A 115343-nucleotide genomic window follows, 5' to 3' on the forward strand; every position below is an offset into this window, starting at 1 on the left:
TCCCGAAGGAGGTTCATCGTTCGACTTGCATGTGTTAAGCACGCCGCCAGCGTTCGTCCTGAGCCAGGATCAAACTCTCCGTGAATGCTTCCCCGTAATCGGGGTGAACACCACGAGAGCGGAACGACCGGACGGAATAGGTCCAGTCGTTCACAGCGTCCTCGCTGTGCGCCTTCCAAGCGGAAGGACTTTTCAAAGGAACCTCGTCCCAGCTGATGCTGGAGACGGGGTATCAACATATCTGGCGTTGACTTTTGGCACGCTGTTGAGTTCTCAAGGAACGGACGCTTCCTTTGTACTCACCCTCGCGGGCTTTCCTCCGGGCGCTTCCCTTCGGTCTTGCGTTTCCGACTCTATCAGATCCTTGCGGCTCCGATTTTCGCCGGTGCGTTTCGGCCTTTCGGCTTCTTCGCGGTTCCAACCTTACCAGATCCGATTTCGTTCCCGCTTTCGAAGAAGCTGTCGGTCCGAATTTGTTTCCGGTGGCCTTTGGAGTGGCCTTGCCTTTCGGCTGATCCGACTTTATCAGATTTCTCTGGGCCGGATTTCCGTCCCCCTTTCGGAGGAGGGCGCCCGATGGTCTCGGGACGCGTAGGCGTTCCCGGTTCCCCTCAGGCGGAGCCGTAAACGTACTGGAGCGGGGCTCCTGGATGCAAATCCGGGCGCCCCGCTCCACATGTGCATCCGACGGACCGTCAGGCGGCGCGCCGGACAGGCCGTCGGACCGGCCGTCAGACCTCTACGACGACCGGCAGGATCATCGGGCGGCGGCGGTAGTTGTCCGACACCCACTTGCCCACGCAGCGGCGTACGAGCTGCTGCACCTGGTGCGGCTCCATGACGCCGTCCTGGGCCGACTTGGCCAGGGCTTCGTCGATCTTCGGCAGGACGCCGTTGAAGTCGGCGTCGTCGATGCCGGAGCCGCGGGCCTGGATGTGCGGCCCGCCGGTGATCTTGCCCGTGGTGCTGTCGACCACGACGAAGACGGAGATGATGCCCTCGTCGCCGAGGATGCGGCGGTCCTTCAGGGCGCTCTCGGTGACGTCGCCGACCGAGAGGCCGTCGACGTACACGTATCCCGCCTGGACCTTGCCGGTGATCCGCGCGACGCCGTCGACCAGGTCGACGACCACGCCGTCCTCGGCGATGACGATGTGGTCCTTCGGCACGCCCGTGAGCGCGCCCAGTTCGGCGTTGGCCCGCAGATGGCGCCATTCGCCGTGCACCGGCATCAGGTTCTTCGGCTTGCAGATGTTGTAGAAGTACAGCAGCTCGCCGGCCGAGGCGTGGCCCGAGACATGCACCTTGGCGTTGCCCTTGTGGACAACGTTGGCACCCCATCGGGTGAGCCCGTTGATCACGCGGTAGACCGCGTTCTCGTTGCCCGGGATGAGGGAGGACGCCAGGATCACCGTGTCGCCCGGGACGATGCGGATCTGGTGATCGCGGTTGGCCATCCGGGAGAGCGCCGCCATCGGCTCGCCCTGGGAGCCCGTGCAGACCAGCACGATCTCGTCGTCCGGGAGGTCGTCGAGGGTCTTGACGTCGACGACGAGGCCGGCGGGCACGTTCAGGTAGCCCAGCTCACGGGCGATGCCCATGTTCCGGACCATCGAGCGGCCCACGAAGGCGACGCGGCGCCCGTACTCGTGCGCCGCGTCGCAGATCTGCTGGATGCGGTGCACATGGCTGGCGAAGCTCGCCACGATGATGCGCTTCTGGGCGGTCGCGAAGACCTGGCGCAGCACGTTGGAGATGTCGCGCTCGGGCGGGACGAACCCCGGTACCTCGGCGTTCGTGGAGTCCGAGAGGAGGAGGTCGATACCCTCCTCGCCGAGCCGGGCGAACGCGGGGAGGTCGGTGAGCCGACGGTCCAGCGGGAGCTGGTCCATCTTGAAGTCACCGGTGTGGACGACCATGCCCGCGGGGGTGCGGATGGCGACCGCGAGGGCGTCCGGGATGGAGTGGTTGACGGCGACGAACTCGCAGTCGAAGGGGCCGAGGCGCTCGCGGTCGCCCTCGATGACCTCCAGCGTGTACGGCCGGATGCGGTGCTCCTGGAGCTTGGCCTCGATCAGGGCGAGGGTCAGCTTGGAGCCGATCAGGGGGATGTCCGGCTTCTCGCGGAGCAGGAACGGGACCGCGCCGATGTGGTCCTCGTGGCCGTGCGTGAGCACGATGCCCTCGATGTCGTCGAGGCGGTCCCTGATCGATGAGAAGTCCGGCAGGATCAGGTCGATTCCGGGCTGCTCCTCCTCGGGGAAGAGCACTCCGCAGTCGACGATCAGCAGCCGGCCGTCGAATTCGAAGACGGTCATGTTGCGGCCGATCTCGCCCAGGCCGCCGAGGGGGGTGACGCGCAGGCCGCCCTCGGGGAGCTGCGGCGGCGCGCCGAGTTCGGGATGCGGATGACTCAAAAGACTCTCCTCACCACACGCGCCACGGGCCCTTGAGGCACGTGGCGCGCATGACATTCGTGCACTTGCTGTTGTGGCTGTGGTGTTTGTCTTCAGCTGTGACGACCGTCCGGTCGCGCGAGCCGTATTCAGTTGTGAAGTCTGGTGTTACAGGCTTACCCCGCCGGCGGCGAGATCGACCTTGAGCTGGTCCGTCTCCTCGGGCGAGAGGTCGACCAGGGGCAGCCGCAGCGGCCCGCCGGGCAGGCCCTGGAGGCTGAGCGCGGCCTTGGTCGTGATGACGCCCTGGGTGCGGAACATGCCGGTGAAGACCGGCAGCAGCTTCTGGTGGATCTCCTTCGCCTTCGTGACGTCGCCGGTCACGTGGGCTTCCAGGAGGGCGCGCAGCTCGGGGGTCACGACATGGCCGACGACGGAGACGAAGCCGACGGCGCCGACCGAGAGCAGCGGGAGGTTCAGCATGTCGTCGCCGCTGTACCAGGCGAGGCCGGAGCGGGCGATGGCCCAGCTGGCGCGGCCGAGGTCGCCCTTGGCGTCCTTGTTGGCGACGATGCGCGGGTGCTCGGCCAGCCGGACCATGGTCTCGGTGTTGATCGGCACGCCGCTGCGGCCGGGGATGTCGTAGAGCATGACCGGCAGGTCGGTGGCGTCGGCAATCGCGGAGAAGTGCCGGAAGAGACCTTCCTGCGGCGGCTTGCTGTAGTACGGCGTGACGGCGAGGAGGCCGTGCGCGCCGGCGGCCTGGGCGGCGCGGGCCAGCTCCAGGCTGTGGTGGGTGTCGTTCGTGCCGGCTCCGGCGACGACAAAGGCGCGGTCCCCCACCGCTTCGACCACGGCCCTTACCAGCTGGGCTTTCTCCGCATCGCTGGTGGTCGGGGACTCTCCGGTGGTGCCGTTGACGACGAGGCCGTCGTTGCCGGCGTCCACCAGGTGGGCGGCGAGCCGCTGCGCGCCGTCGAGGTCGAGAGCGCCATCCGCCGTGAAAGGCGTGACCATGGCGGTCAGTACCCGCCCGAAGGGGGTCTGCGGTGTGGAAGTCGGAGCCATGGGTCCCACGCTACTCGTAGCTCACCGCTGGTTGCTCCCCTGGGGAGGCCGGGATGTGGACCCGGCACTGCCTGCTCGGGGGTTCAGGCAGTGCCGGATCCGTGTTTTCAGCGTAGAGGAATTTCTCAAAACGCCGCAATACGGACACCTTCCGGCGTGACCCTCCGTCGGGCCGCGGAGATCTCCCTCGCGCGCCTTACGGAGCGACCCGTCCGTTCGCGTTGAAGGCGGCGTACGTGAGCGGCATGAGCTTGGCCCAGTGGGCCTCCATCTGCTCGCCGACCATCTCGATCTCGCGCTGCGGGAAGGACGGCACCTTCGCCTGCTCGTGCTGCGTACGCAGGCCCAGGAAGTGCATCAGGGAGCGTGCGTTGCAGGTGGCGTACATGGAGGAGAAGAGGCCCACGGGCAGGACCGAACGGGCGACCTCGCGGGCGACACCGGCCGCCAGCATCTCCTGATACGCCGCGTACGCCTGGCGGTAGGAGTCCTCCATCGTCCGAGTCGCCAGCTCGTGCTGCGCCTCGGTGCCCTGGACGAACTCGTACTTGCCCGGGCGGCCCTGCTGGACGAGCTTGCGGTCGGTCGCGGGGACGTAGAAGACCGGCTCCAGCTGCCTGTACCGGCCGGACTCCTCGTTGTACGACCAGCCCACGCGGTGCCGCATGAACTCGCGGAACACGAAGATCGGGGCGCTGATGAAGAAGGTCATGCTGTTGTGCTCGAACGGGCTGCCGTGCCGGTCGCGCATCAGGAAGTTGATCAGGCCCTTGGAGCGCTCGGGGTCCTTCTGGAGCTCCTCCAGGGACTGCTCACCTGCGGTGGAGACCCGCGCCGCCCACAGGACGTCGCCGTCGCCGGCGGCGTGCTTGACCAGCTCGACCGTCACCTCGCTGCGGAATGCGGGGGGTGCGCTCTCGGCGCTCTCGGCGGGGGTGTGGGACACCGGCGGTCCTTTCGTTCGTACATCGTGCTGCGGCGTGCGCAAGCCTACGGCCCGCCACTGACAAGCCCGGAAATGCGGCGTCATGCGGCGCGATGCGGCAAAAGGGACCCCCCGGTGCACACTGCATCCGCAGCAGTTGATATTTTTCACAGAAGTCACGGAAAACGGGCACCTCTCGGATGCCTGTGACGTTGAACCATGTGACACTGCCCACTTCGAGGTTCCTAGGAGAGCCCGCTCATGTTCCGCCGGCGAGAGCCCGTCCCGTTCGCCTTTGTCGCCGAGGCAGACCGGTTCCGCAGCAATGTCACGCCCCCGCCGCGCCAGCGGGCGAGCCGTTCGCAGATCTTCGGCCGCACGCTGCTGGGTCTCACCGTAGTCGCCGGTCTGACCGGCTCCCTGCTGTTCGGCGTGCCCGCCCTGCAGCAGGACACGGTCGGCGGGCCGAATTCCACCCATCAGTCCGAGGCCGCGCACGGCCGCTGAGCCGGCTGCGCGTTGCGCCGTTCGGGCGGGCGGCCCGGCGGTCCGGCACAGGATTGGTTCCGGCCGTCCTGCTGCCGCTAGCCTCACCGGTCACAGCTTTCGACCGTGTGCCCGTGCGTAACACGGGCCGTGAGTGAGGATCTGCCGTGCCCCTGCCCTTCCTGACGGCCGACCGCGACCTCGACGGGGACGCCGGAGACCCGGCGCCCCTTCCGTACGACGAGCGTGACCACTGGCGCCGTCCCTACCGCCCAGGACCGTGGCGGGTGGGGACGGCGGCGGTGTTTCTGCTGCTCGCTTCCTTCGTCCTGCTCTCCGCGCTGATCATCGGGCTGGCCGGGGCACCGGTCGGTGCGGCGGTGTGCGTGGCCGTGGCCGCCCTGATCATCGCGTGCGCGCTGCGGCTGCTACGGATCGGCGTCTGGGTGAGCGCGGCCGGGCTGCGCCAGGTACACCTCGTACGGACGACGACGCTCCCGTGGAGCGCCGTCACCTCGGTCCGTACGGTGCAGCAGCCGGTCCGCTGGCTGGGCCTGCCGCGCACGGTCCAGGGCCAGGCGCTGCTGATGGGCGGCCCGGGCGACGGCGAGCCGCGCATCCTCTTCACCGACCACAACGGCGACTTCCTGTCCCGTGACGGGGCATTCAACCGCGCCGCCGACACCGTGGAGGCGTGGGCGGCGGACTACCGCGGCTGACTACGGGCCGCCTCAGTACGGGCCCCTCAGGCGGCCCGTACCGGCTTACCGTCATGCAGCGAAATGGCTCGCTGCATCGCCTTCCGCGCGCGCGGAGTGTCCCTCGCGTCGTGGTAGGCGATCGCCAGTCGGAACCACGCCCGCCAGTCCTCCGGGGCCGCCTCGGCCTCGGCCCGCCGCCGTTCGAAGACCTCGTCGGCGGCGTCCCGGTCGACGCGGCCGCTCGGCGTCCGCTTCAGCTCGTCGACGGGCAGCCCGCCCTCGGCCTCCAGCTCCTTCGCCAGCAGCCCGGCCTTGCGGGCGAACTGGGTGGTGTGCCAGAGGAACCACGCCCCGATCACCGGCAGCACCAGGACAGCGATCCCGAAGACGACCGTGACCGGGGTGCCCTGCTGGATGAGCAGGACACCGCGCTCGCCGACCAGGACGAAGTAGACGACCAGGACCGCCGCGAGGACGAAGTAAGTGATCTTTGCGCGCACTGTACGTACTGCCCTATCGCTGCTGACCGTCAGGCCAGATCGAGGAAGTTCTCCAGGCCCATGGTCAGGCCCGGAGTGTCCACCACGCGCCGCGCGCCGAGCAGGATGCCCGGCATGAAGCTGGAGTGGTGCAGGGAGTCGTGCCGGATGGTGAGGGTCTCGCCCTCGCCGCCGAGCAGTACCTCCTGGTGGGCGAGCAGGCCGCGCAGCCGTACGGAGTGCACGGGCACGCCCGCCACGTCCGCGCCGCGGGCGCCGTCCAGCGCGGTCGCCGTGGCGTCCGGCGCCGGCGCGCAGCCGGCCTTCTCCCGCGCGTCCGCGATCAGCTGAGCCGTACGGGCCGCCGTACCCGAAGGCGCGTCGGCCTTGTTCGGGTGGTGCAGCTCGACGACCTCGACGGACTCGAAGAAGCGGGCCGCCTGCTGGGCGAACTGCATGGTCAGTACCGCACCGATGGAGAAGTTCGGCGCGATGAGCACGCCGACCTGCGGCGACGCGTTCAGCCAGGTCCGCAGCTGCGCGAGGCGCTCGTCGGTCCAGCCGGTCGTGCCGACCACCCCGTGGATGCCGTTGCGTACGCAGAAGTCGAGGTTGCCCATGACGGCGCCGGGGTGGGTCAGCTCGACCGCGACCTGGGCGCCTGCCTCGACCAGCGTGTCCAGCTTGTCGCCGCGGCCCAGCGCCGCCACCAGCTCCATGTCCTCGGCGGCCTCGACCGCCTTGACGGCCTCGGAGCCGATCCGGCCCTTGGCGCCGATCACAGCCACGCGCAGCTTGCTCATCGTCCTTGTTCCTTCACGGTTGTGGCGCGGTCCGGGGACCGCCGGATGCGATCAGGCGACCGCTTCGTGCAGCCGGGCGGTCTGCCGGTCCTTCATCGGTCCGATGACGGACAGCGAAGGACGCCGCCCCAGTACATCGCGCGCGACCTCGCGGACGTCGTCCGGGGTCACGGCCGCCATCTTGGCGAGCATGTCGTCCACCGACATCTGGTCGCCCCAGCACAGCTCGCTCTTGCCGATGCGGTTCATCAGCGCGCCGGTGTCCTCCAGGCCGAGGACCGTGGAGCCGCGCAGCTGCCCGATGGCCCGCTCGACCTCGTCGTCGGCCAGGCCGTGCTCGGCGACGTCTTCGAGCTGGTCGCGGCAGATCTTCAGCACGTCGTGCACCTGGCTCGGGCGGCAGCCCGCGTACACCCCGAAGAGGCCGCAGTCCGCGAAGCCCTGCGTGTACGAGTACACGCTGTAGGCCAGGCCGCGCTTCTCCCGTACCTCCTGGAAGAGGCGGGAGCTCATGCCGCCGCCGAGCGCGGTGTTCAGTACGCCCATGGCCCAGCGGCGGTCGTCGGTGCGCGGCATTCCGGGCATGCCGAGGATGACGTGCGCCTGCTCGGTCCGGCGGCCCAGCACCTCCACCTGGCCCGCCGTGCGGATCGCCTTCGTACCGCCGCGCGGGTCCGTCGGCACCGCGTCCGTACGGTCCAGCGCGCCGGCCTGCTCGAAGGCGCGGCGGACCTGGCGGACGACCTTGGCGTGGTCGACGTTGCCGGCCGCGGTGACGACCAGGCGGGTCGGGTCGTAGTGCTTCTTGTAGAAGCGGCGTATCCGGCCCGAATCCAGCGCGTTGACGGTGTCGACGGTGCCCAGGACCGGACGGCCCAGCGGGCTGTCCCCGAGCATGGTGTGCGCGAAGAGGTCGTGCACGAGGTCACCGGGGTCGTCGTCCGTCATGGCGATCTCTTCGAGAATCGCGCCGCGCTCCACGTCCACGTCGTCCTGGCGGATCAGTGAGCCGGTGAGCATGTCGCAGACGACATCGATGGCCAGCGGCAGGTCGGCGTCGAGCACCCGCGCGTAGTAGCAGGTGTACTCCTTCGCCGTGAAGGCGTTCATCTCGCCGCCGACCGCGTCGATCGCGGCGGAGATGTCCAGCGCGCTGCGCCGCTCCGTGCCCTTGAAGAGCAGGTGCTCCAGGTAGTGCGTGGCGCCGTTCAGGGCCGGTGTCTCGTCACGGGAGCCGACGTTCGCCCAGATCCCGAAGGTCACGGAGCGTACGGACGGCAGGGTCTCGGTGACGACGCGCAGGCCGCCGGGGAGGACGGTGCGGCGGACGGTGCCCGCGCCGCCCTCGCCCTTGAGAAGCGTTTGGGTACGGGCGACGGCCCGCCCCTCCGAAGAGGTGCGGGCCGTCGTCCGGGAAGTACGGGACGTCACTTGGCGGCGTCGTCCTTCTTCTCCTCGTTCTCCTCGCCCTCGATCACGGGGATCAGGGAGAGCTTGCCGCGCTGGTCGATCTCGGCGATCTCGACCTGCACCTTGGAGCCGACCGCGAGGACGTCCTCGACGTTCTCCACGCGCTTGCCGCCGGCGAGCTTGCGGATCTGCGAGATGTGCAGCAGGCCGTCCTTGCCCGGGAGCAGGGAGACGAACGCACCGAAGGTGGTCGTCTTCACGACGGTACCGAGGTACCGCTCGCCGACCTCCGGCATGGTCGGGTTGGCGATGCCGTTGATCGTCGTACGGGCGGCCTCGGCGGCCGGGCCGTCGGCGGCACCGATGTAGATGGTGCCGTCGTCCTCGATCGTGATGTCGGCGCCGGTGTCCTCCTGGATCTGGTTGATCATCTTGCCCTTGGGGCCGATTACCTCACCGATCTTGTCCACCGGGATCTTGACGGTGATGATCCGCGGCGCGTTCGGGGACATCTCGTCCGGAACGTCGATCGCCTCGTTCATCACGTCCAGGATGTGCAGACGCGCGTCACGGGCCTGCTTCAGCGCGGCGGCCAGGACCGAGGCGGGGATGCCGTCGAGCTTGGTGTCGAGCTGCAGGGCGGTGACGAACTGCTTCGTACCGGCGACCTTGAAGTCCATGTCACCGAACGCGTCCTCCGCACCGAGGATGTCGGTGAGGGTGACGTAGTGCGTCTCGCCGTCGATCTCCTGCGAGATCAGACCCATGGCGATACCGGCGACCGGGGCCTTCAGCGGCACACCGGCGTTCAGCAGCGACATCGTCGAGGCGCAGACGGAGCCCATCGAGGTCGAACCGTTGGAGCCGAGGGCCTCGGACACCTGACGGATCGCGTAGGGGAACTCCTCGCGGGTCGGCAGCACGGGCACGAGCGCACGCTCGGCCAGCGCGCCGTGGCCGATCTCGCGGCGCTTCGGCGAACCCACGCGGCCGGTCTCACCGGTCGAGTAGGGCGGGAAGTTGTAGTTGTGCATGTAGCGCTTGCGCGTCACCGGCGACAGCGTGTCCAGCTGCTGCTCCATGCGGAGCATGTTCAGCGTGGTGACACCCAGGATCTGGGTCTCGCCGCGCTCGAACAGCGCGGAGCCGTGCACGCGCGGGATGGCCTCGACCTCGGCGGCGAGCGTACGGATGTCGGTCACACCGCGACCGTCGATCCGCTTCTTCTCCTTGATGACGCGCTCGCGGACCAGGGTCTTGGTCAGCGAACGGTACGCCGCGGAGATCTCCTTCTCACGGCCCTCGAACTGCGGGAGCAGCTTCTCGGCGGCCAGCGCCTTGACGCGGTCCAGCTCGGCCTCGCGCTCCTGCTTGCCACCAATGGTCAGCGCCTGGGCCAGCTCGCTCTTGACGGCGGCGGTCAGGGCCTCCAGCACGTCGTCCTGGTAGTCCAGGAAGATCGGGAACTCGCCGGTGGGCTTGGCGGCCTTGGCGGCGAGGTCCGACTGGGCCTTGCACAGCACCTTGATGAAGGGCTTCGCGGCGTCCAGACCGGCGGCGACGACCTCCTCGGTCGGGGCCTCGGCGCCGCCCTTGACCAGCTGGATGGTCTTCTCGGTGGCCTCGGCCTCGACCATCATGATCGCGACGTCACCGTCGGGCAGGACGCGACCGGCGACGACCATGTCGAAGACGGCGTCCTCGAGCTCGCTGTGGGTCGGGAAGGCGACCCACTGGCCGTTGATCAGGGCGACACGGGTGCCACCGATCGGGCCCGAGAAGGGCAGGCCCGCCAGCTGCGTCGAGCAGGACGCGGCGTTGATCGCGACCACGTCGTACAGGTGGTCGGGGTTGAGCGCCATGATCGTCTCAACGATCTGGATCTCGTTGCGCAGGCCCTTCTTGAAGGAGGGGCGCAGCGGCCGGTCGATCAGCCGGCAGGTCAGGATCGCGTCCTCGGACGGACGACCCTCACGACGGAAAAACGAACCGGGAATCTTCCCGGCCGCGTACATCCGCTCCTCGACGTCCACGGTCAGCGGGAAGAAGTCCAGCTGGTCCTTGGGGTTCTTCGAAGCGGTGGTGGCCGACAGCACCATGGTGTCGTCGTCCAGGTACGCCACGGCGGAGCCGGCGGCCTGCTTGGCCAGGCGGCCCGTCTCGAAGCGGATGGTACGGGTGCCGAAGGTGCCGTTGTCGATGACGGCCTCGGCGTAGTGGGTCTCGTTCTCCACCAGGAATATCTCCTCGTCTGCGTCCGCTGCCCGTATGGCAGGGGACCGTCTTCGGTGGGAGCGCCTGGGTGCGGACCGGTCTTCGATCGAAGCTCCCGGTGCGGTGGCCGTACGGGCCTGTGCGACAGGCGTACGGGCTGCTCGCGTCACCGGGGGCCACTACCGAGGACCGGCGGCGAATGGGCGCCCCACCTCGTTCGCTATTGCGTTGTGCCACCAGACTACAAAGCTTCGCCCGCCTTGGGGCGGGTGAAGCGTCCGGTGTGTACACGCCGCGGCCGGCGGCCGTCCGCGCGTACGGCAAAGGGAGCGGCTCCCGGGCCCCGGGAACCGCTCCCCTCACGATGTCTTACTTGGCGCCCGCAGCACCGCGGCGGATGCCGAGGCGCTCCACCAGCTGGCGGAAGCGGGTGATGTCCTTCTTCGCCAGGTACTGCAGCAGGCGGCGGCGCTGGCCGACCAGCAGCAGCAGACCACGGCGGGAGTGGTGGTCGTGCTTGTGGGTCTTGAGGTGCTCGGTCAGGTCCGAGATGCGACGCGAGAGCAGCGCGACCTGAACCTCGGGGGAACCGGTGTCACCCTCCTTGGTGGCGAACTCGGCCATGATCGACTTCTTCGTAGCGGCGTCGAGCGACACGCGGTACTCCTTGAGTTTCCTCTGAGCCCCACCGAGCGCCTCTGGTCTGCTTCACAGAGGATCTTCGATTACTCGGACGGGCTCAGCCAGGGTAGCAGGGGGTGGGGGTGGGGGTTGACCGGGTGTAGCGGACGGTGCGGTCCAGCGGTGCTTACCGTAGGTCACGACGCAGGCACGCTGCTCGCGGCGGCGAGGCCCGGCCAAGGTAATGCCCCGGACTCTCAGCCCGTCATGCTGCGCACTGTGCCGTAGACGTCCAGCACCGCGAGGCAGAGCGGGATGAGCGAGAGCAGTACGAGGTTCTCGAAGAGCTCGGTCATGCGGCCCCAGAACGGCGTGAGGCCCTTGCGGGGGACGACGAGGCCGACCGCGGTGAGCGCGGCCCCCAGGGCAGCAATGGCGACCGTCAGCCAGATGATGCGGATGTCGAAGGCATTCCGGGCGTCCGGCAGCGCGACCGGCGCATGCAGGGCCAGGCCCACGGCGAGCAGGACCAGGACGGCCAGGCCCGCTACCAGAGCGCAGCCGACCTGACTGGTATAGCGGAACAGCCGGGCACGCAGCAGCATGCCCAGGCCGGCGGCGAGGGCGAGGCCCTGGCCCCACGCGGAGTCCGAGAAGCCCAGGACCCCGGCCGCCACGGTCAGCACCGCGGCGCAGCCCCCGACGAGACCGACCAACATATTGTGGCCGCGGCGGGCCTGGGCGGCGATGCGCTCGGCGTCGACCGGGCCCGGACCGTCGGCGGAAACATCCGGGTCGTCGTAGCCGCCGGTGCGTGGCGGCTCGTAACCGATCGGCAGCCGCGCGAACCGTGCGGAAAGCCCCGGCAGGAAGGCGATGACGCCGATGACGAACGGCACGCAGATCGCCGCGACGTCGACCGGGCGGAGATCGGTGAGAATGGCGACGAAGGTCGCGAGGGTACCGACGGCGGCGGCGAAGACCGCGGCGACGAACGACGCGCCACCGCCCGGTGACGCGGCGATCAGTACCGCCGAGGCGATCAGGACGGCGACGCAGCCCAGCAGGAACTGCAGCCGTCCCACGCCCTGTCCGTCGGCCGTCGGCAGCAGTCCGGAGCCGGCGATCAGCACGTGCGGCAGAGCGCCGAGCCCCAGGGCGACCGAGGAGGTCCGGTCGTTGTAGACCCGCGCACGGACGGCGGACAGTGCGACGAGCAGCACGCCGGCGACCGCGGCCAGGATGCCCGCGAGGCCGTGCATATCGTGGCGTACCGGGTCAGCGAACCACAGAACGAGCGCCATCACCGACAGCAGCACCCCGCCGCCGGTGAGCCCGGCGACCCGCAGCAGGTCGTCGCTCCACAGCGTGCGGTCCCGGGTGACTGCGGTCGCGACCGCGTCGGACACCTCGTCGAAGACGGCGGGCGGCAGCGATTCGCCGAACGGGCGGAGGATGAGCACCTCGCCGTCGAGGATGCGCTGCGCGGAGAAGGACCGGGCGCCGTCCAGGACGCTGCCGTCCCGGCGCACCAAGTGGTAGCCGACGGGCGCGCCTTCGGCGGGCGTCTGCCCGCTCAGCCGCAGGATCTCGGGATAGATGTCCGCGGCCGGAATGTCATCGGGGAGTGCTACATCGATACGACTGTCCGGCGCGACGATCGTGACCCGGCTGAAGCCCGTGGACACCCCCGCGGCCGTCGTCGTGGCCGTCGTACTCACCTGCTGGTCCCCCTCGTTCCCGGCATGCACGCCTCAGTTCCGTTGGTGTACGCGTCAGTTCATCTTGGTCTACGCGTCGCGACCCACGGTCGCGCGGAGCTACCGCGCGTCACCCTAGCGCTCATTCGCCACTTGACTTCCCACTAGGATCTCCTGACCGGACGGAGGCCGTCGCCACGGGGGTGCCGGCAGCGAAGCGTCCCGTTCGTCAAGAGGGATTGGTACGTCGGTGAGCCAGATCGTCATGAAGCGTCCGCCGCGAACCCTCCCGGCGGAGGTGCCCACCGATCCGGTGGAGCTCGAATCCCCGCCGGAGCTGCCCAGGGGACAGCAAGAGGGCATGCTGATGCAGATCCTGCCGATGCTCGGCATGGGTGGCTCGGTGGTCTTCTACTTCACCAGCGGTCAGCCGTTCATGCGCATCATGGGCATGGTGATGATGGCGTCGACACTCGCGATGGCCATCGCCGCGATCGTCCGCTACCGCCGCGGTTCGCAGGGGCAGATGGCGGACATCCGCCGCGACTACCTCAAGTACCTTGCCCAGACCCGGCGCAAGGTCCGCACCACGGCGGGCAAGCAGCGCGACGCGCAGTTCTACCTCCACCCCTCCCCCGACCAGCTGTGGTCGCTGGTGGCCGAGGGCAGCCGGGTATGGGAACGGCGCATCGGCGACCCGGACTTCGGCCAGGCCCGCCTGGGACTCGGCGCGCAGCAGCTCGCGACTCCGCTGATCGCCCCCGAGACGGCGCCCGTGGACGAGCTGGAGCCGCTGACGGCGGGCGCCATGCAGCAGTTCCTGTCGGTGCACAGCACGCTGGACGGCCTGCCGATGGCCGTCTCGCTTCGGGCCTTCTACCACGTGACCGTCTCCGGTGAGCGCGACTCCATGTACGGAGCCGCCCGCGCGATGGTCGCCTCGCTGGCCGCCCTGCACTCCCCCGACGACCTGGTCATCGCGGTGGCCACCGGCGCGGACGCGGCCGACCGCTGGGAATGGGTCAAGTGGCTGCCGCACGCGCAGGCGGCGGGCACGGCCGACGGCGCCGGCTCCCCGCGCATGATCTCCCAGAGCGTGTACGACCTGGAGACGATGCTGGCGACCCACCTCGAGGGCCGCCCGCGCTTCAGTCCCGAAGGCCGGCCACTGCTGGACAGCCCGCACGTAGTGGTGGTGCTCGACGGCGCGCACGTGCCGCCGACCTCGCTCCTGGCCTCCCCCGAAGGTCTGCAGGGCGTCACCGTCGTCGAGGTCGTGGAGGGCGAGCTGAGCGCCCCGCGCGGTGGCCTGTCGGTCGTCGCACGCCCCGGCGCGCTGCGCCTGGAGTCCGGCCGCGGCATCGTCTACGAGGGCACCCCGGACAGTCTCTCCCTGGAAGCCGCCGAGGCACTGGCACGGCAGCTCGCCCCGTTGCGAATGGGCGCGGGCGGGGACGAGGACGCCCCGCTCCTGGCCAACCTCGAGTTCACCGATCTCCTCAATCTGGGTGACGCCGCGTCCGTGGACACCCAGCGGACCTGGCGCCCCCGGTCGCAGGCCGAGCGGCTGCGCGTACCGATCGGCGTCGGCGAGGACGGCCAGCCGGTCATGCTCGACCTCAAGGAGGCGGCGCAGGACGGCATGGGCCCGCACGGCCTGTGCGTCGGCGCCACCGGCTCCGGCAAGTCCGAGCTGCTGCGCACGCTCGTCCTCGGCCTCGCGGTCACGCACACCTCCGAGACCCTCAACTTCGTCCTCGCGGACTTCAAGGGCGGCGCGACCTTCGCCGGTATGTCCGACATGCCGCACGTCGCCGCGGTCATCACCAACCTCGCGGACGACCTCACCCTCGTCGACCGCATGGGGGACTCGATCCGTGGCGAGCTGAACCGCCGTCAGGAGATGCTCCGCGACGCGGGCAACTACGCCAACATCCACGACTACGAGAAGGCCCGCGCGGCCGGTGCTCCCCTGGAGCCCATCGCCTCCCTCGTCCTGGTCATCGACGAGTTCAGCGAACTGCTTACCGCCAAGCCGGATTTCATCGACATGTTCATCCAGATCGGTCGCATCGGCCGCTCTCTGGGCGTCCATCTCCTCCTCGCCTCGCAGCGCCTGGAGGAGGGCCGACTCCGCGGCCTGGAGACCTACCTCTCGTACCGCATCGGTCTGCGCACCTTCTCCGCTGCCGAGTCCCGTGCGGCCCTGGGCGTCCCGGACGCATACCACCTGCCGTCCGTTCCCGGCTCCGGCTACCTGAAGTTCGGTACGGACGAGATGACGCGCTTCAAGGCGGCGTACGTGTCGGGCATCTACCGCACCGCCGGCTCGGGTGCCTCCACTCCTTCGGGCCCGGTTCCGGCCGCCCGCCGCCCGGTCCTGTTCACCGCGGCGCCGGTTCCCGTCCAGTACGCCGAGCCCGACCCGGCCGCCGTACCCGAACCGCGTACCCCCGCCGACGACGACGCGCTGGCCGACACCGTCCTGGACGTCATCGTCCGCCGCCTGGAAGGCCGCGGCACGCCCGCCCACCAGGTGTGGCTGCCGCCCCTGGACAAGGCCTCGCCGCTCGACGAACTGCTGCCCGGCCTGACCACCACCCAGGACCGAGGGCTGACCGTCCCCGACTCCGCGCAGCAGGGCCGCCTGATCGTCCCCCTCGGACTCGTCGACCGCCCCTTCGAGCAGCGCCGCGACCCGCTGTACCGCGACTTCTCCGGCGCCGCCGGACACATGCTGATCGTCGGCGGTCCGCAGTCCGGCAAGTCCACGCTGCTCCGTACCCTCATCTCGTCCTTCGCCCTCACCCACACCCCGTACGAGGTGCAGTTCTACGGCCTGGACTTCGGTGGCGGCGGCATGTCGGCCGTCGCTGGCCTCCCCCACGTCGGCGGCATCGCCTCCCGCCTGGACCCCGAGCGCGTCCGCCGCACGGTCGCCGAGGTCGCCGGCATCCTCAACCGCCGCGAGGAGTACTTCCGCGCCCACGACATCGACTCCATCACCACGTACCGCCGAAAGCGGGCCCGCGGGGAGATCAGGGACCAGCCGTGGGGCGATGTCTTCCTGGTCATCGACGGCTGGGCGAACTTCCGTGCCGAATACGAGTTCGCCGAGGGCATCGTCTCCGACATCGCCGCGCGCGGACTCGGTTACGGCATTCACGTCGTCATCGCCGCCTCGCGTCACATGGAGGTCCGCGCCGCCCTCAAGGACCAGCTGATGAACCGGCTGGAGCTGCGGCTGGGCGACACCATGGACTCCGAGTTCGACCGCAAGATCGCCGCCAACGTCCCGCCGGGCGTGCCCGGACGCGGGCAGACGCCGGAAAAGCTGCACTTCATGGCGGCGCTCCCGCGCATCGACGGCAGCAGCGCCGCGGAGGACCTCTCCGACGGCACTGCCGCGATGGTCCGTACGGCGGCCGAGCACTGGCAGTACCAGCCGGCCCCCGCCGTTCGCCTCCTCCCCCGGGAACTGCCCGCGCACCACCTCCCGAAGGGCCACGAGTTCCCCGAGCGCGGCATCGCGTTCGGTATCGACGAGACCGACCTGCAGCCGGTCTTCGTCGACTTCGAGAGCGACCCGTTCTTCCTCGTCTTCGGCGAGAGCGAGTCCGGCAAGACGGCCCTGCTCCGGCTGCTGACCAAGCAGATCTCCGAGAGGTACCACCCCGACGAGGCGAAGATCGTGGTCGGCGACTACCGCCGCTCCCTGCTCGGCGCCGTACCGGACTCCCACCTCTTGGAGTACGCGCCCATGGCGAACTCCATGGAGGCCCACATGCAGGCGCTCCAGGGCCTGATGAACCGGCGCGCGCCGGCCCCCGACGTCACGCCCCAGCAACTGCGCGACCGCAGCTGGTGGTCGGGGCCCAAGGTCTTCATCGTCGTCGACGACTACGAACTCGTCGCGACCTCCAGCGGCAACCCGCTGGCCCTGCTCACCGAAAACCTGCCGTTCGCGCGGGACATCGGCATCCGCTTCATCATCGCCCGCAGCTCGGCCGGTGCCTCCCGCTCGATGTTCGAGCCCTTCATGCAGCGCATCAAGGAACTGGGCGCGCAGGGGGTCGTCCTTTCGGGCGACCGTAACGAAGGCGATGTCCTCGGCGGAGTCCGTCCCCACCCGCTGCCCGCGGGCCGTGGCTACTTCGTCTCCCGCAAGCGGGGCACGCCACTGGTGCAGCTGGGCTGGCTGCCCGAGCACTGAGCCGGAAGGGGCCGGACGCCCGGATCCGCGCCCGGCCCCTTGATACGTTGATCGGACAGAACCGAAAACGGGGGAGCGGTCATCCATGTCTTTCCACGACGAGTGGGCTTCGCTCAAGGCCGAGGCCGCGGCGTCCCGCCAAGAGAACGCCCGGATGAGTCTGGCGAGTGCCAACGGGGGCGGCGGGGCCGATGACGGCAAGAAGCTGCACGTCACACCGTCGGTGCTGACGAAGCGGGCGGAGAACGCCATGACCGTACGGCATGACTTCGCCACGGCCGACGACGCGGCGATGAAGGAGATCAAGTCGGCCCGCAGGGGGCTCGACGGCTTCGAGTCGGCCACCGGCATCGACGCCTTCACCGAACGCTGGCAGGGCCAGATGGACTACCTCAAGGGCGTCCTGGCACACGGCGTGGCAGGCCAGCTGCGCAGCGCCGCCCAATCCTTCAAGTCCCAGGACCTCGCGCAGGCCGCCAAGCAGAAGCCTGACGAGGGCGGGGGCAAGGGCGACAGCAAGAAGGAGTGACCGGGGCCGGCCGCAGCCCGGCACCCGCAGCTCCCCACGACGTCGCCCTGAATCCCGGATCGGACCATTCAGACCATGTTGAGCTACGCCACCGTCATCGGCGCCCATCTCTCCGCCCTCTCCACCGCCGTCGAGAAGTGGAAGAAACTCCCCGGCGAATTTGACAAAGCCGCCACCGCCTTTCGTACGACCGTGACGAAGGGTCTGCAGGACTCCAACTGGAAGGGCGAGACCGCAAAGGCCGCCTTCCAAAAATTCGATCTCGTCGAGAAACAGCTCAAAGCGGCTTCGGACGAGGCGAAGGACATCCACGGCCTCCTCGACGACGCCCTGGAGCGCTTCAAGTCCGCCAAGAGCCGCCTGGAAGCCGTACGCACCGAGGTCGGTGACTCCGCCGACCTGCGCATCACCGAAGGCGGTCGCGTCGTCCCGAAGGGCAACCCTGGCGACAAGGACTACGAAAAGGCGCAGAGGAAGCACGCCGAGGACATCACCCACTTCCAGGAACGCATCACCCGCGCCTGCAAGGACGCCACCGAGGCCGACGACGCCCTCAACTGGGCCCTGCAACAGGACCGCAACGGCGCCAAGCACGGCTTCAACGCCGACGGCGCCGACAGCATGAAGGACGCACTGGCCGGCGAGAAGGCGGCCGCGAAGGATGCCGACGCCGCGGTGAAGCTCGCAAGCCTGGACAAGTTGAGCGACAAGCAGCTGGCGCACCTCAACGCCTACCTGGCCAAGCACAAGAACGACCCGGTCTTCGGCGAACGCTTCGCCACCGAACTCGGCCCGAAGAAAACCCTGGAATTCTGGCGGAACATCGCCGACCCGGGCGGCGGAATGGGCCCGCAGGCCAGCTCCGACCGGCTGAAGGCCGTCGCCAAGCTCCAGGACAACCTCAGCTTCACCCTCGCCGCGGCCACCCGCACCGACAGCCCGGCCATGCACCACTGGGAAAACTCGGTCATCAAACTGGGCGACAACCAGTTCCAGATCAACACCAGCACGAATGTGCCCTACGGCTACCAGATCATGAGCAATCTGATGCGCAAGGGCGACTTCGACGACCAGTTCCTCAACAGGTACGGCAAGTCACTCCTGCACTTCGAGAACCAACAGCAGGAGAAGAACGGCATCAGCCCGGAAGAACTCTGGTCCCGCAACCGCGGCCAGCTGAACTTCGGCGCCAAGAACGATTTCGGCAGCGACCCCATGACCGGCCTCATGGAGTCCTTGGGCCACAGCCCCGAAGCCTCCACCGACTTCTTCAACAGCAAATTCGAAGGCGCCGACGGAAAGCACCACTCCATCTTCAACTACCTGGTCAAGGGCGGCGACAACAACCGCGAATGGTTCCCCGACGGCGAACTCCAGGGCGAGGGCAAGGTCGTCGACGGGTACAAGTCTTTGGGGCATGCGCTGGAGTCGGCGACGACCGGTTACGCATACGGCGAGACTCCGCATTTGGACGAGTTGTCCGAGCGCCGCGACAAGCAGACCGCCGCGGTCATGCAGCAGGTCGTCTCTGCCTACACCGGCGACAGTGACCTGATGAACAAGCAGCAGGGCATCTCCGACAGTCTCGGCCGCATGGGCGCCGCGTACATCGACGACATCCAGTACAGCGTGTACTCCCATGGGCAGAATTCGGTGGAACGGGCCGACACGCCCTTCGAGGCCGCATACCCCGGAGCGCTCAACCTTGGCAAGAATGACGGCATCAACTTCCTGAGCGTGATCGCCCGGGACAAGGACGCCCACGCCGCCGTCACCGTTGCCTCGCAGACGTACACGCTCAGCGCCATGCTCAACAATCCCCCGGCCTACAGCGCACGCGGCGAGCTGCTCTACCCCGACGCGGCCATCGCTTCCCGGACCGGCGCGGAAACGCAGGGAATCATCGACCAGGCCATGGTCAACCAGGTCTTCAGCGATGCGGACGCGGACGCCGCTGCGGCGAACGAGAAGTTGGCCAAGCGTGGCGAGTGGATCGGAGCCGGCGTCGGCATCGGCGTTGGCGCCGCTGTGGGCGCGTACGTTCCGCCCGCGGGTGCCGTGGTCGCTCCCATCGTGCAGGACGTGACCAGCGAGGGCCTCAACACCTTGTTCGGCCAGGAATGGGGAGAGTACGAGAAGGACAACGAGATCAAGCCGGACGACACCAAGGACGAGGCGTCCAACAAGTACTTCAACCAGGGCACCCTGATTGCCAACCGCCCCGCCGAAATCTATGCGGAAAACTCCGGTCTGCCCGAACTGGAGCGTAAGCAGATGGAAACCGAATTGACGACCAACTACGGCAGCGACGGATACAACCACGGGAAGAAACTCGCCGAGGAAACCGGAAGCGGTCCGTACGAACCAGAGGGAGACGACAAGTGGTTCGGCATCTTCTGATCCCAGCGCTCGTCATCACCGTGGCAGCCGGTCTGGCCGGGTGCTCGTCCGAGAACGACACCGAGGCGGGCGGGCAGTCGACGAAGCCCGACAGCCTATGCGGGGTGGCCAAGGACAGCGCAGCCCACAAGGCTCTGATCGATCTGGCCGGCACGAAGGACATGAAGTCCATGGACTTCGCCGGCGTTGCGAAGGTCGCCAAGGACATGAAGTCGAACCTGACCGCTCCTTTGGAAGACCGTAAGCGGAGCGCTTGTGGCGTCTATCCGGCAACAGACGCCAACAACGGCATTACATTCGACTTCAGTTGGGACGAGCGCTTCTCCTTCAAGGAATCAAGCAGTCCGCAGAGTGATGCCGTCTTCTACAACCTCGGCGACGCTGTCGGACAAACACTGAGCGACAAGGCCTCATACATCTACCTGCCCTGCGACGTGCCGGGCGCCAAGGAATCGGGAAATCGACTCGTTGCCGCCCACGCCTACAACAGCATGCCGCAGAACGGACAGGTCGAAGAGAACTCGGGCGACAACCAGCTGCTGGTCCTCAACGCCGTGTCCCGCGAGCTGGTGAGCGAACTCGGGTGCGCCAATGACCCGCTCAAGGGCGCTCCGGACCTGAAGCACTATCCCACGATGTCCGACGCCGCGGGCGCACCCTCATGAGCACGGAGAGTTCTGACGCCGGCCGTTACGGTCGGCGCTCTGGCTCTGAGAAATCGGCTGCACGAACAACCCCCTGCAGGTAACAGCTAGCGGGGCGCTCTCACGGGCCCGGATGAAGGAAAGCGGGGTGGGCACCTCCCGCGTATGCCCACCCCGCTCAAGCCGGCCTCTGTGCCGGGCCGTCACTCAGATGTCGAAGTACGACCGGCCCTTCAGGTCCGTGTGCCGGTAGTCGTCGCTGGCCTGGTTGACCTGGGCGGCGATCTTCAGCATGACGTTGAAGAGCTCGTCAGCCTGCTTGTCCCAGTTCGTCTGGACCCGGGCGTACGCCTGCTGCGCCTCACCCTCCCAGGATTCGACGACCGACTTCAGCTCGGACTGCAGCATCTCCATGTCGCCACGGAGACGCTCGGCGTTCTTCTTGATGCCTTCAGAGGCGTTGTGCAGCGAACCGTAGGACACTGCAATATCGTCGAGATTGTCCAAGGACACGTCCGACCTCCTTCATATGTGCTGTCCACAGGGACGTTGAGCATCGGCACGCGACGAGCGCGCCGGGGGAATCAGAGCGCGTTGAGCTTGGAACCCTGGGCGTACTGACCGTTGTGTGAGTTCTCCTGGTAAGAACCCGCACCGACCATTCCGTCGCCGGCCCTGGAACCGTTGAGGTCGATGCCGCCCAGCGAGGCACGGATCGCCTCGTCGTTGGCGCCCGAGCCCTTACGGGTGGCAGCGACAGCGTCCTGGACGTGGCCCATCAGGTTCTTCAGGTTGCGGTGACGCTGATTGATCTCCGTCTGAAGGTTCTGGAACTGAGCGGCACCGAGACCACGCCACTGGGTCTTCAGCATCTCCAGCATTCGCTCCAGGTCACCGACCTGGTTGTTCATGGAGTCGAGCACGTGCTGGATATTGCTCTCGAGCTTCTGCAGCCGTGCTGCACTTACCCGCTGCTTGTCGGACATGACCTACCTCTCTCTGTTGTCCCGCTGAGGTCCTCGGGCTGGCTCGTCGTGCCGGCCCGGGGTTCGACGTTGTCAGGCGCGTCGGCGCCGCAGGAAGGCGAATGCACCGGCCGCCACGACCACCACGCCGACACCGACCGCGCCCCAGAGCATGCCGCTGCCGGAACCGTCCTTGTTGGCAGCAACACTCGCCTTGTCGCCGGGCTTGGCGTCTTTCGGCTTGCCCTCGTCGGCAGGCTCCGCGGCACTGGAGGAAGACGACTTCGGCGGCTTGGTGTAAAGCGGGCTCTGATTCGGGTCGCCCGGGTCACCCTTGCCCTCCAGGAGATTCATACGAGGCCGCACCGCGCCGTAACCGATGTACTTACTCGCCTTGTCGCTCTTCGCCTCCCGCCCTGCGGTCTCGATCAGCACGCGCAGGACCTGGTTGGCCGTCCACTCGGGGTGCTTGGACCAAATGAGAGCGGCGGAGGCGGAGGCGATGGCGCTCGCGTTACTCGTACCGTCGCCCTCGCAGTAGCTCTTGAACGACTCGTCGCACCACTTTGGAACGTTCGATCCGGGCGCGGACAGCGTGGTGTAGTCGCCGCTGGTGGAATAGTCGCTGACTCTACCTGTCTGGTCGATTGCAGCGATTCCCGCAACGTCAGGGTACGCAGCCGGATACAGCTTAGGGTTCTTGCGCTGCCCGTCATTGCCGTTGCCGGCGATGAGTAGCTTCCCCTTGCTTGCGGCGTATTTGACCGCATCGTAGACATCTCTTGAGGTCTCTTTGTCCCCGAAGGACATATTGATGATCTTGGCGTCGCTATTCGCCGCTGCCCGGATCGCGTCGCCAATCGGATCCGTCTTATACCACGACTTCGCTTTCATGGCCCTGAAAGGCACACGATAAGGAATGATCTTGGCATCTGGAGCAAGGCCTTGCAGACTGCCATTTTTCCCGTGGCCGGCAATCAGCTCGGCCATGGTCGTGCCATGACCGTCATAGTCGTCTGTCGCGTCGCCGGCAACTCCAGTGAAGTCCTTGCCCGGGAGAACCTGGCCACGCAGTGCAGGAGTAGACGAATTGACACCGGAATCGATGACCGCCACCTTGATGCCCCGGCCGGTGCTGACCTTCCACATGTCATCGGCCTGCATATCGTCCAGGTACCACTGGTGGGAACGTACGTCCTCCGCCGCGGCAGCCGGGGCTACACCAGCCAGCCCCAAGGAGCATGCGCAGGAGGCAACCAGCAAGGTCGTCCAGCGTCCGGGGAGCGAGCGCGACGGTCCCCCAGTTCGGGATCGCCCTGTCAACATCGTCATACCTGTTTCTCATCCGGGCTAGTCGATTACTGGCGGAACGATGTCGCGCCGCCGTGCCGTCCAGGTCTCTCGGTCCTCGGCGAGATAGTCCGGCCGTGCCGAACCCTCGCGTTCCGTCTCCTGCCTCGCGGACGGAGTTCGCGAGGCAGGGGGCGAACCGGCAGCATTACGCGTACTGTTGCCGCCCCTGACGAGCCCCGTCCCTCCCGGCGTGAAGTCCTTCGAAGGGCGGGTACCGCCATTGACTCCCCGCGTGGCGCCCACAGCCCCGCCGGGATTCGACGCGAGGCGACGGTTGGCCACTCCGCCCGTACCACCGGCAGCGCCTTGTCCCGATGCACTATGCTCGCCGCCGACGACGGTTCCCCGCGGGATACTTGCTGAACCTGCGCGCCCCCCGGAACGCGTCGGCGTGCCTCCGACGATCCCGTCAGAGCGGCCCACGCGCGACGGCCCGGTAGTTCCCGTTCGTGGAATCCCCGTTTCTCCGGGCAGTCGGCCGGCTGGGCCAGGACGGACGGGAGCCGAGGGATTGGTACGGCCCATCGGGCCATTTGGCCCAGTGGGATCGACGCGCCCACCCGTGAAACGAGGCGTCTGCTGCTTGCCGACCGGTGAACGGAATCCACCCGGTCCCAGCGGCCCTGTAGGCAGGGGCCCCGTAGGACCATGAGGCGTTGATGGCCCGTTGGGGGAAGGCGTTGTGGGACGCACCGACGACTCCGCCTCGGGCGCCTTCGACGGAGCAACACTGTCAAGGCCGGTCCCCACTTGGCGGTCGGGAGCCGGTGCAACATGCGAGTGCCGCGGCGATGAACTGCCACCGATGCCACCACTCACCGATCCAGGCGCACCGGCAATGCTCTCGCCGCCCCCGACACCCACCTCGCCGGCTCCCGGCGGCGGCTTCGGAACCCCCAAGCCGTTCTTGGGCGGCCTGAACGTCGGCGCGTCCTGGCTCGCCAGTTCGAGCTCCTCCTCCGACACCGAGTAGTACGACCCCAGCTTGTTCATCTGCACGATCGCCTCGTGGCGGGCGGCTTCGTGCTTTGCCTGGTCGGCGGCCTTCGCCTTGACGTACGCGTCGTTGGTGGTCACCTGGGCCGGCGTCGGGATCTTCTTGGTCTCGGTGCCCTTGCCGTCGGCGCGGCTGGGCATGGATTTCTGGACCGTGGCCAGCCCGGTGCCCACGTTGCCCATTTCCTTGCCGACGGCTGCCGCGTAGTCCCCCAGCTTCAGCGTGTTCTTCGCGAGGTCCCTGGCCCAGTCGCGGAACGCCTTGGCCGACTCGCCCTCCCACTCCACACCGTCGAGGTGGTCGATCAGCTCCTGGCCGGCCCGCGCGATCTGCTGGGAGACGGGGCCGAGCGCATCGGCCACACCGATCATGTCGCCGGGCCGCGCCGACTCGACCAGGTCGATCATGTCGTCCAGCTCGTGATTCTCGAAGTTGGTGCGGCCTCGGCCGCCGCTCTTTCCGTGCTTCCCCATTGCCTTCACCTCCCGACCGCTAGAGGGTCGCCTGCTTGTCGTCACCGGTGGCCTGCTTGGACTTGCCCTGCTTGTGCTCCGTCCGGGCCTCGTCCTGCTCCTCGTACCGCGCCTCGGCCCGGTTCTGGATCTCCCAGAAGCGTGCCTTCAGATCGTCCTCGAGGTTGTCGAATCCGACGTTCGCGCCGATGACGGCGATGCCCATGGCTTCGATCTGCTCGTTGAGGGTGCGGGAGAGCGTCGTGAGGTGCGTGTGCACCTTGGTGAACTGCTGGTGCAGCCCGTCGGCCTCGGCGAATGTGCCCGGGCCGGAGAAGGCGGACCGGGAGAGTTCCAGGAGGGACACTTCGTTCTGCGGTCCGTGTTCCAGCGACATCAGGATGTCGTCGATGCGCTGCCGGAACCTGACCAGTGTGGCGCGCGCCCGCTTGATGTCCGACGCGCTGGCACCGCTCCCCAACGGTCCCGCGTAGTCGTGCGGCTGCGGCGTAGCGTCAGTTTGTGACTGCTGTCCCACGAGTATCCCCCTTTACTCGCTCATCGTTTCATAGCTACGGCAACAGGTCATTCCTGTCCAGCAGGTATTGCCGTTACTTGGTGCAAAGCTTACGACGCGTGACGCCTGCGCCGTGCGGGAATTCTGATGCTTTGTCAGCTGTCGCCGGAGCGCGGCTGCCTGCAGGAACTTGCCCTGCAGGTACGACTGGCGCGCCACCCCGCCGCATGTGTTGCTCGCAAATCGGCAGGCAAAGCGGCGCCCCTTCTTTCAGTCCTGTCGGGGACGCCGCCCGTTGAGGCGGCGGCGCCAGTCTCTGTGGACCAGGGCAGTGCCGGCGATCACGGCCACCACTATCGACGCGCCGACGACCGCATACGTGGCCAGTCGTGCGTTGCGCTCTTCCGCGGTCTCGCCCACGGAGGCCGGTGGGACGTCCGGGAGTGCGGCCTTCTGTACGCCGCCGCTCGGGGTTGGCTTTTCGGCGGGTGGACTGTCGTCCGTGAGGGCGCGGACCGGGTCGATCACGCCCCAGCCCACGTGCGTGTCGTGGCCGGGGATGGTGCGCTCCGCGGTCTGTTCGATGCGGGTGACGATGTTGCGGGCCGTCCACTTCGGGTACTTGGCCTTGAGCAGGGCTGCCACGCCGGCGACGTACGGAGCGGAGAAGCTCGTGCCGTTGTCGATGCAGTGGCCGCCCTTCGGCACAGTGGAGACCACGCTGACGCCGGGGGCCGCCACGCCGACGAACTCGCCGGACTGGGAGAACGGCGCACGTTCGCCGTTGCGGTCGGAGGAGGCGACGGCCAGGACACCGTCGTACGCGGCCGGGTAGGTCTTCTTGACGTTGCCGCCCAGGCCGTCGTTGCCGGCGGAGGCCACGACGACGATGCCGGCGTTCACGGCTCGATTCACAGCGCTCTCCAGCGCCCCGCCGGGCGCCAACGCCTTGTCGGTGTCCTGCGAGATGTTGATGACGCCGACGTGCTTCGAAACGGCGTAGTTGATGGCCCGGGCCATCGTCCCGGTGTTTCCGCTGCCGTTCTCATCGTTCTGCTTGATCGGCAGGATCGTCGCTTCCGGGGCGATGCCGACGAACCCGGTGTACGCCTTGTCGGGGCGGGCGGCGATGATGCCGGCGACCTTCGTGCCGTGGCCGATGGTGTCGGTTGTGCCGTTCGGCTTGCCCACCGGTGGCGTCCGGCCGTACTTGTCCTTCTTCGGCTTCAGTAGATTGGTGCCATTACGGGTATCGACGGCACCCTTGAGCTGCTTGTTGCCGGTGTCCACGCCGGTGTCGATGACCGCCACAGTCGTGCCCTTCCCCCTGCTCTCCTCCCACAACCGGTCCAGCTGTACGCGTTGCAGGGGCCAGGGAGTGCCCTTGAAGGGCTTCGCGGGGAAGGTGCACTGGGTGCTGTCGTCGGCGTACGCGAACGACGCGGAGCCGAGTACGGCGGCCGGGCCGGTTGCCGGGGCCGCCACGAAGGCCGCGGCCAGGACCGCCACCGTCGCGCGGCGCCGCAGCGGTGCGCTGCGGCGAGTGGAATCGGACTTCAGCACGTTCCCCGCCTCACGAGCCCTGTGGCTGCCGGGCACTGTTGGTGTCCAGGCGCGGTCCGGTGGGCAGCAGTTCCGACCAGCTGACCGGTACCGGCACCGGGGCGGTGTCCCCGTACCCCAGCAGTTTCTGCGCCAGCCGCTCGGATTCCTGAGTCTCTTCGGTCTTCTTCTTGTCGTCCTTGCCGATGGCGGACTCGGACGTGTCGCTGTCGTTGTTGCCCTGTACGGCGTACCGCAACCCCGTGTCGGTGACGAGGAAGACCGGTCCGGTGGTCGGCTCCTTGCCCTGGAACTGGCGGAACAGCAGGCCCGTACCGGGGGTGACGTACGCGCTCGTGGTGCCGGCGGCGATCCGCTGCGGGTAGTCGGCGCCCGCCCAGACACTGAGGGTGGTGCCGCCGGTCTTGGTGTTCACATGGCGCAGGACGTTGCACACGGTGTCCCTGTCGCCCTTGCCCGGCATCACGGCGTTCACCGGGGCGACTTCCTGCTTGGGCCATGTGAAGCTCTTGTCGGCCGCGAAGGAGCGGCCGGCGTGGAACTGGGCACGGTTGATGCTCAACGCCTCGTCGCCCTGCCCGAGTACGGACAGTTCGTCGCTGCTCAGCAGCACCCGCGCCGTGAAGTTCGTGATCGGTGCGACGCGGTCCTTGAGGACGATGTAGTAACGCTCTTGCTGGCTCTCGGTGGTCTTGAGCACCGTGCCGACCCGGCCGAGTCGTTCGCCGCCGGTGAAGCCGGGCGCCCGGGTCTGTGTGTTCACTCCTCCGCCGATCCGCGGGTACCGGATGAGGCTGCCCTCCTTGAGGCTGTCCAGCCAGTCCTTGCTGACCCGCTGCGGCTTGGCGCCCTGGCCCATGAGAGTGCTGAGCAGTGCCTCGTCCTGGGTCAGCTCGTACTTGCGGCCGGTGCTGTCGACCATGTACGACGGTCCGCCCGAAGCCTGCACGTACAGCACGTCGCCGCCGCGCAGGCGATGCTTGTCGTCGACCTTCTTCGCGTCGGCACCGGCCAGCACGAAGCTCTGCTTCTGTACGGCGCGGCCGCCCTGGCTCTGCTGCTCGCAGACCGCCCAGCGCTTCTGCTTCGCCGCTTCGCCCGGATCGGGCAGGCGGTCGGGGGCGTACGGAATGCCGAGAGTCGGGCCGTGCGGGATCTTGCCGCTGTCGAGCAGCTTTTCGTCGACGTTGACGATGTCGCTGTTGCCCTCGGCCTTGGTGGCGAGGAGTTTGGCGGACGCGTAGTTCATCACCGGGTAGAGCTGCTTGTTCTTCTTCGTCCCCAGTACGACGTACCGTGTCGTCGACTTATTGGCGACGATGACGTGCGCGGCCGTGTCGTCCCAGCCCTTCGGGGCCGTGGGCTTGAACATCCCCCATGCGCCGAAGGCCGCCACGATGACGACACCCGCGATCGCGCCCGGCACTATCGCGCGCAGTGGGCGCGGGGCTCCTTCTTCTGTGCCGCTGGGGCTCGGTTGGAGGAATGACGCGACCAAGCGCCGCTTCGCGAAGGTGTAGGCGTTGAGTTCATCCCGCCGTGATGCCATGTCCGACCGTTATCTCCTGAATGTGCCCCGTAGTTCGGCATGAAGACACACGCCGAGCGTCCCACTATGCCGAATCATGGGGTGCGCGTGTCGCCCGGGTCCGGTGGGAGTGACGTCGGCAGGGAGCTGGTTGACGCGCACTCGCGAGTATCCCGGCAAGGCCGTGCGTGGGTGGCGAACTCACCGCCCCGGCAGGGTTATCCACAGGCAGGAGCTGACGAGCTCGTCGATCCCCCGCGAGTAGTAGTGTGATGCCCCTGATCAAGGCCCTTGCCGAGAGGGACGAAGCGCGGATCACGAGGGGGCTGCGGGGGATGGCGACAGCGACGCGGATGCGTTCCTCCGGACCGCACCGGAACAGGCCCGGCACGCCCCGGGGAGACCGACCACGCGACACGGCGGCTGCCGCCTCCGTGCGGCCGGGAGCCGCCCCTGCCTCCACGACCCTAGCTACAAAGTCCCGCAGCAACCGCATGGGGCCGGTCCAGCTGCAGCAACTCGTCCTGATCGAGCTGGCGTTGGCGGTTGTGCTGGTGGCTGCCGCGGTGGACATGCTGCTGCTGGTGCCGGCCGTTGTGGTCGCTGTGGCGCTCGTGCTGCTTGCGGTGTTGCGGCGGCGGAAGTTGTCGATACGGGACTGGCTGTCCACCGTGTTGGCGTTGCGGGCTCGGAAGAGTGCTGCGCGGGCGTTGGATCAGCGGGTGGATCCGAGTCTGGCGCCGGCTGCCGAGGCGGTGCCCGGGTTGCGGACGTACGGGTATCTGGACCGGGACCGGCGGACGGTCGGGATGGTCGGGGACGGGACGTTTCTGACGGCTGTGGTGCGGGTCGAGGCCAAGGGGAGCGCGTTGCGGCCGCCGGGTGGTGCGCGGGCGTTGCCGATGACCTTGCTGCACGATGCGCTGGACGTGGACGGGATCCGGTTGGAGTCCGTCCAGGTGGTGCAGCATGTGCAGCCCGCGCCCGCGCCGCATCTGCCCGAGCATGCGGTTGCCCGGCAGAGTTACCTGCCTCTGCAGCAGCAGACGGGAGCGCCCGCGCTGCGGCTGATGTGGGTGGCGCTGAAGTTCGATCCCGAGCTGTGCCGGGAGGCGGTCGAGGCACGCGGGGGCGGTCTGACGGGCGCGCAGCGCTGTCTGACCCGCGCGACCGACCACTTGGCCAGTCGCCTCACGGGCGCCGGCTTTCTGGCCACGGTCCTCGACGAGCAGGAGCTGATCGCGACCCTGGCGACCTCGGCCTGCGCCAATCCGGTCGCGACCGCGCGGGCCGGGCTGCCCGACGCCGCTCCGGCCCGCCGCACGCAGGAGACCTCCCGCGTCTGGAAGTGCGACGACCGGCTGCACACGACGTACGGGATCGGGCGCTGGCCGGAGCTGGGCCGGTCGGCGACGCCGTTGCCGCGCCTGGTGTCGGTACTGACGTCCGTACCGGCGCTGGCCTCGACGTTCAGCCTGACGGTGACGGCCGGTGACCGGCACGGCGCGGCCGGGGTGAGCGGACACGTACGGCTGACCGGGCGTTCGGACGCCGAGCTGTCGCGGGCGCGGCAGCGGTTGGAGGCGGCGGCGCGCGTGGCGAAGCTGGGCCTGGTCCGGCTGGACCGGGAGCAGCTGCCCGGTGCGGTGGCGACGCTGCCGCTGGGAGGTGCCCGCTGATGGCTTCGGCGACTTCGGCCCTGCGGGGCCTGTACGGACCTCGCCGGGCACGGCATGTGGTGCCGGTCGACGACCTCGGTGCGCTGACGCTGCCGCTCGGCGACGACGGCCTGACGGTGGGCCACGACGCGGAGAACCGCCCGGCGGTGCTGGGGCTCTATCACCCCGCGCCGTTCGACATCCTGCTGATCGGCGGGTTGTGGACGGCCCAGGCGCTGGCGCTGCGGGCGGCCGGTACGGGTGCGCGGGTGGCCGTCGAGACGGGCCGGCCCCAGCTGTGGACGAACCTGGCGCATGCGGCGGGTGCGGGTCAGGAGTGCTTGACGCTGCACGAGGTCGGGCGGGTGCCGCCGATGGGTGCGACCGTCGGCAGCCCCGTACTGGTCGTACGCGACTGCGGGATGCGGCCGCCGCGCGGGCGGGTCTCCTCGGCGCCCTGGCAGTCGGTGCTGACACTGCTGCCGTACATGAGCCCGGTGGCCCCTCGGCTGATGAATGCCGCCGGACTCGTCGGCCTGCAGCGGATCTCTCCCGATGAGGCCGCGCACGCCGCACGCATATTGGGGCTCTCGCAGACCGATGTCGACGCGCTGCCGTCGATCGGCGACGGAGTCACGCTCTGGTGCGGTGACAATCAGGCGCGGCAGTACGTCATGACTCAGCCGACGGAGGCGGAGACAGGACTGCTGGGGAACCCCCGCCGGGTGGACTGAGCCGGGGCCGTCGGCCTTGGCCCGACGCCCTTGGCGGTCGGTCGGATCAGTCGCGTCGGTCCGGGGCGGGGCGGTCAGGGGCAGTTCGGGCAGATGTGTCTCATTGTTCGGCTTCGCGGCTCCGTCGCGTGGGAGACGTGCGTAGCCTGAGGCAACAGACAGGTATCGGGCGAAGGCGGGCCTGCCGGGCTGTCGGCGCTGGCGTTTAGGCTTGGGTCCAAGCGACAGGGGAACCCACGGGAACGCCCGGCGTGTCAGGGGGATCCGGCGATTAGGCGTACGTGTGTCGGCGATGCGCGTGAACGGTGTCGCGTCGCGGGATTCAGAGGTACCAGACCACAGCAGGAGGCGTAGTGAGCAGCGATCGGGACGAGATCCGCACGGGCGGCATCACCCCCGGCGAGGATCAGTCCGACGCGGATCCCGAAATGACGGGAGAGTTCACCATCGACTACACCCCGCCTGCTTGGTATACGCAGAACGCCGATTCGGGGGCGGGTGCCGGGTCCGGGGCGAGTGCGGGTACTGGCGCCGGGGTGAGCGGTACTTTGCCGCCGCCTCCCCCGCCGTTGGGTGAGCCGCTCTTCCCGCCGGCGGCGAAGCCGTCGGTGCCTGACGCGGCGGAGAAGACCGGTGAGGCTGCCGGTGCGGCGGCTTCGGAGGGTTCCGGGGCCGCGGAGAAGGAGTCCGGGTCCGCGGCCGGAAGCGCGGCCGCGGGTGGCCCGGAGCCGGTGACCGGGCGGCCCGAGCCGTTGAGCGCGGACGCCGCGCCGATGACGCCTCCGCAGGGTCAGCCGGCCGCCGGCACGTGGTCGCCCGCCGCGCCGCAGGAGTCCGCGCCTTCGCTGCCGCCGCTGCCGCCGGAGTTCCGGCCGGCCGAGCCGCAGGGGCAGAGCGCTCCCGCGGGTTCCGGCGCACCGCAGTCCGGTGCGTGGTCCGCGCCCGCGCAGGGGCCGGCCGAGACGCCGGCCGCGCCCAAGGGTGAGGACGGGCTGTCGTCGGCAGCCAGTGCTGCGCCGGGGCAGCAGGGCGGGGCACAGCCCGCGCCGGGCGGCGAAGCGCCGTCCGTACCGAATCAGGGCGCGCAGCCGGGCGGTTACGGCTACCCGGCTCCGGCACAGGTGCCTCCGCAGCAGACGCCCCCGCAGCAGGCGACTCCCCAGCAGCCTGTGCCGGAGCAGGCTGCCCCCGGACCGGCCGCGCAGGCCCCCGGGCAGCCTCCCGTACAGGCCGCCCCCGGGCAGCCCCCCGCGCAGGCCGCCCCCGGACAGACGCCCGGACAGCCTCCCGCGCAGGCCGCACCCGGTGCTCAGCCGGGAGCGCAGCCCGAGGGGCAGCCCACGCCCGCCACCGGACAGCCCGTGCCGCCGAGCGCGCCGGTCTCCTCGGCGCAGCCCGGTCAGGGCTGGTCGCCGGCCGCGGGCGCGCAGGGTGCGCCCGGTCAGGCCGCGCAGCCGGGGCAGCCGGGGCAGCCCGGCCCGCAGCCGACACAGGGACAGCCCGGCCAGCCGCAGCCCGCGCAGGGCCAGCCCGGTCAGCAGCAGCCCGCGCCGCAGGGACAGCAGGGCGCGCAGGCCGGCGCCCAGCCCGCAGCTCAGCCCGGCGCCGCGCCCGTACCCGACCCCGCACCCTTGCCCGGCCAGCCCCAGCCCCAGCCCCAGCCCGGTTACGGATATCCGCAGCAGTCCGGGTACGGCTACCCGCAGCAGTCCGGCTACGGCTACCCCCAGCAGCAGCCGGCAGGACCCGGCCAGCCCGGCCAGCAGGCCCAGCCCGGAGCCCACCCCACCCCGTACGGCCAGCCCGGCGGTCACCCCGGTGCGCCCGGTCAGCCGCCGCACGGTCAGCAGCCCCAGCAGCCCGGCCCGCAGGGCCACCCCGGCGCGCAGAGCCCCGACCCCGGGGCCGGTGCCTGGAACGGGCAGGCCGCCGGGCAGCCCGGGCAGCCCGGCCCGCAGCAGGGTGCGCACGGCCCGGCCGGTGCGCCCCTCGGGTACACCGCTGCCGTCGAGCTGTCCTCCGAGCGGCTCATCAAGGGCAAGCAGAAGGCGCGGAAGCCGGGGGCCAACCAGCCCGGCAACTCCCTGTTCAAGTTCGGCGGCAAGAAGGAGGAGGCCGAGCGCCAGCGCAAGCTGGACCTCATCCGTACGCCGGTGCTCTCCTGCTACCGCATCGCCGTGATCAGCCTCAAGGGCGGCGTGGGCAAGACCACGACCACGACCGCGCTCGGCGCGACGCTGGCGACGGAGCGCCAGGACAAGGTCATCGCGATCGACGCCAACCCGGACGCCGGTACGCTCGGCCGCCGGGTGCGCCGCGAGACGGGTGCCACGATCCGCGACCTGGTGACCGCGATCCCGTACATCAACAACTACATGGACATCCGGCGGTTCACCTCGCAGGCGCCGTCCGGTCTGGAGATCCTCGCCAACGACGTCGACCCGGCCGTCTCGACGACCTTCAATGACGACGACTACCGCCGCGTCATCGACGTCCTGGGAAAGCAGTACCCGATCATCCTGACCGACTCCGGTACGGGTCTGCTGTACAGCGCCATGCGCGGCGTGCTGGACCTCGCGGACCAGCTCATCATCATCTCCACGCCGTCGGTGGACGGTGCGAGCAGCGCCAGTACGACGCTGGACTGGCTCTCGGCGCACGGCTACGCCGATCTCGTCTCGCGCAGCATCACGGTCATCTCCGGGGTGCGCGAGACCGGCAAGATGATCAAGGTCGAGGACATCGTGTCGCACTTCGAGACGCGCTGCCGCGGCGTGGTCGTCGTGCCGTTCGACGAGCACCTGTCGGCGGGCGCCGAGGTCGACCTCGACATGATGCGGCCGCGCGTCCGGGAGGCGTACTTCAACCTCTCGGCGATGGTCGCGGAGGACTTCGCGCGGGCGCAGTCGGCGCAGGGGCTGGGCGGTTACCAGCAGGTCCCGGGCCAGCCCGGCCAGCCCGGCCAGTACCCCGGCCATCCGGGCCAGCCCGGCCAGTACCCCGGTCAGCCGGGACAGCCGGGTCAGTACCCCGGCCAGCCCGGTCCCCAGCAGGGTCAGCCGGGACAGCCCGGTCCGCAGCCGGGCTGGCAGCAGCAGCCTCCGCAGGGGTACCCGCAGCAGCAACAGCCGCAGCCCGGCGGCCAGTACGGCTACGGCTACGGCTACCCCCAGCAGCCCGGTCAGCCGGGGCAGCCCGGCCCGCAGCCCGGATGGCAGCAGCCCCCGCAGCAGCCGCAGTAGCAGCGGCGCGGTAGCGCACACATGAGTGAACCCCCTTGCTGAGCAAGGGGGTTCACTCGTTCGGTTCAGGACGTCTCAGGACCTCAGGAGTCGCTCGCCGGGCCCTGACTGACCAGCGCCCGCGCCTGCTTCACGTCCATGGCCATCCGCTCCAGCAGCGCGTCCAGGGTGTCGAACTTCTCCTGGCCGCGGATGTACGCGACGAAGTCGACGGCGACGTGCAGGCCGTACAGGTCGAGCCCGACCCGGTCGATGGCGTACGCCTCGACGGTGCGGATCTTGCCGTCGAACTGCGGGTTCGTGCCGACCGAGATCGCGGCGGGCATCGCCTCGCCCTCGACGTGCAGATAACCCGCGTAGACGCCGTCGGCGGGGATGGCGGTGTGCGGCAGCGTCTCCACATTGGCGGTGGGGAAGCCCAGTTCGCGGCCGCGCTGGGCGCCGCGTACGACGATGCCCTCGACGCGGTGCGGACGGCCGAGCACCTCGGCGGCGCCGGCCATGTCACCGGCCGCGACCAGCCGGCGGGTGAGCGTGGAGGAGAACGGCTCGCCGTCGCCCGCCTCGCCGCGCTCGAAGAGGTCGACGACCTCGACGTCGTAGTCGTACGTCCGGCCGAGCTCGGCCAGCGTCTCGACGTTGCCCGCCGCCTTGTGTCCGAAGCGGAAGTTGGGGCCTTCCACGACGAGCCGGGCGTGCAACTTGTCCACCAGTACCTTCACCACGAAGTCGGCGGGTGCCAGCTTCGAGAACTCCTTGGTGAAGGGGAGGATCAGCACGGCGTCCACGCCCAGTTCGGCCATCAGCTCGGCCCGCCGGTGGTGCGGCGCGAGCAGCGGCGGGTGCGTGCCGGGCCGGACGACCTCGCTGGGGTGCGGGTCGAAGGTGACCGCCACCGCCGGTACGCCCAGCTCACGGGCGCGCGCCACGGCCTTGCCGAGGATCAGCTGATGTCCGCGGTGTACGCCGTCGTAGGAGCCGATGGTGACGACGCTGCGCCCCCAGCCCTCGGGGATGTCCTCCAAGCCACGCCAGCGCTGCACTGTGCCCGCTCCTTGCCCGAACTCTTGTCTGTTCACTACACCGATACGGCATTGCGCAGGTCTAAGACTGCCATGCCGGGCGGTGTGGTTCGCGCGAAGGGTGGGCTCACCCCGGTCGCCCGCGCGGGGAGCGGCCGGTGAGCGCAGACGGGGCCGGGGGGTGCGGACGGATGCCGACACGGGTCAGGCCGGATGCGGGGCGCCCTGGGAGGGCGTGCGGACCGCGCCGTGCGCCAGGGGGCGAGTGGGGGCGGGGAGGTTGGCGGGGGTCGGGGCCGGTGAGCGGGGGCCGAGCATGGCGCGGGCGCTGGGGCCGACGATCGCGGCCCATTCCGCGGGGGCCGCGGCCAGCCATGTCCGTACCATCGTGGCGAAGTCCGGCAGCAGCCGGCCGAGCTCGACCAGCCGGCGGTCGAAGCGGGCCGCGCCTTCGAGGGTCCGGACGTGCAGCAGGCCGGTGCGGTGCACGAGGTCCCGGGTCTGCGCCTCCGGGCGGCGCGCTGCGCCCTGCGCGGCCGCGCACAGCAGCGCGTCCAGCACCGTGGCGTCGGGCGCGGCCGGCACCGGGTCCGGTGCGCCGCTCGGGCGGCGGCCGGTGCGCTCCCGCTCCAGCAGGACGTCCAGCAGTTCCTGGCGGAGCGGGCAGGACGCGGTGCTGCCGGGCCGGGCCAGTACGGGCACGAGCGCACACCGCACCGGCGCGGCGTGCGCGGTCAGCAGCCGTACGGCGAGGGGCTGGAGGACCGAGCGGGCGCCGGGCCCGGCCTCCAGGCGGTGGGCGACGAAGTCCGCGACGGGGCGCGCCGCGGTCCAGGGGAAGCGGATGGCGTACTCGTCCACGAGCGCTGCGGCGCGCCGGGCGAGTGCGGGGGTCGAGACGCCGGCGAGCGTACGGAGCACGGCTTCGGCGGCGTCGGGCTCGGGGCGGCCGGCCTGGGCGTCGCTGGGCTCGCCACCGGTGGCGCCCTGCGGCATCCCGGCCCCGCCGCCCATGGCCGATTGTCCGGTGCGCGTCGGTGACCTGCGCAGCCGGGTCTGGAAGGCGGTGAGTACCGGCTCCGGGTGGCTGGTGAGCGCGGCGGTGAACGCGGCGGGCGGCAGCGCGGGGTCGCCCGCCGTGAAACCGGCCAGCGCCCGGTCCAGGTACCGGGAACGGGTGGCCCGGTCGCCGACGAGCAGGGCCAGCGCGGCCCCGTGGACGCCGGGGTCTGCCGGGCGCTCCAGGAGGGTACGGGCGGCCTGCCGCAGCAGTTCGCGGTCCGCGTCGGTGGCGGCGTGTGCGGCGACGACCAGCGCGTACGCGGCGGCGGCCGCCCGGCGTGCGGGCCGGTCGTCGCGCGCCCAGCGGTCCACGGCGCGGCAGAGCGCGGCGGGCTCGTCCTCGGCGAGCGCGGTGAGGAGCTCGTCGGCGCGGGGGTGCGCGGTGGCGGCGAGCGCCTCGGTGAGGCCGTCGGTGGCGCGTCGGCGGTGGGTGTGCAGCAGGGCCTGGGCGGCCGCGGCGACGGTGGGTTCCTGGGGCGGCCCGGCGTCGGCACCGGGCCGTACCGGGCTCCGGCCGCGCTGCAGCGGACGCTCGTCGTCGAACCAGCGGCACAGCAGCGGCTGTACCCGCCGGGGATCGGCACACAGCAGCGCCGCCGCGAGCCCGAGGAAGCGGGGGCCCGGGGCGGCGGCGCCTTCGACTGCGGCCGTCCCGTCCTCCTCCCCCGTCGCCGCGTTCTCCGGCGGTGGGCCGTCGGCCGGCAGCAGGCGGCGGACGAGGTCGAGGCGGGTCGCCGGGTCCAGCGGCAGCCGCCGCCAGAACCAGGGCCCGAACGCGTCGAGGCCCGTCCGGCCGAAGCCGCCCGCCAGCGCCGAACGGTCCGTCACGCGGGCCGCGAGGAGATGCAGTACGCGGGCGTACGGTGCGGCGTCGGGCAGCCGCAGCAGGACCTCGCCGAGCAGGTGCTCGGCCCACCACCGGGCGTCCCGCACCGAGGCGTCGGCCGCTCCCCCACCCGTCCCCGTCCGCTCGCCGCTCCTCCCGCCCGGCGCCGTGACCACCTCCACCAGCCCCTCCAGCCGGTGGCCCAGCGCTTCGGGGCCGGCCCGGCGGCCGAGGAGCAGCAGGGCCTGGACCACCGGCCCGATGCGGTGCCGCGGTACGGCGGGCGGAGCAGCGGCGGGTGGCTGTCCGGCGCGTCCCCCGGTCGGCCCGTGCACCAGCGCGTCCAGCGTCTCGGCCACGTCGAGGTGCGTGCCCTGCAGCCAGTCGGCGAACTCTTCGTGCGGAAAGCGGTAGCCCGCACCGGCCGGCACGAGCAGCCCTTCGGCGAGTACCGCGGACGCCCAGCCCGTACGCCACGGGAACAGCTCGTCGAACGACGCACGGTCCAGTTCGCCGCGGCCGGGGGCGAGGCAGCGGCGGGCCGCCTCGTGGGCGCGCCCGGCCACCCGCGCGGCCGACCGGCGCACGTCCGCGCCGCGCTCCCCCGGCCGCGCCAGCCGTTGCGCGACGCGCAGGCACAGCAGGTCCAGGTAGCCGCCGAAGATCTCGTGCCGGTGCGGCGTGCCCATGCCGCGCGCGTCCTCGCCCGCGGCCACCAGGGACGTCCGTACCTCGGTCAGCAGCCGCAGGGCCAGCGGGTGGCCGGCGTCCGCGGTGGTCAGCGCGCCGGCCGGCAGACCGTACCGGGCACGCGCCCGGGCCGCCTCGCGCGGTGCCAGGTCGCCGAGGCGTACGCAGGGCGGCAGCGCGCCGGCCGGTGCGCCGGGCGGGGTCACCGCCGGGTGGCGCGGCCGGTGCAGGAAGGCGACGGGGAAGTGGGCCCCGGCGGTCTCCCAGTACTCGGGGCGGCAGGCGACGATCAGCCGGGCCCCGGTGCCGTGCAGCCATTCCGCGGTGTCGCGGGTCCAGTCGGCGAGTCGCTCCGCGAGGTCCGGCGGCAGCTCCTCGGGGCCGTCGAGCAGGACCAGGAGGGGGCGCCCGGCGGCCCGCGCGAGCCCGGCCACTTCCTCGGGTGTGGCGGCCGCGGGGTCCCCCGGCACCGGCCCCGAGGCGCTGAGCACCCGGCCCGCCGCACGCAGCGCCCGCCCCACCGCGTCCCGCAGTCCCCGGTCGGCGGCGCGCAGGTCGGCGCCGCGGAGCCGGAGGGTCGGCGCGGGCGCGACGGCCCGCGCGCGGCGGGCGGCGAGCGCGGCCAGTTCCGTACTGCGCCCGGTGCCGGTGTCGCCGACGAGGGCGAGGACCCGCGCCGCCGGGGCACCCACCGGAGTACCGCCCACCGGCTCTGTCGCCGCAGTGCACGCACCGAAGGCGGCGAATTCCTCGGCCACCTCGGGCCGTTCGACCGGCTCCCGCCACGGGCCGGGGCCGCCCGCCGTTCCCATGGCGGTCGTGGTGAGGGCCAGCACGCCGGCCAGGTTGAGGTCCGGGCCGTACGCCGGAACGGTCGCGGCGTTACGGGCCAGCAGTGCGGCGAGCGGCCCGCGTGGATCGGCCGCCGCCGCGGCGTGCAGCGGAATCGCGAACCCGCGCGGCACGGCAGCGCCCGGCGCGTGCGGCACCAGTACGCCGGTACTCCCCGCCGGCCGCCCGCAGTGCAGTGCGGTGCCCACCACGGCCAGTACCGCCCCGGTTCCGGCGTCGGTCACCAGCCCGCCGACGGCCGGGCCGCCCAGCCGCAGCGCCTCGCCGGCCGGTCCGGGCACGGCCAGCTCGACGGCGTCGGGCAGATGGTGGCGGCGATCGGTCGCGGTGTAGACGACGGCGGCCCGCCCCACGACGCGCGCCACCGGCACGCTCGCCCGCTCCGCCGACACCCCGGCCTGCTTCCCCGGGTCACCGTCCCCGTCCCCGTCGACGTACAGCCGTACCTGCGTACCCGGTTCCGGGCGCCCCGCCGCGACCGGGAGCGGCGGCAGGCCGAGGCCGGTGGTCCGGACGAGGGCGAGACCCGACTCCGGGAGCGGGGTGACGGCGTCCGCGCCGACCGCGCAGGTCCGCCCGGCGGCGCCCTGCAGGACCAGGCGGGCCAGCCCGTCGACCGCTTCGTGGCTGGTCAGCAGGGTGCCGTCGGGGTCGGCGAGGAAGCCCGTGCCGCGCGGCCGCCCGGCCAGGTCGCGGATGCGCACCAGCGCCTCCGCCGCGTCGGCCGCCTGCACCACCATCGCCGTACCTCCCGCCGTCGCCGAAGACCCGGGTACGCGCGCCGCTCACCTCGGGCGACGCGCGTACCGGGTCATTTCGACCGTAGGCAGCCGGTGATCGTCCTGGACAGGGCGCATCGCGAACGCGCCCCCGTCCACGCCCGCGGTTCGCTCCGAGCGCCCGCCCGATGGGGTGAATACGCCGGCGCCCCGAACGCGCCGACACCCGAAGACGCCTGCGTCCCGTGAGCTTCGGGCTCACGGGACGCAGGTCAGACATACCACGGGGACGTCAGACGAAGACCGCCAGGCTCTTCGCCTTCCCGCCCTTGTTCTCCAGCAGCGCGAGGAACGTGCCGTCCGGCGCGAACGCGGCGACCGCCCCGTCCGTGTCGAAGAGCGGCATCGGGATGCGCGCGCCGTTGCCGAGCAGCTTGGCCTGCTGCACGGTGACGTCCCAGCGCGGGAACGCCGCGGCCGCCGCCTCGCCGATCGGCATGATCGGCAGGCCGCCGCCCTCGGGCTCGTCCACGGCCGCCTGCAGCTGCTCCAGCGTGCGGGCCTTGTCGAGCTTGTACGGGCCGACGCGGGTGCGGCGCAGCGCCGTGAGGTGCCCGCCGACGCCCAGGCCCGCACCGAGGTCGCGGGCGAGCGCGCGGATGTACGTACCGGAGGAGCACTCCACGGAGACCAGCAGGTCCGTGACGGGCGTGCCGTCCTCGGCCTCGGTCTCGTGGACGGAGTGCAGCACGAAGGAGGAGACGGTGACCGGGCGGGCCGGTATCTCCACTTCTTCGCCGCCGCGCACCCGCGCGTAGGACCGCTTGCCGTCGATCTTGATGGCGCTGACCTTGGACGGCACCTGCATGATGGCGCCGCTCAGCTCCGCGATCCCGGCCTCGATGGCGTCCCGGTCGAGGTCCTTCGCGCCCTTGGACTCGGTGATCTCGCCCTCGGCGTCGTCGGTGACGGTGGTCTGGCCGAGCCGGACCGTACCGACGTACTCCTTCTCCGTCAGCGCGAGGTGACCGAGCAGCTTCGTGGCCCGCTCGACGCCGAGGACGAGCACGCCGGTCGCCATCGGGTCCAGCGTGCCGGCGTGCCCGATGCGGCGGGTGCGGGCCATGCCGCGCATCTTCGCCACGACGTCGTGCGAGGTGAAGCCGGCCGGCTTGTCGACGATGACAAGACCGTCCGGCGGGGTGATCTTCTTCGTCATTCGGTGGCGGTGTCCTCGTCGTCCTCGCCCGGCTTGCGGTACGGGTCGGCCTCACCGGCGTAGTCGGCGTTCGAGGAGGCCTCGCGGACCTTGGCGTCGGAGGCCCGCGCCTTGTCCAGCAGGTCCTCGATGGTCCGGGCGTTCTCCGGGAGGGCGTCCGCCACGAACGTCAGGGTCGGCGTGAACTTGGTGCCCGCGGCACGTCCGACCTCGGAGCGCAGGATGCCCTTGGCGCTCTCCAGTCCGGCCGCGGCGCTGGCCCGGTCCTCGTCGTCGCCGTAGACCGTGTAGAAGACCGTCGCCTCCCGCAGGTCGCCGGTGACCCGGGTGTCCGTGATGGTCACGTGCGTGCCGAGCCGCGGGTCCTTGACACCGCGCTGCAGCTTCTGGGCGACCACCTCCCGGATGAGGTCCGCCAGCCTCTTCGCCCGCGCATTGTCGGCCACTGGTCTGTCTCCTTCTGGTTTCTTTCCACCATGGTGCTTGCGGCGCCGACGGCCCGCACGGCCTGCCGGGTGACCGGCGGGCCGTCGCGTCAGTCGTCGTGTTCGCCGTGGAACCGCCGCCGTACCGACAGCAGCTCCACTTCGGGACGTGCGGCGACCAGTCGCTCGCAGCGGTCCAGTACGTCTGTGAGGTGCCCCGCGTCGCCGGATACCGCCGCCAGGCCGATCGTGACCCGGCGGTAGAGGTCCTGTTCGCCGACCTCCGCCACGCTGACCGCGTACTTGCGGTGCAGTTCGGCGACGATCGGGCGGACGACGGAGCGCTTCTCCTTCAGCGACCGTACGTCGCCGAGGAGGAGGTCGAAGGACAGCGTCCCTACGTACATGCAGTCCGGGTGAGCCACCCGTGGGGCCTGAGGTGTAGCGGTCACTGGCACCGTACACGCAACGGCCGGGGCCGATCGACGGAATTCCTCCCGCCGACCGGCCCCAGCTCGCTGTGCGTGATCAGCCGCGCGGCTTCTCGCGCATCTCGTACGTCGCGATGACGTCGTCGACCTTGATGTCGTTGAAGTTGCCGAGGTTGATACCGCCCTCGAACCCTTCGCGGATCTCGGTGACGTCGTCCTTGAAGCGGCGCAGACCCTCGATGTTGAGGTTCTCCGCGATGACCTTGTTGTCGCGGAGCAGGCGCGCCTTGGTGTTGCGCTTGACCTCGCCGGACCGGATGAGGACACCGGCGATGTTGCCCAGCTTGGACGACTTGAAGACCTCGCGGATCTCCGCCGTGCCGAGCTCGACCTCCTCGTACTCCGGCTTCAGCATGCCCTTCAGGGCCGCCTCGATCTCCTCGATCGCCTGGTAGATGACCGAGTAGTACCGGACGTCGACGCCCTCGCGCTCGGCCATCTGCGTCGCGCGGCCTTCGGCGCGGACGTTGAAGCCGATGACGATCGCGTCGGAGCCGGACGCCAGGTTGATGTCGGACTCGGTGACCGCACCCACGCCGCGGTGCAGCACGCGGATGTCGACCTCCTCGCCCACGTCGAGCTGGAGCAGCGAGGACTCCAGGGCCTCGACCGAACCGGACGCGTCTCCCTTGATGATGAGGTTGAGCTGCTGGACCTCGCCGGCCTTGAGCACCTTGTCCAGGTCCTCCAGGGACACGCGACGGGTGCGCTTGGCGAAGGCCGCGTTGCGCTCGCGCGCCGCGCGCTTCTCGGCGATCTGACGCGCGGTGCGGTCCTCGTCGACAACCAGGAAGTTGTCGCCGGCGCCCGGCACGTTGGTCAGACCCAGCACCAGGACGGGGGTCGAGGGACCCGCTTCCTGGACGTTGTTGCCCTTGTCGTCCAGCATCGCGCGGACTCGGCCGTAGGCGTCGCCGACGACCATCGTCTCGCCGACCCGCAGGGTGCCGCGCTGGACCAGGACGGTCGCCACGGCGCCGCGGCCGCGGTCGAGGTGGGCCTCGATCGCAATACCCTGCGCGTCCTGCTCGGCGTTGGCCCGCAGGTCGAGCGAGGCGTCCGCGGTGAGGACCACGGCCTCCAGCAGGCTGTCGATGTTCTCGCCCTGCTTGGCGGAGATGTCGACGAACATCGTGTCGCCGCCGTACTCCTCGGCCACCAGACCGAACTCGGTGAGCTGACCGCGCACCTTGGTCGGGTCGGCGCCCTCGACGTCGATCTTGTTGACCGCGACCACGATCGGCACGTCGGCCGCCTTGGCGTGGTTCAGCGCCTCGATCGTCTGCGGCATCACACCGTCGTTGGCCGCCACCACGAGGATCGCGATGTCGGTCGACTTCGCACCACGGGCACGCATGGCAGTGAACGCCTCGTGACCCGGGGTGTCGATGAAGGTGAGGCGACGCTCTTCGTCGTTGACCTCGGTCGCGACCTGGTACGCACCGATGTGCTGCGTGATGCCGCCGGCCTCGCCCGCGATGACGTTCGTCTTGCGGATCGCGTCCAGCAGTCGGGTCTTACCGTGGTCGACGTGACCCATGACGGTCACGACCGGCGGACGGGAGACGAGCATTTCCTCGCCGCCCTCGTTCTCGCCGAACTCGATGTCGAAGGACTCGAGAAGCTCGCGGTCCTCCTCCTCCGGGCTGACGATCTCGACGACGTAGTTCATCTCGTCGCCGAGGAGCTGCAGCGTCTCGTCGGAGACGGACTGCGTCGCGGTGACCATCTCACCCAGGTTCAGCATGACCTGGACGAGCGACGCCGGGTTGGCGTTGATCTTCTCCGCGAAGTCGGTCAGCGAGGCACCGCGCGACAGACGAACCGTCGCACCGTTGCCGCGGGGCAGCATGACGCCGCCCACCGACGGGGCCTGCATGGCCTCGTACTCCTGACGCCTCTGCCGCTTCGACTTGCGACCGCGACGCGCGGGACCGCCGGGACGGCCGAAGGCGCCCTGCGTGCCACCGCGGCCACCGGGACCGCCGGGACGGCCACCGAAGCCGGGACGGCCGCCGAAGCCGCCGCCACCGGGACGACCCGGAGCGCCGCCGCCACCGCCGGGACGGCCGGCGAAGCCGCCGCCACCGCCACCGGGACGACCGGCGAAGCCGCCGCCACCACCGGGACGACCGCCGCCGCCCGGACGACCGCCGCCGCCGGGACCACGGCCACCGCCGGGGCCGCCGCCGGGACGCGGGCCGGCAGCCGGACGCTGCGGCATCATGCCCGGGTTCGGACGGGCGCCGCCGCCGGGACGGGGACCGCCCTGGCCTGCGCCGGCACCGCCGCCGGGACGGGGCATACCGCCCGGAGTCGGACGGTTACCACCGGGAGCCTGGGGACGGGGACCGCCCTGGCCGGCACCCTGCGGGCGCGGGCCGCCGGGGCCACCCTGACCGCCGGGGCGCGGCGCGCCACCGGGACGGGGAGCCTGCGGACGGGCCATGCCCGTGGAGCCGCCGGAGGTGAAGGGGTTGTTGCCCGGACGCGGGCCCTGGGGACGGTTGCCGCCGGGGCGCGGAGCACCCTGACGGTCGCCGCCGGGACGCGGGCCACGGTCGCCGCGGCCCTGGCCGCGGTCCTGACGCTCCTGGCCGGGGCCGGGACGGCCCGGACGCGGACCGGGGGTGGCGCCGCCGGGCTTGGGGGCCTGCGGCGCGGCCGGCGGAGCCTGGAACTCGGGCTGCGCGGGCGCGGCCGGAGCGGGCTTGGGAGCCGGCTTCGGGCCGGGCGTGGGGCGCGGGCCCGGAGCGGGCGCCGCGGGAGAGGGGGTGCTGCTCTTCGGCGCCTCGGGGGCCTTCGGGGCCTCGGGGGCGGCCGGAGCCGCGGGGCCCGGCTTGGGGGCACCCGGCTTCGGGGCAGCAGGACGGGCCGCCTGCGCCGGGGAGGGCGCGGACGGCTTGGCGGGCGCAGACTTGCGCGGCGCCGAGGGCTTGCCGGCGGCACGGCCGTTGCCGTTGCCTGCCTGGAAAGCGTCGGTCAGCTTGCGAACAACCGGCGCCTCGATCGTCGAGGACGCCGAACGGACGAATTCACCAAGTTCTTGGAGCTTGGCCATGACGACCTTGCTCTCAACGCCGAACTCCTTGGCGAGTTCGTATACCCGGACCTTAGCCACTTCGCTCCTTCTAGGTCCGGGTTGTCCACCGGACCGTCGCTACTTCATGGGCGTACTCATCGCGTACTCATCGAGTGCTCATCGCAATCTCGACCTACTTCCGACTCGCGAGGTACCTGACCGCACGGTTTTCCGTGCGACGTGCTGTCTTACGGTGTTGCCTGCTCGACGTACTGGCGCAAGGCCGTGGTGTCGAGCGGTCCCGGCCCTCTGAAGGCCCTGGGGAACGCCCGGCGGCGGACCGCCAGCTCGAAACAGACCGGTGTGGGGTGCACGTAAGCACCCCGGCCGGGCAGCGTACCGCGTGGATCGGGGGTGCACTCACCATCGATCACCACGATGCGCAGCAAATCGCCCTTGGCCGCTCGCTCCCGGCATCCCACACAGGTTCGCTCAGGGCATGCGCGGGCATGCGTCCGGCCAGACACTGCTTAAGTCTACCTCCCCGTAGCGGTCTCACCCCTATGGGGTAAGGACCGAACGGCTGCTCGTATTCCCTCTGTGGCTGACAATCGACGCCGGCGGCACCGGGCCGCCGGCGTCCAGTACGTCAGTCCCGCGGGTCCGGTGCCTCGGTGTCCGGGCGGATGTCGATGCGCCAGCCGGTGAGCCGGGCGGCGAGCCGGGCGTTCTGCCCTTCCTTGCCGATGGCCAGTGACAGCTGGTAATCGGGGACGGTGACCCGCGCGGAGCGCGCGGCCAGGTCCACGATCTCGACCTTGGAGACACGGGCCGGCGACAGCGCGTGCGCGACCAGGTCGGCCGGGTCGTCCGACCAGTCCACGATGTCGATCTTCTCGCCGTTCAGCTCGGCCATGACGTTGCGGACGCGGCCGCCCATCGGACCGATGCAGGCACCCTTGGCGTTCAGCCCCGAGCGGGTCGAACGCACCGCGATCTTCGTGCGGTGACCGGCCTCACGGGCGATGGCGGAGATCTCCACCGAACCGTCCGCGATCTCCGGGACCTCCAGCGCGAAGAGCTTCTTCACCAGGTTCGGGTGGGTGCGCGAGAGGGTGACCGACGGGCCGCGGACGCCCTTGACGACGCGGACGACGTACGAGCGCAGCCGCGTGCCGTGCTTGTAGTCCTCGCCGGGGACCTGCTCCTGCACCGGCAGGATGGCCTCCAGCTTGCCGATGTCGACCAGGACGTTCTTGGGGTCCTTGCCCTGCTGGACCACGCCGGTGACGACGTCGCCCTCGCGCCCGGCGTACTCGCCGAAGGTCACATCCTCCTCGGCGTCCCGCAGCCGCTGCAGGATGACCTGCTTGGCGGTGGTCGCCGCGATCCGGCCGAAACCCGACGGTGTGTCGTCGAACTCGCGGGCCTCCTGGCCCTCCTCGAGGTCGGCCGGGTCCTCCTTCGCCCACACGGTCACATGGCCCGTGTTGCGGTCCAGCTGCACGCGCGCGTGGCGGCGGCTGCCCTCGGTGCGGTGGTACGCGATGAGGAGGGCCGACTCGATGGCCTCCACCAGCAGGTCGAAGGAGATTTCCTTCTCCCGCACCAAACCCCGCAGGGCGCTCATGTCGATGTCCACGGCTACGCCTCCTCCTGGCTCTCGTCGTTGGTGTCGCCCACGGCGGGAGCCGGAGCGGTCTTGCGGTTGAACTCGATCTCCACGCGCGCCTTGGCGATCTCGCTGAAGGCGACCCGGCGGGCGGTGGGCTTGCGCCCCTTCACGCCCGGCACTTCGAGGTCCAGGCCCTCGTCGTCGACGGCGATGATCCGGGCGACCAGCTCCCCGCCCTCATGCAGCTGGGCCTTGATCAGGCGGCCGGTGGCGCGGCGGTAGTGCCGCGGCTCGGTGAGCGGGCGGTCCGCGCCGGGAGAGGTGACTTCCAGGGTGTACGCGACGTCCCCCATGGCGTCCGCGTCGTCCAGGGCCTGCGAGATCTCGCGGCTGAGTGCGGCGCACTCGTCCAACTGGACGCCGTCGTCGGAGTCCACCACGATCCTCAGCACACGCCGCTTGCCCGCGGGGGTCACCTCGATCTCTTCCAGATCCAGGTCTCGCGCGGCGACCAGCGGTTCAAGCAGTCCGCGCAGCCTCTCGCTCTGGGTGGTGCTCATCCGGGTGACTCCTCGGCCGCGTGTGCTGTTGTGGGATGGTCGCGTGTCTGGCCAAAGCCTATCTGTTCCGGCGGGGTACTGACGATTCCGTGCGCGGCCGCGGTTACGCTCGCCTGCGGTGATCACCAGATCACCACCCGCAGACCCCCGGGAAGAGGACCGTGCCGCAGCCGAGTACGCAGCCGAGTACGCACCTGAGTACGCCCCTGAGGAGAAGGACGCTGCTGGCAGGCGCCGCGCTCGGCAGCGCGGCACTGCTCACGGGCTGCTCCGAGCAGTCCGCCGCGTCCGACGACATGGACAGCGCGGCCGGCCGGTCCCTGCTCGAAAAGGGCTCACAGGACAGCGGCGCACTGCTGGCCCGGTACGACGCGACGCTGACCGCCCACCCGGCGCTGGAGAAGCAGGTGCGCCCGCTGCGGGACCAAGTCGCCGCGCACATCGCGGCGTTCGACACGCCGGAGGCCACCGGCACCCCGTCCGGCACCCCCTCCGCGACCGCCTCGCCGTCCCGCACACCGGGAAAGCGACCGCGCGCCCCGAAGGTACCCGGCAGCGCGCGGCGAGCCCTCGCCGCGCTGGCCGACGCCGAACGGGAGACCGCCGACCGGCGCACCGCGGCCCTTGTCAGCGCGCCGCCGGAGGTCGCCCGGCTGCTCGCCTCGGTCGCCGCGGCCGGCGCCGCGCACGCCCACGTACTCGACTCGCACGGCAAGGACGGCGGGACGGACGAGAAGGACGGGAAGAACGCCTGATGCCGGCGGAGAAGCAGGAGAACACCGAGCGGGCGGCCGAACTGAAGGCCCTGCAGAACGCGCTGGCCGCCGAGCACGCCGCGCTCTACGGCTACGGCGTGGTGGGAGCGCGCGTCGACGACGGGCGGCGCGGGGAGGCGCAGGACGGCTACGACGCCCATCGTGCGCGCCGGGACGAGCTGAGCCGCCGGGTGACCGCGCTCGGCGGCACACCGAAGGCCGCGGCAGCGGCGTACGCGCTGCCCTTCCCCGTGCCCGACGCGGCCGCCGCCGTGCGCCTCGCGGCCGAACTGGAGGACCGGGTGGCCGGGGCGTACGCCGACCTCGTACGCGCCTCTTCGGGGGCCCGGCGGCGCGCGGCGGCCGGATCGCTCCGGGAGGCAGCGGTGCGTGCGGTGCGCTGGCGCGGCAGCGGCGTAGCCTTCCCTGGGCTCGCCGAACGGACCACGGCCGGCAGCCCGTCGCCCACCGCGACCGGATCCGCCGACGCGCTCTGAGCGCGCGGCGGCCACCGGCCCGGACGGCCGCAGGCCCGCCGGCCACCCCGGCACCGCCGACGAAAGGGACAGTTCCAGCATGGCAACGGCACCCATCGAACCGCCGAGACGGTTGGTGCGCGCGATCGGCGACGACCCCGCGAGCCCCGCGCGCGCCTGGCTGGACACGCTGCCGGAGCGCGTGGCGGAGCGGCTGGCGGCCTGGGAACTCACCCCGGAGCGGGTGCACGAGCCCGGCGGCCGCGCCAGCCTCCTCGTCCTGGTCACCCAGCGGGACGGCACGCCGGCCGCGCTGAAGTTCCCGCTCCCCGGACAGCCGGGCGCGGAGGCCGAGGCGGCGGCACTGACGCGCTGGGACGGCTGGGGCGCGGTACGACTGCTCGACGCCGACCTGGACAGCGGCGCGCTCCTGCTGGAGCGGCTGCGCGGCGCGGTGTCGCTGCGCTCGCTCCCCGAGACGAAGGCGCTCCTGGAGGCGGCGGGGACGGTCCGCCGGCTCTGGGTCTCTCCCCCGGAGCAGCACCCCTTCGAGACGCTGGCCGCCCGCACGGAGGCCGACGTGGCGGCGCTGCGGGCCGGCGGCGCGGCGGCCCCCTCGGCCGCCCCGCTGATCGACGAGGCCACGGAACTGCGCCGCGCGCTGCCCGCCGACGCCCCCGAAGAAGTACTCCTGCACGGCGCGTTCCGGCAGGGCAAGGTACTGGCCGGCCACCGCACGCCGTGGCTCGCGGTCGGGCCGCGACCGGTCATCGGCGAACGCGCGTACGACCTGGCCGGGCTGGTCCTGGACCGCATGGAGGACCTGGCGGCCGGCACGGGTGCCGCGGCCGCGGCGCGCCGCCGGGTCGCCAAGCTGGCCGACTCCCTGGACGTCGACCGCGATCGCCTGCGCGGCTGGACCCTGGTGCGGGCCGTCGAGACGGGCCTCCAGGCCCTGGCGGCGGGCGATCGCGGCCGCGGGGAGCTGCTGCTGGAGTTCGGGACCTGGCTGTAGGACCCGCAGGAGCCGCTTCCGGCGTGGACGTGTACGCACGCCCGTCCGGCGCGGGCTCGTTGTGGTGCGCGTCGTATCGCGGCCTGGCGGCCGCTCGTCCTCAAACGCCGGACGGGCTGGATTCGCCAACCCCCGCACCACACGGTGCGGGGGCCGCCACCTCCGTCGGAAACTACGCGCTCAGGCGCGCCACGGCCTCCTCGACCGTGACCTCTTCACGCTCACCCGTCCGCCGGTCCTTCAGCTCCACGACGCCCTCGCCCGCGCGGCGCCCCGCGACGACGATCGTGGGCACGCCGAGCAGCTCCGCGTCGGTGAACTTCACGCCCGGGGAGACCCCGGCCCGGTCGTCGACGAGCACGCGCAGCCCCGCCGCGCCCAGCTTCTCGCCGACCTCCAGCGCCAGCTCCGTCTGCTTGGCCTTGCCCGCCGCGACGACGTGCACATCCGCCGGGGCGACCTCGCGCGGCCAGCACAGGCCGGACTCGTCGTGGGTCTGCTCGGCGAGCGCCGCCACCGCGCGGGAGACGCCGATGCCGTACGAGCCCATCGTGACCCGCACCGGCTTGCCGTTCTGGCCGAGTACATCCAGCTCGAACGCGTCGGCGTACTTGCGGCCCAGCTGGAAGATGTGGCCGATCTCGATGGCCCGGTCGATGACCAGCCCGGCACCGCACTTCGGGCAGGGGTCGCCCGGCTCGACGACGACCACGTCGAGGTAGTCGTCCACCTCGAAGTCGCGGCCCGCGACGACGTTGCGGGCGTGCTTGCCGTCCTTGTTGGCGCCGGTGATCCAGGACGTACCGGGCGCGACGCGCGGGTCGGCGAGGTACTTGAAGGCCTTGCCGGCCAGGCCCTGCGGACCGATGTAACCGCGCACCAGGTCCTCGCGGCCGACGAAGTCCTCGGCGGTGACGACCTCGACGACGGCCGGCGCCAGGTGCTCGCCGAGCTTGCCCAGGTCGACCTCGCGGTCACCGGGCACGCCGACGGCGACGATCTCGCCGTCGACCTTCACCAGGAGGTTCTTCAGCGTGGCGGAGGCCGGGACACCCAGATGCGCGGCCAGCGTCTCGATGGTCGGGGTGTCCGGGGTGTCCAGCTCCTCGATCTCGCCGACGCCCGACGCGTCCACCGGCGCGACCTTCACGGTCACGGCTTCGGTGTTCGCCGCGTAGTCGCACTGCGGGCAGTCGACGAAGGTGTCCTCACCGGCCGCGGCGGGGGCGAGGAACTCCTCGGACGCGGAGCCGCCCATCGCGCCGGAGACGGCCGAGACGATGCGGTAGTCCAGGCCCAGGCGCGCGAAGATCTTCTGGTACGCCTCGCGGTGCAGCGCGTAGGACTGCGCCAGCCCCTCATCGGTGGTGTCGAAGCTGTACGAGTCCTTCATCTGGAACTCGCGGCCGCGCAGCACGCCGGAGCGGGGGCGCGCCTCGTCCCGGTACTTGGTCTGGATCTGGTACAGCATGACCGGCAGGTCCTTGTAGGACGTGCACTGGTCCTTCACCGTGAGGGTGAAGATCTCCTCGTGGGTGGGGCCGAGGAGGTAGTCGGCGCCCTTGCGGTCCTGCAGACGGAAGAGCAGGTCGCCGTACTCCTCCCAGCGGTTGCTCGCCTCGTACGGCTCCTTGGGGAGCAGCGCGGGCAGCAGGACCTCCTGGGCGCCGATGGCGTCCATCTCCTCGCGCACCACGCGCGAGACGTTCTCCAGCACCTTCTTGCCCAGCGGCAGCCAGGTCCAGATGCCGGCGGAGGTGCGGCGGACGTACCCGGCGCGGACGAGCAGCTTGTGGCTGGCGGTCTCGGCGTCGGCCGGGTCGTCGCGCAGCGTCTTGATCATCAATCGGGACATGCGCTGGACCTGGGCCATGGTGATTCTCCTGCGTAAGAAAGGGTTCTGGAGCGAGGTTATCGGGCCGGGCATCGCGCACGGAAATGGATACCGGTCCCCCGGCGCCCCCAGGGCCCTCAGCGTGCCAATGGAAGCGGCGCGCCCATGACCGCGTACGGGGCCGGCGCACTGGGGAAGATCACGCGGCGGGCGAGGTCCTGGTAGCCCAGCGAGCGGTACAGCGCGCGGGCCGGGCTCTCGGTGTCAATGGCCGAGAGGATGCTGCGCGGGTACGGCGCCTCGTCGGTGATGCGGGTGATCAGCGCCCGTCCGATGCCGCGCTTCTGGTAGGCGGGGTGGACGTGCAGCTCGGTGATGACGAAGGAGTCGTCCAGCCAGAAATCCTGCCCCGTGCTGCGCAGATACGGCTCGACGACGCTGGACCACCAGTGGGAGCGGTCGTTGGGCAGGCCGTACACGAAGCCGGCCAGCCGCCCTTCGGGTGTGGTGGCGCCGAGGGCGCGGGCCCCGGGGGTGGTGAGGTGGCGCAGCACGATGTGGCGCCGTACGCCGATCTCGTCGTCGGTCAGGCCGAAGGCGAGCGCCTGTACGGCCAGCGCTTCGTCCACGCGGGCAGCGAGGTCGAGCGGGGCGACCACGACGTCATCCATGGTCGGGAGCGTACACAGCGCGGGCGGTGAACACGATCGGTCCGGGACAGCCCGGCCGGAGAGGTCCGGCCGGAACGTTACGGCGCCTTCGACGGGCGGCGGCCGTCAGAACAGTACGCTCATGAACGCGCCGACCTCTTCGAAGCCGACCCGGCGGTAGGCGGCCCGCGCCGCGGTGTTGAAGTCGTTCACGTACAGGCTCACGATGGGCGCGACGTCGGCGAGGGCGTAGCGCAGTACGGCCGCCATGCCGGTCTCGGACAGGCCCTTGCCGCGGTACTCGGGCGCGACCCAGACGCCCTGGATCTGGCAGGCGCGCAGCGTGGCGGCGCCGATCTCGGCCTTGAAGACGACCCGGCCGTTCTCCACCCGGGCGAACGAGCGGCCCGCGCCGACCAGTTCCGCGACCCGGGCCTGGTAGAGCAGCCCGCCGTCGCCGGCCAGCGGCGAGATGCCGACCTCCTCGGTGAACATGGCCACGCACGCGGGCATGATCAGGTCCATCTCGTCCTTGCGGATGCGCCGGACGTACGGGTCGGGGTCGATCTCGGCCGCGGGCTTGGTGGTGACCATCAGCGGCTGGTGCGCGCGGACCTCGCGGGCGGGCCCCCAGGCGGGCTCCAGCAGCGACCACAGCTCGGCGGTGGGGGCCGCGGGGCCGACGATGGAGGAGCAGCGGCGGCCCTGGCGGCGGGCGCGCTCGGCGAAGGCGCGTACGGCGTCGGGGGTGGCGCAGACGGGGACGAGGTTGGCGCCCGCGTAGCAGAGGGATTCCAGCCGGCCGTTCTCGTACCAGCCCCACATCTCGCCGCCGAGCCGCCAGGGGTCGAGCCCGGCGACCTGTACTCGGGCGGCGACGAAGGCGTTGGCGACCGGGTCGCGGTCGAGGACCGCGAGGGCGTCGTCGAGCTCCCCCGGCTCGAGGACCTTGGTGGTGGTCGTCAGCACGTGTCGGATTGCCTCACCGTGACGGGGCCGGGGCCGTAAGAGAGCAGGTCCAGGCACGATACCTCGCGTACACGCGATGCGCCCCCTGCCCGGCTCGGAGAGGGGGGCGGGGGGCGCATCGTCGCTTGTGACGCAGTTATCCACAGGGGGGCGCGTCGCAGCGGCCGCGGTTTTCCACAGGGGGCGCGAGGGGGTGGGGGTGGGGGCTAGGTTCGGGGGTAGTGCGGTGGAGGCGGGGGAGGGACCTCGCACCGGGTGGTGGGGAGAGGGAGGGGCCCTGCCACGTACACGTAACGGACGGGCAGCCGGAGCCTCAGCCCGCCACAGCCACCGAAGGCTCCCCCGACTCCACCCCGTCCTTCTCCATCTGCTCAGCGATCTTCATCGCTTCCTCGATGAGCGTCTCCACGATCTTCGACTCGGGCACGGTCTTGATGACCTCGCCCTTCACGAAGATCTGCCCCTTGCCGTTACCGGACGCCACACCCAGGTCCGCCTCGCGCGCCTCGCCCGGCCCGTTGACGACGCAGCCCATGACCGCGACGCGCAGCGGCACCTCCATGCCGTCCAGCCCCGCGGTGACCTCCTCGGCCAGCTTGTACACGTCCACCTGGGCGCGGCCGCAGGACGGGCAGGAGACGATCTCCAGGCGGCGCTGCCGCAGGTTCAGCGACTCCAGGATGGAGATACCGACCTTGATCTCCTCGGCCGGCGGCGCGGACAGCGAGACGCGGATCGTGTCGCCGATGCCCTCCGACAGCAGCGCGCCGAAGGCCACAGCCGACTTGATCGTGCCCTGGAAGGCCGGACCGGCCTCGGTCACGCCCAGGTGCAGCGGGTAGTCGCACTGCGCGGCCAGCTGCCGGTAGGCATTGACCATCACGACCGGGTCGTTGTGCTTCACCGAGATCTTGATGTCGCGGAAGCCGTGCTCCTCGAAGAGGGACGCCTCCCACAAGGCCGACTCCACCAGCGCCTCGGGCGTGGCCTTGCCGTACTTCTGCAGCAGGCGGCGGTCCAGCGACCCGGCGTTCACGCCGATACGGATCGGGGTCCCGGCGTCGGAGGCCGCCTTGGCGATCTCCTTGACCTTGTCGTCGAACTGCTTGATGTTGCCCGGGTTCACCCGCACCGCCGCACAGCCCGCGTCGATCGCCGCGAACACGTACTTCGGCTGGAAGTGGATATCCGCGATCACCGGGATCCCCGACTTCTTCGCGATCACCGGCAGCGCGTCCGCGTCGTCCTGCGTGGGGCAGGCCACGCGGACGATCTGGCAGCCGGAGGCCGTCAGCTCCGCGATCTGCTGCAGCGTCGCCCCGATGTCGGCCGTACGCGTCGTCGTCATCGACTGCACCGACACGGGTGCGTCGCCGCCCACGGCCACCGGTCCGACGTGAATCTTGCGGCTCACGCGGCGGTCGGCGAGCTTGGTCGGAACGTCCGGCATTCCCAGCGCAATGGCAGTCATCTGACGAGCTTCCCCAAGGTGTGATCAAGGACCCGAGATCGGCGGGCTCCGTGGCCGAGGTTACGTCACCGGTATTGCCGGAGGCACATCGCGCCGGTCCACACCGCCCGAAAGGACGGTTGCCGGACACCCGTACGCCTCCGTACGGATGTCCGGCAGTCGGGAAGCGGCGCGCTACCCGGTCAGCCGTACCGGGTTGACCACGTCCGCGACCAGCACCAGCAGCGTGAAGCAGATGAAGATGCCGGCGACGACGTAGGCGACGGGCATGAGCTTCGCCACGTCGAAGGGGCCGGGGTCGGGACGCCGGAAGACCTTGGCGAAGGCCCGGCGCAGCGACTCCCACAGGGCGCCCGCGATGTGCCCGCCGTCCAGCGGCAGCAGCGGCAGCATGTTGAACAGGAAGAGCGAGAGGTTGAACCCCGCGACCAGGAAGAGCATGGTCGCCACCCGCTGCGAGGGCGGGATGTCCAGGGCGAAGACCTCGCCGCCGACGCGGGCCGCGCCGACCACGCCCATCGGGGAGTCCTGCTTGCGCTCGCCGCCGTTGAACGCGGCGTTCCACAGGTCGGGGACCTTGCCGGGCAGCGCGATCAGCGAGTCGACGCCCTGCTTGACCATGTTGCCCATGCGGTCGACGGACTGGCCGAAGTCCTGCTTCACGATGCCGCTGGCGGGGGTGAAGCCGAGGAAGCCGGCGGTGACGTACTGGTCGGCGACGTAGCCGCCGTGTCCGTCGGTCTTGGCGACCTTGTTCTCGATCAGGTCGGCGTGCAGTACCTTCCGGGCGCCGTCCCGCTCGACGGTGATCGTCGCGGGGCCCGTGGTGTCACGGATGGCCCGCTGGAGGGTGTCCCAGTCCCCCATCGGCCGCCCGCCGAAGGCGACGATCTTGTCGCCGGCCCGCAGCCCCGCGGCCTTGGCCGGGGAGTCCTTGGCGTCGGACGGGCACTTGTCGGTCTTGGCGGAGGCGGCGATGACGCAGTCCGAGACCGAGCCGACCTGGGTGGTCTGGGTGTTGATGCCGAAGCCCATCAGGACGCTCATGAAGATCACGACCGCGAGGATCAGGTTCATGAACGGCCCGGCGAACATCACGATGACGCGCTTCCAGGGCTTACGGGTGTAGAACAGCCGCTTCTCGTCGCCCTCCTGCAGCTCCTCGAAGGCGGCCGAGCGGGCGTCCTCGATCATGCCGCGCCAGGGCGAGGTGGAGCGGGCCGAGAGCTTCCCGTCGTCGCCGGGCGGGAACATCCCGATCATGCGGATGTAGCCGCCGGCGGGGATGGCCTTGATGCCGTACTCGGTGTCGCCCTTCTTGCGGGAGAAGAGCGTGGGTCCGAAGCCGACCATGTACTGCGGCACGCGGATGCCGAACATCTTCGCCGTCGACAGGTGCCCCAGCTCGTGCCAGGCGATCGAGAAGAGCAGGCCGACGACGAAGACGACGATGCCGAGAATGGTCATCCAGGTCGTCATGCGCGGGCCTCCGATGGTGTACGTGCCGCACGGGCGGCCAGTTCGCGGGCGCGGGCGCGCGCCCAGGTCTCCGCTTCCAGTACGTCCGAGAGGGTCAGAGACGTTCCCGGCGCGGGCGTGCCGTGCTCGGCGACGACTTCGGCGACCGTATCGACAATTCCTGTGAACGGCAGCCCGCCCTGCAGAAACGCGTCCACGCACTCCTCGTTGGCGGCGTTGAAGACGGCCGGGGCGGTGCCGCCGAGCGTGCCGACGTGGCAGGCGAGCGGTACGGCGGGGAAGGCGTCCTGGTCCAGCGGGAAGAACTCCCAGGTGTGGGCCTTGGTCCAGTCGATGCCGGGCGCCGCGTCCGGTACCCGGTCGGGCCAGCCGATCCCCAGCGCGATGGGCATGCGCATGTCGGGCGGGCTGGCCTGGGCGAGGGTGGAGCCGTCGGTGAATTCCACCATGGAGTGGATGTAGGACTGCGGGTGGACGACGACCTCGATGCGCTCGAAGGGCACGTCGTACAGCAGGTGTGCCTCGATGACCTCCAGGCCCTTGTTGACCAGGGTCGCGGAGTTGATCGTGATGACCGGGCCCATCGCCCAGGTGGGGTGGGCGAGTGCCTGCTCGGGGGTGACGGCGGCCAGCTCGGCCTTGCTGCGGCCGCGGAAGGGGCCGCCGGAGGCGGTGACGACGAGCTTGCGTACTTCTTCGCGGCGGCCGCCCATCAGGCCCTGGAAGAGCGCGGAGTGCTCGGAGTCGACGGGGACGATCTGGCCGGGCTTCGCGAGCGCCTTGACCAGCGGGCCGCCCACGATCAGCGATTCCTTGTTGGCGAGCGCGAGGGAGGCGCCGCTCTTCAGGGCCGCGAGGGTGGGCGCGAGGCCGATGGAGCCGGTGATGCCGTTCAGTACGGTGTGGCACTTCGTGGCGGCGAGCTGGGTGGCGGCGTCGGGTCCGGCCAGGATTTCCGGCAGCGGCTCGCCCGGTCCGTACTGCGCCGACAGCGCCTCGCGCAGCGCGGGCACGACGTCCTCGCGGGCCACCGCGACCGTACCGACGCGCAGCTGCCGCGCCTGCTCGGCGAGGAGCGCGACCCGGCCGCCGGCGGCGGACAGGCCGGTGACGCGGAAGCGGTCCGGGTTGCGCTGGACGAGATCGATCGCCTGGGTGCCGATGGAGCCGGTCGAGCCGAGGATCACGATGTCGCGTGGCTCGCCGGGTGCGGTGGCCGGCGGGTCGAAACGCAGGTGCGGATGGGCGAGGGATTCCGTCATGGGCACCATTGTGGCCGGTCACGTCCGGAGTACGGACACCAGCTCGCGGGATATCGGGTGCGCCGGGCGGCGCACCGGCCGCGGGTGCGCCCAGTACGGGCCGGTCCCCGCGATCGCGAGGACCGGCCCGTCCCCCGTCCCGTCACCGGCGGCTCCGCCCGTCACCGGAGCCGCCGGTGCACGTTCCTCAGCTCCTGATCGGCCGGTGGACGTTCTCCCTCCGTGCGGGCCCCGGCGTCGCGTCCGCGATCCACGGACCGTCGCCGCTGGGGTCGATGACGCCTTCCTCCAGCCAGGTGTACGTACCGGTCAGCACCCCGGCGACGACCTTGCGGTCCAGCTCGTCGGTGTTGGTCCACAGCCGCGCGAAGAGCTCCTCGACCCGGATCCTTGCCTGTCGGCAGAAGACGTCGGCGAGCTGGTGCGCCTCGCGGCCGTGTGCGCCGGTGGCGAGCAGGTGCTCGGCCCGTACGCACGCGGCGCTCATCGCGAAGAGCTCCGCGCCGATGTCGACGATCCGCCCGAGGAAGCCCTGCTTGGTCTCCATCCGGCCCTGCCAGCGCGACATCGCGTAGAACGTGGAGCGCGCGAGCTTGCGGGAGGTCCGCTCGACGAACCGCAGGTGCGTGGCCAGCTCGCCGAACTCCGCGTACGTACCGGGTACCTGGCCGGGTCCGGCGACCAGTTTGGGCAGCCAGCGGGCGTAGAAGCCGCCGGCCCGCGCCGCCGCCTTCCCCTTGTCCCCGAGGGACTTCTCGGGGTCGATCAGGTCACCGGCGACGGACAGGTGCGCGTCCACCGCTTCGCGGGCGATGAGCAGGTGCATGATCTCCGTCGAGCCCTCGAAGATCCGGTTGATGCGCATGTCGCGCAGTACCTGCTCGGCGGGGACGGCCCGTTCGCCGCGCGCGGCGAGCGACTCGGCGGTCTCGAAGCCGCGGCCGCCGCGGATCTGGACCAGTTCGTCCGCCATCAGCCAGCCCATTTCCGAGCCGTACAGCTTGGCGAGCGCCGCTTCGATGCGGATGTCGTTGCGGTCCTCGTCGGCCATCTGCGAGGAGAGGTCGACGACGGCTTCCAGCGCGAAGGTGGTGGCGGCGATGAAGGAGACCTTGCCGCCGACCGCCTCGTGCTTGGCGACGGGCTTGCCCCATTGCTCGCGCGCGGCGGACCACTCGCGGGCGATCTTCAGGCACCACTTGCCGACGCCGACGCACATGGCGGGCAGCGACAGCCGCCCGGTGTTCAGCGTGGTCAGCGCGATCTTCAGGCCCGCACCCTCGGGCCCGATGCGGTTCGCGGCCGGCACCCGCACCTGGTGGAAGCGGGTGACGCCGTTCTCTATGCCGCGCAGCCCCATGAAGGCGTTGCGGTTCTCCACGGTGATGCCCTCGGAGCCCGCCTCGACGACGAAGGCGGTGATGCCGCCCTTGTGGCCCTCGGATTTCGGTACACGGGCCATCACGACGAGCAGGTCGGCGACAACTCCGTTGGTCGTCCACAGCTTGACGCCGTCCAGTACGTATTCGTCCCCGTCCGGTACGGCCATGGTGGCCAGCCGGGCCGGGTCGGAACCTACGTCCGGTTCGGTGAGCAGGAACGCGGAGATGTCCGTACGGGCGAGGCGCGGCAGGAACTGGTCCTTCTGCTCCTGTGTGCCGAACAGTTTCAGCGGCTGCGGTACGCCGATCGACTGATGCGCGGAGAGCAGCGCCCCGACCGCCGGGTTGACGGAACCGACCAGCGACAGCGCCTTGTTGTAGTACACCTGGGTGAGGCCCAGGCCGCCGTACTTGGTGTCGATCTTCATGCCGAGCGCGCCGATCTCCTTGAGACCGGCGATGGTCTCGTCGGGGATCTGCGCCTCGCGCTCGATGCGCGCACCGTCGATCTTCGTCTCGCAGAAGTCGCGGAGCTTGGCGAGGAATTCCTCACCGCGCTCGACCGCTTCCGCGGCAGGGGTGGGATGCGGGTGTATGAGGTCGAGCCGGAAGCGCCCCAGGAACAGCTCCTTGGCGAAGCTGGGCTTGCGCCAGTCCTGTTCACGGGCCGCCTCGGCGACCTGCCGGGCTTCGCGCTCGGAGACGTTGCGGGTGGATGGAGCGGTCATGAGGAGGGTCACCTCACCGCGGAGTCGGGTCATCCGTACCGGTCCGCCGGTCGGCTACCGGTCAGTGGCCTGCCCGGGTTGGCTACCGGTCAGTGCTACTTGTGAGTCTCTACCCGATCCGCGCGACTTGCACCAGCCTTCGCGCACACGGACGCAGGGCTGTGACTTCAGACCCGGCGTCCGGCCCCCGCCGTCAGTCGCGCGGCGGGTCGATCAGCCCGCGCTGGTACGCCTTCACGAGACGGCGCGGCACGGTGTACTGGCTGCCGTCGATGGTGATCGGCACCAGGTCGGGCTGCGCGGCCTTCCAGTTGGAGCGGCGGTGGCGGGTGTTGGAGCGGGACATCTTCCGCTTGGGGACGGCCATGGTGATCCTCCTGTCGGCAGGGCTCGGTACGGCCGCCAGCTTACCTGAAAATGATTCCCATGTTTACGGCGGGTGTGCCGGTGATCCCCGGCCCCGGAAAACCGGAGGGCCGGGGCGCACCCGAATATGCGCCCCGGCCCCTGCTGTCCAGTTGTCCGGCCCCTGGCCGGAAGCGTCAGAGTTCCAGCCCGGTCATCACCATCACTCGCTCGTAGGTGTAGTCCTCCATCGCGTAGCGGACGCCCTCGCGGCCCACACCGGACTGCTTGGCGCCGCCGTACGGCATCTGGTCGGCGCGGTACGACGGCACGTCGCCGATGATCACGCCGCCGACCTCCAGCACCTTGTGGGCGCGGAAGGCGGTCTGCAGGTCGTGGGTGAACACGCCTGCCTGGAGGCCGTACTTGGAGCTGTTGACGGCGGCGAAGGCCGCGGCCTCGCCGTCCACCTTCTGTACCGAAAGGACCGGCCCGAAGACCTCCTCGCACGCGAGGGTGGTGCCCTCGGGGAGGTCGGCCAGCACGGTCGGGGCGTACGTGGCGCCCTCGCGCTTGCCGCCGGCGAGCAGCTGGGCGCCGGCCTGCACGGCCTCGTCGACCCAGGACTCGACGCGCTTGGCGGCGTCCTCGCTGACCAGCGGGCCGACCTCGGTCGCGGGGTCGGTCGGGTCGCCGGTGACCTGCGCCTCGACGCGCTCGACGATCTTCGGCAGCAGCCGGTCGTACACGGAGGCGTCGGCGATCACGCGCTGCACGGAGATGCAGGACTGGCCGCCCTGGTAGTTGGAGAAGGTGGCGATGCGCTGCGCCGCCCAGTCCAGGTCCGCCTCGGAGGCGTAGTCGGCGAGGATCACGGCCGCGCCGTTGCCGCCGAGCTCCAGGGTGCAGTGCTTGCGCGGCACCGAGTCCATGATCGCGTAACCGACCGTCTCGGAACCGGTGAAGGAGATCACCGGCAGCCGCTCGTCCTGGACCAGCGCGGGCATCCGGTCGTTCGGCACCGGGAGGATGCTCCAGGAGCCGGCCGGCAGGTCGGTCTCGGCGAGCAGCTCGCCGAGGATCAGGCCGGAGAGCGGGGTGGCCGGGGCGGGCTTGAGGATGATCGGGACGCCGGCGGCGATCGCCGGGGCGACCTTGTGGGCGCTCAGGTTGAGCGGGAAGTTGAAGGGCGCGATGCCGAGCACGGTGCCCTTGGGCACGCGGCGGATCAGCGCGAGGCGGCCCGCGCCGCCGCCGTCGGTGTCCAGGCGCATGGCCTCGCCGGCGTTGAAGCGGCGGGCCTCCTCGGCGGCGAAGCGGAAGACCGACACGGCGCGGCCGACCTCGCCGCGCGCCCACTTGATCGGCTTGCCGTTCTCCGCGGAGATCAGCTGGGCGATCTCCTCCGTGCGCTCCACCAGGCGCTTGGTGACGTGGTCCAGCGCGGCGGCGCGCACGTGCGCGGGGGTGGCGGCGAACTCGGCCTGGACCGCGACGGACGCGGCCACGGCCTCCTCGACCTGCTCCTCGGTGGGCACGCTCACGGTGCCGACGGTGCGGCCGTCCCAGGGCGAGGTGACCTCGAAGGTCTCCGCGCCGGTGGCGGCTCGGCCGGCGAGCCAGAAAGCCGTGGTGGCTGCGTCATTACGGTTCGGCACAGTGGATACCGGCCCTTCTCGGTGGCGTGGTGCGTGGCGTGCCGGCCGGTGCGCGCGGCGGCTGCCTGCCGCGCCCGACCTCGGTCGCCCTTCCGGACGGGTCCACGGTAGGGCGGCACTCCCGGACCGGCGTTTGTCCGGGACGTACTACTACGGGAACGCGATCCGCCGGTTTGGCGTGTGCGGGGGTTCGGCGAGTCCGCCCGGGCCGCTGCGCCGCGGGGTGCCCCAGAGGTTCCGTGGCGCGGCGTCCGCACCGTCGTGGCCGGTCGCGCGGTTCCCCGCGCCCTTGACCCGCGCCTCCGAGGGGCGCCCTGTCAGCCGTCCGTCTGCTGCAAGGTCGTCGCCTTGAGCGCCAGCCACAGTTCCATCCGTACGTCCGGGTCGTCCAGCGAGCGGCCGAGGATTTCCTCGACGCGGCGCATCCGGTAGCGCAGCGTGTGCCGGTGCACGCCGAGGTCGGCGGCGGCCGCGTCCCACTGGCCGTGCCGGGACAGCCAGGCGCGCAGCGAGGCGACGAGGTCGCCGCGGCCGGTCGCGTCGTGGTCGTGCAGCGCGCGCAGCATCCCGTCGGCGAAGGCCCGTACCGCGTCGTCGGCGAGCAGCGGCAGTACGGAGCCGGCCGCCACGTCCTCGTGCTCGACCAGGACCCGCGCCCGCCGCCTGGCCACCGACAGCGCCTGCTCGGCCTGCCGGTGCGCGGTCGCCGCCGCGGCCGGACCGGACGGCGCGGAGAGGCCCACGGCCAGGCCCGGAGTACCGCGGACCGCATCGCTGCCGGCCGCGGCCTTGCGGGTGCCCGCGCCGGTCCCGGAGCGGGCCTCCAGGGCGGCGGCGTGGTCGGCGCACGCCGCGATGGCGGCGCCGCCGTCCGCCGCGAGCACGGTCAGCCGGGTGCCGTCCGGCACGGCGAGAACCGCCTCGCCGCCGCGCGCCGCCGCCGACTCCAGCGCGTCGGCCAACGCGTCCAGCGTGCCCTGCGCGTCGTCGGCGGACCGCTCCTCCGCGCCGCTCACCGGCTCGGCCACCAGCACCCGGAACGGCGCGTCCAGCAGTCCGCCGTACAGCCGTCCGGCCACCGCGCGCGCATGGTCCGGCTCGCCGGCCAGCAGCATCCGCAGCACCGCGGCGCCGAGCCGCTGCTCGGCGTCCTGCAGCGCGCGGGACCGCTCGGTGGTCAGGGTCAGCAGGGCGACGGCGGAGTGCACGGCGTACCGCTCCGCCGTGCCCAGCGGGGCGCCCGTGCCGACCGCGAGGACGCCGCGCGCCCGGCGCCCGGTGCCCAGCGACTGCAGCTCGACCCGGTCGTCGCCCTCGGTGTCCGCCACGACGGAGCTGGCGGGGGCCGGCCGCTCCCGCAGCTTCGCGATGTCCTCGGTGAGGCGGGCCGCGCGGCGGGCCGCCCAGTCGGGGGCCGCGGCGACGACCGCGCCGGAGGCGTCGTACAGCGCGGCCCAGCCCTTGAGGTGCGCGGCGAGCCGGGCGAGCAGCTCCGCCGGGCCCTCGGCGCTCAGTGCGGCGCGCGTCAGTTCCCGCTGCGCCTCGAAGCCCTCGGTCACCGCCCGGTACTGGTCGGCGGCCACGGCTGCCGAGACGGCCTTGCTGATCGCCACGAACGGCGTCCGGCGCGGCACCGCCAGCAGCGGGAAGTCCGCCTCGCGGGCCGCGGTGAGCAGCGCCTCGGGCACGTCCTCGTAGTTCACGCCGACCGCGAAGCCCAGGCCGACGACCCCGGCCCCGGCGACCCGCTGTACGTACCGCCGGGCCACCTCCGGGTCCTCCGCGTCCAGCTTGAGCGCGGTGATCAGCAGGAGCTCGCCGCCCTCCATGTACGGCACCGGGTCGGTCAGCTCGCTCACGTGCGCCCAGCGGACCGGGGTGTCCAGCCGGTCCTCGCCCGCGAGCACGGTCAGCTTGAGGGCGGAGTGGTGGGCGAGGGAGGCGAGGGTGTGCGGCATGGGACCTTCGATGTGCGTGGGCGTGTGAGACATGTGGTTGCCGGGGGCGAGCCGCCCAGGGGTTTTCTCCGTCCCGTATGAACGGCCCTTACCGATTCTGCCTCAGCGTAGGAATCGAGGCGCCCGATTCCGGTTCGGGCCGCCGCTCAGCCCCGCAGATCCACCAGTACCGGCGGTGCCGACTCCCCCGTCACGGACGTCACCGACAGCACCGCGTGCCCGGCCGGTACGGCATTGGCCAGGTCCGACGCCGACCACCGCTCGCGTTCCACGGTCCGTACCGTCACGGCCTTCGCCGTCACGTCCTTGCCCGTCACCAGCCGCCTGATCGAGTGCATCAGCTTGGTGAACGGCTCGTCGGACACGATCTGCCGGTCGGTGACGTCCCGCGTCTCCACCCACGCCTTGCCCCACACCTCGGCGAACCGCGCGCCGTCCCACGTCGTCACGCCCGCGAACGCCATCCGGCAGCCGACCGTACCGAGCAGCGCCCCGCGCAGCGCCTCCGGCACGTCGTCCAGCGCGCGCAGGGTCAGGACGACGCCGGCGTTCGCCGACCGCAGCCGCTGCAGGCCGCGCAGCGCCTCCTGCGTGACGACGTGCGAGGCGTCGTCGAGCACCAGGCACGCGAACACCGACCGGTCCGACCGTGCCACCGCGCACTCCGTGAACTGCGCCAGCACCAGCCGCGCGAGGATCCGCGAGGCGTCCGCGTGGCCGCGCTCGGGAAGATCGATCCGCACCCGCAGCGGGCGGTCCAGCGCCCGCAGCGACACCTGCCGCGACTGCCCCGACGGGTCGAAGAAACCGGCGAACGCGGGCCGGTCCAGCAGCGCGATCCGGTCCGCGAGCAGTGCCCCGACGTCGCCCGCACGCTGCGCCTGCCGCTCCCGCGCGTCCAGCTCACGCAACGCGCCCTGCTCGCCCGCCGCCTCCAGCGCGCTCCGCAGCGCGCCCATCGCCTCCGGCGCCCCGTCCAACAACTCCCGCAGCTCAGCGACCCCGGGAAACCGCCCGTACGCCACCCGGAACGGCCCCAGCAACTGCCCCAACACCGTCCCCGCCCGCCGACTCTCCCCACCCGGCATACCGGCCACCACATCCCCCACCAACGCCTCCGCCAACACGGCAGCGGCTTCGTCGGGGTCGGTGGTGCCGCCGTAGAGGTCGAGGTCGCAGGGGGAGTCGCGGTGCCCGACGCGGACCACGGCGTCGAACGCGTCGTCCCCCGCCGGGCCGTCCCCGGCCGCGCCGACCGAGACCACCGCGGCCCGGCCGGCGAGCGCCTGCAGGCACATCGCCTCCAGGACCGGGCGCACCAGCCGGGCCGTCTTCCCCGTACCGGGCGGCCCGACCGCCAGCAGCGAGGTCCCCAGCACGGCGGGGTCGAGCGCGGCGCCAGTGCCGCGCCGGTCGTAGGGGTTGCGGAGGTCGTCGGACGCCGTGCCGATGCGCACCTGGCCGGTGAGCAGGTCGTGCCGGGCGGTGCGCACCGGCAGGTCGCGGGCGCCGGAGGGGTGGCCGCAGGCGCCGGAGCCGTGCTGCTGGACGTTCTCGACGAAGGCGGGGAAGCGGTTCGTCTGCACCCGTACGGACTGCCAGGCCCGGGTGATCCGCGCATGGTCGACGTCGTTCATGAGCCCGGCCTGTGCCTCCCGCGCCAGCCGGTCCGCGGCCGCCCCGGCCCCGGCGGCCCGCAGCTCCGCCCACTCGGCCTGGTCGACCTGGAGGACGGGGGCATCGGTCCCGGGTGACCGGTCGGCCTCGGCCTTGCGACGGCCCGCCGGTGTGTAGCGACGCCACACCTCCGACCAGCACCCGAAGGGAGCGAAGACGGCCAGCAGGACGCCGAGGTCGATGAGGGAGTAACTCGCCGAGTAGTAGACGTACGACGTGGCATCGCCCGACGTCGGGGTCCAGTTCTGCAGCTGCAGCATCAGCAGGGACGAGTCACGCGTCTTGTCGGTGCACCACTCCCAGGCGAGCCACGCGAGAACCAAGGTCACCGGGGCACGGAGGAGCAACGCGCCGGCCGGGAGGGCACCCGGGTCCTTGGGGGCCAGCCACCCCGGCAGCCGCTTCCCCACCCGTCGGCCCACAGGGGCGAGCAGTCGCCGGAAGAGCGTCGGCCACCGGCCCACCCGTCCGAAGAGGACGACGATCGCGCCGAGGATCAGCGCCATGTAGACGAAGGACGAGATGACGCCCGTATTACCCGCCCGCCAGGAATCGGGCAGCATCGCTTCCAGCGGCCACTTCCAGTAGGGGCCGAGGTAGCCGTTCATCAGCAGCGACCACAGCAGCCACGCGCACAGGAACGAGATCACAGCGCCGGCGATCAGCTGCGGCACCGCGATCTCCTGCGGCTCCTCCTTCGGCCGAGGCCGGTGTTCGAAGGACCAGATGCCCGGGCCCGCCAGGACGCGGGGGGCGCGGAGCCAGGCCATGAAGGGGGACTCCGGTGCGCCGGGCGGCGCGGCGGGCATCGGCGGTACCGGCGCGGCCCCGGGCGGCCCCCATGCCGGCTCCCCCGCCGCGCCGGGCGGTGCCGCCGGATGCGGGATTCCGGCCGAGTGGGTGTTGCGTGCGTCGTGCGTGCCCTCGGTGTCCATCCGGTGTCCCTGTTCCCCCTTGAGAGCGCGAGCGGTGTGCCGCGGATCAATCTACTGGCCGGGCGCCGTCCGCATACCCGACCCGCGCTATGTCCGGTGCGGACAAGGCGGGGCCCGTACTTCTCCCGAACGGTGCATGCCGCTCCCACGCCTGCGCACCTAGCCTGCGAAACGCAACCCTCAGTACGTCACGTAGTACGCCGCCTCTGTGCGTCCGCGTCCTCGTTCCCTCCAGGAGACTCCCATGTCCGAACTGACCGGAGGCCCCGCCCTCCCCCAGGAGCGCCGCGTCGTCACCGCGATCCCCGGCCCCAAGTCCCAGGAGCTGTGGGAGCGCAAGCAGGCCACGGTGGCGGCCGGTGTCGGCGCGGTCCTGCCCGTGTTCATCAAGCGCGCCGGCGGCGGTGTGCTGGAGGACGTGGACGGCAACTCGCTGATCGACTTCGGGTCGGGCATCGCGGTGACCTCGGTGGGCAGCAGCGCCGAGGCCGTCGTGCGCCGCGCGGCCGCGCAGCTCGCGGACTTCACCCACACCTGTGCCATGGTCACGCCGTACGAGCCGTACATCGAGGTCTGTGAGCAGCTCGCCGAGCTGACCCCGGGCGACCACGAGAAGAAGTCGGCGCTGTTCAACTCCGGTGCGGAGGCGGTCGAGAACGCCGTCAAGATCGCGCGGGCGTACACCAAGCGGCAGGCCGTGGTCGTGTTCGATCACGGCTACCACGGGCGCACCAACCTGACGATGGCGCTGACCGCGAAGAACATGCCGTACAAGCACGGCTTCGGCCCGTTCGCGCCCGAGGTCTACCGGGTGCCGCTGGCCTACCCGTACCGCTGGCTGACCGGCCCGGAGAACTGCGCGCAGGAGGCCGCCGACCAGGCCATCTCGCAGATCACCAAGCAGATCGGCGCCGAGAACGTCGCCGCGATCATCATCGAGCCGGTGCTCGGCGAGGGCGGCTTCATCGAGCCGGCGAAGGGCTTCCTGCCCGCGATCTCGAAGTTCGCGAAGGACAACGGGATTGTCTTCGTCGCGGACGAGATTCAGTCCGGGTTCTGCCGGACCGGGCAGTGGTTCGCGTGCGAGGACGAGGGCATCGTGCCGGACCTCATCACGACCGCGAAGGGTATTGCCGGCGGTCTGCCGCTGGCGGCCGTGACCGGTCGCGCGGAGATGATGGACGCCGCGCACGCCGGTGGCCTGGGTGGCACGTACGGCGGTAACCCCGTCGCCTGCGCCGCCGCCGTCGGTGCGATCGAGACCATGCGCGAGCTGGACCTGAACGCCAAGGCGAAGCGCATCGAAGAGGTCATGAAGGCCCGCCTGACCGCCATGGCCGAGAAGTACGACATCATCGGTGAGGTCCGCGGGCGCGGCGCGATGATCGCGATCGAGCTCGTGCAGTCCGGCTCGAAGGACCCGAACCCGGAGGCGACCTCGGCGCTGGCCAAGGCGTGCCACCAGGAGGGCCTGCTGATCCTGACCACCGGCACGTACGGGAATGTCATCCGCTTCCTGCCGCCGCTGGTCATCGGCGAGGACCTGCTGAACGAGGGCCTGGACATCCTGGAGTCGGCCTTCGCGGCGCTCTGACGCCCGCTCGAAAGTACTGAGCGCCCGTACGGATGGCCGTACGGGCGCTCAGCGCTTGGCGGGGCCCGGAATCCGGCCCACCGGCCCGAAGTGGCGGGACGGCGTGAAGAAGATGTGCGGGGGCCATGGCGGGTGGGTGATCCGCCTGTTGGAGGAGGGTCGCTCTGCCGTACGGTTTCTGCAGATGAGAGAAACACCCCGCTCGCAGGGGACTGCGAGCGATGCCCGGTCGTCGCTTCCCCGGCTTCGACCTGGCCGTGCCCTCGCGCACACCACCGGAGCCTCCGGCTCCGGGAATCCTCACCGATCGGATGGCCGCCCGCCCCAGACCCCCCGGGGCGCGCGGTTCACCGGTCAGCACGGCCGTCCCGGAACCACCCCCCCTGTTCCGGGGCGGCCGCCCTCTCTCCCCCGCCTCGCGTGCACGCTCGCCGCGACGCTCGCGCTCTTCGCGCTCCTCACCTGGCAGGTCGCCGCCCACGGACCGCTGCTGCGGCTGGACGCCCGGCTGGATCAGGTACTCCTGGACCGTGCCCTCCCGGCCGCGCTCGCCGAACTCCTCGCCGATCTGGGCAACATGACGGCGGCCCTGCCCGTGCTGCTGGCCGCCGCGGTCTATGCCGGGTGGCGCGCCCGCGCCGCGGGACTCCCCCGCTGGTGGCTGCCGCCGCTCGCCGCAGCCGTCGTGATGGCCGTGGTACCGGCGCTCGTCGGGCCGCTGCAGGCCGCGCTCGCCCGGCCCGCGCCGCCGGGCCGGCTGGCCGGCGAGACCGGGTTCTACCCGTCGGGGCACGCCGCGACGGCCGCCGTCGCGTACGGAGCGGCCGCGCTGCTCCTGCTCCCGTACGCGGCCGCCCCGTTGACCCGCCGCCTGCTGATCACCACGGCGCTCGTCCTGGTCCTGGCGAACGGTCCGGGCCTGGTCGTCCGCGGCTACCACTGGCCGGTGGACGTCCTCGGGTCATGGGCCCTGTCGGCGGCGCTGCTCGTCCTCCTGTACGGAGCCCTCACTGCTCTCCGGCCCCCGCCACCCGGGCCGCCGCCTCGTGCAGGGCGAGTTCGAGGATGCCGGGGTCGGTGAGGGTGCCGTCGCCGTCCGGGGGGACGATCCAGCGGGTGCCGCCGGTGTACCGGCCCGGGTAGGGCACCACGATCCAGGTGCCCCGGCCGGCCCCGCGCACACCGGTACCGAGCCAGCGGGCCGTGGTGCCCGGCGGGACGAAGAAGCCCATCCGGCCGTCCCCGAAGTCGGCGAGGACCGGTCCGAGCCGGTCGAGGCAGCGGGTGAGCACGTCCAGGGTGGGGTGGCCCAGGCACCCGGGGACGATCAGTACGTCCCAGGCCAGCCCGGCCGGGAGGAGCGTCACCCCGAAAGGGTTGCGCTCCCATTCGAAACGGCAGGCCTCCGGGTCCGGTGCCACCGATACGAGCCACTCCACGGCCCGCTTGTCCCCTGTGGGGTCCATGTGTCCGTCTCCCTCACTCGTGCGCCGGCCCCAGGGGCCGCGTTCCGAGAGGGAGAGGCGCTGACCGCCGCCTCCTTACGCGGGTTGATCAAGAACTTGGGTGGCATGGGTCACATACGGTGTCCGGTGGTGCGCGGGCGCGCCCTGCAGGCCCGCCCGCGCCCGGTCAGCTGTCGAAGCCCAGCCCCACCTTGTCCATCGCCTTCAGCCAGAGGTTCCGCCGGCCGCCGCGGGCGTCGGCGCGGGACATCGACCACTGGGTGAGGCCGATGCCGGCCCAGCGCAGCGGCTCGGGCGGGAACGGCAGCGGCTTCGTGCGGACCATCTCCAGCTCCGTGCGCTCCGTACGGGCGCCGGAGAGCAGGTCGAGCATGACGTCGGCGCCGAAGCGGGTGGCGCCCACGCCGAGGCCCGTATAGCCCACCGCGTACGCGACCCGTCCCGAGTGCGCGGTGCCGAAGAACGCCGAGAAGCGGGCGCAGGTGTCGATCGCGCCGCCCCAGGCGTGGCTGAAGCGGACCCCCTCCAGCTGCGGGAAGTGCTGGAAGAAGTGGCGGGCGAGCTTCTCGTAGGTGGCGGGGTGGTGGTCGTACTCGGCGCGGACGCCGCCGCGGTAGCGGTAGATGGCGTCGTAGCCGCCCCAGAGGATGCGGTGGTCGGCGGTGAGGCGGAAGTAGTGGAAGTGGTTGTTGCTGTCGGACAGCCCCTGGCGGTTCTTCCAGCCGATGGCGGCGAGCTGCTCCGCGGTGAGCGGCTCGGTCATCAGCGCGTGGTCGTAGACCGGGACGAGGTACGGGCGGACGCGGCGGACCAGGTTCGGGAAGGCGTTGGTGCCGAGCGCCACGTGGCGGGCGAAGACCCGCCCGTAGGGCGTGCGGACCGCCATGCCCGTACCGTCGGCGGCCAGGTCGGTGGCGCGGGTGTGCTCGTAGATCCGTACGCCCTGGTCCAGGCACGCCTGCTTCAGCCCCCAGGCCAGGCGGGCCGGGTTGAGCATGGCGACGCCGTCGCGGTTCCACAGGCCGGCCAGGAAGGCCGGCGAGTCGACCTCGGCGCGTACGGCATCCTGGTCGAGGAAGTCGTACCGGCCCACGCCCAGCCGCGCGGCGTCCTCGGCGGCCTCCTTCAGCTCGGTGATCTGGTGCGGTTCGGTGGCGAGGTCGATCTCGCCGGTGCGCTCGAAGGCGCAGTCGATGCCGTACCGCTCGACGGCCTCCCCGATGGCGTCGAGGTTACGGGCGCCCAGCTCTTCGAGCTTCTTCAGCTCGCCGGGCCAGCGGGCCAGGCCGTTGCCGAGGCCGTGGGTGAGCGAGGCGGCGCAGAAGCCGCCGTTGCGGCCGGAGGCGGCCCAGCCGACCTGCTGGCCCTCGACGAGGACGACGTCGCGCTCGGGGTCGCGCTCCTTGGCGAGCAGCGCGGTCCACAGGCCGCTGTAGCCGCCGCCGACGACGAGCAGGTCGCACCGCTCGTCGCCGACGAGGGCGGGAAGGGCCGCGGGGCGGTCCGGGTCGTCGAGCCAGAAGGGGGTGGGGGAAGCGTCCGCGAGCGCGTGTACAGCGGGTGCGGGGGCCCGGGTGGTCTGCCCGGTGGGGTTCATGGCAGCTCGTGCCATGGTTCTCAGCTCCTCTTACGGCGTCCGGTGAACAATTGTCCGCCCAGTACGCAGAGCACGGCGATGAGGAACATCGCTGTTCCGATGACATTGATCTGAACGGGCGTGCCGCGCTGTGCCGATCCCCAGACGAACATCGGGAACGTCACGGTCGAGCCCGCGTTGAAATTGGTGATGATGAAATCGTCGAACGAGAGGGCGAAGGAGAGCAGCGCGCCCGCGGCGATACCGGGTGCCGCGATCGGCAGCGTCACCTTCAGAAACGTCTGCAACGGGGTGGCGTAGAGGTCCTGCGCCGCCTGTTCCAGCCGCGGGTCCATGCTCATCACGCGGGCCTTGACCGCGGTGACCACGAAGCTCAGGCAGAACATGATGTGCGCGATCAGGATCGTCCAGAAGCCGAACTGAATGCCCATGTTGAGGAAGAGCGTGGCCAGAGAGGCGGCCATGACGACCTCGGGCATCGCCATCGGCAGGAAGATCAGCGTGTTGACGGAGGAGCGGGCCCGGAAGCGGTAGCGGGCCAGCGCGAAGGCGATCAGGGTGCCCAGTACGGTGGCGCCGACCGTGGCCCAGACGGCGATCTGCAGGCTCAGCCCGAGGGAGCCGCACAGGTCGGCGACGCCGCAGGGGTCGGTCCAGGCGTGGGTGGAGAACCGCTGCCACTCGTAGTTGAAGCGCCCGTTCGGTTTGTTGAACGAGAAGACCATCACGATGACGTTGGGCAGGATCAGGTACGCCAGCGTCAGCAGGCCCGCGATCACCACCGCATTGCGTCGAAGCCAGCGCATCAGACCAGGTCCTCCGTCCCCGACTTGCGGATGTAGATGGTGACCATGGCGAGGATGGCCGCCATGAGGATGAAGGAGAGGGCTGCCGCCGTCGGGTAGTCCAGGACGCGCAGGAACTGCGACTGGATGACGTTGCCGATCATCTTCTGGTCGGTGGAGCCCAGCAGTTCGGCGTTGATGTAGTCGCCGGCGGCCGGGATGAAGGTCAGCAGCGTGCCCGCGACCACGCCGGGCATGGACAGCGGGAAGGTCACCCGGCGGAAGGTGGTGGCCGGCTTGGCGTACAGGTCGCCCGCCGCTTCGTGCAGCCGGGGGTCGATCCGCTCCAGACAGGTGTAGAGCGGCAGGATCATGAACGGCAGGAAGTTGTACGTGAGGCCGCAGACCACCGCGAGCGGGGTGGCGAGCACACGGGTGCCCTCGGTGAGGCCGATCGCGCTGGTGACGTCCAGGATGTGCAGCGAGTTGAGGACGCCGACGACCGGGCCGCCGTCGGCGAGGATGGTCTTCCAGGCGAGCGTACGGATCAGGAAGCTGGTGAAGAACGGCGCGATGACCAGGATCATCACGACGTTGCGCCAGCGGCCCGCCTTGAAGGCGATCAGGTAGGCGAGCGGGTAGCCGAGCACGAGACAGAGCAGCGTCGCGACACCGGCGAAGACCACCGAGCGGACGAACTGCGGCCAGTACTCACTGAGCGCCGCCCAGTACGTCTGGACGTGCCAGGTGACCTTGAAGCCCTCTTCGAGGGAGCCGGTCTGCAGGGACGTGGACGCCTGGTAGACCAGCGGCGCGGCGAAGAAGACCAGCAGCCACAGGATGCCGGGCAGCAGCAGCCAGTACGGGACGAGCCGCTTGCGGGTGGGGGGCTTGCGCACTTCGAGGACGGGCGCCGGCTCCGGCGGCGCCTGGGTGGCGGCACTCACGCGGCCTCCTCGTCGGCGTCCGCACCGGCGGTGATGTCCTGGTCGGCGGAGAACCCGAAGGTGTGCGCGGGGTTCCAGTGCAGTACCACCTCGGCGCCCGGCACCAGCCGGCCGTCCCGCTCGATGTTCTGCTCGTAGGCGGCCAGTTCGCCGGCGCCCCGGGTCTCGATCACGTACTGCGTGGAGACGCCGATGAAGCTGGCGTCCTTGATGCGGCCCGGCAGCCGGTTGGCGCCCTCCGGTATGGACCCCGCGTCGTCGGCGTGCGCGAGGGCGATCTTCTCGGGGCGGACGCCCGCCAGTACCTTCTCGCCCGTACGGACGCTGCTCGCGGAACATCGCGCGGCGGGCAGCCGCAGCTTGGTGTCCCCGGCCGTCAGCAGCAGCTGGTCGCCGCCCGCCTCGGCGATCTCCGCGGCGATGAGGTTGGAGGTGCCGAGGAAGTTGGCGACGAAGGTGGTGCCGGGGTTCTCGTACAGGTCGGCGGGGGCGCCGAGCTGCTCGACCCGGCCGCCGTTCATCACCGCGACGGTGTCGGCCATCGTCATGGCCTCCTCCTGGTCGTGCGTGACGTGCACGAAGGTGATGCCGACCTCGGTCTGGATGCGCTTGAGCTCCAGCTGCATCTGGCGGCGCAGCTTCAGGTCCAGGGCGCCGAGCGGCTCGTCGAGGAGGAGCACCTGCGGGTGGTTGATCAGGGCGCGCGCGACGGCGACGCGCTGCTGCTGGCCGCCGGAGAGCTGCTGCGGCTTCTTGCGGGCCTGCTCGCCCAGCTGCACCAGGTCGAGCATCTCGCCGACCTGCTTCTTCACGGACTTGACGCCGCGGCGGCGCAGCCCGAAGGCGACGTTCTCGTAGATGTCCAGGTGCGGGAAGAGCGCGTAGTTCTGGAAGACGGTGTTCACCGGGCGCTTGTAGGGCGGCAGCGCGGTGACGTCCTTGCCGGCGAGTTCGACGGTGCCGGTGGTGGGCTCCTCCAGGCCCGCGATCATGCGCAGGGTGGTGGTCTTGCCGCAGCCGGAGGCGCCCAGGAGGGCGAAGAAGGAGCCGGCGGGGACGGTCAGGTCGAGCGGCTGGACCGCGGTGAAGGAGCCGTAGGTCTTGCTGATGCCGGACAGCCGGACGTCGCCGCCGCTGCTGCTGCTGTCGGTCTTCGCGAGCTCTGTCATGTATCAGGTCCCGGGTGTGAGGTGGGCGGAAGGGCGGTCAGGCACCGGTCAGGTCGGCGAACTTCTGCGCGTATTCCTTGCTCTCCTTGGCATTGAGCGCGCGGAAGTTGTGCGACTTCGACGCCATTTCCTCATCGGGGAGGATCAGTTTGTTCTCCGCCAGCTTCTTGTCGATCTTCGCGAGTTCTTCGCGCACCCCGTCGACCGGGCACACGTAATTGATGTACGCGGCGATCTGCGCGGCCACCTTGGGCTCGTAGAAGTAGTCGATGAGGCGCTCGGCGTTCTCCTTGTGGCGCGCCTTGTTGGGCACCATGAGGTTGTCCGCCGCGGTGGTGTAGCCCTTCTCCGGGATGACGTACTCGATGTCGGAGTTGTCGTTCTGGAGCTGTACGACATCGCCCGCCCAGGCGAGACAGGCCGCCAGGTCGCCCTTGCTGAGGTCGTTGAGGTAGTCGTTGCCGGTGAAGCGGCGGATCTGCTTCTTGTCGACGCCCTTCTGGAGCCGGGCGATCGCCGCGTCGAAGGTGTCGGCGGTGACGTCCTCGGGCCGCTCGCCCATGTCCAGCAGGGTCATGCCGATGGTGTCGCGCATCTCGGAGAGGAAGGCGACCTTCCCCTTGAGCTTGGGGTCGTCCAGCAGCTGTTCGACCGAGTCGACCTTGCGGCCGCCGGTGGCCTTCTTGTTGTACGCGATGACGGTCGGGACGCCCTGCCAGGTGTAGGAGTGGGCGCGCCCGGGGTCCCAGTCGGGGTTGCGGAACTGCTGGGAGAGATTGGTGTACGCGTGCGGCAGGTTGGCCGGGTCCAGCGGCTGGATCCAGCCCAGCGAGATCATCCGCGCGCACATCCAGTCGGTCAGGCAGATCAGGTCGCGCCCGGTGTCCTGCCCGGCCGCGAGCTGGGCCTGGACCTTCCCGAAGAACTCGTCGTTGTCGTTGATGTCCTCGGTGTACTTGACCCGGATGCCGGTGCGCTTCGTGAAGGCCTCCAGCGTCGGGTGGTGCTTCTCGTCCTCGCTGACGTCGATGTACTCGGTCCAGTTGGAGAACGCGATCCGCTTCTCCTCGCGCGAGTGATCGTCGGAGGAGCCCGCGTCCGTACGGCCGGCGGGCGGGATCCCGCAGGCCGACAGGGCGCCGAGGCCGCCGACGCCCAGCAGCCCGGCGCTGCTCGCGCGCAGCAGGGAGCGCCGGGTCAGGGCCATCCGGCCGTTGGTCATGCTGCGCCGCATGGCGGCCAGTTCCGCCGCGGAGAGCGGTTCGGGCTGCGCGGTGTGCTCCATACGGTGTGGCCTTTCGAGGTCGGCCGGTGGTCAGCCGGTGGAGTGACGGAATGTGCGGCGCCGGACAGTGCTCAGCCGCGGTCCCCGAAGACGGTGCGGTGCCAGTCCTTCCTGGCCACGCCCGTGATGTCGTACATGACGTGCTTGACCTGCGTGTACTCCTCGAAGGAGTACGCCGACATGTCCTTGCCGTAGCCGGAGGCCTTGTATCCCCCGTGCGGCATCTCGCTGATGATCGGGATGTGGTCGTTGACCCACACGCAGCCGGCCTTGATCTCGCGGACGGCGCGGCCGGTGCGGTAGACATCGCGGCTCCAGGCGGAGGCGGCGAGCCCGTAGGGGGTGTCGTTGGCGAGTGCGAGGCCCTCGTCGTCGGTGTCGAAGGGCAGCACGACCAGCACCGGGCCGAAGATCTCGGACTGCACGATCTCGCTGTCCTGCGCGGCGTCCGCGATGAGGGTGGGCAGGTAGTACGCGCCCTTGGCCAGCTCGCCACCGGGCGCCTCGCCGCCGGTGACGACGGTGGCGTACTTCCGTGCGCGCTCGACGAAACCGGCCACCCGGTCGCGCTGGGCGTGCGAGATGAGCGGGCCGAGGTCGGTGGCGGGGTCGAAGGGGTCGCCGAGCCGTACGGTCGCCATCAGGTCGGCGACGCCGCTGACGAAGGCGTCGTACAGGGGGCGCTGCACGTAGGCGCGGGTGGCGGCCGTGCAGTCCTGGCCGGTGTTGATCAGCGCGCCGGCCACCGCGCCGTGCACGGCGGCGTCCAGGTCGGCGTCGTCGAAGACCACGAAGGGGGCCTTCCCGCCCAGTTCGAGGTGGAGGCGCTTGACGGTGGCGGTGGCGATCTCGGCGACCCGCTTGCCGACGGCGGTGGAGCCGGTGAAGGAGGTCATCGCCACGTCCGGGTGGCCGACGAGGTGCTCGCCGGCGTCCCGCCCGGCGCCCGAGACGATGTTGACGACGCCGTCCGGGATGCCCGCCTCCCGCGCGGCCTGCGCGTACATCACCGAAGTCAGCGGGGTGATCTCGGCGGGCTTCAGGACGATGGTGTTGCCTGCCGCGATCGCCGGAAGGACCTTCCAACTGGCCATCTGCAGCGGGTAGTTCCACGGCGCGATGGAGCCGACGACACCGATCGGCTCACGGCGTACGGACGAGGTGTGGTCGCCGCTGTACTCGCCGGCCGCCTTGCCCTCCAGGTGGCGCGCGGCGCCCGCGAAGAAGGCGGCGTTGTCCACCGAGCCGGGGACGTCGAACTCCCGGCTCAGCTTGATCGGCTTGCCGCACTGCAGCGACTCGGCGTACGCGAACTCCTCGGCCCGCTGATCCAGTACGGCGGCGAAGCGGTGCAGCGCCTCGGAGCGCTCGCCGGGCGTGGCGCCCGCCCATTCGGGGAGCGCCTGCCGGGCCGCTGCGACGGCCGCGTCCACGTCCGCCGTCCCGGCCAGTTCGTACGTGTACACCTGCTCGCCGGTGGCCGGGTCGGTGACCGCCTGGGTGCGTCCGGAGGTCCCCGGGCGCAGCTCTCCGGCGATGAACTGAGCCCCTTGGGCGAATCGTTCGGTGACATCGAATCGCTGATCCATGGCGCTCTCCTCCACCGGCGGCCGGCGTTCGCAGACACTGCCGGGCGTAGCTCTTTCCCGAATTGATGGCCGATCTTGACAGGGAAAGCAGGGTCCAACAAGTGATTCCGTTGTTTCCTTTTGGTTACGCGACGGATTCTGCGAAATCCGTCGTTCCGGCGCCCGACACGTTGTCAGTGCCCGCTGGCAGAATCCCGGCATGGTGCAGGAACGGGGAAGAGTGAGGGCGACGGGGATGACGGAGGAGACGCGCGTGGCCGACGGGCCGCGGTCGGTGGCGGAGCTGTGCGCGGACCTCGAAGCGGGCATTCGGTACAAGTACGTGAACTTCTGGGGGCACGCGCCGCGCCGGGACGGCAGCTTGGGGGCGAGCTGCTTCAGCCAGTGGTGGCCGGCGCCGTTCGAGGTGGACGGCGTGCGGTACGCCACCGCCGAGCACTGGATGATGGCCGGCAAGGCGCGGCTGTTCGGCGACCGCCAGGCGCTGCAGCGGGTGCTGCGCGCCGGCCATCCCAAGCAGGCGAAGGACGCGGGCCGTGCGGTGCTCGGCTTCGACGAGGAGACGTGGCAGCGCCATCGGTACGCGCTCGTGGTCCGGGGAAGTCTGCACAAATTCGGGCAGGACGCGGCGCTGCGCGACTATCTGCTGGGCACGGGGCAGCGGGTGCTGGTCGAGGCGAGCCCGCTGGACCGGATATGGGGCATCGGCCTGGCGGCGGACGACGAGCGCGCCGCCGACCCGGCGCGCTGGCGGGGGCTGAATCTGCTGGGCTTCGCGCTGATGGAGGCGCGGCAGCGGCTGGCGGCTGAGGGCTGAGCGGCCGGGGTCATTGGCCGGGGGCGGCGGGGGCTGCGCTGTAGGTGTCGGAGTAGTCGTCGTAGGGGGTGGTGTTGCTTCCTTCGCTGAGCCCGACGACGAGCGCGACGATCAGCAGGACGCTCACGAGGAGGCCGGCCACGCCGCAGAGGAGACCGGCCAGCGCCATGCCGCCGTTGGTCGCCTCGCCGCGCTTGGCCCTGGCCCGGCCGAGCGCGCCGAAGATGATCCCGAGGACGCCCGTGATCACACCGAACAGGAGGGTGAGGCTGGAGACAATGCTGAGGATGCCGAGGACGAGCGCGGCGATGCCCATGCCGTTGTTCGGCTGCCCGGGCCAGCCGGCCTGCGTCCCGGGCCCGCCGGGCAGCGGGCCGTAGGGGGCGGGGCCGCCGGGTATGTACTGCTGCGACCCGTACGGCTGCTGAGGGTACGGCGTTCCGTACGCACCCTGAGGTCCGACGGCATGGCCGGGAGCCGGCGGCGGGGCGGGGACGGCGAAGCCGGCGCCCACGGTCTGCTGGTCGTGCGCCGATGTGCCGTACGGCGGCAGGCCCCGCGCCGCCCCCGTGTCCGGCCGGTGCGGTGGCACGCCGTCCTCGGACGGCGGCGCCCACGAGTCGTGCGGCTCGGGCTGCTGACGGTCGGACATGGCTCTCCCCCACTTGGCTGCGCTCCATGCTAAGACCCGGCGGCCCCCGACAACCGCGCTCCCCGAGGGCCCGGCACCCGGCCGCGCCCGACGGCCGCGCTCCCCGACGGCCCGGCCCCCGGCCGAGCCGCAGCACCCCGGCCCCCGCCGCATACGATGACGACCGACCCACACCACGACCGACCGGCACTCCGCCGACCAGGAGGCACCGTTGTCCGACCTCGACGCATTCATCGCGGGCCTGCCCAAGGCGGAGCTGCACGTCCACCACGTCGGCTCGGCCTCCCCGCGCATCGTCGCGGAGCTGGCCGCCCGGCACCCCGACTCCAAGGTGCCCACCGACCCCGAAGCCCTGGTGGACTTCTTCACCTTCCGCGACTTCGCGCACTTCATCGAGGTCTACCTCTCCGTCGTGGACCTCATCCGCGACGCGGAGGACGTGCGCCTGCTGACGTACGAGGTCGCCCGCGACATGGCGCGGCAGAACATCCGCTACGCCGAGCTGACCGTGACCCCGTACAGCTCCACCTCGCGCGGCATCCCGGACGCCGCGTTCGTCGAGGCGATCGAGGACGCCCGGAAGTCCGCCGAGTCGGAGCTCGGCGTCGTGCTGCGCTGGTGCTTCGACATCCCCGGCGAGGCGGGCCTGGAATCCGCCGAGGAGACCGCGCGCATCGCCTGCGGCCTCAAGCCCGAGGGCCTGGTCTCCTTCGGCCTCGGCGGACCCGAAATAGGCGTACCGCGCCCGCAGTTCAAGCCGTACTTCGACCGCGCCATCGCCGAGGGCCTGCACTCCGTGCCGCACGCCGGCGAGACCACGGGCCCCGAGACGGTGTGGGACGCGCTGACCGAGCTGCGCGCCGAGCGCATCGGCCACGGCACCAGCTCCGTACGGGACCCGAAGCTGCTGGCCCACCTCGCCGAGCACCGCATCCCGCTGGAGGTCTGCCCGACGTCGAACATCGCCACCCGCGCGGTCCGCACCCTCGACGAGCACCCGATCAAGGAGATGGTGGCCGCCGGGGTGCTGGTGACCATCAACAGCGACGACCCGCCGATGTTCGGCACGGACCTGAACACCGAGTACGGCGTGGCCGCGCGGCTGCTGGGCCTGGACGAGGCCGGTCTCGCGGCGCTCGCCAAGAACGCGGTGACCGCGTCGTTCATGGACGAGGCCGCCAAGGCCCGCCTGGCCACCGAGATCGACACGTACACGGCCGCCTGGCCGCGCTGAGCCGGACGTACGCGCAGCCCGGCGCGGTGAAGCCGCGCCGGGCCACCGGCCACCACCCCGACGGCGGGAAACCCGAGCAACGCCGCGAGCGGACCGTCACAGCCCCACGATCGCGTTCCACTCCTTCGCGAACTCCGGGCGCTCCTTCGCGTCGATGTCCCGGGCGATGGCGAGCCGACCGCGCATGCCGTCGTCCGGGAAGATCAGCGGGTCCTCGGCGAGGGCCGCGGTCTCCTTGTCCTTGGCCGAGGCCAGCACATCGCGCGCGGCCGGGACCGGGCACACGTAGTTGACCCAGGCGGCGAGCTCCGCGGCGACCTCCGGCTCGTAGTAGTAGTCCACGAGCCGCTCCGCGTTGCGCTTGTGCGCGGCGAGGTCGGGGATCATCAGGCTCTCCGACCACAGCTCGGCGCCCTCTTCGGGGACCACGAATTCGATGTCGGGGTTGTCGGTCTTCAGCTGGATCACGTCCCCCGAGTACGCCTGCGCGGCCAGTACGTCCCCCGAGGAGAGGTCCTTGATGTAGTCGTTGCCGGTGAAGCGGCGGATGTGCTGCGCGCGGACGAGCGCCGCGACCCGGTCGGTCATCCGGTGGAAGTCGTCCGCCGTCCAGCGCGTGATGTCCACGCCCTCCCCCTGCATGAGCAGCGCGAACGCCTCGTCCATGCCGGCCAGCAGGGTGACCCGGCCCTTCAGGTCGTCGGCCCACAGGTCGCCGGTGTGCTTGATCTCCCGGCCGAGCTTCCGGCGGTTGTACGCGATGCCGGTGATCCCGGACTGCCAGGGGACGGTGTGCTTGCGCCTGGGGTCGAAGGCGGGCTGGAGCAGCAGTGGGTCCAGGTGCTTCGCCACGTTCGGCTGGCGGGACCGGTCCATCTCCTGGACCCAGCCGAGCCGTACGAAGCGCGAGCACATCCAGTCGCTGATGACGATCAGGTCGCGCCCGGTCGACTGGTGGTTCATCAGCGCGGGGCTGATCTTCCCGAAGAACTCGTCGTTGTCGTTGATCTCTTCGGTGTACTGCACCGAGATGCCGGTGCGCCGCTCGAAGGCGTCCAGCGTGGGGCGGCGCTGCTTGTCGTGGTCGTCGACGTCGATGTACAGCGGCCAGTTGGCGAAGGTGAGGGACTTGTCGGCCGCCGAGCGGTCGGGGGCGCCGCGCTCGCCGGCCCGCACGTACGCGGGCGGTACCCCGCACCCCGCCACCGCCGCCAGGAATCCGACCGTACCGACACCTCTGAGCACCGCACGCCGCGAAAGATCCATGGGAGGACTCTCATGCGGCGCGGGCCGGGGCGGCAACAGACAGATCGTCTGCTGCCGGGCCCCGGCCCGCGACGGAGTGTCAGGTGCCCCGCACGGCACCCGACTTGGCCGGACGACGTCGGGTCGTCAGCCGTCCAGAGAGGTCATGACGTGCTTGATGCGGGTGTAGTCGTCGAAGCCGTAGGCGGAGAGGTCCTTGCCGTAGCCGGACTTCTTGAAGCCGCCGTGCGGCATCTCGGCGACGAGCGGGATGTGGGTGTTGATCCACACACAGCCGAAGTCGAGCTTCTTGGACATCCGCATGGCGCGCGCGTGGTCCTTGGTCCACACCGAGGACGCGAGCGCGTACTCGACACCGTTGGCCCACTCGGTGGCCTGGTCCTCGTCGGTGAAGGACTGGACCGTGATGACCGGGCCGAAGACCTCCTGCTGGACGATCTCGTCGTCCTGCTTGAGGCCGGAGACGACGGTCGGGGCGAAGAAGTAGCCCTTGTCGCCGACCTGCTGGCCGCCGGCCTCGATCTTCGCGTGCGCGGGGAGGCGCTCGATGAAGCCCTTGACCTGCTTGAGCTGGTTGGCGTTGTTCAGCGGGCCGTAGAGCACGTCCTCGTCGTCGACCGCGCCGGTCTTGGTCTCCGCTGCGGCCTTGGCGAGCGCGGCCACGAACTCGTCGTGGATGGACTCCTGGACGAGCACGCGGGTGGCGGCCGTGCAGTCCTGGCCGGCGTTGAAGTAACCGGCGACCGAGATGTCCTCGACGGCCTTGGCGATGTCGGTGTCCTCGAAGACCACGACCGGGGCCTTGCCGCCCAGCTCCAGGTGGACCCGCTTGAGGTCCTTGGAGGCGGACTCGGCGACCTGCATGCCGGCGCGCACGGAGCCGGTGATGGAGGCCATCGCGGGCACCTCGTGCTCGACCATCAGGCGGCCGGTCTCGCGGTCACCGCACACGACGTTGAACACGCCGCGCGAGTGGCCCAGCTCGTCCAGCACGCTGCCGATGATGTCGCCGATGAGGACCGTGGACGCCGGGGTGGTGTCCGAGGGCTTGATGACGACGGTGTTGCCCGCGGCCAGGGCCGGCGCGAACTTCCACACGGCCATCATCATCGGGTAGTTCCAGGGGGCGACCTGGGCACAGACGCCGATCGGCTCGCGCCGGATGATGGAGGTCAGGCCCTCCATGTACTCGCCGGCCGAGCGGCCCTCCAGCATCCGCGCCGCACCCGCGAAGAAGCGGATCTGGTCCACCATCGGCGGGATTTCCTCGGAGCGTACGAGGGCGACCGGCTTGCCGCAGTTCTCCGACTCGGCGGCGATCAGCTCCTCGGCGCGCTCCTCGAAGCGGTCGGCGATCTTCAGGAGCACCTTCTGGCGCTCGGCGGGGATCAGGTCGCGCCATGCCGGGAAGGCCGCCTCGGCGGCGGCCATCGCGGCGTCGACATCGGCGGCCGCGGACAGCGGCGCGGTGGCGTACACCTCGCCCGTGGCCGGGTTGACCACGTCCGTGGTGCGGCCGTCGGCGGCGTCCCGGAACTCCCCGTCGATGTAGTTGCGCAGACGACGCAGTTCGGTGGTCACGTGCGACCCCTCCTGTCAGGTGTCCGGTGTCTGATGACCGGTGTCTGGTGTCCGGTGGATGAGATGCCCACTCTAACCATGCGAGCCCCGTTTTCGACATACCCACGCGCCAGTAACAACGGATTCCGTAGCGATCTTGAAGTTGAACAACCGATTTCGGCGAATCGGGGTTGCGCGACGGACGAGGCTCGTGCACAGTGAGGGACGTGGCCACTCGTGACAGAAACGGCACTCCGTCGATCGACTCCGTCTCCCTGGCGATCATTGAGCAGCTCCAGGAGGACGGGCGCCGTCCGTACGCCGCGATCGGCAAGGCCGTGGGCCTGTCCGAGGCGGCCGTACGGCAACGCGTGCAGAAGTTGCTCGACCAGGGTGTGATGCAGATCGTCGCCGTCACCGACCCCCTCACGGTCGGTTTCCGGCGGCAGGCAATGGTCGGAATCAACGTCGAGGGCGACGTCGATCCCGTGGCAGAGGCCCTCACGGGCATGTCCGAGGTCGAGTACTGCGTCGTCACCGCCGGTTCCTTCGACCTGCTCATCGAAGTCGTCTGCGAGGACGACGACCACCTCCTGGACGTGATCAACAAGCGCGTCCGCACGCTTCCCGGCGTGCGATCCACCGAAAGCTTCGTCTACATGAAGCTGAAGAAGCAGACCTACACCTGGGGAACGCGATAACCATGAGCGCCGACCTTTCCAAGACGGCGTACGACCACCTGTGGATGCACTTCACCCGCATGTCGTCGTACGAGAACGCCCCCGTGCCCACGATCGTGCGCGGCGAGGGCACCAACATCTACGACGACAAGGGCAAGCGCTACATCGACGGCCTCGCGGGCCTCTTCGTGGTCAACGCCGGCCACGGCCGGGTCGAGCTGGCCGAGACCGCGTACAAGCAGGCCCAGGAGCTCGCCTTCTTCCCGGTGTGGTCCTACGCCCACCCCAAGGCCGTCGAGCTGGCCGAGCGCATAGCGAGCTACGCCCCCGGTGACCTGAACAAGGTCTTCTTCACCACCGGTGGCGGCGAGGCCGTCGAGACCGCCTGGAAGCTCGCCAAGCAGTACTTCAAGCTGCAGGGCAAGCACACCAAGTACAAGGTCATCTCCCGCGCGGTGGCCTACCACGGCACCCCGCAGGGCGCCCTGTCGATCACCGGCCTGCCGGGCCTGAAGGCCCCCTTCGAGCCGCTGGTCCCCGGCGCGCACAAGGTGCCGAACACCAACATCTACCGCGCCCCGATCCACGGCGACGACCCCGAGGCCTTCGGCCGCTGGGCCGCCGACCAGATCGAGCAGCAGATCCTCTTCGAGGGCCCCGAGACCGTCGCCGCGGTCTTCCTGGAGCCGGTGCAGAACGCCGGTGGCTGCTTCCCGCCGCCGCCCGGGTACTTCCAGCGGGTCCGCGAGATCTGCGACCAGTACGACGTGCTGCTCGTCTCCGACGAGACGATCTGCGCCTTCGGCCGCCTCGGCACGATGTTCGCCTGTGACAAGTTCGGCTACGTGCCGGACATGATCACCTGCGCGAAGGGCATGACCTCGGGCTACTCCCCGATCGGTGCCTGCATCGTCTCCGACCGCCTGGCGGAGCCGTTCTACAAGGGTGACAACACCTTCCTGCACGGCTACACCTTCGGTGGCCACCCGGTCTCCTCGGCCGTGGCGCTGACGAACTTCGACATCTTCGAGCGCGAGGGCCTGAACAAGCACGTTCTGGAGAACGAGGGCAACTTCTACTCCACCCTCCAGAAGCTGCACGACCTGCCGATCGTCGGCGACGTCCGCGGCAACGGCTTCTTCTACGGCATCGAGCTCGTGAAGGACAAGGCCACCAAGGAGTCGTTCAACGACGAGGAGACCGAGCGCGTCCTGTACGGCTTCCTCTCCAAGGCGCTGTACGACGCCGGCCTGTACTGCCGTGCCGACGACCGCGGCGACCCGGTCATCCAGCTGGCCCCGCCGCTGATCGCCGACCAGTCGGTGTTCGACGAGATCGAGCAGATCCTGCGCGGCGTCCTCACGGAGGCCTGGACCAAGCTCTGATCCGCGGTACAGAGCTGTCCCTCCGGCCCTCACCGGGGGGATTGGGCGGGGCGGGGCCACGGACCCCGCCCCGCCCGACACGTGCGGCGGCGCGTGTGCGAGCCCTCGACAGGGCTCTCGAATAACGGAAGAAACGGCGGCCGAGGTCACTCATATCCAGCCATATGAGTGAACCTCGGCCGTCTTCCGTGCTGACCGGTGAATGGCGGGACCCGGCAGTACCTACCGTGCTTGTGACCGATACCCTCCATGGTCGTTCACCCGGTCAGGGGAACGAAGGACGCGAGCGAGCACGAGGTGCGCAGATGGTGGCCCCGCCCGACAACGACGTTCTATGGGCTCGCGGACTGCACCACGCCCACGGTCAGAGCCCCGCACTCACCGGCATCTCCCTCGGTGTGCGCGAGGGCGAGATCCTTGCCGTCACCGGTCCGCGCGGCTGCGGCAAGACCACCCTCCTGAAATGCCTCTCCGGACAGCTCGTCGCGGACAGCGGCGAGGTCTGGTTCAACAGCCATCCGGTCCACACCCTCTCCGCGACCAGCCGCGAACGGCTCCGGCTGGACCGTTTCGGCTGGATCGGCACCGAGCCCCGGCTGGTCCCCGAGCTGACCGCCCGGGAGAACGCCGCGCTGCCCCTCCTGGTGCGCGGCGACGGCCGCCGGGCGGCGATGCAGGCCGCCACCGAGTGGCTGGAGCGGCTGGACGTGGCGGACTGCGCCAAGCGGCGGCCCGCGGCCCTGGACCGGGCGCAGCAGCAGCGCGTGGCCGTCGCCCGGGCGCTGACCACCACCCCGCAGGTGCTCTTCGCCGACGAGCCCACCGCGCCGCTGCACCGCGCGGACGCCGCCCAGGTGCTCCGTACGATCATCAACGCGGCCCGCAGCCACGCCCTCAGCGTGGTGCTGGCCACCCAGGAAGCGGAGGCGACCACGCTCGCCGACCGCACGATCGCCCTGCTGGACGGCCGGCGGGCCGGCGCCGCACAGGCCGAGGGCCCCGCCGAGACGGAAGGCAGGGAAGAGTGCTCGCTCTCCGTCTAGCCCGGGGCGCACGCCCGGCGGTGCAGCTGCGCCGCCTGCTGGTCGTCGCGGCGGCGGCCGGCACGGCCTTCCTGCTGCTGGCCACGCTCGGCCACGCCGTCGACGCGCCGCGTGCCGAGGCCGCCCGCTCGGCGCTGCGGCTGGCCTGGTGCCTGGTGCCGCTGGCCGCCACCGCACAGCTCGCCGTCGCCGTGGCCCGTACGGACCCGGCCGCCCGGCTGCGCGAGGGCATGTCCGCCGCCGGACTCGGCCCGGTCCGGCTCACTCTGACCGCCGCCGCCTCGACCGTGCTCGCCTCCGCCCTGGGCAGCGTGCTCGGCCTGCTGGCCTTCCTGCGGCTGCGCGGCGGCCTGGGCGGTACGCCGATGGGCCCGGCGGAGTTGCTGGGCCGCGGCCCGCTGCCGTACGCGGCGGTGGGCGTGCTGCTCGCGGCCGTCCCGGTGGTGCCCGCCGTCGCGACCGGCTGGGCGCTGCGTCCGGGGCGGAACGCGCCGGCCGAGCCGTGCGCCGACGCGCCGCCCCGTACGGCCACGGCCACGCCGGCCGGACTCCCCTGGGGCATCGCGCTCACCGCCGCCGGGCTCGCCCTGGAGGTCTACGCGGCGGGGCACACCGGCCCCGGCGCCCGGCTGCTGCCGCTGCCGGGACGGCTGGTCACCGGTGAGGCGGGGGTGCTGGTCGGCTGGCTGCTGTCGGCGGCCGGGCTGGTGCTGGCGGCGCCCGGACTGGTGCACGCGAGCGGGCGGGTGGTGGGCGCGGGCCGGGCGGGCGCGGCACGGCTGCTGGCCGGGCGGGTCCTCCAGGAGGAGTCCCGCCGGGTGGGCCGCCCGCTGGGCATCCTGATGGCGGCCGCTTCGGGCGGCTACGCCGCGTACACCCTGTACGGCCACGGCGCCCCCGGCTCCCTCGGCCCGCTCTCCGCGCTCGGCGGCGGCCTGGTACTGGCCTGTACCGCGCTCAGCGTGCTGACCGCGGTCACCGAGTCCCGCGCGGCCCGCACCGCGACGACGGACGCCCTCCGCCGCCTCGGCACCCCGGCCGCCCTCCTCCACCGCGCCGCCGCCCTGCGCGCGTGCGTACTGGTCGTGGTCCTGACGGCGGTCACGGGCGGGGTGGCGCATCTGGCGGCGGGGCCGCTGGTGGGGTGAGGGGTTCTACTGCCCGTACATCCAGGTCAGTCGCGTACGGGTAGGACCACCACATCACCCGCGACGAACGCAGCGCCGACCTTCTCGCCCACCTCCGGCGCGGCCGCGAGCGCACAGGCCGCGTCCAGTTCGGGACCGGCCGACGGGCGCAGCCGCAGGGAGACGTGCGTACCGCGAAAGGTGCGCGCGGCGACCGTGCAGGGCAGGCCCTCGCGGGCCGGCACCAGACGGACGCCGGCCGGGCGGACGAGGAGCCGGCAGGTGCCCTCCGCCGTGCCGTCCGGGACCGGCACCTTGCCCCACGGGGTGTCCGCGGCCTCGCCGGTGACCGTGGCCGGCACGACGTTGTCGAAGCCGAGGAAGCGGGCGACGAACTCGTCGGCGGGGCGCTGCCAGACCTCCAGCGGCGTACCGGTCTGCGCGATCCGCCCGTCGCGCATGACGACGACCCGGTCGGCGAGCGCGAACGCCTCACCCTGGTCGTGCGTCACCGCCAGTACGGTCGTCCCCAACTCCCTGAAAAGCCGCCGCAGTTCGACCACCAGGCGCTCGCGCAGCCCGCGGTCGAGCTGGCCGAGCGGCTCGTCCAGCATCAGCAGCCGGGGGCTGGGCGCCAGCGCCCTGGCCAGCGCGACGCGCTGCTGCTCGCCGCCGGAGAGCGAGCCGACGGCCCGGCGCTGGGCGCCCGGCAGGCCCACCAGGTCGAGCAGCTCGGCGACCTTCCGTTCCTGCTCGGCCCGTGCGGCGCCGCGCATCCGCAGCCCGAAGGCGACGTTGCCCGCCACGTCGCGCTGCGGGAAGAGCTGGTGGTCCTGGAACATCAGCCCGACGCCGCGCCGGTGGGTGGGTACGGTACGCAGGTTCCGGCCATCGAGTACGACCTCGCCCGCGTCGGCCTGCTGCAGCCCGGCGATCACCCGCAGCAGCGTCGACTTGCCGCTGCCGCTGGGCCCGAGGACGCAGACGGTCTCGTGCTCGGCGACGTCCAGGGCGACGGCGTCCAGCGCGGTGTGCGTACCGAAGCGGACGCTGAGGGCATCCAGGCGCAGGAGAGGGCCGTCAGTCCGATTGCCGGTCCGGTTGTCGGTCACCTAGAACTCTCCCGTCCGGTCGGTGCGTACCCGCTCCAGCGCCAGCAGCGCCCCCGCGCACACCACCATGAGAATCGTCGACAGGGCCATCGCCTGCCCGTAGTTGAGCTCGCCCGCGCGGCCCAGCAGCCGCGCCACGGCCACCGGGAGCGTGGGCCGGTCCGGACTCGCGATGAACACCGTCGCGCCGAACTCGCCGAGCGAGACGGCGAACGCGAAACCGGCCGCGATCAGCAACGCCCGCCGCACCAGCGGCAGATCGACCTCGCGCCACACCTGCCAGGGCGTGGCTCCCAGTACGGCAGCGGCCTCCCGCAGCCGCCCGTCCACCGCGCGCAGCACCGGCAGCATGGTCCGTACGACGAAGGGCACGCCCACGAGGGCCTGCGCGAGCGGTACGAGCCACCAGGAGGTGCGCAGGTCCAGCGGCGGCTCGTCGAGGCTGATCAGGAAGCCGAAGCCGACGGTCACGGCGGAGACGCCGAGCGGCAGCATGAGCAGCGCGTCGAAGCCGCGGACGAGCCGGCCGCCGCGCCGCGTCAGCGCGGCCGCCGCCAGCCCGCCGACGACGACCGCGATGGCGGTGGCGGCGACCGCGTACGCGAGCGAGTTCCACAGGGCAGTCAGCGGCGGCACGGTGAACGTGGAATCCGCACCGGCCGCGGCCTGCAGCGCGCGGTAGAAGACCGGGCCGTAGCCGTCGGGCCCGGCGAAGGACCGCTCGACCAGTACGGCAAGCGGCAGCACGAGCAGCAGCGCGATCACCACGAACGTGCTGCCCAGCAGCGCCCACTGTCCGGCGCCGCGCGGCCTGCGCGCCGTACGGGACGCGTCGACCAGCTTCAGCGCGCTCTCGCGCCGCCGTACCGTCCACGCGTGCAGCGCGAGCAGTCCGAGTACGGCGGCGAACTGCACGAGGGTGAGCACCGCGGCGGTCGGCAGGTCCAGGAAGTCGGCGGTCTGCCGGTAGATCTCCACTTCGAGGGTGGCGAAGCGCGGGCCCCCGAGGATCTGCACGATCCCGAAGGAGGTGAAGGTGAAGAGGAAGACCATCAGCGCGGCGGCGGCCACGGCGGGAGCCAGCGCGGGCAGCGTCACCCGCCGCCAGGCCGCGAACCGCCCGGCGCCGAGCACCCGCGCGGCCTCCTCCTGGCGCGGATCCAGCGCGCTCCAGAGCCCGCCGACGGTCCGTACGACCACCGCGTAGTTGAAGAAGACGTGCGCGAGCAGGATCGCCCAGACCGAGGTGTCCAGCCGTACGCCCCACAGGTCGTCCAGCAGGCCGCCGCGGCCGACGAGCGCCAGGAAGGCGGAGCCGACGACGACGGTGGGCAGCACGAACGGCACGGTGACGACCGCCCGCAGCAGCCTCTTTCCGGGGAATTCGAAGCGCGCGAAGACGTACGCGCCGGGGAGCGCGATCAGCAGCGTGAGTGCCGTGGAAGCCGCCGCCTGCCAGCCGGTGAACCACAGGACGTGCAGCAGGTCGGGATCGGTGAGGACCTCGCCCACCCGCCCGAACTGCCAGCTCCCGCCCTCCCGCAGCCCCCGGCCGACGATCATGGCGACCGGGTAGGCGAAGAAGAGCACGAAGAAGCCGAACGGCACGGCCATCAGCGCGAGCCGAGTGGCCGTGGCGCGCCCGGCCGGCCGGCGCGCGTCCTCGCCGCGCCCCGGCCGCCGGAAACGTCCCTGGTCCGCGCCCGGGTCTACTTCACGACGAGCGAGGACCACTGCTTGATCCACTGTTCGCGGTTCTTGCTGATGTCCGCGGGCGCGACCGTCTTCGGCTCATCGATCTTCTGCCCGTACTTGGTGAACAGCTCGGGCACCTTCGCGCCCTCGACCACCGGGTTGACGAACATCTGCAGCGGCAGGTCCTCCTGGAACTTCTTGCTGATCAGGAAGTCCAGCAGCGCCTTGCCGCCCTTCTCGTTCGCGGCGCCCTTCAGCAGCCCGGCGAACTCGGTCTGCCGGAAGCAGGTCCCGGTGGCGACGCCGGTCGGCGCCTCCTTCGGCGCCGGCTTCTTGGCCATGACCTCGGCGGGCGGGCTGGAGGCGTAGGAAACGACCAGCGGCTTGTCGCCCTTGCTGCCGGCCGCGCCCGAGAACCGCTCGTAGTACGCCTGCTCCCAGCCGTCGACGACCTCGACGTCGTTGGCCTTGAGCTTCTTCCAGTAGTCCTGCCAGCCACCCTTGCCGTACTCGGCGATGGTCCCGAGCTGGAACGCCAGCCCCGGCGACGACGTGGCCGAGTTCTCGGTGACCAACAGCCCCTTGTACTGCGGCTTCACCAGATCACCGAACGTCTTCGGCGGCGCGATGTCGTGCTGCTCGAAGTACGCCTTGTCATAATTCACGCAGATGTCGCCGTAGTCGACGGGCGTGACCCGGTGCTCCGCCTTGTCCAGCTGGAACTCCGCGGGCACCCCGCTCAGCCCCTTGGCCTCGTACGGCGTGAAGAGCCCCTCGTCGAGCCCGCGCGACAGCAGCGTGTTGTCGATCCCGAAGAAGACGTCCCCCTGCGGGTTGTCCTTCGTCAGCACCGCCTGGTTGACGGCCTTGCCTGCGTCGCCGCCCTTGACGAGCTGGACCTTGTACCCGCTCTGCTTCTCGAACTCCTTCAGTACGGACTTCGAGGCCGCGAACGAGTCGTGGGTGACGAGCTTGACGGTCTTGGCGTCGCCCGCCTCGTCGCCGCCGGAGGCGCCGCAGCCGGCCAGCGCCGCACCGCCGACCGCCAGTACGACGGCAGCCGCGGTGGCCTTACCGAAAGTTCTCACTTGTTCATTCCTCCTGGCTGGCCAGGAAGAGACGCGGCCCCGCCCGCGGCGTCCGGTGGGACCGGTACCGCGGGCAGGGCGCAACAGCATGAGGACGACCGAACTTCCTACCCGGAATGACCCGGGCGAGGTTCAAGGGTCTGCGGCAGCGGCATCGGCTCTCACTGCCCGCACTCTCAGCGCTGTGGCGCTCCCCTGTCGGATGGTGTGCGTTATAGGTGATGTAGAAACGTTCGACGCTACGTTACCAGCGCGCTCTCAGCGCTCCGAGGCCGCGAGCTGGCCGCACGCACCGTCGATCTCCTGCCCACGGGTGTCCCGCACGGTCACCGGCACACCATGCGCCGCGATCGCCTCGACGAACGCCTTCTCGTCCTCCGGCCGCGAGGCGGTCCACTTGGACCCGGGCGTCGGGTTCAGCGGAATCAGGTTCACATGCACCCGCTTCCCCTTGAGCAGCTTCCCGAGCAGGTCCCCGCGCCACGCCTGGTCGTTGATGTCCCGGATCAGCGCGTACTCGATCGAAATCCGGCGCCCGGACTTCTCCGCGTACGTCCAAGCAGCATCGAGCACCTCCCTCACCTTCCACCGCGTGTTCACCGGCACGAGCGTGTCCCGCAGCTCGTCGTCCGGCGCGTGCAGCGAGACCGCGAGCCGGCACTTGAAGCCCTCGTCGGCGAAGCGCAGCATCGCCGGCACCAGCCCCACCGTGGACACGGTGATCCCCCGCTGCGACAGCCCCAGCCCGTCCGGCTCGGGATCGGTCAGCCGCCGGATCGCCCCCGTGACCCGGTTGTAGTTCGCGAGCGGCTCGCCCATCCCCATGAACACAATGTTCGACAGCCGCGCCGGCCCACCAGGGATCTCCCCATCCCTGAGCGCCCGCATCCCATCGACAATCTGATGAACGATTTCAGCGGTCGAGAGGTTCCGGTCCAGCCCCGCCTGCCCCGTCGCGCAGAACGGGCAGTTCATCCCGCACCCGGCCTGCGAGGAGATGCACATCGTCACCCGGTCCGGGTACCGCATCAGCACCGACTCGACCAGCGTCCCGTCGAACAGTTTCCACAGCGTCTTGCGCGTCTGGTCGTCGTCGCACGAGATGTGCCGCACCACGCTCATCAGCTCCGGCAGCATCTCGGCCGCCAGCTTCTCCCGCGCCGCGGCCGGAATGTCCGTCCACTGCTCCGGGTCGTGCGCATACCGCGCAAAGTAGTGCTGCGACAGCTGCTTGGCGCGGAACGGCTTCTCCCCGATCGCCGCCACGGCCTCCTTGCGCTCAGCGGGCGAAAGATCGGCAAGATGCCGCGGCGGCTTCTTGGCCCCCCGCGGCGCGACAAAAGTAAGTTCTCCAGGTGCAGGCATGGTCCGTCCAGTGTCGCAGATCATCGGGGGCTGCCCTGATGAGAGCGGGGTGGGGGCCGTCACCCTCGCTGCCTGCCGGTCGTGGCCCGTCCGGTCGCCGCCGTCGTCGTGCGGGCAGACGATGGAGATGTCGGAGCTGGTAAGCCGCCTCGGCGATCGTCACCGTCGGGACGCGCACGTCGGAAGGAGGCGCAACGCCATGGCCCAGTTCATGGACGTCCACCAGGGGATGAAGGGCATCACGGGCGACCAGCTGAAGGAGGCCCACGAGGCCGATCTCGCCATCGAGAAGGAAGAAGGCGTCCACTTCGAGAAGGCGTGGGCGGATCCGCAGTCCGGCACGGTCTACTGCCTCTCCGAGGCGCCCTCGGCCGATGCGGTCCAGCGTGTCCACGAACGCGCAGGTCACCGGGCCGACGAGATCCACCCGGTCCCGCTGACCGTGTGAAGCCCGGTCTTCCCTGACCGTGTGAAAACAAAGCCCCCCATCCGCGGCGGACCGCAGACGGGGGGCTCGTGCGCGGCGCGGGGTCAGCCCGTGCCGACGAAGATCACCAGGAGGAGCCATACCACCGGGGCCGTCGGCAGCAGGGAGTCCAGCCGGTCCATGATCCCGCCGTGGCCGGGCAGCAGCGTGCCCATGTCCTTGATGCCGAGGTCGCGCTTGATCATGGACTCGCCGAGGTCGCCGAGGGTGGCGCTGGCGGCGACGGCGAGGCCCAGGAGCAGGCCCTGCCACCACGCGCCGTTCTCGATGAGGAACTCCATGCACAGCGCACCCGCCGCCATCGCGAAGGCCACCGCGCCGACGAGGCCCTCGCGGGTCTTGCCGGGGCTGATGCGGGGGGCGAGCTTGTGCTTGCCGAAGCGCCAGCCGACGGCGTACGCGCCGGTGTCGCTGACGACCGTGAGCAGCAGGAAGGTGAGGACCCGGTACGGGCCGTCCGCGTCCGCCGCGAGCATCAGGGCGACGAACGTCGCGAGGAACGGCACGTAGAACGCCGCGAAGACGCCGGCCGTGACGTCCCGGAGGTAGTGGTCCGGGGACTCGGTCATCCGCCAGACCAGCACGGCGAGCGCGGTGAGCGCCATCGCCACCCAGGCGCCCTCGGCCCCGCGTACGTACCCGGCGACCACCATCGCCGTACCGCCGACGGCGAGCGGTACGAGCGGTACGCGGATGTCCTTGCGCTCCTCGAGGCGGGAGGTCAGCTCCCACAGCCCGACGACCACGGCGACCGCGACGACGCCCACGAAGACGGGCTTGTAGACGAACAGCGAGAGCACGATGATCGCGCCGAGGCCGACGCCCACCCCTATGGCGGCCCGCAGATTGCGGCCCGCGCTCTTCTTCGCCGGCTTCTTCGAAGAGGGGCTGTCGTCCGGTGCCGGCGGGGATGTGGGCATGGGTTCCTGGGGGTGGTCATCGCGGAAGAGGGGGCCACTCAGCCGAGCGGCCCCCCGATCGTCCCGGTGGTCGTCCTGGTCTCCGCCTGCGTCGGGCACGGTGGGCATGGGCCGAGTCTGCGCTGCCGCGGACCGGTTGTGCACGGGACCCGCCGACGGGGCCGGGGGCCCCTCCCAGCCGTAGCCGGGGGCCTGTCCCGTGCCGGCCGCCCATGGGCCGGCGCCGGGTGGGGTCCCGCCCGCCGAGGGCGAGGGCCGGGCCCCCCAGGATGACTCGTTCATCACACCTCGAGCAGCTCGGATTCCTTGTGCTTGAGCAGCTCGTCCACCTGCGCGACGTACTTCGCGGTGGTGTCGTCGAGCTCCTTCTCGGCGCGGCGCACCTCGTCCTCGCCGGACTCCTTGTCCTTGACGAGCTTGTCGAGGGTCTCCTTGGCCTTGCGGCGGACGCTGCGGATCGAGATCTTCGCGTCCTCGGCCTTGTTCTTGGCGACCTTGATGAACTCCTTGCGGCGCTCTTCGGTGAGCTCGGGGAAGTTCACGCGAATGATGTTGCCGTCGTTGCTCGGGTTGACGCCGAGGTCGGAGTCGCGGATGGCCTGCTCGATGTTGCGCAGCGCGCTCTTGTCGAACGGGGTCACCACGGCCATCCGCGGCTCGGGCACCGAGAACGACGCCAGCTGGTTGATCGGCGTCAAGGCACCGTAGTACTCCGCCACGATCTTGTTGAACATCGCCGGGTGCGCACGCCCGGTGCGGATCGCGGCGAAGTCCTCCTTGGCGACCACGACGGCCTTCTCCATCTTCTCCTCGGCCTCGAGGAGGGTCTCTTCGATCACCACTTGCTCCTGGTCTTAATCGTAAGAAGCAGAGCCTCGCCCCTGCGCGCGTCTTCTCCTGCACGGTGTCCGACCGGCAGGCGGTTGTCCATCCCCGTGCCGTGGTCTTCCCACGGCCGGGAGTTGCCGCGCGTACGGGTATGCCGTCCGTACGGCGCGTACGGGCGAACTCGCGCTCCCCGTACGGCGCGTACGAACACGAGGTGCCCGTACGGATCGTACGGACACCTGCTGCCCGTACGGATCGCGGCGGTGCGGGCCGTCAGGCCCGGGTGCCCTGATCGCTGACGAGCGTGCCGATCTTCTCACCCTTCACGGCGCGCGCGATATTGCCCTCTGCGAGCAGCTCGAAGACGAGGATCGGGAGCTTGTTGTCGCGGCACAGCGTGATGGCGGTGGCATCGGCGACCTTCAGGTCGCGGGTGATGACCTCGCCGTATTCGAGCGCGTCGAACTTCACCGCGTCGGGGTTCTTCTTGGGGTCGGAGTCGTAGACGCCGTCGACCCCGTTCTTGCCCATGAGCATGGCCTGGGCGTCGATCTCCAGGGCGCGCTGGGCGGCGGTGGTGTCGGTGGAGAAGTACGGCATGCCCATGCCCGCACCGAAGATGACGACGCGGTCCTTCTCCAGGTGGCGGATGGCGCGCAGCGGGATGTACGGCTCGGCGACCTGGCCCATGGTGATGGCGGTCTGCACGCGGCAGTCGATGCCCTCCTTCTCCAGGAAGTCCTGGAGGGCCAGGCAGTTCATGACCGTGCCGAGCATGCCCATGTAGTCGCTGCGGGCCCGGTCCATGCCGCGCTGCTGCAGCTCGGCGCCGCGGAAGAAGTTGCCGCCGCCGATCACGATGGCGATCTCGTAGCCGTCACGGACCACGGCGGCGATCTCGCGGGCCATGGCGTGGACGACGTCGGGGTCGACACCCAGTCCCCCGCCGCCGGCGAATGCCTCCCCGGAAAGCTTCAGAAGGAAGCGACCCTTCCCCTTTTTGTGGGTCTCGGGGGCTTTGTCCGCGCCGTCGGCACCGTGATTCATTGCGCTCTCCTCGTGCACATACGAAGAAGGCCATTGCCGGGGGTCTGGTCAGATCCCTGTACGGCAATGGCCTCCTCGTCACATCTGCGGTCGGCCGGTGAGCGGCCGACTGCGTACGACCCTAGCGGGGCCGCGGGTCATTCGCTGCCCTGCGACAGGCCCTCGGTCCTTACGGCCGGCGGCCCGGAGGCAGAGCTTCCGGCGTGGCTCAGATGCCGACCTTGATGCGCGCGAAGCGCTTCAGGCTGACACCGGCCTCCTGGAGGACCTTCTCGACGGACTTCTTGTTGTCGAGCGCGTACGGCTGGCCGAGCAGCGTCGCGTCCTTGAAGAAGCCGTTGAGGCGACCCTCGACGATCTTCGGCAGGGCAGCCTCGGGCTTGCCCTCCGCACGCGTGGTCTCCTCGGCGACGCGGCGCTCGGCCTCGACGACCTCGGCCGGCACGTCCTCGCGGGAGAGGTACTTCGGCGCGAAGGCGGCGATGTGCTGCGCGATGCCCTTGGCGACCTCGGCGTTCTCCTTGTCGAGCTCGACGAGGACGCCGATCTGCGGGGGCAGGTCGGGCATGGTGCGGTGCATGTACGCCAGCACGAAGCCGTCGGTGAACTGCGCGAAGCGGTCCAGGACGATCTTCTCGCCGAGGTTGGCGTTGGCCTCGTCCACGAACGCCTGGACGGTCTTGCCGGCCTCGATCTCGGAGGCGAGCAGGGCCTGGATGTCGGCGGGCTGCGTCTTGGCGACGTGCGCGGCGATCTCGTTGGCGACGGCCTGGAACTTGTCACCCTTGGCGACGAAGTCCGTCTCGCACTTCAGCTCGACGATGACGCCGGAGGTGTTGTCGTCGGCGATCAGGGAGACCACGGCGCCGTTCTCGGCGGAGCGGCCCTCGCGCTTGGCGACGCCCTTCTGGCCCTTGATACGCAGGGCCTCGACGGCCTTGTCGACGTTGCCCTCGGCCTCGTCCAGCGCCTTCTTGCAGTCCATCATGCCGGCGCCGGTGAGCTCACGGAGCTTCTTGACGTCAGCGGCGGTGTAGTTCGCCATGATCTGTTGAGTCTCTTCTCGAAAGTCGAAAGATCTACGGGTGGACGGCGGGGGCGGTGCTTGTGGCACCGGCCCCCGCCGTCATCATCCGATGCTGAGGTGTCAGGCCTGCTCGGCCGGCTTCTCGGCCTCGGCAGCGGCGGGCGCCTCGGCCGGCTTCTCCTCGGCCTTGGCCTCGTCGGCCTTGGCCTCGTCGGCCTTGGGCTCCTCGGCCTTCTTCTCGCCCTCGAGCAGGTCACGCTCCCACTCGGCCAGCGGCTCGCCGGCGGCCTTCTCGCCCTTGGCCTCGGCACCACCGGAGCGGGCGATGAGGCCCTCGGCGACGGCGTCGGCGATCACGCGGGTGAGCAGGGTGACGGAGCGGATCGCGTCGTCGTTGCCCGGGATCTTGTAGTCGACCTCGTCGGGGTCGCAGTTGGTGTCGAGGATGGCGACGACCGGGATGTTGAGCTTCCGGGCCTCACCGACCGCGATGTGCTCCTTCTTGGTGTCCACGATCCAGACGGCGCTGGGCACCTTCTGCATCTCGCGGATACCGCCGAGGGTCTTCTCCAGCTTGGCCTTCTCGCGCGAGAGCACGAGAAGCTCCTTCTTGGTGAGACCGGAGGCCGCGACGTCCTCGAAGTCGATCTGCTCGAGCTCCTTGAGGCGCTGCAGACGCTTGTAGACGGTCGAGAAGTTGGTCAGCATGCCGCCGAGCCAGCGCTGGTTCACGTAGGGCATGCCCACGCGAGTCGCCTGCTCCGCGATGGCCTCCTGGGCCTGCTTCTTGGTGCCGACGAACATGACCGAGCCGCCGTGGGCGACGGTCTCCTTGACGAACTCGTAGGCGCGGTCGATGTACGACAGCGACTGGAGCAGGTCGATGATGTAGATGCCGTTGCGCTCGGTGAAGATGAAGCGCTTCATCTTCGGGTTCCAGCGGCGGGTCTGGTGCCCGAAGTGGACGCCGCTCTCCAGCAGCTCCCGCATCGTGACGACGGCCATGGCCGTTCTCCTCGTGTTTCTCGGTTCCACCGCGGCCGGGCGGCCGCTGTGCCTGACGCCCCTGCGCGCCTGCCTGAACCGACTCCGGTGGTGTACCGGGAACCGTGCCAGGACCGAGGGACGCGGCCACCGTGGTGCAGCGCGCTCCCGCTGCGCTTCTGACGAAGCACGGGGAGTCACGCGCCGGTGGCGGGGCGTGCGAAGTCGACCCGGTCACCCGGATCGCCACAAGAAGTGTACGGGACCGCCGAACCGCCTAGCGACATGCTGGGGGTGGGGGGTGAACCGGCACCGGCGGGCGGCTGCCGGTGTCGGTGGGCGGCTGCCGGTGAGGAGGGAGGGGCGAAGGGCGGGCTGCGGGCTCTCCTGATCACTCACACGCGTGACGAGGTTGTCCACAACCACGAAACGGTCCACAGCTCCCGACCAAGATCCCTCGGATCCTGCGGGGTCCGCCAGTGTCGTGCCATGCGCCAGTCACATCGCCTCGGGGTTCCTGGGCTCTCTCTTCCATGTCGTTTACGTCTGAGGCCTCGGGTGGGGCGTCGCCCGCCTCGACTGGGGCTGAGGCCTCGGCCGGGACCGGAGCGTCTTCTGCCTCGCCTGCAGCTACATTCGCCCCTGCCCCATCCATCTCACCTGTCTCGCCTGCGGCTGACGGGGCTCCTGCTCCCTCTCCCGGTCATGCGAGTACTCGCGTACCTCACGTCCCGGTACCCCAGTCGGCCTGCCCCTCGCACCACGGCTCGCACCACCCTGACCAGCAAGACCGGGATCCTTCGCACGGCCGCTTGCGCACTCGGCTGCATGATCGGCTGCGTACTCCTGCTCGGCCCGACGCTCCTCACTCCGCTCTCCCCCGAGCCGGACCACAACACCCCGACCGCAACCGACACCGCACCCTCACCTCATCTCACGCCCGCCGCACACGCCCGCCCCCTCTCCGGACACCCGCCATCGGAACCCCACTCGGACACGAACTCCGCCCCTGGCCCGAGCCCACCGGAGGGGCCTTCCGAGACCCGCACACGGTCCGGAACATCCGAGGCCGGGGCACGGTCCGGGACTTCCGACGCCCGGGCACGGTCCGGGACTTCCGAGACCCGGGCGTGGCCCGTGGCAGGGCCGGCCGGCGCGCGTCCAGCCATCGCACGCCCCTGGTTGCCTCCACCCACCCCGTGGGCGGCCGGCCACCGCGGCGTGGACCTCGCCTCACATGCCGGAGCGACCGTACGAGCCGCCGCCCCCGGCCGCGTCTCCTTCGCGGGCAAGGTCGCCGACCGAGGCGTCCTCGCCATCGAACTGCCCGACTCCGGCCAACCGCCCCTGCGCATCACGTACGAGCCGGTACGCCCCACGGTCCGCAAGGGCGACCGCGTCAGAGCAGGCCAGCCGGTCGCCATCCTCCAGCGCGGCCCGTACCACTGCGACGCCCCCTGTCTCCATTGGGGCCTACGCCGCGACCGCACCTACCTGGACCCGCTCTCCCTCCTCCCCCCGTCCCTGCTGGCCCCGCCCTCTCCCCGCCTGCTCCCGGTCTTCCACATCCCCGAACCCACCCCGCCCCCAACACCCAGCCCGGAGACACCACCCCTCTCCCCCACAGCCGCCGACACCCCCACCCTGGCGGCAGCCACAGCACTCGCAGCCATAGCCACCTGGTCCCACTCCCGCCTCCAACCCCAACGCCCCCGACGCCACCCCGACGGCCTGCCCTGACCGGCAACCCGTCCCACCACACCCGCCACCGCGCCGATCCCTACCCGACCGACGCACGACCGGCGTGCTGAAGCACGGGAGGGCTGAAGTACGGGAGGGCTGAAGTAGCGGGACAGCCCCGGAGTACCGGAGCGCCGTCGAGGTCCGGGGCGCCCCTGGGAATCCGGTGGTGAGATCGCCGGATCATCAGGGCCCCGGATTCTGATCACCCGGACCGCGAGCCCTCAAGCACCGGGACCACCGGCCCACGGGGCCGCGAGCCAGCCGGACAACCGGATCGCGCAATCACCGGCGGGCCGGGGCACGGGGCACAGGTCAGAGGCCAGAGGTCAACTGACGGCCAGGGCACGGGGGCGCCAGCCACCCAGGGCGCGAGGTCACGGGTCGCGCGGTCGCGGGACGGCAGGATCACCTGACGGCCGGGACGCGGGGTTGCCGGACGGCCAGGTCGCCAGACGGCCGGACCGACGGACGGCTAGGTCGACGGACGGCCGAGGCGCGGGGTTGCCGCACGGTCGGGGCGCGGGAGCGCCGGACGGCCAGGCCGCGGGAGCGAGGGCCGCCGTGTGGCAATGCCTGGGCGCGTGGTGTGTATGGGGGCGCAGGCAGGCGTGTCTGTTTTTCGGAGGTGGTGGTGGAGGAGGGTGGGCGGGGGGGGGGAGGGGAGAAGATCAGCCGCGGACGCCGTGGAGGGTCATGGCGACCGCCGCCTCCGTGATCTCCGTAGGATCCTCCGCCGCGCCCAGTTCGATGCGGCGGACCGCGGCGTCGACGACGCCCTGGAGGAGCATCGCGGCGAGCCTCGGCTGCTGGTGTCCCAGGGCACCCAGGGCCTCGACGATCATGGCGATCAGGCCGCCGTGCGCGGCGCGGATCTTCTCGCGGGCGCCGGCGTCCAGCTCGCCCGCCGAGATCGCGACGACCGCACGATGCCGGCGGTCCCCGACGAGGGCGAGCTGCTGCCGTACGTACGCCTCGATCTTGTCCTCGGGCGTCTCGACGCGCTCCATCGCGGCCTCGACCTCCGCGGCCCATACCGGGAAGTCGACCGCGCACAGCTCTTCGACGACGGCGGCGCGGGAGCGGAAGTACTCGTACACGGAGGACCGCGCGAGGCCCGTGCGCTCGGCGAGGGCGGGGAAGGACAACGCCTCCGTCCCGCCTTCGGACAGCAGAGTACGAGCAGCGTCCAACAGGGCGTCGCGCTGCATGGTCCGGTGCTCGGCCACAGAGGCCGCTCGAATCCTGGGCACGCCACCACTGTACGGATGCGGCCCGGGCGGCGGCACTCCGCGGCACGGCGTAACGCCGTCAGCGGAGCTCAGCGGCCCACATCGGCCAGCTTGGCGCGCAGCTGCAGGACGGACTTGGTGTGGATCTGACTGACCCGGCTCTCGGTGACGCCGAGGACGTTGCCGATCTCGGCGAGGGTGAGCCCTTCGTAGTAGTAGAGCGTGACGACGGTCTTCTCGCGGTCGGGGAGCGTGTTGATAGCGCGAGCAAGGAGTCGCCGCAGTTCGCGGTCCTCGGCGATCTCGACCGGGTTCTCGGCGGCGGTGTCCTCGAGCGTGTCCATCAGGCTCAGCCGGTCGCCGCCGTCACCGCCGGCGTGCAGCAGCTCTTCCAGAGCGACGACGTTGGCCAGGGACAACTGACTGAAGACGGTGTGCAGTTCCTCGAGCGCGATGCCCATCTCCGCGGCCACCTCGGCCTCGGAAGGGGTACGGCGCAGCTGGGCTTCGAGCGTGGCGTACGCGCGCTCGACCGCTCGTGCTTTCTGGCGCACCGAGCGGGGGATCCAGTCCAGGGCCCGCAGTTCGTCGATCATCGCGCCGCGGATGCGGGTGATCGCGTACGTCTCGAACTTGATGGACCGTTCCGGCTCGAACTTCTCGATGGCATCGATCAGTCCGAACACGCCGGAGGAGACAAAGTCCGCCTGCTCGACATTGGGCGGCAGGCCGACGCTGACGCGCCCCGCGACGTATTTGACCAGCGGCGAGTAGTGCAGGATCAGCTGCTCCCGCAGGCGTTCGTCACCCGTCGCCTTGTAGGAGCGCCAGAGCTCCTCTAGCGAGGTGGGCGCTGCCGGGCGCACGCTGCCGCGGGCGGCGGGGGGTGCCGCCGCGCGGTCAGACCCGGAAGTGTGCTGGGGCATTCGTCGCCTTGAGCCGTTCTGCCGAGACGCTGGTGAAGAGGTGCGTGAGGGTCGTGTGGTCCGTGGAGGGCGGATGCCTTGCGAGCGTAGCGTGACTGTGGTGTCGCAGTGTGCGATCGCAGCGTGTTCGTGCGTGCGCAGATTCGTCCGGTAGTCCGCACCCTCGGATGACGACGGGAGCCTGCGCGGCCGTCCGCACGAAACTCGCAAAGATGCATCCTGCGGTCATTCCCCTCACCCTTTCACCCGTTCGCCCCAGGTCAAGGACCGCCTCGCCGGTAACCTCCTGTCGAATGGGCGCCAGGAAGCAACTCCCAGCGAGTACCGCATCTTTGAACGAATCCGAGCGCCTGTAGTTCGAAGAGCTTCGCTTGGGTCATTTCCAGGGCAGTACCCGAGTCACGGGCGATCTTCCGGGCGTCGGTCGCGCCCCTCAACGGCAGGGCTTCCAGCAGACGGGTGGCCACTGGGTCCAGCAGATCGCGGGCCAGGACCGGGCCGCGGGGGACGGGGGCAAGATCACCGATGCTGCCCACCAGTTCGACCACCTCGGCCGCGTTGGTGACCAGTACGGCCTCGTCCCTGAGCAGTTGGTGGACACCGGCCGACAACCCGCTGGTGACCGGGCCGGGAACACCCATCGTGAACCGCCCCAGCTCGGCGGCGCGGCGGGCAGTGGCCAGTGATCCGCTGCGCAGCGCGGCCTCGACGACGACCGTGCCCCGGGTGAGAGCGGCGATCACACGGTTGCGCTGGATGAACCGGCTCGGGGTCGGATGAGCACCGGGTGGCAACTCCGCGATGATCAAACCCTGTTCGGCGATGCGTCCGAGCAGCTCGGCGTGTCCACTGGGGTAGATGTGGTCGACGCCGGAGGCGAGCACCGCCACGGTCGGACCACCTGCCGCCAAGGTGCCCCGGTGCGCAGCGCCGTCCACGCCGTACGCGGCGCCGGACACCACCGACCAGCCGCGTTCGGCGAGACCTGCGCCCAAGGTCCCGGCCACATGCGCACCGTACTCCGTACAGGCACGGGCACCCACGAGGGCGACGGAGCGCAGGGCCCACAGCCGCAGGTTCGCCCTGCCGCGCACCCACAGGCCGACCGGGCGGGCATCTCCTAGGTCGTCCAGCTGGTGGGGCCATTCCTCATCGCCGGGGCAGACGAAACGGCCGTCGAACGCGGTGGCGGCGGCGAGGTCGGCCTCGGGTGAGACCGCCTCGGCACGTAACCGCAGGCCCGCCATCTTCGCCTTGCCGGCTCCTTCGGGTGGGTCACCGTCTCCGAGGAGGGAGCGCCAGAGCGCCACCGGGCCCATCCGCCGCAGCCATGCGCCGACCACTTCGTCACCCGGTTCGAGAACACGGGAGAGGGCTGCTCGGGCCAGCCGATCGGCTTCCGGGGCGGGGCGGGCTTCCCTTCCTTCGGTAGCGCCACTGTCTTGTCGTGTGGGCAGGTGGCCTGACGCGTCTTCAAGAGAGGTCATGTCCGGCTCACCGCCAGGGGAATGCCGCGCCGGACACCGGTACGCAGCTCCAGGGCCCAGTCGACGTCCTCGGCCGTCGGGCGGTCGCGACCCGCGAGGTCTGCCGCGGTCCAGGCGACGCGCAGGACACGATCCAGGCCGCGGGCCGTCAGCAGGCCGTTCTCCAGGTCGCGCTCGGCCTGGATGAGCGCCCCCGGAGCCACAGTCCACCGGGTGCGCAGTTCATGACCGGGGACTTCGTTGTTCGTCTGCCAGGGGGTGCCGAGGAAGCGGTGGGCTGCCCGTTCCCTGGCGGCGCGGATCCGGTCGGCGGCATCGGCGGTGGATTCGCCGCGGGCCCCCGCGACCAGTTCACTGCGGGCGACCGGTTCCACGGCGATCCGCAGGTCGATCCGGTCCATGAGCGGCCCGGAGAGCCGGGCGCGGTAGCGGGTGATCGAGGACGGGCGGCACTCGCAGCCGCCGGCGGTGGTGCCGTGGCGTCCACAGGGGCACGGGTTGGCGGCCAGTACGAGCAGGAAGGATGCCGGGAGCCGCATCATTCCGGCGGCGCGGGCGACCACGACGTGTCCGGCCTCCAGGGGCTGGCGCAGGGCGTCGAGCACCTTGGCGTTGCATTCCGCGGCTTCGTCGATGAACAGGACGCCTCGATGGGCGAGGGACACCGCGCCGGGCCGGGGCAGTCCGCTGCCACCGCCGACGAGCGAGGCCATGGTGGCGGAGTGGTGCGGTGCGCAGTACGGCGGGCGGCTCACCAGGGGCTGACCTGGCGGGAGCATGCCTGCCACCGAGTGCACCGCGGTGACCTCCAGTGATTCCTTGGACGACAGGGGCGGCAGCAGGCCGGGCAGCCGTTCGGCGAGCATGGTCTTGCCTGCTCCCGGTGGCCCCTTCAGGAAGATGTGGTGCCGTCCGGCGGCGGCCACCTCCAGTGCGCGGCGGGCGCCGTGCTGGCCCGCGACCTCGGCCATGTCCGGCGGGCGGGCGTCGGGAGGCAACCCGGCGCAGGATCCCGCGCCCGGTACGACCAGCCCGGCGAGCAGCGGGTCCGGGCGGCCCGGCTCGTCTCCCTCGTCCTCCTCCTCGGGAACCGGCCCGTCGGTGAGCACGGCGATGAGCTGGCGCAGGCTGCGGACGCCCAGGACGGAGACTCCTGGGACGAGCGATGCCTCGGCAGCGGTCCGCTCGGGGACGACCACCTGGCGGTACCCCGCGTCGGCGGCTGCCAGGACCGCCGGCAGCACGCCGCGCACCGGTCGTACCCGGCCGTCCAGGCCCAGCTCGCCGATCATGACGAGGTCGGTGAGCTCACGTGGGTCGATGAGCTCGGCGGCACCGAGGACGGCGCAGGCGACGGCCAGGTCGAAGCCGCTGCCGCCCTTGGGGACGGAGGCCGGGCTGAGGCCGACGGTCAGCTTCTTCTGCGGCCACTCGGAGCCGGAGTTGACCACGGCGGCGCGCACTCGGTCACGCGACTCGATGAGGCTCTTGTCGGGGAGGCCGACGAGGGTGAAGGCCGCGACACCTGGTTCGAGGTCGGCCTGCACCTCGACGACCACGCCCTCGACGCCGACCAGCGCGACCGAGCACGTACGGGCGAATCCCATCAGGTCACCCCCCGTACGTGGGACACGACGGGCGCGCCACGGGCGGGGAGCTGGACGCCGATCACATCGATGCGGACACCGCCCGGTGGCGGGCCTCCGTGCGCCGCGGTCCAGTGCTCGGCGAGGAGTCCCAGACGGCGCGCCTTCGTGGGCGTGACAGCCGCCATGGGGTGTTCGTACGGGCCCGCGCGCCTGGTCTTGACCTCGCACACGACGAACGCGTCGGCCTCGGCGGCGACGATGTCGATCTCTCCGAAGCGGCAGCGCCAGTTCCGGTCGAGGATGCGCATGCCATGGGCGGTCAGCCACCGCGCGGCGAGGTCTTCGCCGTACCGCCCCAGTCCGGAGCGGCGGCAGCCGCCGCGGGCGCGGCCACCGGGACTGCCCCGGCCTCGCGGGCGCTTGCGTCGTGTCTTCGCCGAGTCGACCGCTCGCGGCGGGCGGGGGCCCGACCGGGCTCGTACGGGCTCTTCTGCACCGCTGCCGACCGCGGCGTTTTCTGCTGTGGCGTTCATCCGGCACCACCTCCGGCACCGACTGTGACGCTTCCGCCGCCGAGTATTGGATCTTGGTGGACAACTCAGCGGTTGTGCATAACGCCGTCACCCGTGGGGGTGAAATGACCGCGCCGCGCGTGGCAGCGAAATCTCCGCCCGGGCGATCACGAGGAAACGGTCACTCAGCCGCTCGGCAGCTCGAGGTCGCTCTTGTTCAGCTCCTCGATGTTCACGTCCTTGAAGGTCAGCACGCGGACCTGCTTCACGAACCTGGCCGGGCGGTACATGTCCCACACCCAGGCATCTGCCATGGAGACCTCGAAAAAGACCTCACCCTGGACGGAGTGCACCTGCATCTCGTAGTCGTTGGTGAGGTAGAACCGACGCTCGGTCTCAATCACGTATTTGAACAGTCCGACGACATCGCGGTACTCCCGGTAGAGCTTCAGCTCCATCTCGGTCTCGTACTTCTCGAGGTCCTCGGCGCTCATGGCAGATCCCCTTCAGCCGTGCGTCCCCCTATTGTGCGTCAGACACTTTCGGTCTCCAGGACCACTGGCGCACTAGGGGGTCCTTCGTCGAGCAGCGCGCGCAACAGCTCGGCAAGTCTGGTCGGATACACCGTCTCATGCGATGCGGAGAGTTCCGTCACCGTCCACCATCTCAGCCCCGCCACGCTGCGCCGTTCCAGCTCCGTCAGGCCGCTCAGCCGGGTCGCGGTATTGCGTGTACGCGCCAGGTAGTACCACTCGTCCTGGTCCCAGCGCCGCCCGGCGAACGGGAACGAGCAGTGCCGCTGCCACAGCACGGGGCCGAGCTCCGCGTCCGTGATCCCGGTTTCCTCCGCGAGCTCCCGGAGGGCCGCCTCTTCCCGGCTCTCGGCGCCCTCCAGCCCGCCGCCCGGCGTGAACCACCAGGTCCTCGACGGTTCGTCCGGTTCGAAGCCATGCATCAGCAGAACCCGGTCCTCGGGGTCGAGCAGGATCACCCGGGAGACGCGCCGCAGCGCACTACCCGCCGGTATTCCGGTCTTCTCCTGTGTACCGGTATCCGCTTCAGACACGTGTACGCCTCCTCCGGTTCGCGAGCGGCCCGTACGCCGCTCCCCCCAGTATCAGCACCGCGCCGGCGACGATCGCCACCACGAGGGGCTGCACCGGACCGGGCTGGGATGTGCCGCCCGGCAGGGCCGCGAAGGCCGTGGGCCGCTGCAGCGTGCCGAAGCTCGCGATCGGCCACGCCGTGGCGTCCACTCGGGCGTCGACCGCAGCACGCGGCACGGCACCGTGATCGCGGTCCGTGAGGTGCACCCGCGAGTCCATGGAGTCACTGCGGTGATCACCGAGCAGGAAGAGCTGCCCCTTGGGGACCTCGGCCTTGAAGCCGACGGGAGACGCCGGGCCATTGCCCTGGAGATACGGTTCTTCGATGGGCTTCCCGTTGACGGTGAGCCTGCCGTCGGCATTGCAGCAGGCGACCTTGTCGCCGCCCACCCCGACGACCCGCTTCACCATGGGCATGTCGCCCCATACGGAGTCCCTGAAGACCACGACGTCGCCGCGGCGCACCTCGGAGCCGTCCACGTGCTGCGCCAGGACTCGGGCGCCGGCCGCGATGGTGGGCGCCATCGAATCGGTCGGGACCGTGTACGGCCGGTAGAGCACCGCGCCCCATACGAATCCGCCCAGGAACAGCACACAGCCGACGGCCACGGCCAGACCGGACAGCACGCTGCCCGCGGTCCGGCCGTGGCCGCCGCTCGTACGCCCCTCGCTCCTGCTCATCCCGCGCTCCCACCCCGCGGGCCGCCCCGCGTCGAAGATCCGGGACGGCACCTTACCTGGGGTTACATTCCCCAGTCAGCCTCCGGCCGACGGTCCGGCGAGAGCCTTCTGGTGCCGTTTCCCGACGTACGCGGCGTATCGACGACACGCCCGCCGGACGCACACAGATCCCTCACCTACGGGCGGTGCGGTCAGCTGTCGCGGGGCTCCTTGCCGGTCGCTCCGACCGCCACATTGGCGGGCAGCTTGGCGAGCACCCGCCGGCGCCGCCACAGCACGAGCGGTACCGCACCGGCCACGCCCAGCGCCGCCGGCGCCGCGGCCATCGCCTGGCTCAGCCCCGGCTGGTCGAAGGTGTCCGGTACCGGAAGCAGCGACCACCGGTTGACCGGCCAGGCGATCGTGAACGCGCGGCCCACGACCTCGTCCTCCGAGACCGTGCCATTGCCCTTCAGGTCCTGGTGGTAGCGCGAGTCCAGGGAGTCCTGACGGTGGTCGCCCATCACCCAGATCCGGCCCTCGGGCACCTTGATCGGGCCGAAGGGCTTGTCCCCGCAGGGGGTGTTCCCGGCGAAGAGGTACGCGTCCTCCTGGAGCGCCTTGCCGTTGACCTTCACCGGCCCCGTGCCCTTGCACTCGACCGTGTCGCCACCGACCGCGATGACCCGCTTGATCAGGTCCTTCTCCTCGGCGGACGGCATCAGACCGATCCAGCTGAGGACCTTCTGGACCGGATTCGGCGTCGGGGTGGGCACTTCGTTGAGCCAGCCGCCCGGGTCGTGGAACACGACGACCTCGCCGCGCTCCGGCTTCGCGCCGAACCACGGGGTCAGCTTGTCCACCAGCACCCGGTCGCCGCGCTGCAGGGTGTTCTGCATCGAGTCGGAAGGGATCGAGAACGCCTGCACCAGGAAGGTCTTGATGACCAGCGCCAGGGCCAGGGCGATGAGGATCAGGAGCGGCAGCTCCTTCCAGAAGGAACGCGGCGGCTTCTTGTCCTTCGTCACGCCGCCGTTCTCCTCTTCCCTCTCCTGTCGCGCGTCCTGCGGCTGCTGCTCCTGATGCGCCACGTCCGCTACGGGGGACCTATCGCGCCCCTCTGGTTCTTCGGGCTCTTCGGTACCGGACCGTGCGCCGACCGCCACGTCCCCCACATTCACTCCTTACTCCAAGCCGCCGCCTGCTCGTCAAACGGTGCAGGCCCACCACTCCCATAACGAGCGGGAGTTCCGCAGGGGTCGGGAGGACGGTCAAACCTTCGGGTGACACAGTATGCGGCGCCGCGGCCGCCGTCGCCGGTGCGCCCGGCGCGTCGCGCACAGAAGCGTACGTATCGGGCTCTTCCAGGCGCTGCCAGTGCTTGAACGGCCACGCGATCACAATGGCGCGGCCCACGACACTGCTCTCCGCAACTGTCCCCTTGTACGGCTCGTCCAGGTGGTATCGGGAGTCGGCGGAGTTGGACCGGTGGTCCCCCATGACGAAGAGCCGCCCGGTCGGCACGTTGACCTCGAACTTCAACTGCGAGGGCGGATTGCCCGGGTGGACGTACGGCTCGCTCAACGGCGTCCCGTTGACGGTGACCCGGCCGCTCTTGTCGCAGCACTTGACGGTGTCGCCGCCGACGGCGACGACCCGCTTGATCAGGTCCTGCTCGTCCGCCGACGGCAGCAGCCCGATGAACGTGAGGACTTCCTTGACCTGCTTGACGCCTACCGGGTCGTCGGCCACGTTGGTGCGCTCGCCCGCGAGCCAGTTGTTCGGGTCCTTGAAGACGACCACGTCCCCCCGGTGCGGCTCGGCGCCGAACCACGGGGTCAGCTTGTCGACGAGCACCCGGTCGCCGATCTGAATCGTCTGCTCCATGGAGCCCGACGGGATCACGAACGCCTGCACGAGGAACGTCTTCAGGACCAGGGCGATCGCCAGCGCCACCCCGATCAGGATCGGTATCTCCTTCAGGTACGAACGCTGCCTGCGCCTCTTGATGCGCTTGGCCTGGCGTCGCCTGTCGGCCCGCCCGCCGGTCGCCGGCAGGGTCGTACGGGTCGCGGTGCCCCCAGTACCGAGGTCCGCGCCATAGGGGTCGGCGCCGGGCATACGGGAGCTGTGCGCGCCGTCCGGTACGGAGCCGCGCGCCTCCTTGCCGTGGCCTGCCGATGGTGCGCCTGTGCGGTGGTGCCCGTGGCGCGGGCGCCCCCTGTTACCCATGGGACCCTGCCGCAGCCGGTATGCCGTCGAACGCGTGGGGCCGCTTCAAGGAAGTCCAGCGGCCGACCGGCCAGCCGATCCAGTCGGCGCGGCCGATCACCTTGTCCAGCGGGACGGTGCCGCCACCGGGGTCGCCCAGATGGTCGCGGGAGTCGCTCGACCTGGCGCGGTGGTCCCCCATGACCCACAGCTTCCCTTCGGGCACGACCACGTCGAAGGGCACCTCCGACGGGCTGTCTCCGGGGTGGAGATAGGGCTCGTCCACCGGTTCGCCGTTCACCTTGATCCGTCCCCGTTTGTCGCAGCAGGTCACCCTGTCCCCGCCGACGCCGATCACGCGCTTGATGTAGTCCGTCTCCGCGGCCGGCGCCAGGCCCACCGCGGCTCCGGCCCCGCGCAGCAGCTCCGCCACCGGGTTGCCGGCCGGCGCCTCCTGTACGAACGACCCGGTGCCGTCGAACACCACGGCGTCCCCCCGGTGCGGTTCGCCGCCGAACCGGTACGCCAGCTTGTTCACCAGTACGCGGTCGCCGACCTGGAGCGTGTTCTCCATCGACGAGCTGGGGATCAGGAAGGGCTGGACGACAAAGGCGCTGAGCAGCCCCACAAACGCCAGACAGGCCAGCGCCAGCAGAACCGGGCCCCGCCGCAGCAGCGGGCGCGCAGCGGCCTCCTCACGGCCTCCCTCGCGGCTCTCGCCGGACTCCGCCGCACGCGCCTCGCCGGACCCGCCCGCGGACGACCGCTCCCGCCGCCGGGAAAAACACGCGAAGCGCGACCCCTGCTCCGCCCCTTGGCCAGGGGCTGGAGAGGAGTCGCGCTCCGGGAGCGTGGAGGGCTGTGCGTCGGTGTCCATCGAGCCCAGAGCCTATCCGGCCCGGGGTTAAGGACACCGTACGGCTGCTCAGCTCTCGCGCTTCTCCTTGATCTTGGCGGCCTTGCCGCGCAGCTCACGGAGGTAGTACAGCTTGGCGCGACGGACGTCACCGCGGGTCACGACCTCGATCTTCTCGACGATCGGGGTGTGCACCGGGAAGGTGCGCTCGACGCCGACGGAGAAGCTGACCTTGCGGACCGTGAAGGTCTCGCGCACGCCGGCGCCCTGACGGCGGATGACAACGCCCTTGAACTGCTGCACACGGGAGCGGTTGCCCTCGATGACGCGGACGTGGACGTTGACGGTGTCACCCGGGCGGAAGGCGGGGATGTCGCTGCGCAGCGACCCGGCGTCGACGGAGTCGAGAAGGTGCATGACCTACTGCTTTCTTCGCTGATGCCACAGGTCATCAGCGGAATTCGTGATGATGGTTCGGAAGCCGGACGAGAAGTCCGGGTGCCGGTCCGTCGGGCGGGCGTCGTTCCCCCTGTGGCAGGGGCGCGCGCCGGACGCACAGCAGCGGCCTATTCTTCCACGGCCTCGGTCGTCCGCCCAAATCGCCCGTCCGCTCCCGGGGCCCACCCCAGGATGGAGAGGGTTTCGCGGTCCTTCTTGTCGAAGGCGGCGGGGTCGGCGCGTTCGATCAGGTCCGGGCGGTTCCGGTCCGTACGGCGGAATGCCTCGTCGCGGCGCCAGCGGGCGATCTTGCCGTGGTGGCCGCTGAGCAGCACCTCGGGGATGCCGCGGCCGCGCCACTCCGGGGGCTTGGTGTAGACCGGCCCCTCCAGGAGGTCGGCCATCGCCCCGGGCGCGAAGGAGTCGTCCTGGTGGGACGCGGCGTTGCCGAGTACTCCGGGGAGGAGGCGGGCGATGGCCTCGACCATGACGAGGACGGGCGCCTCGCCGCCGGCCAGCACGTAGTCACCGATGGAGACCTCGCGGACGTCCAGCCGGTCGCCGTACTCCTCGATGACGCGGCGGTCGATGCCTTCGTAGCGGGCCGGGGTGAAGACCAGCCACGGCTTCTCGGAGAGCTCGACGGCGAGCTGCTGGGTGAAGGGCCGGCCGCTGGGCGTCGGGACGACGATGACCGGCTGCTCCTCCCCTTCGCCCGACGCGATGACCGAGTCCAGCGCCTCGCCCCACGGCTCGGGCTTCATGACCATGCCGGGGCCGCCGCCGTACGGGGTGTCGTCCACGGTGTTGTGTTTGTCGTGGGTGAACTCACGCAGGTCGTGGATGCGGACGTCCAGCTGCCCCCGGGCGCGCGCCTTGCCGACCAGGGAGACGTTCAGCGGTTCGAGGTACTCGGGGAAGATCGTGACGACGTCGAGACGCATGATCAGGCGTCCTCACCGCGCGCTGCCCGACCGCCCTCGGGCGCCTCGTCGCCTTCAGGCGCCGGGCCGTTTTCGGGCGTGCTCGCGGAGCCCGCTTCGGCCTCCGCGTCCCGGCTGGAGGCGACCTCCGCCTGGGTGTCGTCCAGCAGCCCCGGCGGCGGGGTGATCACCGCTCGCTGCTCCTCGAGGTCGATCTCCGGCACGATCTCCGCGACGAACGGGATCATGACCTGGCTCTCGTCGGGGCGCTCGACGATCAGCAGGTCGTGGTACGGCAGGTGGGAGATCTCGATGATGCGGCCGACCTCGACGCCGTCCTCGGTCACCACATCGAGGTCGATGAGCTGGTGGTCGTAGAACTCCTCGGGGTCCTCGGGAAGTTCCTCGGGGTCGACCTCGGCGATCAGAAGGGTGTTACGGAGCGCTTCGGCGGCCGTACGGTCCTTCACGCCCTCGAAGCGAAGCAGCAGGCGGCCGCTGTGCACGCGACCGGTCTCGATGGTCAGCGGGCCGGTGGACGCGGGGTCTGTGGTCAGGACCGCGCCCGGGGCGAGCCGCAGCTCCGGCTCGTCCGTGCGCACCTCCACCGTGACCTCGCCCTTGATCCCATGGGCGCGCCCGATCCGCGCGACTACCAGCTGCACGACTGTGCCTTGCCTTTCTTTGCGGCTGATCCGCCGCCGCTCTCGCGGAGGTGGTTCTCGCCGTGGTTCCTCAATGGACGGTTGCGGTCGACGAAGTATCACCGCAAACCGGCACGGGCCGGGAAGGGCCGAAGCCCTCCCCGGCCCGTGCCGGTGTTCCGATGCTCAGCGGACCTGGTCCACGTCGACGAGGTCGACACGGATGCCGCGGCCGCCGAGGGCACCCACAACAGTACGCAGAGCGCGCGCGGTGCGGCCGTTACGGCCGATCACCTTGCCGAGGTCGTCCGGGTGGACCCGGACCTCCAGGACGCGCCCGCGCCGCAGGTTGCGCGAGGCGACCTGCACGTCGTCGGGATTGTCGACGATGCCTTTGACGAGGTGCTCAAGAGCCTCCTCGAGCATGCTCAGGCCTCGGTCGACTCGGACTTGGCCGTCTCGGCCTCGGCCTCGTCCGCCTTCTTGTCAGCCTTCTTCGCCTTGGGGGTGATGGCCTCACCCTTCGGCTCGTCACCGGCGTCCTTGGCGGCGGCCTCGAAGAGGGCGCGCTTGTCGGCCTTGGGCTCGGCAACCTTCATCGGGGCCGGGGCGGGCAGACCCTTGAACTTCTGCCAGTCACCGGTGACCTTGAGGATGGCCGCGACGGGCTCGGTCGGCTGCGCGCCGACGCTCAGCCAGTACTGGACACGCTCGGAGTCGACCTCGATGCGCGAGGGGTTCTGCACCGGGTGGTACAGGCCGATCTCCTCGATGGCCCGGCCGTCACGGCGGGTACGGGAGTCGGCAACGACGATGCGGTAGTGAGGCGAACGGATCTTGCCCAGACGCTTCAGCTTGATCTTGACTGCCACGGGAGTGGTGTCTCCTGGTGTTGACGTGGTTGGGCACAACGAGATGCCACGTGGGGTTGCGGTACCCGAGTGCCCGATGGACGCGTCAGCCGGAGGAGAGAGGGGTCCTGTGCGACTGTCGAGTACAGCTAGCCATTGTGCCATACGCGCACGGGGCGGCCGACCCCGGGCGCCCGGCCGCTGACCAGGACGGGCCGACCGCCGCCCCGCCCGCCCGGCGCCCGTCCGGCCGCGGCCGGACGGGCGGCCGGCCCTGTGCCCCGGTCAGCCGACCGCGGCCACCTCGGGGATGCGGAACGGCTTGCCGCAGCCGCCGCACATGATGGGGGCCTGGGCGAGCACGGAGGGGACGACCCGGACGTTGCGTCCGCAGTCGCAGACGGCCTTGACCCTTACACCGCCACCGGAGGAGCCGTGCCGCGCGGCCGGGCCACGGAAGCTGCGGCTGCTGTCGGCCGCGGTGGCGACGGTGTGCGCCTTGAGTGCTCTGCCGAGCCGCTCGATGGTGGGGCGATACCGCCTTCTGGCTTCGGGGTTGAGCGTGACCAGGGAGAAGCCGCTGCTGGGGTGCGGCTCGTCGGCGTGGTCCAGGCCCAGCTCCTCGGCGATCGCCAGGAATCGGCGGTTGTGGTAGCGACCGGCGCGTGAGGTGTCGCGGACGCCGCGGGACGCGGCGATGCCGTGAACTGCCTCATGAAGCAGCCGTTCGAAGGAGAGCTCGGCGCCGCAGGCGGACGAGGACTCTCCGATCAGGGATTCGGGCGCGGCCAAATCCGGCAGCTCGGGATGGTGCCGTTGAATGTCGGCCCAAGCGAGCGCCAGCTCGGCGGCGAGAACAGGTGTCGTGCTCACGTCGTGACAACGAGCCGGTACCGCTCAGTGTTCCGATTCCGGGGCATCCCAAATAATTTGCACGTACCAGTCAGTTTCGACTCATGCGGCCCGTGGAGGGCGGGTGCGTCTTTCTGTGGACGAGACGCGCACCGAGTACCGAGCCGGTATGTATCGACGTGTACGTCCGGCGCACCGGAAGGGCGGACGCTGCACAGCGCCTGCGTACCTCGTGTCCCGCGGGCCCCGAAGGGGCGGCGTGCCCTCAGAGCCGGCCGCGCGATCATGGTGATCGTACCGGCGGGGCCGCGACCACCCGAAGCCGCCCCGTCCACCCATTGCGGACGCCCTACGGCCAGGGGGTGCGAAGCGCCGTACGCCACCCGGGTGAGGGGACCTCGAAGCCCACGAAGGGCGCCGGACAGTGGCCGCCTCCAGGTCCGCCGACGACCGGCCGGCGCCCGGACGGCGCAAACGGGGGCGCGCGGTAGACAACCGGGCGCAACCCCTGGACTCTGGGATGGATGGGGGGTTGTCTGGACCGGGGGGCACAGCGCAACAAATCGGGGGCGGAAGACCATTTTCCTCAAGCTCGGGCTCTCGGCGGATAGGGGCGCTTTCCATGACACCCACGCTCGTACAGCACGGCCTCCAGCGTTCCGGCCCTTCCGGTCACCCTGCACCGGACGGCTCCGGTTCGGGGGCGCGCGCCCGCGACTGGGCCGAAATCCAGGAACGGATGCTGGTGCCGCTGTATGAAGCCGTGTACCAACGGCTGGATGTCGGCCCGCACACCCGACTGCTGGCCCTGGGTTGTGGTTCCGGCCTCGCCCTGCTGATGGCCTCGGCCCGTGGCGCGCAGGTCAGCGGAGTGGACATGGATGAGCCGCGGCTGCGGCTGGCCCGGGAGCGGCTGGCGCCGGAGCAGGGCCCCGAAGCGGGCGGGAGCTCCGCGGAGTCGGCCGCGTGCCTGGCGCACGGTGGGCCGGAGTGCATGGATTCTTCCCAACGGCACCGCTTCAATCTGGTGACGGCGTTCCATCCGGTGGGCTGCGTCAGCACCGTGGACGGGCTGGCGGCCTCCCTGCAGACGGCGACGACTCTCGCCGAGCGCGGCAGCCCGGTGGTGCTGGGCGGCTGGGGCCCGGTCGAGCGATGCGCCACGGCAGGCGTACTCCGAGTGGCGCAACGGCTCGCGGATCCGTCCCTTGCGCTCGACCGGACGACGGCGCCCGCGGCGGCCGGCTGGCGGCCCAGCAGCCGGGACGACCTGGAGGAGCTGGCGGAGCGTGCGGGGCTGCGGCCGGACGGTTCGGGCCGGGTGGCTTGCCCCTTCGGGTACGCCGATCTTCCGAGTGCGATGCGCGGGCTGCTGTCGACGGGCCTGTTCGACGCGGCCCTACAGGTCGCCGATCCGGCGCAGGTGGAGAAGGAGCTGTCGGAGGCGCTGCATCCGTACCAGCGCGCGGACGGCACGGTCTGGATGCCGAACGTCTTCCGCTACCTGATCGCCCGGACGCGCTGAGCGCACTCAATTCATACAGGCGCCACGGCTCGACGTCGGCAAGTCGAGCCGTGGCGCGTGCCGGTGACGGCATCCGCGCTCGCCGAGCTCTGCACGTCTGCTCCGTGCACGCATTCCTTCGCCCGTTCGCAAAAACCCCTTGGCAAAATCCAGAATCCTGGTTATTGTCATTTGCATGAACAGCGTGGACGAGCGGTTCCTCACTCGCAACGGACTGGCTGCGCGGCAGCTCGCGGCCCTGTTGCTCAATCATGAGGAAGACACCCGCCTCCCGCGCGTCCGCGACTTCGCCGAGGAGCTCGGCGTGGGCAATGGCACGGTTCAGGCCGCCCTTCAGCTGCTGGAGGAGGCAGGTGCGATCGAGACGGTCGCCCGCGGACACCTCGGCACCTTCCTGGTGCGGGCCGACCGGACCATACTGTGGCGCCTGTCGGGGCTCGGCACGCTGCTCGCCGCCATGCCTCTCCCCTATTCACGGCGGTACGAAGGGCTGGCCACCGGCCTGCGCACGGCCTTCGAGGGCGCCGGCGCCCCGTTCGCGATCACATTCATGCGGGGCGCGGCCACCCGCGTCGAGGCCCTGCTGGAGAGCAAGGTCGACCTGGTCGTGCTCTCCCGTTTCGCCGCCGACCGGTTCCTCGACGAGCTCCCCTTGGAGCTGGTCGCCGACCTCGGCCCGGCCACGTACGTCGGCGCGCACGGTCTGCTGCTGCGGCACGGCGTGGATCCGGAGGCGCCGGGGCTTCGAGTGGCCATCGACTCCGCGTCCGAGGACCTGCGGATGCTGGCCGCCCGGGCGTTCGCCGGACGCGACGACATCCAGTGGGTGGAGGCGTCGTACATGCAACTGCGGGACCTGTTCGCCCGCGGCGAGGTGGACGCCACGGTATGGAATCTCGACGAGGTCCAGGACCACCTCGGGCCGGACGTCGATGTACTGCCGCTGGGCGACGACATCACCCGCGATCTGTCTCTGCGCAACTCCAGCGCCGCGCTCATAGGACGGGCGCAGGGCGCCGCTGCCCTGAGTGCGGTACGAGACGGACTGGACCTGTCCGTCGTCACCGATCTGCAGGGGGAAGTACTGCGCGGCGAGCGCATGCCCTCGTACTGACCTTGGGAACGGCGCCCCCCGGGCGACGGTGCGCGCCGGGCTTCGCCACGCCCGAACCGAGCGTCAACCACAGAACACCCCTTCACTCATTCGAAAAAGAGTGCTCACAACTCTCCCCAATATCCAGAATCCTGGTTACTGTCGATACCAGTCACACCGTCGGCATCGCGAGGAAAGGACGACCCATGGAGGACCGACTCGCCCTCCGCCTCCAGCTCTTCCGGGACAGCGGACAGGCGCCGCCGCAGGTGACGCGATTCGTCGAGGAGGAGCTGACCGCGCTGGCGGCGGAAGGCCGTCCCGTCACCGAGGACACCGCCGGCATGCTGACCAGTCACCTCGTGATGGCCCTCACCCGGCTGCTGAACGGCGAACCCATCGAGCAGTTCCTCACCGACGGGGACGTGGCGGCGCAGCTCGCCGACCAGCCCCGGGCCGTCGAGCGGGCCCGCGCCATATCCCTGCGCGCCAAGGAGGAGTTGGGCGCCGCGCTGCCCGACTCCGAGATCAATTTCCTGGCGATGCATCTCGCCGTACTCAGCAGGAACGCACTCGGAAGGGATGTGCCATGACGAAGATCCTCACCGGCGGCGTCGGCAAGCTCGAGGTCGCCGAGACCGTGAAGAAGCTGGCTTTGGACGGCGTCGACGTCGCGGTCTCCAGCGACATGGACGCGGCGATGAAGCTGCGCGCCGGACACGCCGACTACTACCTGGGCACCTGCCACACCGGCGCCGGCGCCTCGCTCGGCGTCCTGCTGGGCCTCATGGGCAGCGCCGCCTGCCACACCTTCGGCCGCTCCGTCCCCACCGAGGACGAGGTGAGCGCCCTCCTCGGCGGCGGCAAGAAGGTCTTCGGCTTCGGCATGGACAAGATCGACACAGTCGCCCCCGTCATCGCCCGCGCCATCGCGGCTCACGGCGCCTGACCCGGTCGAGGCATTGAGGAGTGAGCCGTGAGTGGGACCATCGCCGCCGCAGCCGCCGGCAGTACAGATCTCAGCCTGTCGGTGACACAGCAGCTGACTGTCATCGCCCTCTGCGCCCTGACGGCCTTCATCTCGCATCTGGCCCTGGCCGTCTTCAATGACGGTGTACGCCCCTTCATGCTGGACTTCATCCAGGGGCGCACGACCCGCAGCGCCACCACGGCCGTCTCCTTCGGGCTCTCCGCGGGCTTCATCTTCGGACTGGGCGCGCCGATGGCGCTGTCCACGGGAGTGCTGAACCCCTG

The 115343-nt window shown here is 70.7% G+C and carries 99 protein-coding genes, 1 rRNA gene and 1 riboswitch (1 of these 101 running past the window's edge); of the genes, 27 read left to right on the forward strand and 73 right to left on the reverse strand.

The genetic code is table 11. The annotated features are described in order from the left end of the window. The 4 genes from AB0I82_RS15340 to thyX form a co-directional block, all read right to left on the reverse strand. Positions 1–85: ribosomal RNA gene (locus tag AB0I82_RS15340) — 16S ribosomal RNA — on the reverse strand; the annotation flags it as partial. Positions 86–731: 646 nt separating this feature from the next. Then, entirely contained in the window at positions 732–2417 is a 1686-nt protein-coding gene (locus AB0I82_RS15345) for a ribonuclease J (RefSeq protein ID WP_363257751.1), read from the reverse strand. A gap of 147 nt (positions 2418–2564) precedes the next feature. After that, entirely contained in the window at positions 2565–3464 is a 900-nt protein-coding gene (gene dapA, locus AB0I82_RS15350; protein ID WP_363257752.1) for a 4-hydroxy-tetrahydrodipicolinate synthase, read from the reverse strand. A 196-nt stretch (positions 3465–3660) separates the two neighbouring features. Then, the gene (gene thyX / locus AB0I82_RS15355; protein WP_363257753.1) at positions 3661–4410 is read right to left on the reverse strand and encodes an FAD-dependent thymidylate synthase; all 750 of its coding nucleotides are present in this window, start codon (positions 4408–4410) and stop codon (positions 3661–3663) included. 240 nt (positions 4411–4650) lie between these two features. On the opposite strand from thyX, the gene AB0I82_RS15360 reads away from it, so the two are divergent. Both AB0I82_RS15360 and AB0I82_RS15365 read left to right on the forward strand, forming a co-directional pair. Next, positions 4651–4896 (forward strand): hypothetical protein, encoded by a 246-nt coding sequence (locus tag AB0I82_RS15360; protein ID WP_363257754.1) that lies wholly within the window; start codon positions 4651–4653, stop codon positions 4894–4896. 146 nt (positions 4897–5042) lie between these two features. Continuing rightward, a complete protein-coding gene (locus AB0I82_RS15365) occupies positions 5043–5594 on the forward strand; it encodes a hypothetical protein (RefSeq protein ID WP_363257755.1) in 552 nt (183 codons plus the stop codon). A gap of 26 nt (positions 5595–5620) precedes the next feature. Here the strand turns inward: AB0I82_RS15365 and AB0I82_RS15370 are convergent, their stop codons facing one another. From AB0I82_RS15370 to eccD, 6 genes are all read right to left on the reverse strand, one after another. Beyond that, the gene (locus AB0I82_RS15370; protein ID WP_363257756.1) at positions 5621–6076 is read right to left on the reverse strand and encodes a tetratricopeptide repeat protein; all 456 of its coding nucleotides are present in this window, start codon (positions 6074–6076) and stop codon (positions 5621–5623) included. 29 nt (positions 6077–6105) lie between these two features. Further along, positions 6106–6858: a 4-hydroxy-tetrahydrodipicolinate reductase gene (dapB, locus tag AB0I82_RS15375; protein WP_363257758.1), complete on the reverse strand. Its 753-nt coding sequence runs from the start codon at positions 6856–6858 to the stop codon at positions 6106–6108. 51 nt (positions 6859–6909) lie between these two features. Continuing rightward, complete coding sequence (locus AB0I82_RS15380) at positions 6910–8289, reverse strand: pitrilysin family protein (RefSeq protein WP_363257760.1); 1380 nt, start codon at positions 8287–8289, stop codon at positions 6910–6912. Next, entirely contained in the window at positions 8286–10502 is a 2217-nt protein-coding gene (locus AB0I82_RS15385; protein ID WP_363257761.1) for a polyribonucleotide nucleotidyltransferase, read from the reverse strand. The genes AB0I82_RS15380 and AB0I82_RS15385 overlap by 4 nt, the downstream gene beginning before the upstream one ends. Positions 10503–10851: 349 nt before the next feature. Then, the gene (gene rpsO / locus AB0I82_RS15390) at positions 10852–11139 is read right to left on the reverse strand and encodes a 30S ribosomal protein S15 (protein ID WP_363257762.1); all 288 of its coding nucleotides are present in this window, start codon (positions 11137–11139) and stop codon (positions 10852–10854) included. A 221-nt stretch (positions 11140–11360) separates the two neighbouring features. After that, positions 11361–12824 (reverse strand): type VII secretion integral membrane protein EccD, encoded by a 1464-nt coding sequence (eccD, locus tag AB0I82_RS15395; protein ID WP_363257763.1) that lies wholly within the window; start codon positions 12822–12824, stop codon positions 11361–11363. Positions 12825–13053: 229 nt separating this feature from the next. Between eccD and eccCa the strand changes: the two genes are divergently transcribed. The 4 genes from eccCa (at position 13054) to AB0I82_RS15415 (ending at position 20610) form a co-directional block, all read left to right on the forward strand. Next, positions 13054–17016 (forward strand): type VII secretion protein EccCa, encoded by a 3963-nt coding sequence (gene eccCa, locus AB0I82_RS15400; RefSeq protein ID WP_363257764.1) that lies wholly within the window; start codon positions 13054–13056, stop codon positions 17014–17016. 85 nt (positions 17017–17101) lie between these two features. After that, positions 17102–17545 carry a hypothetical protein gene (locus AB0I82_RS15405; protein ID WP_363257765.1) on the forward strand — a complete coding sequence of 148 codons (444 nt, stop codon included), beginning with the start codon at positions 17102–17104 and terminating at the stop codon, positions 17543–17545. A 75-nt stretch (positions 17546–17620) separates the two neighbouring features. Then, a complete protein-coding gene (locus AB0I82_RS15410; protein WP_363257766.1) occupies positions 17621–19945 on the forward strand; it encodes a hypothetical protein in 2325 nt (774 codons plus the stop codon). Next, a complete protein-coding gene (locus AB0I82_RS15415) occupies positions 19927–20610 on the forward strand; it encodes a hypothetical protein (protein ID WP_363257767.1) in 684 nt (227 codons plus the stop codon). The genes AB0I82_RS15410 and AB0I82_RS15415 overlap by 19 nt, the downstream gene beginning before the upstream one ends. Before the next feature lie 186 nt (positions 20611–20796). On the opposite strand, the gene AB0I82_RS15420 is transcribed toward AB0I82_RS15415, so the two are convergent. The 7 genes from AB0I82_RS15420 to eccB form a co-directional block, all read right to left on the reverse strand. After that, entirely contained in the window at positions 20797–21102 is a 306-nt protein-coding gene (locus AB0I82_RS15420; protein ID WP_351597680.1) for a WXG100 family type VII secretion target, read from the reverse strand. A 71-nt stretch (positions 21103–21173) separates the two neighbouring features. Then, a complete protein-coding gene (locus tag AB0I82_RS15425) occupies positions 21174–21575 on the reverse strand; it encodes a WXG100 family type VII secretion target (protein WP_363257768.1) in 402 nt (133 codons plus the stop codon). 72 nt (positions 21576–21647) lie between these two features. Continuing rightward, the gene (locus AB0I82_RS15430; RefSeq protein WP_363257769.1) at positions 21648–22718 is read right to left on the reverse strand and encodes a S8 family serine peptidase; all 1071 of its coding nucleotides are present in this window, start codon (positions 22716–22718) and stop codon (positions 21648–21650) included. A gap of 186 nt (positions 22719–22904) precedes the next feature. Further along, positions 22905–24377 carry a hypothetical protein gene (locus AB0I82_RS15435; protein WP_363257770.1) on the reverse strand — a complete coding sequence of 491 codons (1473 nt, stop codon included), beginning with the start codon at positions 24375–24377 and terminating at the stop codon, positions 22905–22907. Positions 24378–24396: 19 nt separating this feature from the next. After that, a complete protein-coding gene (locus tag AB0I82_RS15440; protein ID WP_363257771.1) occupies positions 24397–24837 on the reverse strand; it encodes a hypothetical protein in 441 nt (146 codons plus the stop codon). Between the two features lie 306 nt (positions 24838–25143). Beyond that, positions 25144–26433: a type VII secretion-associated serine protease mycosin gene (mycP, locus tag AB0I82_RS15445; RefSeq protein WP_363258377.1), complete on the reverse strand. Its 1290-nt coding sequence runs from the start codon at positions 26431–26433 to the stop codon at positions 25144–25146. Positions 26434–26446: 13 nt separating this feature from the next. Beyond that, positions 26447–27985 carry a type VII secretion protein EccB gene (gene eccB, locus AB0I82_RS15450; RefSeq protein ID WP_363257772.1) on the reverse strand — a complete coding sequence of 513 codons (1539 nt, stop codon included), beginning with the start codon at positions 27983–27985 and terminating at the stop codon, positions 26447–26449. Positions 27986–28398: 413 nt separating this feature from the next. On the opposite strand from eccB, the gene eccE reads away from it, so the two are divergent. The 3 genes from eccE to AB0I82_RS15465 all read left to right on the forward strand — a co-directional run bounded on the left by eccE (position 28399) and on the right by AB0I82_RS15465 (position 33598). Next, positions 28399–29643, forward strand: a complete 1245-nt coding sequence (gene eccE, locus AB0I82_RS15455) for a type VII secretion protein EccE (RefSeq protein ID WP_363257773.1) — start codon at positions 28399–28401, stop codon at positions 29641–29643. Then, positions 29643–30356, forward strand: coding sequence for a hypothetical protein (locus tag AB0I82_RS15460; protein ID WP_363257774.1), 714 nt, complete (start codon positions 29643–29645; stop codon positions 30354–30356). Before eccE ends, AB0I82_RS15460 begins: the two co-directional genes overlap by 1 nt. 353 nt (positions 30357–30709) lie before the next feature. Continuing rightward, positions 30710–33598, forward strand: a complete 2889-nt coding sequence (locus tag AB0I82_RS15465; RefSeq protein WP_363257775.1) for an SCO5717 family growth-regulating ATPase — start codon at positions 30710–30712, stop codon at positions 33596–33598. Between the two features lie 83 nt (positions 33599–33681). On the opposite strand, the gene AB0I82_RS15470 is transcribed toward AB0I82_RS15465, so the two are convergent. The 9 genes from AB0I82_RS15470 to rimP all read right to left on the reverse strand — a co-directional run bounded on the left by AB0I82_RS15470 (position 33682) and on the right by rimP (position 46101). Continuing rightward, a complete protein-coding gene (locus AB0I82_RS15470) occupies positions 33682–34641 on the reverse strand; it encodes a bifunctional riboflavin kinase/FAD synthetase (RefSeq protein WP_363257776.1) in 960 nt (319 codons plus the stop codon). 183 nt (positions 34642–34824) lie between these two features. Beyond that, positions 34825–38790, reverse strand: a complete 3966-nt coding sequence (locus tag AB0I82_RS15475) for a serine protease (protein ID WP_363257777.1) — start codon at positions 38788–38790, stop codon at positions 34825–34827. 271 nt (positions 38791–39061) lie between these two features. Further along, the gene (truB, locus tag AB0I82_RS15480) at positions 39062–39988 is read right to left on the reverse strand and encodes a tRNA pseudouridine(55) synthase TruB (RefSeq protein ID WP_363257778.1); all 927 of its coding nucleotides are present in this window, start codon (positions 39986–39988) and stop codon (positions 39062–39064) included. Beyond that, positions 39985–40434, reverse strand: coding sequence for a 30S ribosome-binding factor RbfA (rbfA, locus tag AB0I82_RS15485; protein WP_363257779.1), 450 nt, complete (start codon positions 40432–40434; stop codon positions 39985–39987). Before rbfA ends, truB begins: the two co-directional genes overlap by 4 nt. A gap of 89 nt (positions 40435–40523) precedes the next feature. Beyond that, on the reverse strand, positions 40524–40820 hold the full coding sequence (locus tag AB0I82_RS15490) for a DUF503 domain-containing protein (RefSeq protein WP_363257780.1): 297 nt from the start codon (positions 40818–40820) through the stop codon (positions 40524–40526). A 121-nt stretch (positions 40821–40941) separates the two neighbouring features. Beyond that, entirely contained in the window at positions 40942–44025 is a 3084-nt protein-coding gene (gene infB, locus AB0I82_RS15495; protein WP_363257781.1) for a translation initiation factor IF-2, read from the reverse strand. A gap of 149 nt (positions 44026–44174) precedes the next feature. Continuing rightward, complete coding sequence (locus AB0I82_RS15500) at positions 44175–44453, reverse strand: YlxR family protein (protein WP_363257782.1); 279 nt, start codon at positions 44451–44453, stop codon at positions 44175–44177. A gap of 122 nt (positions 44454–44575) precedes the next feature. Further along, positions 44576–45568, reverse strand: coding sequence for a transcription termination factor NusA (nusA, locus tag AB0I82_RS15505; RefSeq protein WP_030266413.1), 993 nt, complete (start codon positions 45566–45568; stop codon positions 44576–44578). A gap of 2 nt (positions 45569–45570) precedes the next feature. Further along, complete coding sequence (gene rimP / locus AB0I82_RS15510; protein WP_363257783.1) at positions 45571–46101, reverse strand: ribosome maturation factor RimP; 531 nt, start codon at positions 46099–46101, stop codon at positions 45571–45573. Positions 46102–46262: 161 nt separating this feature from the next. On the opposite strand from rimP, the gene AB0I82_RS15515 reads away from it, so the two are divergent. From AB0I82_RS15515 to AB0I82_RS15525, 3 genes are all read left to right on the forward strand, one after another. Next, on the forward strand, positions 46263–46856 hold the full coding sequence (locus tag AB0I82_RS15515) for a hypothetical protein (RefSeq protein ID WP_363257784.1): 594 nt from the start codon (positions 46263–46265) through the stop codon (positions 46854–46856). Beyond that, positions 46856–47353, forward strand: a complete 498-nt coding sequence (locus tag AB0I82_RS15520; RefSeq protein WP_363257785.1) for a ferritin-like domain-containing protein — start codon at positions 46856–46858, stop codon at positions 47351–47353. The genes AB0I82_RS15515 and AB0I82_RS15520 overlap by 1 nt, the downstream gene beginning before the upstream one ends. A gap of 79 nt (positions 47354–47432) precedes the next feature. Continuing rightward, complete coding sequence (locus AB0I82_RS15525; protein WP_363257786.1) at positions 47433–48347, forward strand: aminoglycoside phosphotransferase family protein; 915 nt, start codon at positions 47433–47435, stop codon at positions 48345–48347. A 172-nt stretch (positions 48348–48519) separates the two neighbouring features. Here AB0I82_RS15525 and AB0I82_RS15530 read toward each other — a convergent pair whose 3' ends face one another. The 11 genes from AB0I82_RS15530 to AB0I82_RS15580 all read right to left on the reverse strand — a co-directional run bounded on the left by AB0I82_RS15530 (position 48520) and on the right by AB0I82_RS15580 (position 64695). Continuing rightward, positions 48520–50220 (reverse strand): proline--tRNA ligase, encoded by a 1701-nt coding sequence (locus AB0I82_RS15530; protein ID WP_363257787.1) that lies wholly within the window; start codon positions 50218–50220, stop codon positions 48520–48522. 98 nt (positions 50221–50318) lie between these two features. Beyond that, positions 50319–50852: a GNAT family N-acetyltransferase gene (locus AB0I82_RS15535; protein WP_363257788.1), complete on the reverse strand. Its 534-nt coding sequence runs from the start codon at positions 50850–50852 to the stop codon at positions 50319–50321. 105 nt (positions 50853–50957) lie between these two features. Then, positions 50958–51800, reverse strand: a complete 843-nt coding sequence (locus tag AB0I82_RS15540) for a GNAT family N-acetyltransferase (RefSeq protein ID WP_363257789.1) — start codon at positions 51798–51800, stop codon at positions 50958–50960. Between the two features lie 313 nt (positions 51801–52113). Continuing rightward, positions 52114–53271, reverse strand: coding sequence for a flavodoxin-dependent (E)-4-hydroxy-3-methylbut-2-enyl-diphosphate synthase (gene ispG, locus AB0I82_RS15545; RefSeq protein WP_363257790.1), 1158 nt, complete (start codon positions 53269–53271; stop codon positions 52114–52116). A 174-nt stretch (positions 53272–53445) separates the two neighbouring features. After that, a complete protein-coding gene (locus AB0I82_RS15550) occupies positions 53446–54750 on the reverse strand; it encodes a site-2 protease family protein (protein WP_363257791.1) in 1305 nt (434 codons plus the stop codon). Next, the gene (gene dxr / locus AB0I82_RS15555) at positions 54747–56012 is read right to left on the reverse strand and encodes a 1-deoxy-D-xylulose-5-phosphate reductoisomerase (protein ID WP_363257792.1); all 1266 of its coding nucleotides are present in this window, start codon (positions 56010–56012) and stop codon (positions 54747–54749) included. The genes AB0I82_RS15550 and dxr overlap by 4 nt, the downstream gene beginning before the upstream one ends. 187 nt (positions 56013–56199) lie before the next feature. Beyond that, positions 56200–58122: an acyl-CoA dehydrogenase family protein gene (locus tag AB0I82_RS15560; RefSeq protein WP_363257793.1), complete on the reverse strand. Its 1923-nt coding sequence runs from the start codon at positions 58120–58122 to the stop codon at positions 56200–56202. A 193-nt stretch (positions 58123–58315) separates the two neighbouring features. Then, a complete protein-coding gene (rpmF, locus tag AB0I82_RS15565) occupies positions 58316–58489 on the reverse strand; it encodes a 50S ribosomal protein L32 (RefSeq protein WP_030624779.1) in 174 nt (57 codons plus the stop codon). 175 nt (positions 58490–58664) lie between these two features. Further along, positions 58665–60125: an aldehyde dehydrogenase family protein gene (locus AB0I82_RS15570; RefSeq protein WP_363257794.1), complete on the reverse strand. Its 1461-nt coding sequence runs from the start codon at positions 60123–60125 to the stop codon at positions 58665–58667. Positions 60126–60442: 317 nt separating this feature from the next. Beyond that, on the reverse strand, positions 60443–62083 hold the full coding sequence (locus AB0I82_RS15575) for a PucR family transcriptional regulator (protein ID WP_363257795.1): 1641 nt from the start codon (positions 62081–62083) through the stop codon (positions 60443–60445). A gap of 146 nt (positions 62084–62229) precedes the next feature. After that, the gene (locus AB0I82_RS15580; protein WP_363257796.1) at positions 62230–64695 is read right to left on the reverse strand and encodes an ATP/GTP-binding protein; all 2466 of its coding nucleotides are present in this window, start codon (positions 64693–64695) and stop codon (positions 62230–62232) included. Positions 64696–64939: 244 nt separating this feature from the next. On the opposite strand from AB0I82_RS15580, the gene gabT reads away from it, so the two are divergent. Both gabT and AB0I82_RS15590 read left to right on the forward strand, forming a co-directional pair. Next, the gene (gene gabT / locus AB0I82_RS15585) at positions 64940–66289 is read left to right on the forward strand and encodes a 4-aminobutyrate--2-oxoglutarate transaminase (RefSeq protein WP_363257797.1); all 1350 of its coding nucleotides are present in this window, start codon (positions 64940–64942) and stop codon (positions 66287–66289) included. 184 nt (positions 66290–66473) lie between these two features. Continuing rightward, positions 66474–67370: a phosphatase PAP2 family protein gene (locus AB0I82_RS15590; RefSeq protein WP_363257798.1), complete on the forward strand. Its 897-nt coding sequence runs from the start codon at positions 66474–66476 to the stop codon at positions 67368–67370. Here the strand turns inward: AB0I82_RS15590 and AB0I82_RS15595 are convergent. The 7 genes from AB0I82_RS15595 to AB0I82_RS15625 form a co-directional block, all read right to left on the reverse strand. Then, positions 67297–67755: a hypothetical protein gene (locus AB0I82_RS15595; RefSeq protein ID WP_363257799.1), complete on the reverse strand. Its 459-nt coding sequence runs from the start codon at positions 67753–67755 to the stop codon at positions 67297–67299. The genes AB0I82_RS15590 and AB0I82_RS15595 overlap by 74 nt on opposite strands. Before the next feature lie 166 nt (positions 67756–67921). Further along, positions 67922–69352 (reverse strand): FAD-dependent oxidoreductase, encoded by a 1431-nt coding sequence (locus tag AB0I82_RS15600; protein WP_363258378.1) that lies wholly within the window; start codon positions 69350–69352, stop codon positions 67922–67924. A 20-nt stretch (positions 69353–69372) separates the two neighbouring features. Next, on the reverse strand, positions 69373–70158 hold the full coding sequence (locus AB0I82_RS15605; RefSeq protein ID WP_363257800.1) for an ABC transporter permease: 786 nt from the start codon (positions 70156–70158) through the stop codon (positions 69373–69375). Beyond that, positions 70158–71084 carry an ABC transporter permease gene (locus AB0I82_RS15610; protein WP_363257801.1) on the reverse strand — a complete coding sequence of 309 codons (927 nt, stop codon included), beginning with the start codon at positions 71082–71084 and terminating at the stop codon, positions 70158–70160. Before AB0I82_RS15610 ends, AB0I82_RS15605 begins: the two co-directional genes overlap by 1 nt. Then, complete coding sequence (locus AB0I82_RS15615; RefSeq protein ID WP_363257802.1) at positions 71081–72253, reverse strand: ABC transporter ATP-binding protein; 1173 nt, start codon at positions 72251–72253, stop codon at positions 71081–71083. The genes AB0I82_RS15610 and AB0I82_RS15615 overlap by 4 nt, the downstream gene beginning before the upstream one ends. A 37-nt stretch (positions 72254–72290) precedes the next feature. Continuing rightward, positions 72291–73538: a spermidine/putrescine ABC transporter substrate-binding protein gene (locus tag AB0I82_RS15620; protein ID WP_363257803.1), complete on the reverse strand. Its 1248-nt coding sequence runs from the start codon at positions 73536–73538 to the stop codon at positions 72291–72293. Positions 73539–73609: 71 nt separating this feature from the next. Further along, positions 73610–75127: a gamma-aminobutyraldehyde dehydrogenase gene (locus tag AB0I82_RS15625; protein WP_363257804.1), complete on the reverse strand. Its 1518-nt coding sequence runs from the start codon at positions 75125–75127 to the stop codon at positions 73610–73612. A 235-nt stretch (positions 75128–75362) separates the two neighbouring features. Here AB0I82_RS15625 and AB0I82_RS15630 point away from each other — a divergent pair, with 235 nt between their 5' ends. Continuing rightward, positions 75363–75944, forward strand: coding sequence for an NADAR family protein (locus AB0I82_RS15630; protein WP_363257805.1), 582 nt, complete (start codon positions 75363–75365; stop codon positions 75942–75944). Positions 75945–75954: 10 nt separating this feature from the next. Here the strand turns inward: AB0I82_RS15630 and AB0I82_RS15635 are convergent, their stop codons facing one another. After that, complete coding sequence (locus AB0I82_RS15635; RefSeq protein WP_363257806.1) at positions 75955–76596, reverse strand: DUF4190 domain-containing protein; 642 nt, start codon at positions 76594–76596, stop codon at positions 75955–75957. Positions 76597–76807: 211 nt separating this feature from the next. Here AB0I82_RS15635 and AB0I82_RS15640 point away from each other — a divergent pair, with 211 nt between their 5' ends. After that, positions 76808–77830 (forward strand): adenosine deaminase, encoded by a 1023-nt coding sequence (locus AB0I82_RS15640; protein ID WP_363257807.1) that lies wholly within the window; start codon positions 76808–76810, stop codon positions 77828–77830. Between the two features lie 96 nt (positions 77831–77926). Here AB0I82_RS15640 and AB0I82_RS15645 read toward each other — a convergent pair whose 3' ends face one another. Further along, entirely contained in the window at positions 77927–79096 is a 1170-nt protein-coding gene (locus AB0I82_RS15645; protein ID WP_363257808.1) for a spermidine/putrescine ABC transporter substrate-binding protein, read from the reverse strand. A 126-nt stretch (positions 79097–79222) separates the two neighbouring features. Continuing rightward, complete coding sequence (locus AB0I82_RS15650) at positions 79223–80677, reverse strand: gamma-aminobutyraldehyde dehydrogenase (protein WP_363257809.1); 1455 nt, start codon at positions 80675–80677, stop codon at positions 79223–79225. Between the two features lie 206 nt (positions 80678–80883). Between AB0I82_RS15650 and AB0I82_RS15655 the strand changes: the two genes are divergently transcribed. The 4 genes from AB0I82_RS15655 to AB0I82_RS15670 all read left to right on the forward strand — a co-directional run bounded on the left by AB0I82_RS15655 (position 80884) and on the right by AB0I82_RS15670 (position 84912). Next, on the forward strand, positions 80884–81357 hold the full coding sequence (locus AB0I82_RS15655) for an Lrp/AsnC family transcriptional regulator (RefSeq protein ID WP_037801321.1): 474 nt from the start codon (positions 80884–80886) through the stop codon (positions 81355–81357). A gap of 2 nt (positions 81358–81359) precedes the next feature. Beyond that, complete coding sequence (locus AB0I82_RS15660; protein WP_363257810.1) at positions 81360–82721, forward strand: aspartate aminotransferase family protein; 1362 nt, start codon at positions 81360–81362, stop codon at positions 82719–82721. A gap of 305 nt (positions 82722–83026) precedes the next feature. After that, the gene (locus tag AB0I82_RS15665; protein WP_363257811.1) at positions 83027–83764 is read left to right on the forward strand and encodes an ATP-binding cassette domain-containing protein; all 738 of its coding nucleotides are present in this window, start codon (positions 83027–83029) and stop codon (positions 83762–83764) included. Next, entirely contained in the window at positions 83746–84912 is a 1167-nt protein-coding gene (locus AB0I82_RS15670) for a hypothetical protein (RefSeq protein WP_363257812.1), read from the forward strand. The genes AB0I82_RS15665 and AB0I82_RS15670 overlap by 19 nt, the downstream gene beginning before the upstream one ends. A 26-nt stretch (positions 84913–84938) precedes the next feature. On the opposite strand, the gene AB0I82_RS15675 is transcribed toward AB0I82_RS15670, so the two are convergent. The 4 genes from AB0I82_RS15675 to rlmN all read right to left on the reverse strand — a co-directional run bounded on the left by AB0I82_RS15675 (position 84939) and on the right by rlmN (position 90151). After that, positions 84939–86003 (reverse strand): ABC transporter ATP-binding protein, encoded by a 1065-nt coding sequence (locus AB0I82_RS15675; RefSeq protein WP_363257813.1) that lies wholly within the window; start codon positions 86001–86003, stop codon positions 84939–84941. Then, entirely contained in the window at positions 86004–87617 is a 1614-nt protein-coding gene (locus AB0I82_RS15680) for an iron ABC transporter permease (protein ID WP_363258379.1), read from the reverse strand. A 95-nt stretch (positions 87618–87712) separates the two neighbouring features. Then, a complete protein-coding gene (locus AB0I82_RS15685) occupies positions 87713–88786 on the reverse strand; it encodes a thiamine ABC transporter substrate-binding protein (protein WP_363257814.1) in 1074 nt (357 codons plus the stop codon). 86 nt (positions 88787–88872) lie between these two features. Continuing rightward, positions 88873–88993: riboswitch (TPP riboswitch) on the reverse strand. Between the two features lie 51 nt (positions 88994–89044). Continuing rightward, on the reverse strand, positions 89045–90151 hold the full coding sequence (gene rlmN / locus AB0I82_RS15690) for a 23S rRNA (adenine(2503)-C(2))-methyltransferase RlmN (RefSeq protein ID WP_030266522.1): 1107 nt from the start codon (positions 90149–90151) through the stop codon (positions 89045–89047). Positions 90152–90350: 199 nt separating this feature from the next. On the opposite strand from rlmN, the gene AB0I82_RS15695 reads away from it, so the two are divergent. Further along, positions 90351–90599: an SCO4226 family nickel-binding protein gene (locus AB0I82_RS15695; RefSeq protein WP_363257815.1), complete on the forward strand. Its 249-nt coding sequence runs from the start codon at positions 90351–90353 to the stop codon at positions 90597–90599. An 83-nt stretch (positions 90600–90682) separates the two neighbouring features. Here the strand turns inward: AB0I82_RS15695 and AB0I82_RS15700 are convergent, their stop codons facing one another. The 5 genes from AB0I82_RS15700 to rpsB all read right to left on the reverse strand — a co-directional run bounded on the left by AB0I82_RS15700 (position 90683) and on the right by rpsB (position 95465). After that, positions 90683–91840 carry a phosphatidate cytidylyltransferase gene (locus AB0I82_RS15700; protein ID WP_363257816.1) on the reverse strand — a complete coding sequence of 386 codons (1158 nt, stop codon included), beginning with the start codon at positions 91838–91840 and terminating at the stop codon, positions 90683–90685. Beyond that, on the reverse strand, positions 91840–92397 hold the full coding sequence (gene frr / locus AB0I82_RS15705; protein WP_363257817.1) for a ribosome recycling factor: 558 nt from the start codon (positions 92395–92397) through the stop codon (positions 91840–91842). Before frr ends, AB0I82_RS15700 begins: the two co-directional genes overlap by 1 nt. Positions 92398–92659: 262 nt before the next feature. After that, positions 92660–93433, reverse strand: coding sequence for a UMP kinase (gene pyrH / locus AB0I82_RS15710; RefSeq protein ID WP_363257818.1), 774 nt, complete (start codon positions 93431–93433; stop codon positions 92660–92662). Positions 93434–93641: 208 nt separating this feature from the next. Further along, positions 93642–94478, reverse strand: coding sequence for a translation elongation factor Ts (gene tsf, locus AB0I82_RS15715; protein WP_363257819.1), 837 nt, complete (start codon positions 94476–94478; stop codon positions 93642–93644). A 102-nt stretch (positions 94479–94580) separates the two neighbouring features. After that, positions 94581–95465 (reverse strand): 30S ribosomal protein S2, encoded by an 885-nt coding sequence (gene rpsB / locus AB0I82_RS15720; protein WP_363257820.1) that lies wholly within the window; start codon positions 95463–95465, stop codon positions 94581–94583. Positions 95466–96626: 1161 nt separating this feature from the next. Here rpsB and AB0I82_RS15725 point away from each other — a divergent pair. Further along, a complete protein-coding gene (locus tag AB0I82_RS15725; RefSeq protein WP_363257821.1) occupies positions 96627–97184 on the forward strand; it encodes a M23 family metallopeptidase in 558 nt (185 codons plus the stop codon). Positions 97185–97855: 671 nt separating this feature from the next. On the opposite strand, the gene AB0I82_RS15730 is transcribed toward AB0I82_RS15725, so the two are convergent. The 17 genes from AB0I82_RS15730 to AB0I82_RS15810 form a co-directional block, all read right to left on the reverse strand. Further along, a complete protein-coding gene (locus AB0I82_RS15730) occupies positions 97856–98395 on the reverse strand; it encodes a helix-turn-helix domain-containing protein (protein WP_363258380.1) in 540 nt (179 codons plus the stop codon). A 110-nt stretch (positions 98396–98505) separates the two neighbouring features. Beyond that, on the reverse strand, positions 98506–99342 hold the full coding sequence (gene whiG / locus AB0I82_RS15735; RefSeq protein WP_363257822.1) for an RNA polymerase sigma factor WhiG: 837 nt from the start codon (positions 99340–99342) through the stop codon (positions 98506–98508). A gap of 260 nt (positions 99343–99602) precedes the next feature. Beyond that, on the reverse strand, positions 99603–100730 hold the full coding sequence (gene dprA / locus AB0I82_RS15740; RefSeq protein ID WP_363258381.1) for a DNA-processing protein DprA: 1128 nt from the start codon (positions 100728–100730) through the stop codon (positions 99603–99605). A 95-nt stretch (positions 100731–100825) separates the two neighbouring features. After that, complete coding sequence (locus AB0I82_RS15745) at positions 100826–102436, reverse strand: YifB family Mg chelatase-like AAA ATPase (protein WP_363257823.1); 1611 nt, start codon at positions 102434–102436, stop codon at positions 100826–100828. Further along, entirely contained in the window at positions 102436–102777 is a 342-nt protein-coding gene (locus AB0I82_RS15750) for a YraN family protein (protein ID WP_363258382.1), read from the reverse strand. Before AB0I82_RS15750 ends, AB0I82_RS15745 begins: the two co-directional genes overlap by 1 nt. A 338-nt stretch (positions 102778–103115) precedes the next feature. Next, positions 103116–103424 (reverse strand): DUF2469 domain-containing protein, encoded by a 309-nt coding sequence (locus AB0I82_RS15755; RefSeq protein WP_003993268.1) that lies wholly within the window; start codon positions 103422–103424, stop codon positions 103116–103118. Positions 103425–103462: 38 nt separating this feature from the next. After that, complete coding sequence (locus AB0I82_RS15760; protein WP_363257824.1) at positions 103463–103996, reverse strand: NUDIX hydrolase; 534 nt, start codon at positions 103994–103996, stop codon at positions 103463–103465. Beyond that, positions 103989–104717 (reverse strand): signal peptidase I, encoded by a 729-nt coding sequence (gene lepB, locus AB0I82_RS15765; protein WP_363257825.1) that lies wholly within the window; start codon positions 104715–104717, stop codon positions 103989–103991. Before lepB (AB0I82_RS15765) ends, AB0I82_RS15760 begins: the two co-directional genes overlap by 8 nt. Before the next feature lie 191 nt (positions 104718–104908). Further along, positions 104909–105862 (reverse strand): signal peptidase I, encoded by a 954-nt coding sequence (gene lepB, locus AB0I82_RS15770; protein WP_363258383.1) that lies wholly within the window; start codon positions 105860–105862, stop codon positions 104909–104911. Further along, a complete protein-coding gene (gene lepB, locus AB0I82_RS15775; RefSeq protein ID WP_363258384.1) occupies positions 105804–106817 on the reverse strand; it encodes a signal peptidase I in 1014 nt (337 codons plus the stop codon). Before lepB (AB0I82_RS15775) ends, lepB (AB0I82_RS15770) begins: the two co-directional genes overlap by 59 nt. 103 nt (positions 106818–106920) lie before the next feature. After that, entirely contained in the window at positions 106921–107784 is an 864-nt protein-coding gene (gene lepB / locus AB0I82_RS15780) for a signal peptidase I (protein WP_363257826.1), read from the reverse strand. Between the two features lie 48 nt (positions 107785–107832). Further along, complete coding sequence (gene rplS, locus AB0I82_RS15785) at positions 107833–108180, reverse strand: 50S ribosomal protein L19 (protein ID WP_363257827.1); 348 nt, start codon at positions 108178–108180, stop codon at positions 107833–107835. Between the two features lie 149 nt (positions 108181–108329). Beyond that, entirely contained in the window at positions 108330–109145 is an 816-nt protein-coding gene (gene trmD / locus AB0I82_RS15790) for a tRNA (guanosine(37)-N1)-methyltransferase TrmD (RefSeq protein ID WP_363257828.1), read from the reverse strand. Positions 109146–109147: 2 nt separating this feature from the next. Continuing rightward, positions 109148–109789: a ribosome maturation factor RimM gene (gene rimM / locus AB0I82_RS15795; protein WP_363257829.1), complete on the reverse strand. Its 642-nt coding sequence runs from the start codon at positions 109787–109789 to the stop codon at positions 109148–109150. Positions 109790–109954: 165 nt separating this feature from the next. After that, positions 109955–110194: an RNA-binding protein gene (locus AB0I82_RS15800; protein WP_030267150.1), complete on the reverse strand. Its 240-nt coding sequence runs from the start codon at positions 110192–110194 to the stop codon at positions 109955–109957. Positions 110195–110196: 2 nt separating this feature from the next. After that, the gene (gene rpsP / locus AB0I82_RS15805; RefSeq protein WP_223732949.1) at positions 110197–110640 is read right to left on the reverse strand and encodes a 30S ribosomal protein S16; all 444 of its coding nucleotides are present in this window, start codon (positions 110638–110640) and stop codon (positions 110197–110199) included. A 264-nt stretch (positions 110641–110904) separates the two neighbouring features. After that, the gene (locus AB0I82_RS15810) at positions 110905–111492 is read right to left on the reverse strand and encodes a hypothetical protein (RefSeq protein WP_030267146.1); all 588 of its coding nucleotides are present in this window, start codon (positions 111490–111492) and stop codon (positions 110905–110907) included. Positions 111493–112093: 601 nt separating this feature from the next. Between AB0I82_RS15810 and AB0I82_RS15815 the strand changes: the two genes are divergently transcribed. The 5 genes from AB0I82_RS15815 to AB0I82_RS15835 all read left to right on the forward strand — a co-directional run. Continuing rightward, positions 112094–112996 carry an SAM-dependent methyltransferase gene (locus AB0I82_RS15815; protein ID WP_363257830.1) on the forward strand — a complete coding sequence of 301 codons (903 nt, stop codon included), beginning with the start codon at positions 112094–112096 and terminating at the stop codon, positions 112994–112996. Between the two features lie 175 nt (positions 112997–113171). Next, positions 113172–114110, forward strand: coding sequence for a GntR family transcriptional regulator YhfZ (yhfZ, locus tag AB0I82_RS15820; RefSeq protein WP_363257831.1), 939 nt, complete (start codon positions 113172–113174; stop codon positions 114108–114110). A 185-nt stretch (positions 114111–114295) separates the two neighbouring features. Next, a complete protein-coding gene (locus AB0I82_RS15825) occupies positions 114296–114682 on the forward strand; it encodes a PRD domain-containing protein (protein WP_363257832.1) in 387 nt (128 codons plus the stop codon). Next, positions 114679–115038: a DUF2620 family protein gene (locus tag AB0I82_RS15830; protein WP_363257833.1), complete on the forward strand. Its 360-nt coding sequence runs from the start codon at positions 114679–114681 to the stop codon at positions 115036–115038. The genes AB0I82_RS15825 and AB0I82_RS15830 overlap by 4 nt, the downstream gene beginning before the upstream one ends. A gap of 27 nt (positions 115039–115065) precedes the next feature. After that, positions 115066–115343: the 5' end (the start) of a YhfT family protein gene (locus tag AB0I82_RS15835; protein WP_363257835.1), read on the forward strand. It continues 1090 nt past the right edge of the window; 278 of the gene's 1368 nt are visible here — the first part of the coding sequence; the start codon lies at positions 115066–115068; its stop codon lies off the right edge, out of view.

The organism is Streptomyces sp. NPDC050315 (genome assembly GCF_040655775.1).
GTDB lineage: Bacteria > Actinomycetota > Actinomycetes > Streptomycetales > Streptomycetaceae > Streptomyces.

Coding starts and splice junctions, on each gene's coding strand:
- AB0I82_RS15695 (WP_363257815.1), top strand. CDS start 90,351: ATGGCCCAGTTCATGGACGTCCACCAGGGGATGAAGGGCATCACGGGC.
- AB0I82_RS15520 (WP_363257785.1), top strand. CDS start 46,856: ATGCCGGCGGAGAAGCAGGAGAACACCGAGCGGGCGGCCGAACTGAAG.
- gabT (WP_363257797.1), top strand. CDS start 64,940: ATGTCCGAACTGACCGGAGGCCCCGCCCTCCCCCAGGAGCGCCGCGTC.
- rplS (WP_363257827.1), bottom strand. CDS start 108,180: ATGCACCTTCTCGACTCCGTCGACGCCGGGTCGCTGCGCAGCGACATC.
- AB0I82_RS15605 (WP_363257800.1), bottom strand. CDS start 70,158: ATGCGCTGGCTTCGACGCAATGCGGTGGTGATCGCGGGCCTGCTGACG.
- AB0I82_RS15700 (WP_363257816.1), bottom strand. CDS start 91,840: ATGAACGAGTCATCCTGGGGGGCCCGGCCCTCGCCCTCGGCGGGCGGG.
- AB0I82_RS15575 (WP_363257795.1), bottom strand. CDS start 62,083: ATGCCGCACACCCTCGCCTCCCTCGCCCACCACTCCGCCCTCAAGCTG.
- ispG (WP_363257790.1), bottom strand. CDS start 53,271: ATGACTGCCATTGCGCTGGGAATGCCGGACGTTCCGACCAAGCTCGCC.
- AB0I82_RS15430 (WP_363257769.1), bottom strand. CDS start 22,718: ATGCAGGCCGATGACATGTGGAAGGTCAGCACCGGCCGGGGCATCAAG.
- dapB (WP_363257758.1), bottom strand. CDS start 6,858: ATGAGCAAGCTGCGCGTGGCTGTGATCGGCGCCAAGGGCCGGATCGGC.
- trmD (WP_363257828.1), bottom strand. CDS start 109,145: ATGCGTCTCGACGTCGTCACGATCTTCCCCGAGTACCTCGAACCGCTG.
- AB0I82_RS15620 (WP_363257803.1), bottom strand. CDS start 73,538: ATGGAGCACACCGCGCAGCCCGAACCGCTCTCCGCGGCGGAACTGGCC.
- pyrH (WP_363257818.1), bottom strand. CDS start 93,433: ATGAATCACGGTGCCGACGGCGCGGACAAAGCCCCCGAGACCCACAAA.
- AB0I82_RS15665 (WP_363257811.1), top strand. CDS start 83,027: ATGGTGGCCCCGCCCGACAACGACGTTCTATGGGCTCGCGGACTGCAC.
- AB0I82_RS15825 (WP_363257832.1), top strand. CDS start 114,296: ATGGAGGACCGACTCGCCCTCCGCCTCCAGCTCTTCCGGGACAGCGGA.
- rimP (WP_363257783.1), bottom strand. CDS start 46,101: ATGAGCACCACCCAGAGCGAGAGGCTGCGCGGACTGCTTGAACCGCTG.
- AB0I82_RS15560 (WP_363257793.1), bottom strand. CDS start 58,122: ATGACCGCTCCATCCACCCGCAACGTCTCCGAGCGCGAAGCCCGGCAG.
- AB0I82_RS15525 (WP_363257786.1), top strand. CDS start 47,433: ATGGCAACGGCACCCATCGAACCGCCGAGACGGTTGGTGCGCGCGATC.
- dapA (WP_363257752.1), bottom strand. CDS start 3,464: ATGGCTCCGACTTCCACACCGCAGACCCCCTTCGGGCGGGTACTGACC.
- AB0I82_RS15410 (WP_363257766.1), top strand. CDS start 17,621: ATGTTGAGCTACGCCACCGTCATCGGCGCCCATCTCTCCGCCCTCTCC.
- dxr (WP_363257792.1), bottom strand. CDS start 56,012: ATGACGGAATCCCTCGCCCATCCGCACCTGCGTTTCGACCCGCCGGCC.
- AB0I82_RS15425 (WP_363257768.1), bottom strand. CDS start 21,575: ATGTCCGACAAGCAGCGGGTAAGTGCAGCACGGCTGCAGAAGCTCGAG.
- AB0I82_RS15490 (WP_363257780.1), bottom strand. CDS start 40,820: ATGTACGTAGGGACGCTGTCCTTCGACCTCCTCCTCGGCGACGTACGG.
- rpmF (WP_030624779.1), bottom strand. CDS start 58,489: ATGGCCGTCCCCAAGCGGAAGATGTCCCGCTCCAACACCCGCCACCGC.
- AB0I82_RS15595 (WP_363257799.1), bottom strand. CDS start 67,755: ATGGACCCCACAGGGGACAAGCGGGCCGTGGAGTGGCTCGTATCGGTG.
- whiG (WP_363257822.1), bottom strand. CDS start 99,342: ATGCCCCAGCACACTTCCGGGTCTGACCGCGCGGCGGCACCCCCCGCC.
- AB0I82_RS15745 (WP_363257823.1), bottom strand. CDS start 102,436: ATGGGATTCGCCCGTACGTGCTCGGTCGCGCTGGTCGGCGTCGAGGGC.
- AB0I82_RS15630 (WP_363257805.1), top strand. CDS start 75,363: ATGACGGAGGAGACGCGCGTGGCCGACGGGCCGCGGTCGGTGGCGGAG.
- AB0I82_RS15625 (WP_363257804.1), bottom strand. CDS start 75,127: ATGGATCAGCGATTCGATGTCACCGAACGATTCGCCCAAGGGGCTCAG.
- truB (WP_363257778.1), bottom strand. CDS start 39,988: ATGACGAAGAAGATCACCCCGCCGGACGGTCTTGTCATCGTCGACAAG.
- AB0I82_RS15475 (WP_363257777.1), bottom strand. CDS start 38,790: ATGGTGGTGCAGGCGGCCGACGCGGCGGAGGCGCTGGTGCGCATCCGC.
- AB0I82_RS15600 (WP_363258378.1), bottom strand. CDS start 69,352: ATGAACCCCACCGGGCAGACCACCCGGGCCCCCGCACCCGCTGTACAC.
- AB0I82_RS15615 (WP_363257802.1), bottom strand. CDS start 72,253: ATGACAGAGCTCGCGAAGACCGACAGCAGCAGCAGCGGCGGCGACGTC.
- AB0I82_RS15800 (WP_030267150.1), bottom strand. CDS start 110,194: ATGCTCGAGGAGGCTCTTGAGCACCTCGTCAAAGGCATCGTCGACAAT.
- AB0I82_RS15755 (WP_003993268.1), bottom strand. CDS start 103,424: ATGAGCGCCGAGGACCTCGAGAAGTACGAGACCGAGATGGAGCTGAAG.
- AB0I82_RS15580 (WP_363257796.1), bottom strand. CDS start 64,695: ATGGACACCGAGGGCACGCACGACGCACGCAACACCCACTCGGCCGGA.
- eccB (WP_363257772.1), bottom strand. CDS start 27,985: ATGGCATCACGGCGGGATGAACTCAACGCCTACACCTTCGCGAAGCGG.
- yhfZ (WP_363257831.1), top strand. CDS start 113,172: ATGAACAGCGTGGACGAGCGGTTCCTCACTCGCAACGGACTGGCTGCG.
- AB0I82_RS15830 (WP_363257833.1), top strand. CDS start 114,679: ATGACGAAGATCCTCACCGGCGGCGTCGGCAAGCTCGAGGTCGCCGAG.
- lepB (WP_363258384.1), bottom strand. CDS start 106,817: ATGCCCGGCGCCGACCCCTATGGCGCGGACCTCGGTACTGGGGGCACC.
- AB0I82_RS15360 (WP_363257754.1), top strand. CDS start 4,651: ATGTTCCGCCGGCGAGAGCCCGTCCCGTTCGCCTTTGTCGCCGAGGCA.
- AB0I82_RS15680 (WP_363258379.1), bottom strand. CDS start 87,617: ATGGCCGTGCCGTTCGGCTTCTTCGTGCTCTTCTTCGCCTACCCGGTC.
- rpsB (WP_363257820.1), bottom strand. CDS start 95,465: ATGGCCGTCGTCACGATGCGGGAGCTGCTGGAGAGCGGCGTCCACTTC.
- AB0I82_RS15660 (WP_363257810.1), top strand. CDS start 81,360: ATGAGCGCCGACCTTTCCAAGACGGCGTACGACCACCTGTGGATGCAC.
- AB0I82_RS15645 (WP_363257808.1), bottom strand. CDS start 79,096: ATGGATCTTTCGCGGCGTGCGGTGCTCAGAGGTGTCGGTACGGTCGGA.
- AB0I82_RS15460 (WP_363257774.1), top strand. CDS start 29,643: ATGGCTTCGGCGACTTCGGCCCTGCGGGGCCTGTACGGACCTCGCCGG.
- lepB (WP_363257825.1), bottom strand. CDS start 104,717: ATGAGCAGGAGCGAGGGGCGTACGAGCGGCGGCCACGGCCGGACCGCG.
- tsf (WP_363257819.1), bottom strand. CDS start 94,478: ATGGCGAACTACACCGCCGCTGACGTCAAGAAGCTCCGTGAGCTCACC.
- AB0I82_RS15405 (WP_363257765.1), top strand. CDS start 17,102: ATGTCTTTCCACGACGAGTGGGCTTCGCTCAAGGCCGAGGCCGCGGCG.
- AB0I82_RS15550 (WP_363257791.1), bottom strand. CDS start 54,750: ATGACGACCTGGATGACCATTCTCGGCATCGTCGTCTTCGTCGTCGGC.
- AB0I82_RS15635 (WP_363257806.1), bottom strand. CDS start 76,596: ATGTCCGACCGTCAGCAGCCCGAGCCGCACGACTCGTGGGCGCCGCCG.
- AB0I82_RS15530 (WP_363257787.1), bottom strand. CDS start 50,220: ATGGCCCAGGTCCAGCGCATGTCCCGATTGATGATCAAGACGCTGCGC.
- AB0I82_RS15590 (WP_363257798.1), top strand. CDS start 66,474: ATGAGAGAAACACCCCGCTCGCAGGGGACTGCGAGCGATGCCCGGTCG.
- rlmN (WP_030266522.1), bottom strand. CDS start 90,151: ATGCCTGCACCTGGAGAACTTACTTTTGTCGCGCCGCGGGGGGCCAAG.
- AB0I82_RS15815 (WP_363257830.1), top strand. CDS start 112,094: ATGACACCCACGCTCGTACAGCACGGCCTCCAGCGTTCCGGCCCTTCC.
- AB0I82_RS15730 (WP_363258380.1), bottom strand. CDS start 98,395: ATGCAGCGCGACGCCCTGTTGGACGCTGCTCGTACTCTGCTGTCCGAA.
- AB0I82_RS15535 (WP_363257788.1), bottom strand. CDS start 50,852: ATGGATGACGTCGTGGTCGCCCCGCTCGACCTCGCTGCCCGCGTGGAC.
- lepB (WP_363257826.1), bottom strand. CDS start 107,784: ATGGACACCGACGCACAGCCCTCCACGCTCCCGGAGCGCGACTCCTCT.
- AB0I82_RS15435 (WP_363257770.1), bottom strand. CDS start 24,377: ATGGGGAAGCACGGAAAGAGCGGCGGCCGAGGCCGCACCAACTTCGAG.